Here is a 115,343-nt window from a genome sequence, read left to right as displayed (position 1 = left end):
TAATGGCGAGAACAGTAAAGCCTTACCGACTTTCATCACCTGTTCCATATCCACGCCGGATGCACCAGCGCCCGCATTGAGGATGTAGTTCATAATTCCCACACCCAGAATGGAACCAATTAAGGTATGCGAACTTGAAGCCGGAATACCGAGGAACCAGGTGCCTAAATTCCAGAGAATGGCCGCAATCAGCATGGCAAAAACCATGGCAAAACCTGCGCCTGAGCCAACATTCATGATCAGCTCGACCGGTAGCAAGGCAATAATACCGTAGGCCACGGCACCACTGGCGACCATCACCCCAAGGAAGTTACAGAAACCGGCCCACATTACCGCAACCGGTGCAGACAAGGCATTGGTATAAATGACCGTGGCCACCGCGTTGGCGGTGTCATGGAAACCGTTAACAAATTCAAAGCCTAGCGCAATAAATAAAGCGGTGGCCAGCAGAATCACCGAATACAAGCTAAGCGCCGGAACATGCGATAAATCTGCCGATAATTGAAAGCCAATATAAATAAGCGTTGAAATAATAAGCGTTAGAAACACCGGCATAAAGAATTTCGGTGTTGGCACATGAACATTGGTCGACTTTTTCGGAGCCGACTGGTGTGCTGAATCTACGGGAGTTTGATTAGAATTCATGCAAGCAGGAAAAGAGGATACAAAATCCCCTTATTGTTCAGTTAAATTGTGACAATTATATGACAAAAGCAGGTCAAATAAAGTAATTTTTCTACTTTATTTGCCACAATTTCCTGATAATTTTATAGACAAAAAATCAAACTATTCAAAATAAATCAAAAACTTATAAACCACCATCTCATCTTCATCCGGTTTTCTGTCATTGCTGTCATCTTTGATGACCTTGAAATATTACAAGCACAGCAAAACCCGGCCCATTTTTAGACCTTCTCATGCTGCCATAGCTATATGACAATTTTATGAATCCTTACAATGATTTATTTATAACGATGTGTATATTTTCAAAATAAGCCCATGAAAACGTATACTTTTTCAGCAAAGATGCCACAAAGTTCCGTTCCATCTCATCAATTGCGGAAAAAAGCAGTCGAACTCTGCTAAAATATTGCGCATTTCTGATTCATCAAAACAAGGGTTTTTTATGTCCACGCTTGCTACCCTGAAAGAACTTCTTGCCAAAAGAATTTTAATTATCGATGGTGCCATGGGTACCATGATCCAACGCCATAAATTGGAAGAAGCCGATTATCGTGGTGAGCGTTTTGCTGACTGGGCCTATGACCTGAAAGGCAACAATGACCTGCTGGTACTGACCCAGCCGCAGATTATTCAAGGTATTCATGAAGCCTACCTAGATGCCGGCGCTGACATTATTGAAACCAACAGCTTTAACGGCACGCGTGTTTCCATGGCGGATTACCACATGGAAACGCTGGTTCCGGAAATTAACCGTGAAGCTGCGCGTCTGGCCAAAGCTGCCTGTGAAAAATATTCAACACCGGAAAAACCACGTTTTGTGGCGGGTGTCTTGGGGCCAACGTCACGCACCTGTTCAATTTCACCAAACGTGAATGATCCGGCATTCCGTAATATCACTTTTGATGAACTCAAAGAAAACTATATTGAAGCCGCGCACGCCCTGATTGAAGGCGGTGCCGATATTCTGCTGATTGAAACCGTTTTCGATACCCTGAACTGTAAAGCGGCAATTTTTGCGGTAAAAGAAGTCTTTAAACAGCTGGGCCGCGAATTACCGTTGATGATTTCCGGTACCATCACCGATGCCTCAGGTCGTACCTTAACCGGCCAGACTGCTGAAGCGTTCTGGAACTCGGTGCGTCATGGTGATTTACTCTCTATTGGCTTTAACTGTGCCTTAGGTGCAGATGCCATGCGTCCACACGTAAAAACCGTGTCCGATGTGGCTGATGTCTTTGTTTCTGCACACCCGAATGCCGGCCTGCCAAATGCCTTTGGCGGTTATGATGAAACCCCGGAACAAACCGCTGCCTTCTTAAAAGAATTTGCCGAAAGCGGCTTAATTAATATTACCGGTGGTTGCTGTGGTACCACGCCGGATCATATCCGTGCCATTGCACAAGCCGTTGAAGGCATTGCACCGCGTCAACTGCCAGAAATTGAACCTGCCTGCCGTTTAAGTGGTTTAGAGCCATTTAACATCACCAAAGATTCCTTGTTCGTGAACGTCGGTGAACGGACCAACGTCACCGGTTCGAAAAAATTCCTGCGCCTGATTCGTGAAGAAAACTTTGCCGAAGCGCTGGATGTGGCCCGTCAACAGGTTGAAAGCGGTGCACAGGTCATCGACATCAACATGGATGAAGGCATGCTCGATTCACAGGGCGCGATGGTGCACTTCCTGAATCTGGTGGCCTCTGAGCCGGACATTTCCCGTGTGCCAATCATGATTGACTCATCTAAATGGGAAATTATTGAAGCCGGTCTGAAATGTGTACAAGGTAAAGCTGTCGTCAACTCGATTTCCCTGAAAGAAGGTTATGACGAGTTTGTCGAAAAAGCGCGTCTATGCCGTCAGTATGGTGCTGCCGTGATTGTGATGGCCTTTGATGAAAATGGTCAGGCCGATACTGCCGCACGTAAAAAAGAAATCTGTAAACGTTCTTATGATGTGCTGGTCAATGACGTGGGCTTCCCGGCTGAAGATATTATCTTTGACCCGAACGTGTTTGCGGTTGCAACCGGTATTGAAGAACACAACAACTATGCGGTGGATTTCATTGAAGCCACGGGCTGGATTAAACAGAATCTGCCACATGCCATGATTTCTGGCGGTATTTCTAACGTGTCGTTCTCTTTCCGTGGTAATGAGCCAGTGCGTGAAGCAATTCATGCCGTGTTCCTGTACTATGCGATTAAACAGGGCCTGACCATGGGTATTGTAAACGCTGGTCAGCTAGCCATTTATGATGATATTGACCCGGAACTGAAAGATGCGGTTGAGAACGTGATTCTGAACCAGAATCAGGGTACCAGCGGTCAGGATGCTACGGAAAAACTGCTGGAAGTCGCGGAAAAATATCGCGGTCAGTCGGGCGTTAAAAAAGAAGAAGAAAACCTGGAATGGCGTAACCAGCCGGTGGAAAAACGTCTGGAATATGCGCTGGTCAAAGGAATTACCACCTTTATTAATGAAGACACCGAAGAAGCCCGCTTAAAAGCCAAACGTCCGCTAGATGTGATTGAAGGTCCACTCATGGACGGTATGAACGTGGTCGGCGATCTGTTTGGTGCCGGTAAAATGTTCCTGCCGCAAGTGGTGAAATCGGCCCGTGTGATGAAACAGGCGGTGGCCTGGTTAAACCCGTACATCGAAGCAGAAAAAACTGTGGGCGAGTCCAAAGGTAAAGTGCTGATGGCCACGGTAAAAGGCGATGTCCACGATATTGGTAAAAATATTGTCGGTGTGGTCTTGGGCTGTAACGGCTATGACATTATTGACCTAGGCGTGATGGTACCGGCAGAGAAAATCCTGCAAACCGCGATTGATGAAAAAGTCGATATCATTGGCCTGTCGGGTCTGATCACTCCATCTTTGGATGAAATGGTCTTTGTGGCCAAAGAAATGCAGCGTAAAGGCTTCAATATTCCATTGATGATTGGCGGTGCGACCACCTCGAAAGCACATACGGCCGTGAAAATTGATCCACAATATTCCAATGATGCGGTGATTTATGTGGCTGATGCTTCACGTGCTGTTGGTGTGGCAACCACCCTGCTGTCACAAGACATGAAACCAGCCTTTGTAGCAGACACTCGTGCTGAATATGCCAAAGTACGTGAGCGGATTGCCAACAAGCAGCCTAAAGCGGCGAAACTGTCTTATGCAGAATCAATTGAAAACGGCCTGAAAATTGACTTTAAAGCCAATACACCGGTAAAACCAAACTTTATTGGTACCCAAACCCTGACCAACTATCCGCTGGAAACACTGGTTGAATATTTTGACTGGACGCCATTCTTTATTTCATGGAGTCTGGCCGGTAAATTCCCAGCCATCCTGACCGATGAAGTGGTGGGTGAAGCAGCGACCGATTTATACAATCAGGCGCAGGCGATGCTAAAAGATATTATCGACAATAAACGCTTTGATGCGCGCGCGGTATTTGGCCTGTATCCGGCCAACCGTTCCGGTGCAGATTCAGTCGAAGTGTATGATGCAACAGGTACGCATGTCACGCATACTTTCCAGCACGTTCGTCAGCAGTCAGACAAAGTCACTGGCAAACCGAACCTGTCACTGGCCGATTTTGTCGCGCCAAAAGGTGAAGCGGAAGACTATTTAGGTGGCTTTACCGTGTCGATCTTTGGTGCAGAAGAAATGGCCAATGAGTACAAAGCCAAAGGCGATGACTACAATGCCATTCTGGTACAGTCTTTAGGTGACCGTTTTGCCGAAGCCTTTGCCGAGCATTTGCATGAACGTATCCGTAAAGAGTTCTGGGGCTATCAGGCCAATGAACAACTGTCAAATGAAGAGCTGATTAAAGAGAAGTATGTCGGGATTCGTCCTGCACCGGGCTACCCTGCTTGCCCAGAGCACTCTGAAAAAGCGCCTTTATTTGACTGGTTAGGCTCAACTGACAAGATTGGTACGCAACTGACCAGCAGCTTTGCGATGTGGCCACCTTCATCAGTCAGTGGTTTCTACTATGCCAACCCTGAAAGCCAGTACTTTAACGTGGGTAAAATCGCAGGCGACCAGCTTGAAGATTATGCGCAGCGTAAAGGTTGGACACTGGATGAAGCGAAACGTTGGTTAGCGCCAAATTTGGATGATTCGATTTCTTAAGAATCTCTCTAGTCCTCTTTATTAAAGGGGGAACTAAAAATCCCCCTAAATCCCCCTTTTTCAAAGGGGGACTTTGTCATGTGATTAAATGAATTACGAATCCAAAACCACCATCAAATTCGCGTAAAGTTCCCCCTCTGCCTCTCAGGAGAGGGTCAGGGAGAGGTATTTAAAACAAAGCGCCAGAAAAGTTGAAGGAGAGGCCCTTTCCTCATTCATACTGTTGCAAATAACGCTCTAGCTCTTCCTGAACCAGCACCGCTGCATGCTTCTGAATTTGCGTTTGACTTAACAGTCCTTCCGAATCAACCACCACCACACGATGTCCATCTTGCTGCAAACGCTCTACTCCTTCAAACAGCATCCGTGCACCCACATCATGAATTAAGGTGAGGTTGGTCAGATCGAGTACAATCGTCGTATCACCCGGTGGCTCTTCCTGTAAATTGCGCAGCAACATTTCTGACTCGGTAAACTGCAACACTCCGCGCAGTTCATAGACGCGAACATCATCATTTTTTCCAGCCCAATAACAGCTCTGAATAATGGTTTGTGCGGAAGGCGTCCCTTCCATCAGATGCAGGCCCATATCGGCAGATAAACGCTCAAAAATATCAATCCCGCGGACACTGTTGCCATGTTCATCCACGCGCGGTGAAAATACTGCAATACCGACCTGCCCTGGCAGCACACCAATAATCCCACCTGAAACGCCGCTTTTGGCCGGAATCCCCACCGTGGTGAGCCAGTCTCCGGCAGCATCATACATACCACAGCTCAGCATCACGCTTAACACCTGCCGCACCACGGCCCGATCCAGTAAACATTCGCCCGTTTTCGGATGTAGGCCGCCATTGGCCAAGACACTGGCAATGTGTACCAAATCCTTAACCGTGACTTTAATTGCACACTGCTGGATATACCCATTCACAATCTCGACCGGGTCAGTGTCCAGTGCACCGACAGTACGCAACATATAGCCAATCGACAGGTTCCGGAATGCGGTCTTCATTTCGGAGGTATAGACCTGCTCATCAAAACTTAATTCCCGTCCGGCCAGTTCACTTAAAAAACGGCGCAGCTGCTCGGCCCGTGAAATGCCAGCCGTAGTTTGAATTAATGAATGGGTGGTAATCGCCCCCGAGTTGATCATCGGGTTTTTCGGAATATTCAGTTCTTTGTCTAAGGAAATCTGGTTAAAGGCCTCGCCAGAAGGCTCCACACCTACTTTTTGCAAAATTTCCTCAATCCCTAACTGCTCCAGCACCAGCGCATAAGCAAAAGGTTTGGACATGGACTGGATGGTAAATTCATGACCATCATCACCACTGGAATAGATCATGCCATCTGCGGTGGACAGGGCCAGCGCCAGCTTGTTAGGATCAGCCTGTGCCAGTTCCGGAATATAATCGGCCAGCTGCCCGCCCGCATTGCGCTGACATTGTGACAAAACATGCTTTAAATAATCTGGAACAGGCGTTTGCATAGGATGGGTCCTTTTTGGGCATTATCATTGTTGTAGATGGCAACTTTATTTTATACCGCAAGCCGGTGCATTTTGGCCCGGCAGTTACAGCATCGCTACACGCATCGCTTTTCTAAATCTTCTTGATTCAATTATGCGCTCAAGATTGTGCACTTTTTTAGATCACTGTCTGGGAGAAGCTGCTATGATGGCGCGATTTTTTGACTTACCTGCAATTTGTTCATGTTAGCCGAAAATTTCTCCCTCTACAGTGCGCTAATCCCGCTGTTTATGATGGCCTTTGGCAGCGTCATTCTGCTGCTGTGGCTGTTCCAGCCAATTCCCACCTATTTTCTGTGGTATGCCGCATCGACTCTGTGTACGGGTCTGGCCGTACTGATCATTACTGTGGTCTCCGCCCAAGTGTTGCCGACCTTTAGCTTTATTCCGTCCACGCTGCTGTTTATCAGCTGTGCGATGTTCACCCATGCCATTCATTTACGGCTGAATGTGACCACGCGCTGGGCGTTTCTATTGGTACTGATTACCATTGCCGAATCAATTTATGTGTATTTTTCGGTGTTTGATGAGCAATATGCACAGCGGATGCTGGTGCTGACCATCACCATTACCCTGATTTTTTCGCATAATTTAAAGGCTTTATATCAGGTCAAGCTCAAGCAGAAACTGGATCGCCTGTTACGCCTGTCACTGTTGCTGTTAAGTGCGGTGATTGCGCTGCGCACCCTGTATCTGTTTGTGGTATTACAGCCGACCAACCAGATTTTAAGTAACAACTTGGTCGCTGCCGGCACCCAGCTGATTATTCTCTGCCTGAGCCTGCTGATGGCCGGGCTGCTGTTTCATAGTGCCTATCAGGATATTTTCCAGCAGCTGCAAAAAGAACGGAATCTTGATCCATTAACCGGCTTGCTGAATCGCCGGGCGCTGGAGGAACGGCTGAAACGCTTAAAACAGCACAGCCGTTCCAGACAGAATGCGATTATTCTGTGTGATCTGGACTTTTTTAAGCAGATTAATGATCAATATGGCCATAAGGTTGGCGATGTCGCGCTACAGCATGTCACCGAAATTATCAGCAAAGCGGTACGCAAATACGATGAAATCTGCCGGATGGGCGGTGAAGAATTTCTGATTTTACTGCAAGATACCCCGCTGGATATCGCAATTCAGGTGGCAGAACGGATTCGCAGCGGCATCGAAACCACACCACTGATTCAGAGTGGTCAGGTCATTTCAATGACCGGCAGTTTCGGCATCAGCTTTTTCCAGCACTTTGATGAGTTTTCTCAGGCCGCGCAGCAGGCCGATTTATTGTTATATCAGGCCAAAAATCTGGGCCGCAACCAGCTGCACTGGCAACAATAACAATCATCCACACGTGCAGACTTTTATAACTATTAGTTTATTTTTCCCAAATAAAGTTTGATTATTCATAGCTATAGCTCTTCTTTAAAATTACGGTTCCTGTTTTTAATCCTGTCAGAAGATACGCATGGATGCTACTCCCCGTTTAAGCCGCGAAGACAAACGCACACTTGGCCTGTCCTCACTCGGTGGTGCACTCGAATTTTATGACTTTGTCATTTATGTCTTTTACGCCAAAATTATTTCCGATCTGTTTTTCCCAAGCACCCTCAGTCCATTTTGGGCCATGCTGAATACCTATGGGATTTTTGCAGCCGGTTATTTCTTCCGTCCGCTCGGCGGTGTGGTGATGGCGCATTTTGGCGATTTAATTGGCCGTAAACGCCTGTTTAGCCTGTCCATTTTATTAATGGCTCTACCCACGCTATTTATTGGCATCATGCCGACCTTTGAAAGCATTGGTTATGCCGCGCCATTATTGTTACTGCTGATGCGCGTGGTACAAGGTATTGCTATTGGCGGAGAAATTCCTGCGGCCTGGACCTTTGTTTCTGAGCATGTGCCAGAAAAAAGAATTGGTTTTGCCAATGGTCTGCTGACCGCCGGCCTGTCCTTGGGGATTTTACTCGGCGCGTTAATGTCGCTGTTTATTTCACTGCAATTTACTGCGGCCGAAATTCAGGACTGGGCATGGCGTATTCCGTTTATTGTTGGCGGGATTTTTGGTCTGGTGGCGCTGTATTTACGTAGTTATTTACATGAAACCCCGGTATTTAAAGCCATGCAGGCACGCAAGGAACTGGCCAAGGAATTACCAGTGAAACAGGTGCTGGCGCAGCATCGTAGCGGTGTGGTGATGGGCATGTTCTTTACCTGGTTCCTGACCGCCTGTGTGGTGGTGCTAATTTTGGCCATGCCAAATCTGCTGGTCGGTGCATTTGGTTTTGACCGCGCCGATGCCTTTAAAATGCAAAGTGCCGCCATTGTCATGCAGATGATTGGCTGTATTGTGGCCGGGCTGCTGGCCGACCGTTTTGGTGCTGGGAAAGTCATTTTATTCGGCTCCCTGCTGGTCGCTGCAATTGCCTCACTGTTCTATAACAGCCTGGGCCATGTTGAAGCATCAACAATCTTTATGCTGTATATGCTCTTGGGTCTGGCCTCTGGAACAGTCGGGATGGTGTCATATAGCATGGTAAAAATGTTCCCGGCACAAATCCGTTTTTCCGGTATTTCATTTTCTTATAACGTGGCTTATGCCATTGCCGGTGGCATCACCTTACCGCTGGTGCAGTGGCTAAGCCTGTATAGCAATATTGGCGCGCTATATTATATCTGGGTGGTGTGTCTGGTGGCGTTTATAACCGCCTGGTTTTATCAGCAGCGCTTTGAGCGTGCCCGATCTTCGGTTTAATCCACCTCAAAACAAAAGAGCCCGGATTCATCCGGGCTTTTTATACAAAGATGTGCAGATTTTAACTTTTTAAATTCTTCTTGAGTTCATCTTCAACAATATTAATTTCCACTTCGCTAAAGCGGCGAATTTCACCTTCTGCATGTTTTTCCAGCATCCCGCCAATTAACGGCACTTTCACTTTTACTGTCCAGTTCAGCTGGATCTGAATCTGCTGATCATTGCCCGTCACCGAACGTGCGCAGCGGGCCTCTAAGGGCAAGTTCGCACCTAAATCAATGGTCGAGGTCAATGCACTCAGATTGGTGACATCGGTGCGCTTTAAACGAAAAGCATCTTTTAGCAGTTTTTTGGCGATGTCTGGAATATTCACATCCAGGTTATAGGCACGGCGCAAGGTGTAAATATCACCATTGATCTGCGATTCCAGAATCTCCAGATTTTCCCCCGGAATGCGTTTGCACACATTTTCATGTAATGCAGTATTTGCAGCCAGCTGTTTGAATTCGCTCAATGAAACACCCTGAATGGTGGCATTGACAGTAAATTGATGCGCCATAGTTGATCCCTGATTTTATCTTTTTCTTCGGTCTTGTTCTTGGTGGGGAACCTGCTGTTGCAGCCGGTTCATCGCCTGTTTATTTAAAAGAATTCTGCACGCGCTGTCATTGGCTGAATGTGGTCGGATTGTTCTGGTGTCGGCCATATTCAATCCGCAGCATCTCACCGGCATCAATCCGGACAAAACAGTCCAGATAATCAATCCGGGCATAAAACTGTTCAGCACCATCATCCAGTCCGGTCACCGACCAGCGAATGCCGGCCGGAAACTGCTCAAGCCAGCCCGACTGATAAAAATCAGCAACTGAATCAAAATGCAGGCCCTCGGCAGCGGCCTGTTGCAGACGCTGTGCCACCTGTTCAAACCTGGCCTGTTGCTGCTGGCGAAAATCAATCAGCATGGCTTATCTCATCCTGCTTTTATTGCTGTTTATTTCTATCGCTGTTTATTTTAAACCTTCTGGCCGATGAACGCGCCAGTTTTGACACTGCCCCTCTGCAACATTCAAACTAGAGCCAGTCTAAAAATATACGAGTTCAGGATGAACACCACTGCTTCTGCAATTCACACATCGCCGCTTGAAATCAGCAGCGTTACTTTCCCGGCCAGCGATGGTTATCTGCTGACCGGCACCTGTTATACCCCGCCGCAGGTTAAGGCACAGCTGCTGGTGGCCTGTGCAACCGGCGTGCCGCAAGCCTTTTACCGCCGCTTTGCCGAGTACATGAGCCAATATCAGTATCAGGTGCTGTGTTTTGATTATCGCGGTGTGGCCAAATCGGCACCCAAACGGCTGAAAGGCTTTCAGATGTCTTATCTGGATTGGGGCAAACTGGATCTGGCCGGTGCGATTGCCTATTTTAAACGTGACCAGATGCCGCTATTTATGATCGGTCATTCCTATGGCGGACAAGCGCTGGGATTGGCACCGAATCATGCGCAGGTCACGGCACTGTACTGTTTTGGTACTGGCGCCGGCTGGCATGGCTATATGCCGCTGAAAGAAAAAATTAAAGTGCAGTTTGTCTGGAACCTGATTTTCCCGCCAATGGTGGCCCTGGCCGGTTATTTGCCATGGAGCAAGCTGAACATGGGCGCAGACCTGCCGCTGGGCGTGTATCAGGAATGGCGTAAATGGTGTAAAAATCCGACCTACTTTTTTGGTGACCCGGCACAACAGACGCTGTTTGAATGTTATGCACAGGTCAAAACCCCAATTTATGCCGCTTCTTCACTGGATGATGACTGGGCCTTACCCAATTCCCGGTATGCCTTTATGCAGCATTATTGCAATGCCTCAGTGAAAATGATCAACCTGAGTCCGCAGCAGTTTGGCTTAAGCCAGATTGGGCATATGGGCTATTTCCGCCAAGGTGCAGAAAAAATCTGGGATCAGGTGGCAGCCACGTTTGCCTCATATCTGCCATCCGATACAAACACCGGAGTGAGCATTTCACCGTAATCAGGACGATAAAGACAGGCGCTGCTGGGTTTCACGGCCCTCCCGATCCACATGGGTGATAAAAATACCGTACTGGCTGACGTAATATTCCAGCGACTGTTCATAGAAGGTCCAGTAAATGGTCCATTCGCCCAGATCGGTATCTGCAATCCGGGTCTGGGTTTTGGCCGGCATTTTACGCAACACCTGTTCCTGCAGCATCGGGCCATCCTCTTTATGCTGTACAACTAATGCGTCCTGCATAAAGATGTCCGCCACATCATCAAACAGCTGCTGTTCATAGGCAGCGACTTCTTCAATCACCTCTTCAACCGGTCGCGGGCATTTCTGGCTAATCGGGCCTTGTACCATATTGCAATAGGCAGCCTGATGTTTCTGAAAGGCACGGTTAATTCTGATTTTAATCATGACTTTCCACAGCGCATAAAAGGCCAGAAAAATCAGGAGGATTGCCAGTATTTTTGCCATAAGCCCGCTTACCTCAATGGTTCGGTTCTCATTTCCCAACGTTTGGTCTCGTGTCTCTTATCTCAGCGCTCTTGCAGATGGATCATGCATGAAAATAATGAGGATGATTCCATGCGCTCATGAAAATGATTCAATCGCATCTACGCTGCCAAACTGCTGTCTTTTTATTCATTTTGACACAAAACAGTATCAATCCCCCAATAAAAAATTCTCACAACGCCTAAAAAACTGCGCAAATCACAACAAGATTGTCATTTTGTTGAAGGTTTATTTACATTCAAATAGGTGCTTGTTTATGCCTTTACCAACACAATGATTAGATCCGCTCGAATTCAAGATGTCCCGAGCCTTATTCGCGTTTTGCACGACAGTATCCGATCCTGTAGCCTCGATCATCAACATCGTGAAATCAAGATTCAACGCCTGCTCGAAAATAAAAATCAGGAAAATCTGCTGTTACTGATGCACTATAACAACTGCTGGGTGTATGAGCTTCAGCATCAGGTGGTCGGTTTTATTCTGGCCAGCGATCAGGGTGAAGTATTAATGAATTATGTCGCACCCGATGTCCAGCAGCGCGGTATTGGCAAGCTGCTGCTCAATGAAGTGCTGCATTATTATCAGCAACGCCAGATGAAACGGATTGTGCTGGCCAGCACCCGCACGGCGCTGCCCTTTTATCAAAAATATGGCTTTCAGATTCAGCCGCAGGCAATTGAGCCTGTTTTACATATTCCTTTGGTCAAATATCTGGACTAAAGATTTTTCTCTGGCTTAATGTCCGGCAATCCTGCACTGATCCCGGCCGGCTTCTTTGGCCAGATACAGCTGCTGATCGGCTGCTTTCATAAATTCCAGTACACTGGCATAGGGCTGCTTGCCGGTCATCCAGGCCACGCCCATACTGACCGTAACATAGTCTTTCGTATCCTGACGGGCAATGTGCTGCATTTGCTCGGCACGAACCGCCTGTAATACCTGTGCCATCATCGGCTCTAATAAGGCAATTGGGACATTGTGCAGTATCAAGGCAAATTCTTCACCGCCATAACGTGCCACATAGGCATTTTCAGGCAAGGCACGATTTAAGATCAGCACCAGCTGCTGCAAAACCTGATCTCCTTTTAAGTGGCCATAATGGTCGTTATATTTTTTAAAATAATCGACATCCAGCATCACAAACGCCAGGGTATATTCAGGCTGCTGACAGGTCTGCTCAAAACGTAGCAGGATTTCATCATTCAAGGCACGGCGATTATAGGCACCGGTCAGCGCATCAATTTTTACCTGCAATTCCAGCTTGGCATTTAACTGACTTAACTGGGCGGTACGTTCCTTGACTTTAACATCCAGCGAATTATTCAGGCTCAGCAAACGGTTATTCAGTTTTTCAATATAGGCGGTATCACGCGCATAGTTACGTGCCTGCTGCAGCATAATCAGCAAGGCATACAGACTGGTAGAAATAAACGATAAAGCAATTGATTCAATCAGGTTTAAGGCCAGCAGCAGATCATGAATAAAGCTGCCAAACAGCAGCAACACTGCACATACGGTTAATTTGGAATAACTCAGTTTCTGCCGCAAAGTTTCGGCAAAACCGTAGATAAAATTGACTAGCACCAGCAGACTGAATAAAGAACTCCATAACGCCAGCTGTTCCAGCACCATCGGCGGTGCCCACAATGCAGCGACCAGATTAATGGCAATAAGCAGCAGCGCAGCACAATATACCCACCGATGCAAATAACGCTGGTTAAACAGGAACATATAGCTCAAGAAAAATAAAATGGCCAGAAAACTGAACAGATATTGCAGCCGCAATCCCCAAATCCAGTTAATGTCGGTAAAGGCGGTATAAGCATACGGGGCTGCAAACAGGTTATGCAGTGCCAGAAACACAATAAAAATGCCAAATACAAACATACTTTGTGCATTCGGCGACATCACCCCACGGAAAAAGGAAAAGACCAGGGTAAACAGTCCAATCCCGAGCACCCCACCGCTGATCATGGCCACGCTCATCATCAGGCGCTGGTATTGGTAGTTTATGGTACGGCTGAGTCCAATTTTTATTGAATGTTCCAGCCCGCCCCTGAAGTTCTGGAAACTGGAGGCCTGAATCGCCAGGGTAAAATATTCACTGTCGGCAATAAAATAGGCAAGCCGATGACTATTGCCGTTTTCATGGCGGGCAGCATCAGGACCGGCTTCCCCCACGCGTGCCAGCGGCTCACCATTTAAATACACCCGGTAGGCACCCTGCTGGCTAGGCATCCAGATCGCAATGCGGCGACCGACAAACTCTTTTGGCAACTGAAAATGCCCAATAAATGTGCCATAGCCTTCCATTTGGCCAGTCAGTTGCTGAAAAGAAGCCGGTAAATGCACCCGTTCTGCAGTCAGTACTGCACTGGGCTGTTGAATAAACTGCTGATTGTAAAACAGCCACGAGCCATCCAAATTGGTGCTGGAGCGTTCACTAAACTGCAGGGTCGTAATCAGCTGCTGCTGATAATAGGAGTCTGGTGGGGAATCATAATGTGCTCGCGCCGGAGCAAGGCTGAGTGCACACAGACACAGCCAGGCCATCAACAGGAGAGGAATCCGAAAGTACGCGCGCTGTTCCAATAAAATGATAATCCCTGCAGACATTGGAAAGGAATAATTTTAATGTACTGTGTATTGAAGGGTTTTCAAATTACTTTTTGCACTATTTTTGCACAAGCCGACCAGAGACATCCTGTTCTCCGGTCAGGGAATGTGGAAGGCTTATTCGTCGCGGGTTTTCACGTCAAATAATTCAATTTCAAAAATCAGGTTGGAATTGGCCGGAATAATATTGCCAATTTTACGTTCGCCATATGCCAGATGAGATGGCACGATCAGCTTGCGCTTACCGCCAACTTTCATCCCGAGAATGCCCTGATCCCAACCTTTAATCACACGGCCGGTACCAATCACGGTTTCAAAATAGTTACCGCGGTCAATGGAAGAGTCGAACTTGGTACCATCTTCCAGCCAGCCGGTATAGTGAGTGGTAATTAAAGCGCCTTTGACCGCTTCTTTGCCCTCACCCACTTTTAAATCAATAATTTCTAATTCTTTTGACATGCGCCTGCTCTCTTCAACCAAATCAATTGTGCATGAGTATAAAAGGAATTGATGACAGCTGCATAATTTAGGCCGCTAAATTGCAGCCGTTTATTGACCTGACACCACAGCAGCAACCGGATGGGTTACTGCAACTGTTCCCATTCAATCACAGCCTGGGCCTGATCGCCAATTAAGGTCCATTCGCCATCCATCACATTTAACTGTAGCTGCATGGTACGTTCACACAGTTGCTGAATTGCTTCGGTGGTGGCGGTAGACAGTTTCCAGACCTGAACATTTTTCAGGGTTTTCAGCTTGCTGGAGCGTTTATACCAGTCATCGACATTGCTGCCATAGGCCACCACCGCCACCTGTTGGCAACGGGCGCTGGCTTTTTTGACCTTGTCTTCATCCGGGCAGCCGACTTCAATCCAGTTTATTAGCTGACCTGTGAGATCTTTTTGCCACAGCGCCGGCTCATCGGTTTCAAACAGGTCTTTGGTGAATTCCAGTGCCTCATCGGCATAGCGGGCAAATGCCAGAATACGCACCATCAGGCGCTCGATGGTTTCAGACGGATGCAAGGCCATGGTGAGCTGATAGTCACCATATTGATGCACATCCATATTGGCAATATTTAAATCTGCTTTATAAATTGTTGCTTTAAGCGCCATACACGTGATCCTCAAATTTGGCGCCTAGCATATCGGATTTTGCTGCCCCGTGCTGAACAGATTCTAGGCAGTATTGTCAATACGACAGGCCAGCAGCTGTTCCTCAAACGCGCTCCAGTCCCGGGCGTTACGATAAATCAGCTCGATCCGGTTATCGGTATTTTCGGGCGATGACTGATAGTTAAATTGCTGCGGATTGAAATTAAAGGTTTTCCAGCCCTGATTGGTGTGAAAAATTGCTTTAATCCGCAACCAGTCCTGCTGCTCACAGAGCAGATCCAGCAATGCATAAAAGTCAAATTGCCAGCGCCGGGAAAATTTCCAGCCGGCCACCGAATACCCCTGCGCCGTTTCCACATAATGATAGGGCAACTGTTTAATTTCCGGCAGCTCTGCCTGTGCCGGCAGTGTGCGTTGCAGCTGCAATAAAGGCTGGATTTTACGCTGGATGCCGACATGGGCCAGATCAATTTCAGCCAATGGCAGCTGACCGTTTTCAGCAGCTAGCCAGCGCGGTGCATAGGCCTGATATTCCTGCTTTAATTTTTCCAGGCCCTGTTCATCTGCCGGCTGCATCTGATCCGGATGTGAAATCACAATAATCTGGGCGGCTTTTAACTGGTCGGTATACAGGTTTTGCTGGGTCCAGTCGGCATCGTGCAAACGTGAACCATCCACCACCGTGACCAAGGCGCGCATATCCAGATGGCTGTGCCAGTGCGGTTCGGTCAGCTGTTCCAGTAATTGCAGCGGATGGCCCAATCCGGTAGGTTCAATAAACAGCCGGTCGGGCTTGGCTTCATCTAGCAAGCGTGACAAGGCAATCTGCATTGGTAACTGGCTGCTGCAACATAAACAGCCACCGAGCAGTTCCTTAATTTCAAAACCTTCACTTTGCGGCAAAATCTGCTGGTCGATGCCGATCTGGCCAAATTCGTTCATCAACACCGCCCAGACTTCCTGCTCCGGTTTTTGACGCAGCAATTGCTGTAACAGCGTGGTTTTCCCGGCTCCCAGAAAACCGGAAATAATATGGGTTGGAACGGCGCATGTCGGTGCAATCAGTTTCACAGGTCTACTCTTTGGCTGGGCAACGTTTGCATGCTATGCAAGATTGCCATGTGGTTCAAGCCAGCACTGCGGCTTTCTGGCTGAGATTTTTTCAGCTTGAGCCAGAAAATGCGCCTACCTTTGCTATCTTTTAGAAAAATTTAATTACATTTATCTGCCCGCAGTTTTTTCCTGTAACGCTGCAATATCGGTAGCAATGTAATTTTATTTATCTCGGCATGGGGATAGTTCGAGCTATCTCCTCTGTAAGTTCGCCGATTTTAGATGCAAAAAACGGTAAATTCTTACCCAATTGCTACATTTTCTTCATTCATGTAGAGCCAATGTTAAGCAGATTTTTTGCTTTGTTGCTTCGATTGCTCAATCTCCTACTGCGGCATAGCATGAAGCCTGTCCTCGATGCAGGTGATGTGCATACGAGGTCAACTCTAAAATGAATATTAAAGGATGCCTAACATGAAATTAACTCAAATTTTACTTGCGACCACGTTTGCGGCTGCTACCGCAACCACTTTTGCTGCACCGGCAGCACCAGCCAATACCCAAACTGAAGACAAAGTGATTGTCAGCACCCAGGAGCAGCCAGCAGCAGCGGCCAATGCCGGGGCAGCAGATCAGCCTGCGTCTGAAGCCGTATCAAGCGATGACAAAGAAAAAACTGCACGTTAATAGTTACCATACTGTGCGTTGCTATTTTTGATGGCAGCACCGTATTAAATACCATTGTGTGAAGGTGAAACCGCTTTGATGCGGTTTCACTTTTTTATGGAAATGGTCTTTTTACTATAGAAATAAATGATCGTAACATCATCCTGAATGATTGTATTTTTATTATAAATATTCATCTAATCAACAAATTATAAAAATCATCTTATTTACTATCCTCTACAGTCGACCTCTGTTTCCACTATGGCATAACTTGTTGAATCCCAGCCTTTCACCGTTAATGGACGTTAATCTGACGTGATGGATGGACCTCGCGATGAACACAACAAACTATACAACTGAAGTGGCAATTCTGGGTGCCGGTCCGGTCGGCTTAACCATCGCCAACTATTTAAGCAAACAAGGTATTCAGGTGATGGTGGTGGAACAGCTGGATCGCCTGATTGATTACCCACGCGCCATCGGGATTGATGATGAATCGTTGCGGACTATTCAGTCTTTAGGTCTGGTCGATCAGGTCTTGCCACATACCACGCCCAATCATGCCATGCGCTTTCTTACCCCAAAAGGCCGCTGCTTCGCCGATATTCAACCGCTGACCCGCGAATTTGGTTTCTCGCGCCGTAATGCCTTTATCCAGCCGCAGGTTGATCAGGTGCTGTTAAACGGCTTGACCCAATATGAACAGACCCAAGTGCTTTTTTCCCGGGAACTGACCGAATTTATTCAGGATGCCAACGGCGTGACGCTCAAACTGCATACCCGTGAGGGTCAGCAGGAAGTGATTCAGGCACAATATCTGATTGCCTGCGATGGCGGCAATTCTCTGGTACGCCGTCGTCTGAATATTGCCTTTGATGGTAAAACAGCTCCGAACCAGTGGATTGTGATTGATATTGATAATGACCCACTGGCCACGCCGCATATTTATCTGTGCTGTGACCCGGTGCGTCCTTATGTGTCCGCCGCCCTGCCGCATGGCATCCGCCGTTTCGAATTTATGGTGATGCCGGGCGAAACCCAGGAAGAACTGAGCAAACCGGAAAATATCGCCAAGTTACTGTCTAAAGTCTTGCCAACCACCGATGGTATCGAGGTCATTCGCCAGCGTGTCTATACCCACAATGCGCGTATTGCCGAAAAATTCCGTGTCGGCCGGATTTTACTGGCCGGTGATGCAGCACATATTATGCCGGTGTGGCAGGGTCAGGGCTATAATAGCGGCATGCGTGATGCCTTTAACCTGGCCTGGAAAATGGCGCTGGTGATTCAGGGCAAAGCCGCTGCCGAGCTGCTCGATTCATACCAGATTGAACGTAAAGACCATGCCAAAGCCATGATTGATTTATCGGTGATGGCCGGGCATGTGCTGGCACCGCCAAAACAATGGCAAGGTATTATCCGTGATGGTATTTCCTATGTGCTGAATTACATCAAGCCCATTAAACAGTATTTGCTGGAAATGCGCTTTAAGCCGATGCCGAAATATCAGGATGGCGCCCTGTTGCCACAAACCGATAAACACTCGCCGGTCGGTAAAATGTTTATTCAGCCGCAGGTACAACTGGCCTCAGGTGAAACGGTGCTGCTGGATGACGTACTGGGCAATGACTTTGCGATTATCGCCTGGGGGGTTGATCCAAAATGGGGACTGTCTGACAGCAGCATGCAGCAATGGCAGAAACTGGGGGTGAAATTTATTCAGGTAATTCCTGCGGTGCAGCTCAAACATCCACAGCCGAAACACTCTGCAGATGTGATTACCATTGGTGATCTGGGCACAGAAATTCGCAGCTGGTTTGGCAAAACCACAGGCTCGGTGGTAATTTTACGCCCTGACCGTTTCGTTGCGGCGCTGGCAATTCCGCAAACCCTGGAAAGTACCAGTCAGCAACTGTTCCAGAAACTGCATGCCCAATAAGATGAACCCTTCAAAAAACCACGCTCAGGCGTGGTTTTTTGCTATTCGCGCTCATGTTCATGCCGCTGTTTCAATGCTGATCCAGCTGCTGAAACCAGATCACCTGACTTAAGGATGGCCGCTGCGCCATCCATTGCAGATACGGCCGGAATTCTTCCAGATAAGGAATGGCCTTCAGAGCAATGGCATAGGCCAGCCAGTACGCCAGATACAAATCTGCGGCACTCATACGCTCACCGAGCAAATAGGGGTTGGCCTGCTGCAGTCCCTGTTTTAAAAACGCCATCAGATCTTCCGGCAATCCCATCCCTAAACCGCGTTTATGCTGTTCGAGCTGGGCCTGACTGATCTGGAAATTGCTCAAGTCAATCCATTCGGTTAATGGGCCATGACAGAAAAATAGCCATTTGAAATAGGCGCCGCGCTGCGGATCATCCAGGGCCGGGGCCAAACCTTGTTCAAAGAAATGATCAGCCAGATAGGCAAAAATTGCCGGGGTTTCACTAATAAAAACCGGGCCATCGACCAGTAGCGGCACTTTGCCCAAAGGATTCATGGCCCGATACTCTGGCTGTTGCAGATCTTCCCAACTGACCTGAATAATCTCGATCTGATCCTGAATCTGCAACTCCTGTAATAGCGGCATCAGGGTCTGACCACGTGATTGAGGATGCGTATACAGTTGCATGTGGAGTTCCTCGACAGCATCAATGCTTATATTTTAAGCTTGCTGTCCGGCGAGAAACGCTGTTGATTTGTGTCCATCTTTAACGGCTTCACCAATTTTAAAAAACCGGCTGCGCCGATATGCAGTTAGGCGTAACACACACGCTTTAGCCAAAATCCATATAAAACTGCGCTTTTAACACTTTTAAAATCAGCTCAATCGCTTCGCTGCGATGTTGTTTGCGATAGCTGGCATAGAGGCCAATCATCGGCAGTGGCTCTAATGTATTTTTCACCACAATTTTATCGCCAAGTAGCGGAATCACATAAGCGGGCACCAGACTCCAGCCGACGCCCATCCCGACCAGATTAACGTTCATCAGGATATTGGTGGAATGCTGCACCACATGAATCTCCAGCCTGGACTGCTTTAAAAAGTCCTGAATAATTTTGTACAGCTGCGGTGAGGCGTGCTCATCACTAATCACAAAATCCTGCTGCTGAAAACTTTTGATGCTGATATGTTTTAAGCTGGCCGCCGGAGAATCTTTCGGCACAATCAGGGTCAGTGGTTCATCAAAAATCTGGATTGACTCAAACGCTCCAGATTCATCTGGATAGCGGGTAAAAGCAATATCAATTTCCGCCCGACTTAAGGCCTTAAACTGCTCGGCATCCGGCAGGCTATGAAAATGGATTTTTAAATCGGGAAACTGGGCGCGAATATTCGGCATGATATAAGGAAACACTTTCATTTCAGCCACCGGCACAAAGCCGATATTCAGCTGTGCTTTCTGTGCCTGTGCCACTTGCCGCGCTTCCTGAATGGCTTTGTCGGCATAGTCCAGACACAAACGCGCCTGCTTTAAAAAGGCCTCGCCTTCTGGAGTCAGTTCCACTTTACGGTTGGAACGCAGCAATAACTGTACCCCGACCTCCTGTTCCAGATCTTTAATTTGCTGGCTTAAAGATGGCTGCACGGTATACATTCTGGCTGCGGCCCGGGTAAAGTTCAGCTCTTCTGCCACCGCAACAAAATAACGTAAATGTCTTAATTCCATGTTGAAGCCTCTTAGGGAGCCTGACGCAAGGTTGGTGTGACCATGGCTTTGTAAAGCAGCAAGGTCAACAGCACCAGCACGGCGCAGAGTAAATAGGTCAGCTGGAAGCCCATCCAGGCAATCAGGATGCCCATCAGCACGGAACCGAGTGCCAGCCCCAGATCAAACAGGGTAAAGAACGTTGAAATCGCATGACCCATGCGCTGTTTATTGACCGTTTGAATGGCCACGGTTTGCAGACACGGAAACAAGGTGCCGTAGCCAATACCAATAAACACCGCCGACAGCCATAAAATCCACGGATTAGATAAAAAGCTGACAATCACCAGTCCCATGGCAAAACACACAAAGGACGGATACATCACCGCACTTGGACCTTTACGATCATAACGCTTGCCGACCCACGGCCGCACCACAATCATGGACACAGCAAAGACCACAAAGAACAGACTGGTATAGGCCAGTAACTGCTTGGCTTCACTATAGGCAGTAATAAAACTGATCACGCTGGAATAGGCCAAGGCAGTCAGCATGGCCACCAGCCCCACCGGAATGACCCGGGTTTCGACAATATCATGCAGGCTCAGCCGGGGTTTCGTGGCAGATGGATCAGACAGATTAGCTGGTTTGACCCGATCATCCTGCAGTTTCAGGCTAAGGCAGAACAGAAAACCCATCGCCATAATCACTGCCAGCACGGCAAACAACACCCGAAAACTGGTGAACTGGATGGTGGTTAAGGCAATTAAAGGCCCAAAAACCACGCCCAAATTGGTCGACATCACAAAATAACCAATGCCCTCGCCTTTACGCGCTTCTGGAATAAAGTCACTGGCCACCGGCACCGCCACCGTGGTTAAAATACTGAACCAGATGCCATGTAAAAAACGCACCAGCAGCAGGCTCCACATGCTGTCAATCCAGATATAGCAAAAGGCAAACAGCACAAAGCACAGCTCAGAACCACGAAAAGACAGTTTCTTGCCCAGCTTTTCCACGATTAAACCGGAAAACGGCCGGATGGCAATCGAGGACACCAGAAACAGGGTCAGAGCCAAACCGGCTTCTTTGACCGTGCCGCCCAGATCATTCATGATATAAATTGGTAATACGGCTAGCAGGGCAAAATAATAAACAAACAGAAACAGGTTATTGAAAAGACACAGAATAAATGCACGATTCCATAATGCAGCAGAACTTTGAGCAGACATAGGCTTAGCGCTCCTGCGCATCAATAAGCGGCTGAACCCGGACTGGTGCCAGCACCATCTCAATCAGCTGCTGAATATAGTCGGCATCGGGCATCCGGTTAAAGAAAATAATCTGGTAATGAATCGGTGCATATAGCGTGTCGAGCATCAGTTCAAACGGATACTGCGCCACAATTTCGCCACGCTGAATCGCCAGCTGAATCAGCTTGCGCATCTGTTCACGCCGTGGCAGCAAATATTCACGAAAAAATGCTGCGGCAGTTTCACGCTGCTCGGCCATCACCACCAGTACCGCCCGCCCAACCTGATGGTTCAGCGCCTGACTCAGCTTAAACAATTGCTGGGTCAGGTTAAACTGCAAAGACTGGCTAAAGTCGAGTTCAAAAATCGAGGCGGTTTGCAGCTTAAAGGCATCGAACACCAGTTCGGATTTATGTTTCCACCAGCGGTAGATGGTCGATTTCCCCACACCGGCCCGCGTGGCAATATCCTCAATGGTCAGATGGCTATAGTCATACTCTGCCAGTGCCTCGACCACAGCATTTAAAATACATTGCTGCCGCCGTGATGATTTTTCAGTTTCCATACCCAGCCCAAAACGAAACGATACGTATCGTTTTATAATAAGCCAGTTGGTGCCGGCTGGCGAGTGATTCTTTTGTCGTCTGGTATGAAAAAATTTGGCAATAAAAAAAGACCTGAAATTTCAGGTCTTTCTTCAACACAGTGAAAGTCAGACTTAAATCGACTTCTTGTAAATACTGCAAGATGGATGAGTACCTTCCTGTAAACGCGCCACTTTACGCTGTTCTGCCGCTTCAAAACGGCAGCGTTTCCAGTCATTGTCCAGATTTAAGGCCGGCACCTGTTTGGGTTTGCCCTGCTCATCAACTGCGACCATGGTGAAATAGCAGCTGTTGGTATGACGCACGGTGCGTTTTTGAATATTCTGCGCTTCGACGCGAATGCCAATTTCCATGGAAGTACGGCCTACATGGTTTACACTGGCCAGGAACGTCACCAACTCGCCGACATGAATTGGTTCCTTAAAGTTCACTTTATCTACCGAAAGTGTCACCACATAGCTGCCTGAATAACGGCTGGCACAGGCATAAGCCACCTGATCCAGTAATTTTAGAATTGTTCCCCCATGAACATTACCGGAAAAGTTTGCCATATCTGGCGTCATTAACACCGACATGGTTAATTCAGATTGATCTTCTAAGATGGGTTTAAGCTGATCTAATGGGGACATCTTGTTTTCGGCTCTTATAAAAGACAGGATATGTGAATATTATTATATCGTTTTTAACACAAATTAAATGTTCAATTCGGCAATAAAGTCATCATTATTATTTATGGTGATTGGGGTATTATTTAGAAAAATATATAGTGTTTTGCGCTATTACTTGAATTTTCAATTATTTATCCACATCCCGACACCACTTGAACAGGATTTCAGCAGGCGCGTCAGGAGGTGGATTTTTTCCATTCGGGCAGATGAGTTCAGCCCAAAATTGGACTTTTTACTGCCTGAGCTTTTAAGCCGGGTTGATATGACGCAACATTTCCGGCGACACGTGACCATAATTTAAAACATTTTGTACATCGAGCTGGGCTTCAATTTCATAGGAACCATCGGCATTAATTTTTTTAATGGTAAAAATAATTTGTTCCATGTTGGCCAGTTGTACAGATTGTCCAATGTGTAATTGCTTCATGCTCATGCCCTGCTCAGTTTTAGCTTCTAAGATAAATCGTTATATTCTGATGCGGCCAGTATAAGAGCTTTATTAACAACAGGTAAACTTAAATAGCTGAATTAAAATACACTTATATATAAACTTTAAATATTAATCACAACCTTTTGAGCATGAATCGAAATCCCTTTATTGAATAACATCAGGCAATTAACGCCAAAAGCAAATTGCGATATGAGCATTCTTGCCATTTTTATTCGACTTAAGTTATAGAAAAAACCGGCAGCATTCTAGCGCCCCGAATGTATCTCAACAGTATTTTGTTGCAGGTTATAGGTTTGAATCCGGTGACCATCGGCATAGCCTTTATGCTGATAGACCTGCGAAATCTGCCCCAGCTTGCCATAGGCGGCGACTACACCGGCCTGCATGGTGGCTTCGCGGCCCTGCACATCAAAAATATGTGCTTTTTCGCGTAAATCTGGCTGAATTACAATATCGGCATGTTTCAGCTCTTCCTGAGCCAGATGCTTCTGCATGATATTAATATTCTGGTTAAACAGCCCCCAGACATGGGTGGTTTCGGTATACATCGGCTGGGCCAGAATATCGACCGCAATCACAATGTCCGCACCCAGTTCGCGGGCGACATTTACCGGCACCGGACTGACCAGTCCACCATCGACATATTCGGCATCGGCAATTCGGGTCGGAATAAACATGCTTGGAATGGACACCGAAGCCCGTACTGCCTGTCCGGTATTGCCGGCATTAAATACCACTTTCTTGCCCTGTTTTAATTCAGTGGCCACCACATACATCGGAATTGGCAGCTGCTCTAACGGCAACTGGTTGACCTGCGTATTGACATAGTTCTCGACTTTTTTGCCATCGAAGAAGCCTTTCATATCCAGCTTGATGTCACGGACATCATTGGCCTTCATGTTCAGGGCAATCTGACGCAGCTCATGCGCGCTTTTGCCGCTGGCATAAATCGACCCGACAATACTGCCGGCACTGGTCCCGACGATAAAATCCGGACGGATGCCATTTTGTTCCAGCACTTCAATTACGCCAATATGGGCATAACCGCGCGCGCCGCCGCTGCCCAGCACCAAGGCAATGACCGGGTCCTGTCCGGTATATTGCGGCAACGTTTTAAAGTTCATGCGTGCGTTCTGCTGGCTGGCCTCTGCCATTGCCGGGGTTGCCATTAATTGGGAGGACACCCGCTGATGCTGTTCTGGCAGATGCTGACAGGCGCCTAAGGTCAGCATGACTGCCCCCATCACACTGATAAAGCCAAGATTTTTATTCAACATGGATTCCTCGATCTGAACTCGACAGGCCTGCTGTAGTCTAAGGAGATTTTCTGCAGTGCATTGTTTAAATTCGTTAAACTGTCATCTGCTCAGTTTAAACTTAAGTCGGGTTTTTTAAAATTCTAGCCAATGTCTTCTTTATCTTATTCACAGATTTTTCTGATTTTCTTTAAGCTGGGATGCTTATCTTTTGGGGGCCCAGCCGCGCATCTGGTGTTTTTTCACCAGACTTTTGTGCAGCGTTTGCACTGGCTCAAAGATGAAGACTATGCCCAGGTCGTCGCTTTAGCGCAACTGTTGCCCGGCCCGACCAGCAGTCAGGTTGGACTGGCCATTGGCTATTTAAAACGTGGCTATTTAGGCTCGGTGGTGGCCTGGCTGGGTTTTACCCTGCCCTCGGCCTTGCTGATGACCCTACTGGCCTTTATCGGTCAGCAGTTATTCCCGTGGATCAGTTCGGCTTATTTTCATGCCATTCAACTGATTGTACTGGCGGTAGTGTTCTGGGCCTTCTGGCAAATGCTGCAAAGCTTTTGCAAAAGCTGGTGGCAATACCTGCTGATGCTTGTGTCTGCGCTTATGATCTGGTTCCTGCCCTTGTCATATAACCAGATTTTGGTGATTGTGCTGGCTGGTCTGGCCGGCATGTGGATTGCCAAAGCACAACCTCAAAGCGGCAGTCATACCACGCCGAGTTTTCAGCTGGAACAGCGCAGTTTCGGCTCGACTACACTCTGGCTAATCTTATTTATCTGTCCATTTCTGCTGCTCGGTGCGCTGAACTGGATCAATCCGAATCTGCTGGCTGAAGGCTTTTTAGGCTTTTATCAGTCTGCTGCACTGGTCTTTGGTGGTGGGCATATTATTTTACCGCTGCTGCATCAGGACTTTGTCAGTACCGGCATGATCTCAGCCCAGCAGTTTGATTTAGGCTATGCCTTTGCCCAGCTCATGCCGGGTCCTTTATTCAGCTTTGCCAGCTATGTCGGCTATTTTCTGGATTTAACTGCCTATCCTGTGCTGAACGCGATCATTGCCACCATCGCCATTTTCCTGCCCTCGTTCTTTCTGATTTTTGCTACCCTGCCGCATTGGTCCTGGCTGATGCATCAGGACAAAATCAAACATGCGGTGATTGGTATTAATGCCGCGGTGGTGGGTTTATTGCTCGCGCTCATTGTTGATATGGGACAGGATTATTTAACATCAGTGCTGGATCTGGCGTTTGTGATGTTTGTGATTGTTTTACTGAAAAGCAAACTGCCGGTGTGGATCAGCCTGATCGGCAGCTTTGGCGTATATATGGGTTTGCTGTCTTTGCTAAGCTAAAGCATCTAAAAGATAACCTGCTATTAATAAAACAACAGCCTCATGATGAGGCTGTTATTGTTTGTATTACCAGATATCGGAATTAACCCGGTCTTTAAATTTAGGATGATTGTCCAGTTTAAATTCCGGCTCTTTCACGCCACGCTTCAGCTGTGCTTTGAAGTCTTTTAGCAACATCAGCACAAATGGCGTCAGCAGTAAAATGGCAAACAGGTTGATGGTGGCCATCACGCCCATAAACAGATCAGCCATCGACCAGATCAGTGGTACGGTAGCAATCGCGCCGAAATACACCATAAACAGCACCAGCAAACGGAAAATCAGCATGATCTTGCGGTTATTGTTAATAAACTGCACGTTACCTTCGGCATAGGCGTAGTTCCCAATAATCGACGAATAAGCAAACATAAACAGGATAATGGCCAGGAAGTCATCGCCCCAATGGCCAATCTGGCTTTCCAGCGCCATCTGGGTCAGGGTCACCCCTTCAAAACCGGCATTCTGATATAAACCGGAAGACAAAATGATGATTGCGGTACATGAACAGACAATAAAGGTGTCCACGAATACGCCCAGCATCTGTACCAGTCCCTGATTGACCGGATGTTTTACATCCGACACAGCAGCCGCGTTTGGTACAGAACCCATCCCCGCTTCATTGGAGAACAGACCACGCTTGATGCCCATCATCATCGCCATCGACACCATCGCCCCAAAGAAACCACCGGCAGCGGCATCAAACTCAAAGGCCTTGCTGAAAATCAGGCGGAAAATATCCGGAATAATCGGTATATTAATCACTGCGATATATAGCGCCACCACGAGATATAACAGCGCCATAATCGGGACAAACTTCTCTGCGACTTTGGCAATACGTTTAATCCCGCCAAAAATAATCATGGCGGTCATGACGACCAGAACCAGCCCCAACCAGGACAGTTCAAAACTGAATGCACCCATTGGCACAGTCAGATTGGCCTGATTCCAGCCCCAGGCATGTGATGTGGCACTGATAATCGAGTTGGCCTGCACCGCGTTAAACACGAAACCGTAAGTTAAAATCAGGGCAACCGCAAATACTACACCCAGCCATTTCTGTTTCAGGCCTTGGGTAATGTAATAGGCCGGACCACCACGGAACTGTTGGTTGCTGGTATCACGCACCTTAAATAGCTGCGCCAGTGAAGATTCGACAAAGGCCGAACTCATGCCTAAAAATGCGGTAAACCACATCCAGAACACCGCACCCGGACCACCAATCGCAATCGCAATCGCAACACCGGCAACGTTACCGACCCCGACCCGACTGGCCAAACCGGTCACAAGGGCCTGAAATGGGGTAATCCCATAACTGTCTTCGCCTTTTTTACGGCTCGACCTCATAGCTTTAATACTGTGCCAGAACAGGCGAATTTGTACAGCGCCGGTGATCAGGGTATAAAATATCCCGACACCGACCAGAAAGATCACCAGAAAATCCCACAGCGGGGTATTTAGAAGCGTCACCCAGGACATTAGGGTTTCATTTAATTGTTCATTCATTTTTTCGCACCCTTTGCTGATTGAGTCATCCTAAAAAGAAAAGCCTTTTAACAAGGCTTTTCCACTCAAATTACTTAAACAAAAAACTTAAGAATGACTTGAATGACAGTCGCATTAATCAAGTCGACAAAGAAAGCACCACACAGCGGTACAATCAGGAAGGCTTTATGAGAAGCACCGTACATATTGGTAATGGCCTGCATGTTGGCAACCGCAGTAGGTGTTGCACCCATACCAAAACCACAGTGACCCGCAGCCAGTACAGCAGCATCGTAGTTTTTACCCATAACACGGAAGGTAATGAAGGCCGCATACAAGGCCATGGTGATGGTTTGCGCGCCTAGAATGACCATTAGCGGGCCCGCCAGATCTGCCAGTTGCCATAATTTCAATGACAGCAATGCCATCGCCAAATATAAAGACAATGATGCATTACCAAATACGTCAATCGCACGGTCAAAAATAGTGACTTTGAAAATACCTTCTAATACGTTACGCAGAATTACCCCACCAGCCAAAGCCCAGACGAAAGTTGGCAACTCAAACAGCGTACCTTTGGCATAACCAGTCATAAAATCGGCAAAGGCCAGACAGGTTGCAAATAAACCTAAAGTGGTAATGGCATTGTCTGCGGTAATTAAACGCACCTGATGCGGATATTCAAATGGTACAAACTCACCCGGTACCGGTTCAACTGGCGTATTGTCACGCTGTTCAATTTGTGCATCGGTCCGTGGTGTAGCCAACTGATAACGGTTGATCAGCAGTTTGGCCAATGGCCCACCAATAATACCGCCAATAATCAGACCGAAGGTCGCACTGGCCATCCCCAGGGCCAAAGCACCCTGAATACCATGTTCAACCTCAAGGATTTCACCCCATGCACCCGCAGTCCCGTGACCACCGGTTAAGCTAATGGAACCGGCAATCATACCAATTAGCGGATCAATGCCCAATACTGTCGCCAGACTAATCCCGACAAAGTTTTGTACAATGATGAATAGTGAAATTGCGATCAGAAAGATCACCAGACCAATACCGCCTTCACGCAGTTTGGCAAAGTTGGCACTTAAACCGATGGAGGCAAAGAAAATCAGCATAAAACTGGTTTGTAGCGCACTACTGGTGGTAATGCTGTAGCCCCAGAAATTATGCACGATTAAAGACACTACCGCAGCGACCAAACCGCCCGCGACAGGTTCCGGGATGTTGTAACGTCTTAGAAAATCAATATTGTTAACTAAAAAACGTCCTAAAAGGAGAACGATTACAGCCGCAATTAAGGTGTAAAACGCATTAAAAGTAAATTCCATGGCAATATCCATTTAATATGGTCAATGCTTATTGTTTTCCGGTTCTGATTATTTAAACCTGATGATATAAGCACCTTTTATGATAAGGCTGCTCTGTTTAATTTAAATAAACGGGAAAACTCTGCAATATGAATAATGTAAATCAGAAAAAGTTCTGAGTTGGCGATGAAGCATCTGAGCTGGAGCGCAAGACTCAGCTTCGCTCCTCAAATTCATATCAACCGGCACTGCCTGAAAAAGAGGGAGTGAAAAATAAAATACAGACACTTCAGTGGCAGGGTAATGTCAGGCTGAAATCTCTGAATAGGCTTACTATAGAAAGATAATCTCATATAGGCTCCTAAACATAGAAAATGCATTGCTTCATGTAGCCAACAAATACATCTTAATTCATAGAAAAAGCTGAACAATACAGCTTAAAAAATCGCACATTATGCATCTTTTTCTCTAAAAATCTTTATTTTTTTAACGCTATTCGCTATTAGTCTAACTTATTGCTTTTAACTATAAATTTAAGCAACTGAATTTAAAATTGTTTTTTTTAAAATGGTAAATAAAAAAAAGAGGTGGCAAGCCACCTCTTTTTTGGTTCAGCACTTAGAAGTTATAACGTGCCATTAAACCAAAACGGTTGTCTTTAAACGTTTCACCTGCAAAGGTTTCACGCTCACCGTTGATATATTCAATACCCAAATCAACTGGTTTTACTGGCGAATAAATGAAGTTTAACCATGCTTGATACACTTCTTTATTTGCATCTTCATTTAAGGCTGCGTAGTCTGTGCCATCATCTGCAAAAATAGCACCATAACCGAGTGTTGAACGCAGGTTTGGCGCAAACTTATAGGTTGCACCGACCTGGAAAGCAGTAAATTCATTTTGTTCAATATCACCATTAGCACCTTCTACAAATGCAGTATTCGCACCGTATAGATAATTGCTGTTGCCTTGAACATAAGAAACATCAGCCGATACTTTTAGTGGTTCTGCAACCTGATAATATGCACCTGCAGCTACACCCCAACCTGTTTTGTCATCACCTGATTCAGCCTTATAGTGTTCAACCAATGCACGTGCTGATGCGGCACCTTTACCTTCAGCAAAGCCTTGAGTCAATTTAGCTGTTACCGTTGGTACACGATAAGTCACATCACTACCAGTAGCAGAGCTATTCCCTTCTTCAGCAGAAACCAACAATTGAGTCGCCGGTGCCAGTTTGTGGCTATAACGCACTTGTGGAATACGGGTAATACCGCCGCCGACGTTGGTACCAAAGTCAATCATTTCTGGTGCATGATTTGACAGGAAGTTAGAGGTGGTTTGACCCAATAACCAGTTGTCCAGCGTTAAGTATGCATGACGGATACGTAATGCATCGTTGGTTCCAGCAAAGTCAACTTCAATTTTACCGCCCACTTTACGGTCACCTACTGGTGAAGAGAAATCGAGACCTAAACGTGTAGTTTTTGGGGTTGCACGTAATTTGTCTTTAGCAGCACCTGTGCTGGTATGTACCGAGTTGAAGTCATTGTCTGCACCTTCAACAATATAGTTGGCATCACCACGCACAAAACCGTACAGATTGACTTCAGCACCGCCCTTCGACTTTAAGGAAAATGGTGAAGCCGATTTTGCTGCAGGTGCCGGTTGCGCCTGCACTTGCTGAATCTGGACTTGTTGCTGTTGCTGAACCTGTTGCTGCTGTTGAATTAAAGCTTTGAGTGCTTGTACTTCCTGGCGTAATTCTTGAATTTGTTGTTGTTCAGTGCTTGCCGCCTGTACCGTAGACGCCATTGCTGCTGTAATTGCGACCGCTAATGTTTTTGTGATAAGTGAAGTTTGGATTTTACGATCCATGGGTTTCTCCAGAGTAAAAAATAATGCGCATCCGTGCTCTTTTAAGACATTTTAAATACTGACTCAGATGGCAAGCATCCCTAATTTAAATGTCATTTAATCATCACACTTTTGCTATTTATCAACTAATTAAAAGTCTTATCGATAAAGAATTACACAAAACTGTAATCGTTTTATGCTTTCAATCTAACAATTAATTTATTTTATTAAAATCACTTCTAACGTATAAGGATAAAGGACTGATCAATTTTTCTAATTCTCGTTTGTAAAAATATCGAATTATCATAGTTTTATCGAAAAGCAAAAGTTACCCACCCGGTTAAATATTAGACTATTGTATATAGCAACAGTTGATTAGAACATAAACATTTTAAGGGATTTTTCATGGATAAAGGACAAGTACAACTGGTCGATCAGGCCATTAGCTCGCGTCATTCAGTGCGCGCCTTTTTAGATCGGCCGGTCGATCCGCAAATGATTAAAGATATTCTAAGCGTGGCCAGCCGCGCACCTTCTGGCACCAATATTCAGCCGTGGAAGGTGTATGTAGTGACCGGTCAAAAGCGTCAGGAACTCATTGATCGGGTCTGTCAGGCACAAACTGAACTGTATTTGCATCCTGAACGTGCGGCCGATTATCAGGCCACCTTTTCCTATTATCCGGAACAATGGTTCTCGCCTTTTATTGAGCGGCGCCGTGAAAATGGCTGGGGACTGTATGGCCTACTCAATATTGAAAAAGGTGAAAAGCAGAAGATGGCCGCGCAGCATCTGCGTAATTTTCAGCTGTTTGATGCACCGGTAGGCCTGTTTTTTACCCTACACCGTGACCTGGAAATTGGTTCAAAAATGGATCTTTCCATGATGATGCAAAACGTGATGATTGCCGCCAAGGCACGCGGGCTGGACACCTGTCCACAAGCAGCCTGGAATAGCTTTCATCGCATTGTACTGGAGGTCTTAAACGCCCCGGCCGATGAAGAACTGGTCTGTGGTATGGCCCTGGGTTATGCCGATCCAGAGCATATTGTAAATAGCTTTATTACCCCGCGCGTACCGGTCGAAGAATTTGCCGTGTTTGTAGAATAATTTTTTAGCTCTGGCCCTCACGCTGCAACAGCTTAAAGAGCGAAGAAGAAACCACCCGGGTTTCTTCTTTTTATTTGTAAAGATGAATCGGGTTTAGGCGGTTTTTAATTTCCGCTCCCGATGCATAATGTACATCGCAATCACCCCAATCAGAATAAACAGCAGCATCACACTGCCCATATTTAATAAAGCATCCCAGATCAGTACATTCAACATTAAGCCGCCAATTAAACCGCAGCTAAATTGCATACTGCCCATAATCGCGCTAGCTGTACCGGCACGGGCACCCTGCTCCGACATCGCCAACGCCATGGCATTGGGGCCAGTAAAACCAATTCCGGCCACAGCTAAAAACAGCCCGGCAAAAACCACAACAATCGGCGCATGGCTCATCAGCCCGGCGATGACCAGAATTAGCGCGCCAGTGCCCTGCACCGTACCGCCTATTTTTAAACGGGTCATTAAAGAGCTGCTGGTTGCCAAATGCTTGTTTAAGGTCGAGGCCAGCATAATACCGACCGCATTGGCACCAAAAGCAATCGAAAACTGCTGCTGGTTCAGGCCATAACCATCCATCAGAACAGCGGCAGAACTGCTGATATAACAGAACATCGCCCCGCCGGTAAAACAGCCGGCAATCATCGGTAAATAAAAACTGCGGTCCTTAAAAATCGCCAGATAGAGGGTCAGCACCTGATAGAAATTCAATTTCAGACGGCGCTCTGGCGGCAAGGTTTCCTGAAAGAAAAAATGAACACATAACCAGCAGACTAAACTCATGATGGCCAGACAGACAAAAATCGCCTGCCAGTCAAAAAAGCTCAGCACAATCGCCCCCAGACCCGGCGCAATAATGGGCGCAATTGCGGTCACAATCATCATGCTGGAAAAAGCCTGCGCGGAAGCCTGCATATCCAGCCGGTCACGAATTGCCGCACGGGCAATCACCACCCCGACACAGCCCCCTAAGGCCTGTAACACCCGCGCAGCAATCAGGCTCCATTCATCCTGGGCATAAACACAGAGCAGGCTGGCCAGAAAATACAGTCCCAAACCAAAATACAGTGGGGTTTTACGGCCAATCCGGTCACTTAAAGGGCCATAAATTAACTGTCCAATCGCCAGGCCCAGAAAATAAGCCGGTAGACTATTGGCCACCATTTGTGTGCTGACCCCAAAATCATCTGCCATTTGGGGCAAGGCCGGCAGATACATATCAATCGACAGCGGACCAAGCGAGGTCAGCAATGCCAGCAGTAAAATCCAGGAAGATGGATACTGCTGCTGCGGGCTTGCACTGGCATGGGAATCGGACATATTCATATTTCTTTTTTAAATGACTGATTTAAAGACAAGGTACACAGTCCATAGTATTATTTCAGGGTACTGAAAGTGAAGTTTCACATAATTGCTGCCCGCTGCATAGCATCTGGCTTCGTTTAAGGAACAGTCTTGAAATCCTGGCTCACACGTCTCAAACACATTGCCTACAACACGGCCTTTATCTATAACATCCGGATGATGATCGCCTTTGCCGGCACCGCCTTTGTTCCTTATCTGCTCGGCTATCAGCTGGCCACCATTCCGCTAACCTTGGGCGTGGTCGCAGCCGGTTTAAGCGATATTGATGACCGCTTCTCTTTAAGAATCCTGAACCAGACTTATACCTATATCGGCTTTTTTATTACCGCCGCCTCCATTCAGCTGCTGTTTCCACATCCGGTGCTGTTTGCCATTGGCCTGATTATCTCCTGTATTGGCCTGATTCTGCTCGGTTCTCTGGGCCGGCGTTATGCCACCATTGCCTATGGCTGTCTGGTGATTTCGGTTTATGCCATGCTCGGCGTGGACCTGTTTGAAGACTGGTACACCCAGCCAGCCTTGCTGGTGGCCGGTGCAGTCTGGTACGGCCTGATTTCCACCATCAGTTTTTTACTGTTTCCGGTACGGCAGCTACAAGACAAACTTTCGCAAAGCTATGCCTCGTTAGGCGATTTTCTGTTTGCCAAATCCAACCTGTTTGATGTCGATATGACACCCGGTAGTTATCAGCAAAGCCTGATTGACCTGTCAATGGAAAATGGCAAGCTGATTGGCCTGTTTAATGAACTGAAAACCGCGCTACTGACCCGCTTAAAAGGTGACCGCGGCCAGAAAGACACCCGCCGCAGCCTGCAGTATTATTTTATTGCCCAGGATATTCATGAACGTGCCGACTCCGCGCATATTGACTATCAGAAACTGGCCAAAATTTTTGAGCACAGCGACATCCTGTTCCGTTTCCAGCGTATTCTGGCGATTCAGGGCAAAGCCTGTAAAGATTTAAGCGAAAGTATCCTGAAGCGTGAACCTTATATTCACAGCAAACGCTTTAAACATGCCTTTGAAAACCTGAAACACTCGCTGCAAAAGCTACGTAGCGAACAGCAGTATGATCAGGTCTGGGTCAATGCCCTGTTTGCCCTGTATCAGAACCTTAAATCTATTGACGCGCAGTTACGCAACCTGGAAACCGAGCGTTATATCAAGCTGGATAAAACCAAACATATTGAAAACCAGCTTAAAGATGATGACCTGAAAGGCTGGGATGATATGGTCATCCGCATCAAGCAGCATTTAACTCCGGAATCGGTGCTGTTCCGGCATGCCATTCGATTATCGGCGGTGCTGCTGATTGGCTATATTTTTGTCCAGGTCACCAATATTGAATACGGCTACTGGATTTTACTGACCGCACTGTTTGTGACCCAACCCAACTTTAACGCCACCAAACGCCGCTTACGCCTGCGGATTGTCGGCACCCTGGTCGGGATTCTGGTCGGTTATAGCATCTTATATTTTATTCCGTCGGTCGAAGGTCAGCTGTTGCTGCTGGTAGTCAGCGGAATTCTGTTCTTTGAATTACGCAGTAAGCAGTATGCCCAAGCCACCGCCTTTATTACCATTCTGGCGCTGATTAACTTTAACCTCGATGGCATGGGCTTTGCCGCCGCCCTGCCGCGTATGATTGATACTTTAATTGGCTGCGCACTGGCCTGGTTTGGCGTCAGTTTTATTTTCCCGGACTGGAAATTCCGCCGTTTGCCGCGCACCATTCGCCGTGCCTTAAATGCGCAGTGTGATTATCTGACCGAAGTGGTCGAGCAATACAAAACCGGGCGCAATAACGGCCTGACCTATCGCGTGGTACGCCGTGCAGCGCATAATACCGATGCCGAACTGGCCTCGCTCATTTCTACCCTGGCCACTGAGCCGGATTTTGATGCCTCGCAAAAAGCCCAGGCTTTTAAATTGCTGTGCCTGAATCATACCTTTATCAGCTATATTGCCGCGCTGGGCGCACACCGGGAAAAAATTGAAGATCCGGAAATCTTAACCCTGCTGGACAAAGCGCTGGAAGATATTCGCGGTGCCTTGCTGAACGATGAAGTACCGGATCTGTCTTCGCAAAATATGCTGCATACCATCCGGCAGCGTTTAAGTCAAAATCATCAGGAAGATCAACAGGGACTGATTATTTTGCAGCAGTTATCACTGATGCTGACCATCCTGCATCAACTGAGTCAGCTGAAACAGAGTTTAAGCCATGACCGTGATCAGGATGCCACCGAACTGGCCTCGTTATAATTCGGATGATTTTGCAACAATAGACTCCTGAAATGCTGTAATTAATGCTAAACTTTTCTGAGTTTGAAATTTGTTAGTTCCACTATGACCGCGAAAAATTTATACGCTTATACTTTACAGCCTGTGAACTACGACATTAGCGAAGCCGAGCAGCGTCATGCCCAGCTTTTAATTTGGCGTAGCACCAACAAAATTGGCACCAAAGCCTGGGCGATCATGGGCATTATTACGGCCCTGTCTATTCTGGGGATTATCCTGATCAAGAACTATTCCACCATTTTCTGCTGGGTGGCTCTGGTCTGTGTGGTGCTGTACTTCCTGATCCGTAAATTCGGTCTGGAATGGTATGCCAAACGTAAAATGAACGAATTTCCGGTACAGGAAATTAAAGGCATCCGTCTAGGCGTGCAACCGCACGGCATCATCATGCGTCAGCAAATGGGTCTACAAGAAGGCATGGGCGCGATTAGCTGGAAAGACATTTATGAATGGTATTCTACCCCGGATTTCATTCTGGTGAACTTTACCGTCAAAGGTCAGCAAGGCGCTTATATCTTGCCGAAACGTCTGGATTCTAAAAACTTTTCCTTTAAAACCATTCGTAAGCACCTGCTTGAATCTGTAGGTGAGCCAAAACAGCTTTAAGCCTGTACGTTCAAAAAAACCTCCACCCTGCTGGAGGTTTTTTTATCCGGTTTGCACCAACCTAAATGATAATGATAATAAATATTATATTCAAACTCTATTCCATCTCGCTATTCTTCAGTTATAATTTCGCCCATTGTTCTCTTCACACTGCTGCTGTATTGCTATGCTTAAAAAAATATTTTTCCAGCTGCACTGGTTCCTTGGAATTAGTGCAGGCCTGATTCTCGCACTGATGGGTGTTACCGGTGCGATTTATTCCTATGAACAACAAATTCTAAAATGGATGAATCCGGACAGTTATACCGTGCAGGTCGAAAACCGGGCCAAGCTCACCCCGGCGGAAATCTATCAGCATTTTCAGCTGACTCAACCTGAAACCAAAATTAATAGCATTACTATCGCCTCCGATCCGGCAGCATCTTCGAGTGTCAATATTGCCAAAGAAGGCGCACGTCGCGGCCAGAATGTGCTGATTAACCCCTACAGCGCAGAAGTGTTACCCGAGATTAAAGGCCGTGAATTTTTCCAGTTTATCCAGCAGTTACACCGTAACCTGACCGTTGGCCCGGTCGGCAAGCAGATTACCGGCGCCTGTGCCTTGATGCTGATTTTCTTTGTCTTGAGTGGTCTGTATCTACGCTGGCCGAAAAAGCATTCGGTAAAACAGTGGTTCTTTGTGAAGCCGAAACTTAAAGGCCGTAACTTTATCTGGGATTTACACGCCGTTGTCGGCACCTGGGTGGTGATTTTCTACCTGATTCTAGCCTGTACCGGTCTGTACTGGTCCTATGACTGGTGGCGTAATGGCATGTTCAAGGTGCTGGGCGTAGAGCGTCCACAACCGCAAATGCAGGCCAATGCCGCGCCGCAAGGTCAGCGTGATGCGCCGCAAGGCCGTGAACGTGGCGAAGGTGCTGCGCGTGAAGGTCGTGGTGAGCGTGCGGAAGGACTGGATTCGCTGCAAATGCAGGATGTATTAAACCAGACCTGGACTGGCGTACAGGCACAACTGGGACGCGACTACTCAACCATGACCCTGAACCTGCCCAAACAGGCCAATGGTGAAGTCAGCCTGAACTTTGTCGATGCAGTACCGCAGCATGAACGTGCCCGCAATAGTGCAACCTATAACTATCAGACGGCCAGCCTCACCGACATCAGCCTGTATGAAGATAAAAAGCTCAATGAAAAAATCATGAGCAGCATGTTACCGGTTCACCGTGGCAGCTTCTTTGGTCCGGTGTACCAGTTCTTTGCCATGGTCGCTTCCCTGCTGATGCCGCTGTTCTTTGTCACCGGCTGGATGCTGTATCTGAAACGTCGCAAGCAGAAGAAACTGACCCAGGCAGCACGGAATAGCGCAAGCGCCGTCACGGTTGATCCAAATGCCAAACCGTGGCTGATTGCCTATGCCACCCAAACCGGCGTGGCGGAACAGCTGGCCTGGCGTACTGCGACCAGTTTGCAGGAAGCGCGTCAACCAGTGACCGTGAAACCGGTACAGCAATTGAGTCTGGAAGATCTGCAATCGGTAGAACAGGTGCTGTTTGTAGCCAGTACCTATGGTACCGGTGAAGCACCTGATTTAGCCTCCAGCTTTGACAAGAAAATCCTGAGCAGCTCGGCCAATTTACAGCATCTGCGTTATGCGGTACTGGCGCTGGGCTCCAAGGAATATCCGGACAGCTACTGCAGCTTTGGTCATAAAATTGATCAGTGGTTACAACGCAATCAGGCGCAGCCTCTGTTTGCCACCATTGAAGTGGACAATGCCAGCAATGAAGATATCCAACGCTGGAATACAGCACTAGCTCAAGCCACCCAGCTTGAATTGCAAGGCATGGACATTCACAAGACCTTTGACAGCTGGATTCTGAAACAGCGTGATCTGCTCAATCCGAACAGTCTGGGTGCACCAGCCTATAATATCGAGCTGGCGCCGCAACACGAAGCACACTGGGAAGCCGGTGATATTGCCGAAATCCAGCCAGGGAACAGTCCTGAGCGTCTGGCAGCCTTTATACAACAGCATCAGATTCAGCCGGGTACCCTGCTAGATTCGACCGGTGAACCGATTGAACAGGCGCTCTGGGACAAAGACCTGACCATTGAAGTCGAGCCGTTTGCCAATCTGGAACAGTTACTGGAACAGTTACCGACTCTGCCTGCACGTGAATACTCAATTGCCAGCATTCCATCGCAGCAGATTCTGCGTCTGGTGGTCCGTCAGCAATCCGATGCCCAAGGTCAACTGGGTCTTGGTTCGGGCTGGCTCACCCAACATGCGCCGCTACAGAGCAGTATTGCCCTGCGCATTCGCACCAATGAGTCGTTCCACCTGATTGATGACAACCGTCCAATCATCTGTATTGGTAACGGGACTGGTATTGCCGGACTGATGAGTCTGTTACAGGCGCGCATCCGTCATGACTATACCCAGAACTGGCTGATTTTCGGTGAACGTCAGCGCGCACATGACTTTTTCTATGAAAATATTGTGTCTGCATGGCAAAGCACCGGCATGTTGCAGCGTCTGGACGTGGCCTTCTCGCGTGATCAGGAACAGAAAGTTTATGTACACCATAAATTGCGTGAACAGGCCGAAGAACTGCAACGCTGGATTGAGCAAGGTGCCGTGATTTATGTCTGCGGCAGTATTGATGGCATGGCCAGCGATGTTGACCAGACCCTGATTGAACTGCTTGGTGAAGCTATGGTGGATCAGTTACGCAGTGAAGGCCGTTACCGCCGTGATGTCTACTAAGTTTTGCTAACTTGCTGAAAACTAAAATTGAAAAAACCGGACTTGATGTCCGGTTTTTTCATCTTGATCTTTTATAATCTGCAGATACATCACGCTATTTATGATTATTCCGCCATGCAGAGTCACAGCCACGCCCCACTGAAACGTCTTCTGAGCCTGATGGCTGCAGTTCTACTGCTGGCCAATGGTCTGTGGTTGCTCAGCCTGAACAGCTTTCACTTTGGTACCCTGCTGCCGATGCTGCTCGGTGCAGCACTGTTCATTTATGCCTTGTGTTATGTTCCGCTACAGCGCTGGATTCGACAGCGCCCGATCTATCAACAAGGCTGGCGTTTAGTATGGGGTACTTTCTGGGTCTGGCTACTCAGTGTGGTACTGTTCTTTGGCTACTTACACTGGCAAAGCCTGCATAGCCAGCCCAATCCGAATACGCAGGCGATTCTGATTTTAGGCGGGGGAATCCAGCACAACCAGCCAACGCCAACCTTGGCCAAACGCCTGGATGCCGGGGCAGTGTTGGCCAAGCAGCTGCCGCAGATTCCCATTATCGTCAGTGGTGGCGCCGCTTTTGGGAATCAGTGGACCGAAGCCGAAGTGATGGCGCACTATTTAACAGAGCAACATCATCTTCCGAAAACACGAATTCTGTTGGAAGCACGCAGCACCAGTACCGCTCTGAATTTCCACAATTCCAAGGCCTTGCTGGCACAGCACGACATTCAGCTCAGTGATCCGATTGCCGTGGTCACCAGTGATTTTCATTTACCGCGTGCGCTGGCCATTGCCCGCAAACAGGGCTATCAGCAGCCCTTATCCTATAGCGCACCCACGCCGCTCTATATTCGCTATAACTCCTGGTTACGCGAATATTTTGCTTATATAAGCGGCTGGCTGCTCAATGAATATTAATACCCAATAAAGATTAATTAAGGCGAATGGAACGTGGCGAAGGCAGTTGCAGGTTTTTATAGACTTCAGGTTTTTGCAGATAAATCTGGTAAAGATAGTTTTTAATATCCAGCAGCAGCTTTTCCGGTGCCACCAGTACATTCTGCCCTTCGGGACTAAGATTCATTGACACCAGTGTGCTTTCCTGTCTTAAAAATGGCAGGACTTTTTCAATAAAATCTTTAAAGCTGACTTCCTGAATATCGTAATTTTCCCAGTTGTCTTTGACCAGCAGTTTGGCCAGACTTTTATTTTGCCAGACCGCAAAAGCACGCTGTCCGGTGGGTGTGGCACATAAGGCCCAGCCATCATGATACAGCGCAAACACTTGTCCCTGGCTGACCATGATTTCAATAAACTGTTTGTAAATATCTTGAACGTTATAGCTTGAAGTTTGAGATTTAGACGCGGCCTTGCGTTGATATGGATTGCGCATAGATCATCCAGTCCATTTTATTGTTTTATAATGCTGGGATTCTATGGAATATTTAAGATTTAGGCAAGAAAGATATGGTGGGCGCTGACGGGATCGAACCGCCGACATTCTGCTTGTAAGGCAGACGCTCTACCAACTGAGCTAAGCGCCCTGAAGAGTAAAAAATAATATATTATTTTTTACGACGCAAGACCAACGAAGTGTGTAGTCTTGGTAATTGATCACATTTTTCACATCAGGGCATGAAAAATGGCGCAGCGGACGGGGCTCGAACCCGCGACCCCCGGCGTGACAGGCCGGTATTCTAACCAACTGAACTACCGCTGCAACGGTAATTGCGTAAGCAATTAAGGTCTTTTAAGCTTTACAGCTTGAATATGGTGGGCGCTGACGGGATCGAACCGCCGACATTCTGCTTGTAAGGCAGACGCTCTACCAACTGAGCTAAGCGCCCTGATTAAGATTGTCAATCTTGATTCCACTATAAGCTCAGGAAACTTATAGGGCTATTCTTTGAGATGGCGCAGCGGACGGGGCTCGAACCCGCGACCCCCGGCGTGACAGGCCGGTATTCTAACCAACTGAACTACCGCTGCATCGCAAAAGAATCATGGTGGGCGCTGACGGGATCGAACCGCCGACATTCTGCTTGTAAGGCAGACGCTCTACCAACTGAGCTAAGCGCCCTCAAAAGCGTTTTATGTAAATGGCGCAGCGGACGGGGCTCGAACCCGCGACCCCCGGCGTGACAGGCCGGTATTCTAACCAACTGAACTACCGCTGCACTTACACAAAGTCACTATTGTGGTTCAAACGAATATTAAAGAAGCTTAAGTGGCGCAGCGGACGGGGCTCGAACCCGCGACCCCCGGCGTGACAGGCCGGTATTCTAACCAACTGAACTACCGCTGCACGTAAGAATCTTTAACGTAAAGGCTTGGTGGGCGCTGACGGGATCGAACCGCCGACATTCTGCTTGTAAGGCAGACGCTCTACCAACTGAGCTAAGCGCCCTTAACGTCTTCATCGTTTGTGAGGTGCATTATAGAGAATCTTTACCGCCTGTCAAACGCTTTTCTGCCAGTTTTCACTTTTTTATGACTGAGTGATTAAAAAATAAGTGATTCGCTAGAAAAACAAACAAATTCTGTATGTTATTTGACTTTATTCAAAAAATTTTATTTTTAGCCCACTAGGGAATAGAAGAAATTTCTTGCAATTACCCCCCTGCTCGCCTGCACATTTTTATTTTTTCCCTGTGAAAAATGCCAGTAAAATTCAGGCTTAAGTCTTATGGCTGGGGTTCAATGGCCAAGGGACTAAAATCCAGCCGCTCTTCAGACAGATACACCAATGCCTGTTCTGGAATCAGCTCGAACAGCTCGATAATGTCGCGATTGCGCATCCGGATACAGCCATGTGATTTGGGAATACCCATCGGTTCAGTATCTGGCGTGCCATGCAAATAAATATAACGTTTAAAGGTGTCACAGCCAGCGCCCTGGTTAAAACCATCCTCCAGCCCTGATAGCCATAAAATACGGGACAAAATCCAGTCACGTTCAGGAAACTGTTCGGCCAGCTCATCATCATAAATTTCACCCGTTGGCTGACGGGCAATAAACACGGTATTTTCCGGCTCATCTGCACCAAACTTGAGGGCCACCTGATGCCAGCCACGTGGGGTTTTGCCACTATTTTCTGCTTCACCAATGCCCTTTTCACCGGTAGACACCACATACAGTTTATTGTGTTTTGGTAGATATAAGGTCTGCTCAGATAAATCAACCAGAATATCCGCAGCATGTAGAGGGTAGATCATTCTTGCTTTACCTTTGGTGGAGTGACAACAACAGGTTCAGGGCGTAGCCATAACCAGATTGCCACCACAAACATGGTCAGGTTGGTAAAAATTTTGACTGCCAGCGGAGCCGTGGTAAATAACATGATGCAGGCACTGATCAGCATCATGATGGTGGCAAACCATTTGGCTTTACGCGGTACGGTGCCATTGGCACGCCAGTCTCTTAAGGTCTGGCCATATTTGGGATGGTTCAACAACCAGGCATCCATTTGCGGCCAGCCTTTGGATGCAGCCCAGGCCGCTAAAATCAGAAAGACTGTTGTTGGCATACCGGGCAACACTGCACCAATGAAGCCGAGGATGACAAAAATCACCACCAAACTTCGCCAAAACAATACTCTCATACCGCAACCCTACCCGTCGAATTGCGCTAGTATAAAGCGTTTTTAAACTTTTCTTCGTTGTAATTCTGCTGTTTAACCATGAATTTACTGATGTCGCCTAACACCTTTACTGATATTTCTGCTGAACCCTGGTTAAATTTCCGCAATCCGCTGGTGCGGCAACTGGCCTTTAGCGTGGCCAGTCCCAACATTTTACAGCAGCTGCCACCAGCACTGGAGCAGCGTTATGGCTTTGATTTTCATCCTACAGATTGCTGGTTGCAGCACTTTGATCATTATCAAAGCCGGCTGAAGCATTTAGACCAGCATCCGGCTGCACTGGAAGATTTTTTAAGCCAGCTCAAAAGTACCCGGCTAGGGCTGCGGTTTGAAATGCTGCTCTGGTTCTGGCTGACCGAGCGTGACTATCATCCTTATGAATTGCTCGGGCATAGTATTCAGATAATTGATGGACCACGCACCACGGGCGAACTCGATTTTCTGCTGCTAAACCATAACCACCAGCAAGTTGAACATTGGGAAGTAGCACTCAAATATTATCTGGCCGAACGTGATTTGAGCCTACCCTACTGGTATGGGCTGAACCGCAGCGACACCTTATTGCGCAAGTTAACCCACTTTACCCAAAAGCAGTTTCAGTTTCAGCAGGCCCAAGGTCATACCATTCAGCAGCGCTTTGCCGTATTAAAAGGCCAGCTGTATCTGCCTGAACATGTTACTGCACAGGCTCTTCCCGACTGGGTCAATCCCGAGCGCAGAATTGGCACCTGGGGCCAGCATTTGCCACACAATCATCAGGATTTTTACCGGCTGCAACGGCACGAATGGATTTGCCCACATGCCTACCCAAGCAGTTCAGCCAACGCATTCTGGAGCAATGGCTTATATCTGAATCAGGACCAGTCTGCATTTTATATGTATCGCAACCCGGTGCTGATGGATGCGTGTTATCAGCACTATTGGACTAAAAGCCTATCTTTGAACAACATTTAATTACTCAACCACAATCAAAGCACTATATTTTTTTGGCTGTATATTTCTTACTCTAATTTTCACATCAGAATAATTTATGCTTAATGATACGGAGATGATGATGAAAAAAATTCTAGCGACTTCATTACTAATGATGTTTGTTCTGACTGGTTGTAATACAGTAAAAGGTCTAGGTGAAGATGTCTCGTCAGCAGGTAATGCGGTAAGTAATACGGCTGAAAAAACTCAGGACGAAATCCGTCAATAATCAAATTTCAATGCAAATTCCCGGCAAAAACCTTATCTCCTGATAAGGTTTTTTTATATTAAAAACTCCCCTTCTCGGCATGATTCCCCTATTATAGGGGCAAATTTTTTGCATGATTCCAAAGCCATGAACCACTCAGATACGCTCGAGCTCAGCTTACAGTTATTACGTCAACCTTCCGTAACACCTGTTGATCATAACTGCCAAGACATCATGGCGGAACGCTTAAAAAAGATTGGCTTTAATATTGAATCAATGCGTTTTGAAGATGTCGATAATCTTTGGGCGCGTAAAGGCACAGAAGGCCCGGTGTTCTGTTTTGCCGGTCATACCGATGTGGTCCCTACCGGTAGTTTAGATGCCTGGCATTCTGACCCGTTTGCTCCAGAAATTCGTGATGGCAAGCTCTATGGCCGCGGTAGTGCCGATATGAAAACGGCATTGGCAGCCATGGTGGTGGCTTCAGAACGCTTTGTGGCCAAACATCCAGATCATAAAGGCTCAATTGCGTTCTTAATTACCTCAGATGAAGAAGGCCCATCCATTAACGGTACCGTGAAAGTGGTTGAAACCTTAGAAGCACGCAATGAAAAAATGGACTGGTGTCTGGTCGGTGAACCATCAAGTACCCATCGTCTGGGTGATATTGTCAAAAATGGCCGTCGCGGTTCATTAAATGCGGTATTAACCGTGAAAGGCAAACAGGGCCATGTGGCTTATCCACATCTGGCAATTAACCCGATTCATACTGCCTCTAAAGCGCTGGCTGAACTGTGCGAAACTGTTTGGGACAATGGCAACGAATACTTCCCGGCCACCTCTTTCCAGGTGTCGAATATTCAGGCCGGTACCGGTGCAACCAACGTGGTACCGGGCACCATGACCGTGACCTTTAACTTCCGTTACTCGACTGAAGTGACTGCTGAGCAGCTCAAAGCCCGGGTACTGGAAATTCTGGACCGTCATCAACTGAACTATGACATTCAATGGACACTGTCCGGTTTACCATTCCTGACCCCAGTCGGTGAACTGGTCAATGCCGCCAAAAATGCGATTCGCAATGTGACTGGTGTTGAGACTGAACTGTCTACTTCGGGCGGAACATCAGATGGCCGCTTTATCGCGCCAACCGGTGCACAAGTGCTGGAACTCGGTGTGCTGAACGCGACCATTCACCAGATCAATGAACACGTGAATATTGATGATTTAGAACCACTGGCTGAAATTTATGAGCAGATTCTTGAAGGTTTACTGACTTAATTTCTTGCTGTTGTATAAAAAAGGAACTCCGCGGAGTTCCTTTTTTTTGTAGCTGTTGCTGACTGTTAAATTAGCTATTCAAACCCAGACTGGCCTGAATATACACCAGATTCGGGACATGGAATACCCGCTCACCCATACGCACATACTGGAATACCGCCGGATGCTGGCCTTCACGCTCATCATCAACCACTTCCGAAATACGCAGACGGATGGTTTTTGGCATGGCATTGCACATCAGGGCAAAACGCTGGTCAATTTCATCGCCTTCAATCACCAAGGCAACGCCCTGATTTTGCTCTGGATGGGTAACACGATATACCGGCAGTTTTAGATCATGCCACTCGACATGATCGACCGCGGTAGAACTGTCCAGCGCCGACAGGACAATATTCTGTGGAATCAGCATATCTTCCTGATCATGACATTCCACAATATAGGCATCAATAAAACCGGTCGAAACGGTAATCAGATGTTGCAGTTCCTGCTGGCTAATCTGGTCGATTTTGCTGGTGCTGTTGCTTTGACTCATGCTTTAGCCTCACTGCTATGCAAAATGTTTTCAATATTGGCAAGCAATTCTGCTTCCTGGAACGGTTTACCCATATAGTGCGTTACCCCCAAGCTAAAGGCACGTTCGCGGTGTTTTTCACCGGTACGCGAGGTAATCATGATAATTGGCAAGTCACGATGGATGTCATGGTGGCGTACCAGGTTGGTCACCTCAAAACCGTCCATACGCGGCATTTCAATATCCAGCAGCATCAGATCCGGTTTAACATTTTCCAGCTGCTCAATCGCATCGACACCGTCTTTGGCCGTGACCACATCAAAGCCCTGACGTTCGAGCAGACGTGACGTGACCTTACGTACGGTCACCGAGTCATCCACAATCATCACCAGACGACGGGTATCACGACGCTGTACTTCACGCGGCTCCATCACATGCTTGATGCGCTGGGTTGCCTGAATCTGACGGGCAATATTCTGACCATCCAGAATCAGACAGACCTGACCATCACCAAGAATGGTCGCGCCGGCAATCGAGCCCACGCTGGAGAACTGCTGCCCAATCGGTTTCATCACAATCTGGCCACGCGAACCAATCAGCTGATCGACCAGTAAGGCAATGGTCTGACCAGTATTGCCTTTAATCAGCAGCACCGGCAATGAATGTGCGATATTGCTTAAACGCGGCAATGGCTGATTGGCAACAAACTCGGACAGATAGCGCAACTTATAGTTTTGCTGATCAATCTTGAAGTAGTCATCTTTGCTGCTGAAGTAACTTTCCAGCGCAGAAGGTGAAATTCGTACAATACGGTCAATTTGCGCCAATGGAATTGCGAACTGCTGATCGCCAACTTTTACCATCAAGGCATCGGATACCGCCACTGTGGTCGGTACGCGAATACTGAAAGTAGTGCCTTTACCGAGTTCAGAATCGACCTCAACATGGCCGCCCAGCGCTTTAATTTCGCTTTGCACCACGTCCAGACCGACGCCACGACCCGAAATTTGGGTCACGGCTTGTGCGGTACTAAAGCCCGGATGGAAAATCAGCTGCAGGATTTCTTTCTTGTCCAGCTGCTGCTCTGGCTGAATCAGGCCAAGGCTCAGGGCTTTGGCGTGAATTTTGGTTTCATCAATCCCCTTACCATCATCGGTAAAGCTAATCAGTACATCAGTGCCCTGACGGCCAATGTTCAGCTCAATCTGGCCCACTTCCGGCTTCGCTGCCTGTTTACGTACAGCGGCATCTTCCAGGCCATGGTCCACCGCATTACGCAACATGTGTTCAAATGGTGAAATCAGGCGTTCCAGAATGGTCCGGTCCAGCTCGCCTTCGGTATTGTGTACCACCAGCTCGGCAGGACGGTTTAAGGTCGATGAAGTCTGACGCACAATCCGCTGTAAACGTGGCAACATGCGCGAGAACGGTACCAGACGGGTACGCATCAGGCTTTCCTGAATTTCTGCCTGAATCCGCGACTGTTGCAGTAACAGACCTTCGGCATCACGAATCTTGTCCGCCAGCGTGGTCTTAAAGTCCACCAAGTCCGACGCCGATTCCGCCAACGATTTTGACAGCTGGTTCAAGGAGGAGTACTGGTCCATCTCCAGCGGGTCGAAGTCGGTATAGCGTGAATGTTCATCACCATGTTTGGCAATAATCTGGCTTTCCAGCTCGCCTTCCATTCGGCGTAACTGATCGGCCAGACGTTTAATCGCCAGTTCCATTTCATTCAGGGTACCGCCCAGCTGACCCAGCTCCATCTCGATTCGCGAGCGGTTAATCGCGTTTTCACCCGACAGGTCAATCATCTTCTCAACCAGATCAGCCGAAATACGGATCATCTCATTGCTGTTATCCAGCTGTGCGGTTTCGCTCCATTCGCCCTGCATGGATGGCGGCTCGGCACCATCACCCTGCACAAATTCGAAGGTTTTGCTTGGCGCCAGCAGATCGGCGGTATTGAAGCGTTCTGGCAGCTGCGCCGTCGCATTGACGTATTCAATCGACTCCAGGCTGGCTTTCAGGCTATCAAAATTGCTGTAATCGCGCTGGAAGATGGCTTCTTTTAACCAGACCACAGTGGTGTTGAGCAAGGCATCATAGGCATTGGAATTAAACTGATGCACCGCAAACTGTTCAAAGGTATTTTCCAGCTGATAAGCAATCACGGCCACCGGCTCGATTTCGGCCATACGCGCGCCGCCTTTCAGGCTGTGCGCAGCACGTTGTAACTGCAGCAAAATACTTCGGTCACTACGATGGTCAAACCACTGCTTTAACAGGCTTTCTGTGGTGTCGAGCAGTTCCTCGGCTTCTTCCAGGAAGGTTTCTTCCACAATCGAATGCAGATTGTCTTCACCGTCATTTTCAGTAGTAGATACCGCGTCTGTAGGGATGCTCTGCTCAGCCAGGGTCGGCGCATCTTCCAGTACCGGTTCGCTGCTAATATCTGGCTGCTGCTCATCTTCAGGCGCAGCATAGGCTGTTTCTGCAGGTGTTGGCTGTTCCAGCTCAAACTCAAGTGCAGCTGCATCAGACTGTTGTACATCTGCGCTAGAGGTTGCTTCAGCTGCCACTGCCAGTGATTCAGCTTCAACCAGTTGACCTTGGGCCAGTTCGCTAATATTTTCCAGAATCGCCAGTGATTCCTGCGCCGGATAATCGACTTGCTGTTCACGGATGGTCTGGATACGGTCCGCAATATTGTCCTGAACCAAACGGATAATCTGAATCAATGCGGTCGATGCGCTCATCTGACGGTTAATGATGCGCTCATAAATAGTTTCTAAATGGTGCGCAATCAGACCGATATGGCTGGCTGCAATCATGTTGGCACCACCTTTTAAGGTGTGCAGATGGCGCATCAGATTGTTCAGTGCAGCAGTATTGCTCGAGTCTTGGCTCCAGCTGTTAACATCCTGGTCAATACCCGCGAGTAACTCTTCGGCTTCTTCCAGGAAAATGTCCAGCAGGTCTGGATCAAAGTCCTTGTTGGCTTCAGCGCTGTCCATGTATTGACGGTCAGCTTCCAGACGCTGTGACAATACGGCCAGATTCAGCCCTGCACCGGCTTCAGCCGTTTCGGTTACAGCTTCTGTGGTATCAGTTTCTGGGCTTAGCGCTTCAATATCCTGCTGTACAAAGGCACTCAGGTTATTGATGATCTGCTGAGCATCTTCGCTTAAGCTGACACGTTGCCCGGCAGCCAGGGTATCAAACAGATGGATAAATTCCTGATGCGCCTGTCCAAATAATTCAAAGGCATAATCGCTATGCAGCAAGCTTGGCTTATCCAGCAAGGCCGCATAGGCCAGTTGTAATTCCTGGGTAAAATCATGAATACCCTGAGAGGCGCGGTTATCGGTACGCTCTACCAGCAGCTTCGCCTGATGGCTCAGGGTCTGGATATATTCCGGATATTCAGCCTGCGCGCGCTGGTCAAATTCGAACTCAGCATCGAGCAACTGATCAATATTCAGTTCAATCAGCTTGGATACCAGACCTTGCGGATTCACTGATTCATCAACATCTTCCAGGCTAAAGCCATAGTTCTGCCATGCAGTATTGAAAGTCTGATAAATCCGGTCCATGCCGGCACTGTCATTCTGCGGCAACAGATGCAGATAATCCCGCACAAATTCAGCATATTGCAATAACAGTGCGGTTTCTTTGGAGGTCGATTCAATTTCATCCTGTAACAGGGTCTTGAACAGGTTTTCGACCTTGGAGCTGGCATCAAAAATCTGCTCGATGTGTGCCATGGATGAACTGCCGCGCAAGGTATGCAGGGCACGAATCAGGCCATTGTAATCTTGGGTTTTCAGCTCATCATGTGCCAGGAAGCGATCCACTGTTAACAGGTGTTCTTCTGCTTCTTCAATAAAGATGGCCAGTGTTTCAGCTGCTAGCGGATCTTCTTCAACACTATCAGCCACAGCCAGCTCGGCATCTACAGCAACCTGCTCATCAGTGCTTGCTGTATCAAACTCCAGACCAGTAATACTGTCGCTGGATGTTAAGCTGCTCGCCAGTTGTAGAAGTTCTTCTAAGGCCGGTTCAGGACTTAAATTTTGTTGTAATTGTTGTCCTAACAGCACCAATGGACGCAGATCCAGTGCCATCGGCTGGGCATGTTTAAAGCTTGGATAAAGTTTGTATTCAAAGACGTTCGCCACCGCGGTTGCAAACTGCTGCACCTGCGCTGACAGGGTCAAACTACCGGAAATGACCCGGTTTAAGGTATCTTCAACCGTCCAGGCCAGCTCCCCTGCCGACTTGGCCCCAACCATACGTCCCGAACCTTTTAAGGTATGAAAATGACGGCGAATGGTGGTTAGCGTTTCCTGATCGTTAGGCTGCGTGGCCCATTGAGCCAACAGGTCTTTTAGCTCAACGAAGATTTCTTCAATTTCTTCAACAAAAATTTCTAGAATTTCTGCATCTTGATCAAGATAACTATCTTCAGGAAGCGCAGTCGTTTCAACTAAATTTTTTAATATTTCTTTCATAGCTAAGGCTTCTTATGTTTTCAGCGCCCAGCGGCACTCAAACTTAATTGTAACCATCACGTATAACCTAACCCTGAAGTTAAGCTGATCTTATCGATGCTTGGCTTGATCTGTTTAAAACAGAGAGCTTCCCGAAAGAAGCTCTCTGTGGCTTCCTTAGTCCGGAAGTTTAAAGTCGGTTACAGATTCACGTAATGATTCTGCCATGCTGGCCAGTTCAGAAACCGAACGTGCCGTATCAAAGGTGGCCGTCGTGGTTTGCGACGTAATTTCCTGTACGACGTTCATCGTGGTCGCAATATGACCCGCCGAAGCCGACTGCAGCTTCGCAGCGTCAGAAATGTTGGCAATCAGTTTCGCCAGGTTATTCGATACCGTCTGAATTTCATCCAGTGCCACACCGGCATCCTTGGTCAAGTTCGCACCACGAACAACCTCAGAGGTGGTTTGTTCCATCGAAATTACCGCTTCGTTGGTATCGGTCTGAATGGTTTTAACCAGCGTTTCAATCTGCTTGGTTGCAGATGCTGAACGTTCCGCAAGACGCTGTACTTCGTCGGCTACGACTGCGAAACCACGACCTGCTTCACCGGCCATCGACGCCTGAATTGCTGCGTTTAAAGCCAGAATGTTAGTCTGGTCGGCAATATCGTTAATCAGGGCAACGATGTTACCAATTTCCTGCGAAGATTCACCCAGACGTTTAATACGTTTCGAGGTTTCCTGAATCTGCTCACGAATGATATCCATACCCTGAATTGAACGGTTTACGACTTCCGCACCATTCGATGCAATTTGTACTGAACGTTCCGCAACCGCTGCAGATTCTTCGGCGTTGGCAGATACCTGGTCAATCGACATCGCCATTTCGTTAATCGCAGCAGATGCACCGGCAATTTCCTGCGCTTGGTGTTCAGATGCTTCGGCCAACTGGTTGGTAATTTCCTGGGTATTGGCGGTATAACGCGCTACTTCGTGAGAAGTTTCATGAATACGCGATACCAGGTCACGTAACTGGTCAATTGCGAAGTTAATCGAGTCGGCAATCGCACCGGTAAAGTCTTCCGATACGGTCGCGTATGAACGTAAGTCACCATCTGCCAGGTCGGCAATTTCATCCAGTAAACGTAAAATCGCGTTCTGGTTACGGTCATATTCGTCTTGCAGACGGGTTACACGTTGTTTATCGGATTGACCACGTAACGCCAGTAATTTGAATACCAGTACCAGAAAGACCAATAAGCTGGCAATTAACAGTACGGCCGGAATAATGACTGCCGGGCCTGCACCGCTAGATAATTTGTTTAACTGGTTTAACAGCTCATCTGACTGACTGAAAATGTCCGATGCAGCCTGACGTACACGTACAATCTGCGCCGAGTTATTTAATACCGTTGCCGATGCAGATTTTAAAACGTCATCATATTCAAACTGGATGCCTTCTAAAGCTTCACGTAGGCCTGGGTCCGCAATACGCTGTACACCGAGCTCTGCACTACCGTTCAGCTGGGCATTTAAGTAAGCACCGAATGTTTCGGTATCGGCACTGAAGTCATCAGCAGATTCACGCGAGTTTTCTGAACCGGTTAATACCGAGCTGATTGAACGCAGGATACGTTCTGCAATGAACACCTGGTTCTTGGCAATAACCACCTGGCTACTTGGCATGTCCTGACGTGCCATCTGGTCAACCATCAGGTTATATTCAGCCTGAATCCCCGGAATGGTTTCACTGATCGCGATGTTGGTGTCATACAGTTTGCTAATAATGGCCTGTTGCGAGCTGATCGCATCAATATTCTGAGAAACTTTGGCCCAGTCGGCTTCGACTTTTTGCAGCTCGGCCGAGTTACTGCCAATATCTTTTACCGTTTCCAGGTTGTCTTTAAAGCTTTGTTGTGACTGGGTCAGCTTCTGGATCGATTCTTTGGTGCCTGAAGCAGTGGCTTCAGTGGCCTGACGTGAAATGGTCTGCGATAACAAACGCAATTCACCCAGACTCTGGGTTAACTGGTTGGTACGCGGTACGCTATAGAATAAAGACAAAAGACTGATAATCGAGACCAACAGCGCAACTGCGGCAATGAAAATAAGTGGCTTTGATTTATTGGTATCACCGAATACACGCGCAAACTGGTCAATTTGCGTCTGTAATTTTGCGACCGATGCCGAACCGCTTTTGCGGTTGGTTCCATCGCCTGAGTTTTTCTTTTTAAGTTTAAAGCCCATGCAGCTTCTCCCCGATTTTCGCCTTTATATATGCGTACGCGATAGTTAATTTATAAATTTTATAGATGCGTTCATAAATTTTGGGTTTTGCAATAAACGACTAAATAAGAAAATATGCCATTGCTGGTTATGCTGGTGGAAATACCCCTGACAATATTCTTGTAAATTACTATCTAAATCATTGTGTTTAGAAAAGAAACTTTTCTTATTAAAGTGTTGGATCCCCAAAACTTGATCTACAACCAAACCGACATAATGGTCTTGATGACTAATACACATTACTTTTTGAGTCGGTGAATAAGCACTGCTATGTCCAGAAACATAATGTGCCAAGTCTGAAACTGAGAGTAATCGGCCCCGGATATTGGCCAGTCCCATGACCCAGTTCTGGGTGTTAGGTACCGGCGTATATTTTGGCGGATAGATAACTTCAGTGACCTCCCCCAACGGGGCAACGAAATATTGCCCCATCATCTCAAACGCAATGCCAGACCATCGGTTTACTTCATTTTCAGTTGTAACGTAGTTTTTATTTCCCCGTTTAGACAACCGAAGTAATTCGATAAATCCATTTGCGGCCATAAGTTATCCTGCATTCAGGTGTTGATTAATAACGTCTATTAATTGTTGTTCATCTACAGGTTTGGTCAGATAATCGCTGGCACCCTGACGTTTCCCCCAAACGCGGTCAGTGGCTTGGTCTTTGGTACTCACGATCACAATTGGAATATGCTTGGTGGTATCCCCACGGGCAATTTGACGGGTCGCCTGGAAACCGTTTACACCCGGCATCACCACATCCATCAGCACCAAGTCAGGAAGCTCGGCCTGTGCCATGGTCACCCCGTCTGCACCATTGGCTGCTTCAAGCACTTCAAAACCATGCTTGGTCAGAATTTCTTTGAAGCGGAATGTTTCTGTTGGAGAATCATCTACAATTAAAATACGTGCCATCTTTATATTCCCCGAGTTATGCGCTTACGTGATTACGAATCGCGTTTAAAAGCTCATCTTTACTAAAAGGTTTGGTTAAATATTCATCTGAACCCACCACGCGGCCTTTGGCCTGATCGAACAGACCATCTTTACTGGACAGCATGATGACTGGAATATTCTGGTAGTTTTGCGAGTTTTTAATTAATGCGCAGGTTTGATAGCCATCTAGACGTGGCATCATGATGTCAACAAAAACGATATCCGGATTTGCATCGGCAATTTTAGACAATGCTTCAAAACCGTCGACGGCAGTGACCACTTCATAGCCTTCACGCTGTAATAAAGTTTCAGCTGTACGACGAATGGTTTTTGAATCATCAATCACCATGACTTTTAGATTTTGGAGTTTATCGTCCATTTAATGACCCTTCCCATTTTGTTTGTACAAGCAATTCGGTGTAGTAGAATTTTATTTACATAATTATGGTTATTTTTAACATATCTTTACTTTAGGTTTCAATGAACAGTTTTTGCCCAAACCTACACTTTATAGAAACTTTGTATAACTGCTTCACACTTTTCCATGACCATTGATTTTTTTTTGTCTATTGTATTTTTTAAATTTCTGATTCTGGTCTAATATAACAGTTTAAAGACTTAAAAATAAGTAAATTAGTCAACTTTATCTCGGGGAAGCTTGTGCGTACTTTTTTTCAAAAAGCTCTCACAAAAAGGGCGCATACATCATTGTTCAGTAAATCATTACTGGGCTTGCTGCTGGCTTTACAGATGGGACAGCTGTCTGCCAATACCGATAACAAGCCGGCCTGGTATCGCTACTACGATAAAAACGGCGTGGCCAATATCAGCAGTAACGTTACGCCAAACCATATCCGCTATGGCTATGAGGCGCTGGACCGCAATATGCAGGTGATTCAGCGCGCGCGTCCCTATAATAGCGAAACCGATGCCCGTCAGGCGCCACAACGTGCCGCGCAGGCCCGTCAGCGCGAGCAGGATTTAAAACTAAAACAAGCCTATACCAACAGTCATATTGCTACCCAGCAACGTGACAATGCGCTGGCACATATTAAAAAGCAGATTGCCTTTCAGCAGGAACAGTTAAAACAATTACAGAATGACCGGATTGTGTTTAAACGTCAGGAAATGGAATATCTGCGCAAAGTCAAACCGGTCCCGGAACAGCTGAAAAACAATTTAAACAACAACCTGACCAACTTAAATCAGAAAAGACAGCAGATTCAATCGTTACAAACGAGCTATCGAAAAACACAGGCAGAATACGACAGAATTATTACTCGCTTAAAAGCACTTGAATAAAGTGAAGTTTTTAATTGAATTGTCATGTGACAAGAAAAATAAGGATAAATATGCATGCGACCAGCACCGCGTATATCACATACTTCTACCCGTTTTCGCACGCCCCTGCTCGGCTTCAGTACACTTTGCCTGTGTCTACTACTGACCGCCTGCCAGAACTCAGAACCGGAACAGGCCCGTAGCGAACCAGAAACCATTGAACTGATTCAGGATGATGTGGTGGCCGTACAAACCGGTGACTCGGTGTCCAAAACTGCCTTTACCGGCACCATCCGTGCCGTACAACACAGCAGCATTCAGGCACAGGTCACTGCCACCGCCAGTACAGTCAATGCGCAAGTGGGCCAGCGGGTTAGCAAAGGTCAGGTGCTGGTCCGTTTAAACAATCAGGATAATGCCGCACGTCTGGCACAAGCACGCGCCAACCTTGCCTCCACGCAGGCACAAGCCAATCAGGCCCGGGTGATGATGGAGCGTAAACGTCGCCTGCTGAATCAGGGCTTTATTTCCAAAGTTGAATATGAACAAAGTCAGGTCGATTATCGTGCCCAGCTGGAAAATGTCCGTGCCCAGCAGGCCAACGTCGATATTGCCGAAAAAGCCGATCGCGATGGCACCATTCTCAGCCCGATTAGCGGGGTGATTACCCAGCGTCAGGTCGAACCTGGCCAGACGGTTTCTGCCGGCCAGACCCTGTTTGAAATTGTTAATCCGGACCGGCTGGAAATTCAGGCCAAACTGCCAAGTGACCAGCAGTCTGCACTCAAGGTCGGCCAAAAGATTGAATATAAAATTCAGGGCAATCCGGCCCAACTGACCGCCACCTTAAGCCGGGTATCTCCGATTGCCGATCTGGCCAGCCGTCAGATCGAGTTTTTTGCCACACCCAATGAATCCATCAACTCGCTCAGCATCGGCGCCTTTGTTGAAGGCAATATTATTTCATCCAACTCGATTTCCGGTCAGCTGATTCCTTTAGACACCATTCAGGATATACAAAACAAACCTTATGTCTGGGCCATTCGCCAGAACAAGATTGTCCGGGTTGATATTCACGTGCTCGAGCAGCGCTATAGTGACAATACCGCCATTGTAAGCGGATTGCAGGCCGGCGATTTAGTGAGTCGGGTCAAGTTTAGTCCGCAGAATGAACAGCAACCGGTCAGCATCAGCCAGACCGCCGAAAACGCCTCAGGATAGAAAACTATGTGGTTTACCCGAATTAGTGTCAAATATCCCGTTTTTACGGTCATGATGATGCTGTGTCTGATGGTGCTAGGTCTGGCTTCCTGGCAGCGTATGGGCGTTGAAGAATTTCCGGATGTCGATTTCCCGTTTGTGGTGGTCTATACCAACTATCCGGGCGCCTCGCCGGAAACGGTTGAATCTGAAATTACCAAGAAAATGGAAGATCAGATCAATACTATTTCCGGTCTCAAACAGGTAATTTCCCAGTCCAGTGAGGGCCTTTCCACCATTATTGCCGAGTTCAACTTGGATGTATCTTCTGCCGTAGCAGCGCAGGATGTACGCGATAAAATTGCCAGCGTCACCGCCGAATTCCGCGATGAAATCCAGGACCCGGTGGTTGAGCGTTACGATCCGACGGCTAACGCGATTATGTCGATTGTGTTTGAATCCGAGCAGATGTCACTGCGTGATTTAAGTGCTTATCTGGACCAGCGCATTGTGCCGCAACTGCGCACCGTACCGGGGGTGGGAACAGTCAACTTACTCGGTGATGCACAGCGCCAGATCCGGATTGAAGTACAGCCGGAAAAACTGCAAAGTTTCGGGATTGGTGTAGATCAGGTCATCAACACCCTAAAAGCAGAAAATGTTGAAGTGCCGGGCGGCACCCTGAAACAGGCCAACAGCGAACTGGTGGTTGAAATTAATTCCAAGGTCATCCATCCGCTGGCCTTTGGGGACCTGATTATTGCCAATAAAAATGGCGCACCGATTTATCTGAAACAGGTCGCTGACATTCAGGACAGCCAGGCCGAACTGGAGTCCAGCGCCTTTTTGGATGGCAAAACTGCGGTTGCGGTGGATATCCTGCGCAGTTCAGATTCTAATGTCATCGAGGTGGTCGATAATACCTATAAAGTGCTGGATGACCTTCAGCAGCAATTGCCTGAGGGCACCACAGCCAAAGTGGTGGTCGACAGTTCCAAAGGCATTCGCGGCAGTATCCGTGATGTGGCCCGCACCATTATTGAAGGTGCGGCACTGGCAGTACTGATCGTCCTGCTGTTTTTAGGCTCGTTCCGCTCCACCGCCATTACCGGCCTGACCCTGCCAATTGCCCTGCTCGGCACATTGACCTTTATCTGGGCCTTTGGTTTTACCATCAACATGATGACCTTGCTGGCCCTGTCCTTAAGTATTGGTCTGCTGATTGATGACGCGATTGTGGTGCGGGAAAATATTGTCCGTCATGCCGATATGGGCAAAGACCATGTTAGCGCAGCGCTGGATGGTACTAAAGAAATTGGTCTGGCGGTTCTGGCCACCACCCTGACCATTGTTGCGGTATTCCTGCCGGTGGCCTTTATGGGCGGGATTATTGGCCGTTTCTTCTATCAGTTTGGGGTCACGGTCAGTACCGCAGTTTTAATTTCCATGTTTGTTAGCTTTACCCTGGACCCAATGCTGTCGGCACACTGGGCCGAGCGTAAAAATCCCAACAAACAGCCAGGCCGGGTGAAACGTTTTCTGAACTGGATTTCCACCAAACTGGACAATCTTAGTCATGTCTATGAAAAGCTGCTGAAACTGGCTTTACGTTTCCGCCTGATTACCTTACTGATTGCGGTGGCCTCGTTATTTGGCGCACTCGGTTTATCCAAACTGATTGGTACCGAATTTGTACCGGTGCCGGACAAAGGTGAAATCCGGATTAAGTTTGAAACTCCGGTGGATGCCTCGCTGGAATATTCACAGGCCAAACTGAAACAGGTCGATCAGATTATTCGCCAGCATCCACAGGTTATTTCTACCTATGGTTCGGTTAACAGTCTGACTGACCGCGGTAAAAACCATGTCAATTTACGCGTGCGGGTTACGCCGCGCAATGAACGTGAACAAACCCTGACCGAGCTGAATAATGAATTCCGTGAACGCCTGCAAACCGTGGCTGGCATTCGTGTCACCTCGGTGGCCTCGGCAGATGAAACCGTATCGGGCGGGCAAAAACCGGTGATGATTTCGATTAAAGGGCCGGATTTAAACCAGCTACAACAGATTTCCGACCGCTTTATGCTGGAAATTGCCAAGGTAGATGGTATTGTCGACCTGGAAAGCTCCCTGAAAGAACCGAAACCAACACTGGAAGTGCAGATCAACCGGGTACTGGCCAGTGATTTAGGCCTGTCTGTGAACCAGATTGCCAACGTAATTCGTCCGCTAATTGCCGGCGATGACGTCACCACCTGGCAAGATGAAAACGGCGAAACCTATGATGTAAATGTCCGTCTGACTGAAGACCGCCGCAGCCTGCCGGGTGATGTCCAGCGAATGTCGCTGACCTCACAAAAAACCGATGCCAATGGTCAAGCCATTCTGGTGCCGTTGGCCAGTGTGGCCAGCTTTGAAGAAAATCTTGGTGCCTCACAAATTAACCGTCGTGATCTGGCTCGTGAGGTTCTGGTTGAAGCCAATACCGCAGGTCGCCCAGCTGGTGATATTGGCCGGGACATTGAAGCCATTCAAAATAACTTTGAATTACCGCCGGGTTACAGCTTCGATACCCAAGGTTCCAATGCCGATATGGCTGAATCTGCGGGTTATGCACTGACCGCCATCACCCTGTCGATTGTGTTTATTTACATTGTGCTGGGCTCGCAATTTAACAGCTTTATTCACCCAGCTGCGATTATGGCCTCGTTGCCACTGTCGCTGATTGGGGTGTTTTTGGCGCTGTTCCTGCTGAACTCCACCATGAACCTGTTCTCGATTATCGGGATTATCATGCTGATGGGACTGGTCACCAAGAACGCCATCCTGCTGATCGACTTTATTAAAAAGGCCATGGACAGAGGTGAGCCGCGATATGAGGCGATTATTCAGGCCGGTAAAACCCGTTTACGCCCGATTCTAATGACTACCTCTGCCATGGTAATGGGCATGGTCCCGCTGGCACTCGGTCTGGGTGAAGGCGGCGAACAGAGTGCGCCCATGGCCCATGCGGTAATTGGCGGGGTGATTACCTCGACCCTGCTCACGCTGGTGGTGGTGCCCGTCATCTTCACCTATCTGGATGATTTCAAGAATTTCATGCTGCGCCAAAGCCGCAAACTGATGTCTTGAGCCAGAAGAAAACACAATGAGGTGACATTCCGAATGTTCACCTCATTTTTTTATCGTATAATCTCTGCTTTCACGATTAATTATCAGGACAGTTTCCATGCGCGCGAGTCGCTTTTTGTTTGCTACGTTAAGAGAAACCCCAAATGATGCTGAAGTGATTTCACATCAGCTCATGTTACGTGCGGGGATGATCCGTAAATTGGCTTCAGGTCTGTATACCTGGTTGCCGATGGGGGTACGCGTATTAAATAAAGTCGAAGCGATTGTCCGTGAAGAAATGAACCGCGCCGGCGCTTTAGAAACCTTTATGCCAGTGACCCAGCCTGCATCGTTATGGGAAGAATCGGGCCGTTATGTGCAATATGGTCCGGAATTACTGCGTTTTACCGACCGTCACAACAACCCATTTGTGCTGGGCCCAACCCATGAAGAAGTGATTACCGATCTGGCACGCACTGAACTGAAAAGTTACAAACAGCTGCCAATGAACTTCTACCAGATTCAGACCAAATTCCGTGACGAAATCCGTCCACGTTTCGGGGTGATGCGTTCACGCGAATTCATCATGAAAGATGCCTATTCTTTCCACGTTGATCAGGCTTCTTTGCAAGAAACGTATGATGTCATGTATGACACTTACTGCCGTATCTTTAGCCGTCTTGGTCTGGATTTCCGTCCGGTACAGGCCGATACCGGCTCAATTGGTGGTTCAGGTTCCCATGAATTCCACGTTCTGGCAGACAGCGGTGAAGATGATATCGCCTTCTCGACTGAATCAGATTACGCAGCCAATATTGAAATGGCGGAAGCGATTCTGGTCGGTGAGCGCGCAGCGCCAAGCCAAGCCTTAACCGTTGTAGACACCCCAAATCAAAAGACCATCGCGGATGTATCAAGCTTCCTCGGTACTGATCCTGCGCATTCTGTTAAAGCTTTACTGGTACAAGGCATTGCCGATGAAAATGGCACTGTTCCGGTGATTGCCCTGTTCCTGCGCGGCGACCATGAACTGAATGAAATTAAAGCTGAAAAGCATCCTTTAATTGCAGCGCCATTAACCTTCGCCACTGAAGAGCAAATTGCTGCACTGGGTCTGACCGCTGGTTTTGTGGGTCCACAAGGTCTAGTTGAAAAAGGCATGACTGTGATTGTCGATCGTGCTGCTTCTGTCTTGTCTGACTTTGTTGCAGGTGCTAACGTCGCAGATCAACACGCTACGGGTGTGAACTGGGAGCGTGATGCACAGTTTACTGAAGTTTATGACCTGCGTAATGTGGTGGAAGGCGATCCATCTCCAGATGGTAAAGGTGTACTTCAAATTAAACGCGGAATTGAAGTGGGCCATATTTTCCAGCTGGGCCAAAAATATTCTGAAGCACTGAACTGTAAAGTGTTAGGCGAAGATGGCAAACCATTTGTAGTAACCATGGGCTGTTATGGTATTGGTGTGACCCGTGTCGTGGCTTCTGCAATTGAACAGAATTACGATGAGAAAGGGATTATCTGGCCAGCTGCCATTGCTCCATTTGAAGTCGCAATTGTACCAATGAATGCACACAAGTCACCGCGCACATTAGAAGCTGCAGAAGCCTTATATGCAGAATTAAGTGCTGCCGGTTATGATGTACTACTGGATGACCGTAATGAACGCCCAGGAGTGAAATTCTCTGATCTGGAGTTAACCGGTATTCCACACCGTATTGTGATTGGTGAAAAAGGCTTAGATGCGGGTACTTTTGAATACAAAGGTCGCCGTGATGCTGAATCAACCAACTTAAGCAAAGATGAGTTATTGGCGAAGCTCGTAAAATAATAAGTCTTGGCTTATAAAAAAATCCCGCTTCAGCGGGATTTTTTAGTTTTAAGGCTTAGCAGAATTTCATACTGCCATAGCAATTACGGTATGGTTGCTCAAGCATTGTAATATTCCCTTGAGTAGCCAAACCGGTTTGTACAATATTGGACATTAAGGTAGTTAAAGGCTGATTAATATTAATCGTAAAAGCATCTTCTAAATACATTGACCATCCCTTGGTTGCTTTTGCATCCTCAGCAAAACCAGGGAAACGAATACCATTCCCTAAAGAAGTTAAGGCAATACCAAACAAGTTAGAGTCAACATCAATTTGATGTACATTGCCTAAATTATAAGGCAAGACATAGGCATTTAATAAATTAGTGAGTTTAGTACTATAAGCACCATCCAGCTCCAAAGTACCTTGCTCAGGAACAGGAAGATTTAAACCTTTTAATGTTTCCTGTTTCATATAAATTTGAATTCCTGTACGTAATAAAGGCAATAACGTATTTCCAATCGTTTCTGTACCAATAGCACTACACTTGCCAGGATCATGACCGGTACACATTTGGTTAATTGTCAGATTTTGTACAACTTCATCGACCAAGCTTCCTAATTGCAAACCATGGATTTGTACTTGGGTCATACGATTTCCGTTTGCGACAATACCTAAGTTTTCCCGTTGAGCTGCTGCTGTATTAATCGTCTGGTCACGATATTCCACAGTTACAGCACCAAAAAAAAGATTAAGGATTTCAGCATTTTTAACCCCTAAATATGCACTTGCTTCATATTGTTGCTTTTCTCCACCAGCAAGAAGACCATAATCACCAACGAAATCTTGAGAATACTTTGAAGCATCTGCATCGGAACAGTTTGCTGTTCCCTGCTTACAGGTAACCGCCACATTGGTTTGTGCCTGAATATATAAATTATTGATTCCGGTTAAATAACCACTAAAATTATTCATAGCACCAATGCTCATCGGGCCTTGGGCTTTATCCGCACCCACTCTTACCCCGACCACTTCACGAGTTGCAGCTTGGTCGCCTCCTTTGATCGCAAATTGGAAAAAGGGATTCGTTAAGACAAAATCTCTTAACTCTTTTTGATTACTTAAACTGTTATCAAAATCTTGGCCTTTGGGCTGTCCTGCAATATTGGTAGGTAAGGTAATACAATTTCCACTCGCGCCCACCACACAGCCCAATGACAGTGCAGAGATATCAATATCACAAGCACCCGCACCATTTTCACCGCCACAGCCAAGTTGCAAGGATTTAATATTGGCATTTAGTGATAACTCAGCATCAATTCCCAGTTTAAAAAAATCTAAACCTTGACTAGCATCTGTTTCTTTCACGACAGAAAATAGAGCCTGTCCTGTCACATCCGATAATTCAGCATCTTCAAGCACAGATAAGGCATGACTTGTGTTCGTCATGGATAAAGCTGAACCTATAAGAGCCCACATTATTGTTTTTTTCATACTCAAATCCTTAAGCCAATTTCATCTACTTAGCGTGGTGTGATCCCTAAAGTGCTACGCATATTGCCACCAGGAATGGCAAAATCAGCAATTTTTTGCATCGTTCCAGATGGAGACATCGCCATTTCTGCTTTAAAAGCTTGTCCCAATCCAGACTGCATTGTCGCTTTATAATTAAAGTTCACCTGATTATCTAAGACCACCGTATCTTGTTTCACTAGAACACGGGCATCTAAACCAACATGACCTTGCATTTTGTTTAAATTTACACTGGAGGTTTTAGTCCCGACGCCATTCCGGTCTTCATTAATCAGGCTGATATAACTGCCCAAAACACTTGGATTATCTTTATCTGTCTCTGCAATCGGATTAAATTCAAAATTTGCTTTTAAAGATAAAAAATTAGTATCGGGTGTGGCATTTGTGGACTCAAGACCAGGAATAATCATAAGTTCACCTTTACCATCAAGCTTGAAGGCTAAAGAAGCCAAGATGTCATCTTTTCTGGCAAAGTTATCGATAGGAACTACCCGGTTCTGACACTCTACTTCAGCACAGTTATATAAAGAGCCTGGCAACTGACCAATTGCAATTTCAGCTTTTGCAGCCAGCAGCAAGTTATCTGCCTTGACATAAATGCCATCTTCTTCAAAACCAATCACCCCATCCGATTTCAAGTACGCATCTATATTTCTTAGGCCCGCATAATAGTTGACTTCTTCACCACTGTATTTACCGGTCGCACCATCAATAATCAGAATAGAGGTTGTACTTGGTGCACCTGTTTTCTGGTCAATACCATAGCCTTCCGTCGAAAGTGCCAGGTTATAGCCTAAACCAGAACGGTCAATGCCATTACGACTATAATTTTTTGCATACAAAGCCAGGTTGGTATTTAAGTTAAAGATTGGAATACCAATCCCCCACTCGCCAGAAGTCGCGGTAATGGCATCAATCGAGTTATCTGAAATGAATCTGGCCTTACGCGCGATGGCCTGAAAGTCCATGCCTCGCACCGCAATAAGCGCTAAATTCTGTGCATTCTGATCAGGGCTAATGTTATAAATCAATTCTAGAGTATTACTGCCCAGCACCTTTTGCATATTCTCATTGATAATAAAGTTTAAAGATTTGGCCTGAACGGTATTAATAAAAATATCACCAAAATCAATATAGGCGTTGCGTTTAGTCAAGTCATCAACATTATTACTATCACGTACTGCAAGTGGCGATAAGTTAGAAAATTCAATTGCATAGCTGCCTGTACCTGTATGCCCAATCTCGAGTGTAGTCGGAGCCCTACCATTGAGTAGCGGGTTGCCTTCTCGGGTAAATTCGGCAGACATACCCAGATGTAAACCACCCGGACCGGCTATATCATAACCACCGGCTTGCCGTGTTGTTTCAGTCAAATCGCCTGAATTACGACTAACCGTATTAAACTTCCCAATTCCAGCCTGGTTGGCATTAATAAAGAGCTTACCATTGGTCACTGCTCCAGAAGCTCCCATACGAATCAGGTTATTCTGGCTTCCCTCTGGACCATAACGTAAATCGATATTCACCCCTGGATTGGTTGCTCCTGACCGGTTATCGGATACATTGGTCAGATCTTCTACCCGTCCTAAATTTACAATATGGTCTTGGCCAGTAGGACTGTTTTTAGTTGCCAGCACAATCCCCTCATCCTGATCCAAATACATATACCCATCTGCAGACAGGTTAAAGTTAAAATCTTTTAAGGTCAGGTTCTGGCCATTTAGACCATAAGAAATACTGGCATTTTTAAGCTCAAAATCTAAATGAGCCAGATCATTTCGGTTAAATAATCCATTACTGGTAATTAGGTTAAAACGTAGCGGTGAAATAGTATGAAAGCTTAAAGACCCCAGGTTCTGATCTGTTTGGTTATCACCACAGTTCGGCTCACAAATGAGCATGATGTTCTGAACCGTAGATTTAAATGGCGAAATACTCGCCTGGATATGCATGCCGACACCATTTGCTGTGGTACCAACGTCAACATCAAGGGTACTTTTAATATTCTGCCCCCCCGAGCTGAGCACTTCAATATCATGCATCCCCAGTTTCATACTGCCGGTATTGTGATAGTCCACCCAGTTCAATTGATCAATTGTCACCTTCGAAACTTCATGGGTAATAGAAATACCATCCTGCCCTGTCACCTGACTGAGACTACGATCAGAAATAGGCTGTAGTGCGTATGCCTGCTGAGCTAAACAGATAGATAAGGCAAGTACATTTAATTTTATTGTTTTATTCATTTCAATGTCCTTTTGAAATCCCAACGCTTAACAGCGGCTGGTTGCAGCTCCTGAGCAGTTATAACTGAAAATTTTAATATCTCCTGACAGATGCAAGTTGCCATGAACATTCAGTCCCATGAATCCCTGTTCCTGTCCCTGATCAAATGAAGGAACCTGAGAACCATTGTTATAGGTGGTATAGCGGGTATTGTTTAAATAACCTTCATTACCTGACTCAACCGCCAGACTCGCAAAACCTAGATTCCTGATTTTCAGAGGATGCTGATCATAAAATTTAAGCAGCATCGCTGTTTGTGGATTTTTATCCTTATTAATAATGGTGGTGCCTTCCAAGGAGAATTTATCAATCTGAATCGTGCCCTGAATCTGTTTAAACACCAGCCACTTCTGACCATTTTCATCACGATGATTATTGGGAGAAAAAGCAAAACGGCATAACACATCATTGCTACATTCATACTGATAATTTGCCGTAGTGACCTCACCATTACTGAGTTCGGAAATATTCTTGAGACTCATGTCATTGGCATATTTATGGTTTAAAGAAAGCGTCCAGCTTAAATCGGCACCGCCCTGCCCGACCGTATTTAACAGTTCATCTTGATTTAAACTGACCAGTTGAGCAGAACTGAATGTACTGACACAAAGGGTCAGTGGAAAACAGATTTTTTTCAGCATCTCAAGTTCCCTCTTATAGTCCCGTGGTCTTAAACTTCAAGTGCTGGATCAGCACACCATCAATTGCCACCGAGCCCAAGTTTACAGGTGCTGTAGTTGCATGCGGACTTCTAAATACCACACCGGTAGAATTACTCGCAGTGTTGGCTTTTAACAGATTCGTGGTCGGATCACGTGTCACACTACCAATTGAAATACTGCTATGTGTTGCATTGGTTCCCTGATAGTTGGTGGTTCCTGCCCCTGAAAGTACTTGGGAAATATTAGAGCCACAATAAGCAACATTACAGGTTGAGCCTTTATAGTCAGCAGGGTTGATCTCGGTGTTATCGCCATCAATATCGGCATAATAGGTATAAATCTGTTTATAAATTTCAGGGACATTCGGTATACGGGTCACTTCTAAAATAATATTCTGGCCTTCCGAGCCCAAAATAAACGGTTGGTGCATATTGCCGAGCACTAAATTGATGTTGGGGCTATACAAATACAAACCTTCTTCAGCATGGAAAATTGGGGCTAAAGAACGGTCGAGTGCAGGCGTAACCGCGGTACCATCATTGAGGGTTGCTGTACTTATACGCAAGCCTCTGGCATTGAGCAGTTCTTTATTGGCCTGGGTATTTTCATAAATTAGAGCTTCAGGATTATCATTGGTATTCAGACGAATAAGACTGGCCATACCTAAAGTCTGACTTTCTACCGCATTGGTAGAAGGCATAGTTTGAAACAACCGAACCTGTGAACCACTTAGACTTAGACCATTGGCCACCAATTGCAAACGAATTCGCTGATTTTTTAATAAGTCAGGATCATTGGCCGCATTGGTCGTGACAGGTGCCCCCGTAATCGGGTCCACCTTGTTACTTGAGTTCCAGCTGCGTGAAAAAGCATCTAACCAAAGCCCAAGTTTAATATTATTGTCCTGATCATCAGCATCCACTTTGGCCAAAGGAGCTTCTAAAGAAATATAACTGATATCGGTCGCTGCATTCGTACTGTCAAATTGACGGATATTTTCGTCTGTACCAGCGCGAAATAACCAGGGATTCGCAGCACTGCCCCAATCAAACCCCTGATTACTATAGCGTTGGTTTATATTGTTATTGGTTTCAGAGAGCGCCAGACCATAAATAAAAATATCCGCTTTGGTTCTCTGATTGGCAGCATCAGTCTGACTGAGGGTTAAATTATCGTAATTTTCACCTACCGGAATGATGCGAATAAAACCGGTGTCATATTGTTCCGGATTATCGAGATTACGGGTATAACTTGATGCCGCAGACACATCATTCGGGCGCTGAAATACCATTTTGAAATTTTCAGGAAGCAAGGCAATCCCTTCACCTGTGGTATTTGCCAGATGTTCATCGGATAGATTCTGTAAAGCATATGCAGGAGAACTTAGCAACATCCCGACCAAGGCAGCTAAGCAACTTTTTCTAAAATTTAGGCCAATTCCATATTCAGTCATCTCGACCATCCTATTCCCAGATGCTCCGCATCATTCTTTTATTTATCCAGAACTTGGCTATTTATTTATGTGTTTTTATCCTTAAAAACATGCGATTACCAAGTCATAATTGTTGTTCATTATGCGTAATAATTTATCAATTGCAAAAAAATACGGGCCAAAAAGCCCGTTTTTCCGATGAATGAATTGGAGAAAAAACAAGCGAGCACAACGGCTCGCTTGTTTTTATTTTAAGTTTCCACTATCAGGCTTTCGGTAAGGTTACCCCGGTTTGGCCCTGATATTTACCACCACGATCTTTATAGGAGGTTTCACACACTTCATCTGATTCAAAGAACAGCATCTGTGCAACGCCTTCACCCGCGTAAATACGTGCAGGCAGGTTGGTGGTATTAGAGAATTCCAAGGTCACATGCCCTTCCCACTCTGGTTCGAGCGGCGTGACATTGACAATAATACCGCAGCGCGCATAGGTCGATTTGCCCAGACACACGGTTAAAACATTACGTGGAATACGGAAATATTCAACTGTACGCGCCAAGGCAAACGAGTTTGGTGGAATAATGCAGACATCCGATTCAATATCAATAAAGCTTTTTTCATCAAAGTTTTTTGGATCAACAATGGCAGAATGGACATTGGTGAATACTTTAAATTCACGCGCACAACGGACGTCATAACCATAACTTGAAACGCCATAGGAAATCAGTTTGTTGCCATTTTCATCAAATCGAACCTGATTATGTGCATACGGTTCAATCATGCCGTGTTTTTCGCTCATTTCGCGAATCCAACGATCAGACTTAATTGCCATTTATTTCTATCCAAAAGCGAATGTTTTACTGCGCTGTACTTTAACTGAAATCGGCACCAATGGAAATAAGCAGGCATGAAGTCGACTTTTCTGCCTGCTGTAGATGGGTCATTTAAAGCCTTAAAAGCGCCGAATAACTTAACGGAATTGAAAAGCTGAACAGCAGCAAGGATGCTGTTTTTTGCAGATTGGCCGGATTAAGCGGATTTTATTGCTGGCCAAAAAGGAACCAATCAGGGTCCAGAAAAATGCAATGGGAATAATCAGGATCAGAAACATCAGAATATGTGCCACATAATGTGCGGCGCTGGTCCAGGCGATGGCCGGAAAAATTGCAGAAGCAAACAGCAAGGCCTTCGGATTTAGTAAAGTGGCCACAAACAGTTCACGTGCACGAATGGTCGGCTGCTGAAACTGCTGTTCGACATTGGCAGTACGCCACAACTTGATGGCCAGATAAATGATATAAACCGCACTAAACAGTTTTAGTACAGTAGGCAATAACGGTAACTGGCTCGACACCTGCCCGATTAGTATGCCCCACAGGGTAATGGAAATCAGATAACCAAAGGCTTCAGCGGGAATTAAATGAAAAGATTTACGGATGCCAACCTGAATTCCGGAAGAGGCCAGCAAGGTGTTGGTTGGACCAGGTGTCAACAAGATGGTGATCACCAAACCAATAAAAAACCATGAAATCATAGCCAGCCTCATGCGCGAATGCTGCAAATGTAATGGAGTTGCAAGGCATAGGCAAAAAATAAATTGTAACTGGCCTCATTGTGCAGCAAAACAGAGGAATTCCTCAACTAAAAACACAGTCAATTACAATATATTTATTATTAATTATCATAAACTTAAAAACATATTAAAGAATATATAACAGTCATCAAAACTGGGCCGTTCATCTCCAATAAATCAAGAGTTTTTAGTCCATTTTTACCCACCTCTAATTGTATAAATGCGTAAAAAAACTGTTCAAGTTCAAATTATTCGGTTAATTTTTAACTCAACAAGCTGCCTTAATCAGAATAACCAGAACCAGCTTTAAGTTTGAAATCTTTCAATATTTCAACAATGGATGACGATAATAATCACAGGAGAAGTCAATGAAAAAATGGACGCAACTGACCTTACTGACGCTGGCCTTAGCTGGTGTAAGTGCTTGTTCCAATGATCCGGGCCAGAACAACACCCAGGCCGATCCACAAAGCAGTGCCGCTGCTGCCGACAAACTGCAAACCCGTTTTGTCAGTATTGCCACGGGTGGCGCCTCCGGTCCCTATAACGTGATCGGGACCAGTCTGGCCGAACTGTATAACAAAACCTACGGCGTTAACTCCAAAACCCAGACCACCGGCGCTTCGGTTGAAAACCTGAACCTGCTAAAACAGAATAAAGTCGAAATGGCTTTTGTGATGAGTGATAGTCTGACCGAAGCCATTCAGGGCACAGGCAGCTTTAAAGATAAAATTGGCAATGTGCAGCAAATTGCGGCTTTATATCCTAACTATGTGCAGATTGTGGCTTCAAAAAAATCCGGGATTCGCTCTATTGAAGATTTAAAAGGCAAACGTATTGCCGTGGGTGCACAAAACTCCGGGGTGGAAGTTAATGCGCGTACCCTGCTGAACGGTTTTGGGATTAGCTATGACGATGTCAAAGTCGATTACCTAGGTTATGCCGAAGCCGCCGATGCCTTAAAAGGTGGCAAACTGGATGCGGCCTTCCTGACCAGTGGTATTCCAAATTCATCATTGATGGAACTACAACAGAGTTTTGATCTGCAACTGGTGAGTATTAATGCAGATAAAGTCAAACATATTGCCCAGAACCAGTCGTACTTCCTGCCAATGGTGATTCCAAAAGGCACGTATGGCAATGCAGAAGATGTGCAGACCGCGGCTATTATGAATGCCTTGGTAGTACGTTCCGACCTGTCTGAAGATGATGTGTATAAACTGACCAAAACCTTTTTTGAAAATTTAGGCAATTTGGCCAATGCCCATCAGGCCGCTACCGATATTACTCTGGAAAAAGCCCAGCAAGGTCTGGTTGCACCGCTGCATCCGGGGGCGAAACGTTATTATGATGAGGTGGCAGCACCTTAATGTTCAGCTATAAAAGTGCAGTGTGGGCTGCACTTTTTCTGTTGGTGCTGGTCATCCTGCTCGGCCTGTGGTTTCCGCAAAGTTATACTCTGGTCAAGATTGAAGAGAGTCGCAAAGGCCATAACACCAGCTGTGTGATTCGCGCGCCACAGTTTCAGTTGCAGTGGCAACATTCGGTAGAAAAAACCCGCTGGCAGGAACATTATCAGCGTGAAGATCAGCATTTTATTTTAACGCATACCGACCTGGTGTCCTTTGGTGCCGGTACGCCGGATCATTATCCTGTGCTGCGCCAAGCCAATGGCCAGGTACGTATGCAGGTCAATCATCGTTTAAAAGAATTACATTGGACCATTTCACGCCGTATGCAAGGACAGCTCCAGATCAATCAGAAACGCTGGCCCATTGCCGAAGATTTTCCTGATTACACGGTGGTGCATTTTTCGGTACAGCAACGACCGTTCTGGAAATGGTGGGGTCAAGGAGACTGCGTATGACACAACAAGAAAAAGTAACCATTGAACAGCTGGATGAAAAAGAACAGCAGGCCCTGCTGGAAAAATTTGACCGGGAATCGGTCACGCGTCAGCCTCGCAGCAAATCGGTCAGCTGGTTTATTGCCGCGATTGCCATCAGCTATTCGCTGTTTCATCTGTTTATTACCTTTAACCCGCTTCCAGAACTGCTGCAACGCTCGGCGCACGTGGCCATTGGTCTGGTGCTGGTATTTTTACTTTATCCGGCACGACAGTCCAGTTCCCGCCAGCATGTGGCCTGGTTCGACTGGATTCTGGCCCTCGCCTCTCTCGCCTCATTTTTATATTTATGGAAAGAATATCAGGCCATTATGACCACCCGCGGCGGGATTCCCAATGTGCTGGATATTGTGTTTTCAATTATGACCGTGGTGCTGGTGGTCGAAGCAGCACGACGGGTCATGGGCTGGATGCTGCCGATTCTCGGACTGATTTTCCTGGCTTATCCTTTTATCAGTCATTTTAACTGGATGCCGGAACGGCTACTGACCCGACCTTATACCGTGAGTGATATTTTCGGGCAGATGTATCTGAAAACCGAAGGCCTGTATTCATCGGCGATTGGCGCATCGGTGACTTTCATTTTCCTGTTTATTTTATTTGGCGCTTTTCTGGCCAAATCGGGGATGGGCAAATTATTTAATGATCTGGCCATGGCACTGGCCGGACATAAACAGGGTGGCCCGGCCAAGGTGGCGGTTATTTCCAGTGGCTTTATGGGCAGTATTAATGGTACAGCAGTGGCGAATGTGGTCGGCACCGGTTCCTTTACCATCCCGCTGATGAAAAAGATTGGCTATCACAAAAATTTTGCCGGCGCCGTGGAAGCCAGTGCTTCGGTCGGTGGACAGATTTTACCGCCAGTGATGGGCGCCAGTGCCTTTATTATGGCGGAAACCACCGGCGTCAGTTATGGTACCATTGCCTTAGCCGCGACCCTGCCGGCGCTGTTGTATTATTTAGGCGTGATGGCCCAAGTCCATTTTCGTGCCGGGAAAGACAACCTAAAAGGGGTACCCAAAGCAGATTTACCTCGGGTTAAAGAAGTGCTAAAAGAGCGCGGACATTTGCTGATTCCGATTGTGGCGCTGGTGTTTTTCCTGTTCCAGTCAATTCCGGTCAGTTATGCCGCGGTGTATACCATTGTGCTTACGGTTATTGTGGCAGCCTTTAGAAAATCTACCCGCATGGGAATTCGGGAGATTCTGGATGCCCTGGCCGATGGTGCCCGGCAGTCCTTATCGGTGATGGCGGCCTGTGCGGTGGTCGGGATTATCATTGGGGTGGTCAGCCTGACCAGTTTCGGTACTGTCATGACTTCATCCATTATGAGTATTGGTGCGGGCAGCCTGTTCCTGACCCTGTTCTTTACCATGCTGGCTTCCATGATTCTGGGCATGGGCCTGCCTTCGATTCCGGCCTATATCATTACCGCGACCATGGCTGCACCAGCCTTGGCCCATTTTGATATTCCGACCTTGGTAGCGCACATGTTTGTGTTCTATTTTGGTCTGTTTGCCAATATCACCCCGCCAGTGGCGCTGGCCGCCTTTGCCGGTGCCGGGATTGCTGGCGGCGACCCGATGCGGACCGGTTTTCAGGCACTGAAACTGTCACTGGCCGGTTTTATTGTGCCGTTCCTGTTTGTATATAACCCGGCCATGCTGATGATTGATACCACCAATGTGGCCGTTAATGCGCGTGAATTTGCCTTCCCGGCCTGGACCACCATTGTCAGCATTACCGTGACTTCGGTTATTGGGATTCTAGCCTTGGGCGCGGCGGTCGAGGGCTATTTCAAAACCGGTTTAAACTGGTTCTGGCGAATTTTCATGGGGGTGGGTGCCTTAATGATGATTATTCCGGAAACCTATACCGATATTGCCGGTACCATCATGGTGGTGATTGCAGTGGCTGTTAATGTGCTGCAAGCCAGAAAGCAAAAATCGACGCCATCCGGTTTATCATCTGCCTAAAACAAAAGCCCAATCTGAAGATTGGGCTTTTTTCTATTCACTACATTACAGAATTAAAAAATCCGGTTCTGGTCTTTGTCTGCTTTTGGCAGTTTATCCATAATTTTCTGGGCAATTTCCCGATAGCTGTCGGCTGCATCATCTTCGGCAATCACAGACGGTTTACCGGCATCGGCATTTTCACGAATCTGTACATTCAGCGGCAAACGGCCCAGTAATGGAATATCGTATTGCTCGGCCAGTTGATCGCCACCACCGGTCCCAAAAATTTGCTCTTCAAAACCACAGTTAGAACAGATGTGCGTCGACATATTTTCAATCACACCTATCACCGGAATCTGTACACGGTTAAACAGCTCAATGCCTTTGGTCGCATCCATTAAGGCTACGTTTTGCGGTGTAGTGACAATTACGGCACCCGTGACCGGAATACGCTGCGCCAGGGTTAACTGGATATCACCGGTTCCCGGCGGCATATCAATCACCAGTACATCTAAATCTGGCCACAAGGTCTGATTGAATAACTGCATCAGGGCACCCGTAGCTTTTGGTCCACGCCAAGCCACCGGGGTATTATGATCACCAGTTAAATGACCAATCGACAGCACCGCCATCCCATAAGCATCTAAAGGCACAAAATGCTCGGCTTCAATCATCGGGGTTTGGCCGGCATTGCCGAGCATGGTTGGAATACTCGGGCCATAAATATCGGCATCCAATACACCCACTTTCAGACCCAGCTGTTGCATCGCCAAGGCCAGATTAACGGTAGTGGTTGATTTTCCAACCCCACCTTTACCGGATGACACCAGAATTACGTTTTGAATACGTGGATGTTTTGGCACATCACGCTGCTGCGGTGCAGCTTTTTGAATTGGCGCTTCTTCTTGCTGGGGTTGATAGTTGGCATTGGCTTGCTTGAGCGCATCTGAACTTGCCGAAGCATCGACCACAGGTGGCAGACTGGATTTTGCTGCAACTTGTGGCTTGCTGGAACAGCTTTCACCTTCGGCATGGTTATGACCACAGCCGCCCTCTTTTTTCGCCCCGGTTTTTTGCTGCACCACATGCAGATTCAGTTCCTTGATGCCGCATTGCTCGAGTACATCGGCCAGTTCATCATGAATCTGCTGCAAATACTGTTTTTCTTCCGGATAAGTATTGATAGTTAATTGCAGGATTTGTCCCTGTACATTGACCTGAGAAATACGCTCTTTGAGTGCGTTTTGGGAAGCAGGAAGTACATAGTTTTGCAGTACCTTCTGGATTTCTTCCTCTTTCACCTCCTGTGCAGGAGCAAAGACCGATTTTAGTGAAGAAAGCCACGACATAAAGTTACTCCAAATCTGGATATACAACCGAATGCCCTAGTTTAACGGGTATTTAAACGAAGGTTAAGCCAGTGCAGCCACAGGAATTATAAATCTTAGTCAAAGACTTGGTTTTTTCTGTTTTTTCGGCACAGAAATGCAGATTTTATCCGGTCCTGAAAAGAATTCACCGATTCCCTTGTGCAAGCCTGCATCATCTAAGGTAAAATCGCGGACATTGCATAATGAATACGAATGAGAGAGTTAATCCGTGCGTAAAATTTTAGTCACCAACGCCCTTCCATACGCCAATGGTCCAATCCATATGGGCCACTTACTCGGTTATATCCAGGCAGATATCTGGGTTCGTGCCATGCGTGCAATGGGCCATGAAGTGACTTATGTCTGTGCGGATGATGCTCACGGTACCGCCATCATGCTACGTGCTGAAGCCAACGGTATTTCACCAGAACAGCAGATTGCCAATGTTCAGGCCGAACATATGCGTGATTTTGCCGGCTTTAAGGTCGATTTTGATCATTATGATTCTACCCATAGCGACACCAACAAGGCGCGCGCGCAAGAAATTTATCTCAAGAACCGTGATGCCGGCAATATTGCCGTTCGTCCTGTGACACAACTGTTCGACCCGGAAAAAGGCATGTTCCTGTCGGACCGTTTCATTAAAGGCACCTGCCCGAAATGTAAAGCCGAAGATCAGTACGGCGACTCATGTGAAGTCTGCGGAACTACGTATAACGCCACTGAACTGTTAAATCCAAAATCGACGTTAAGCGGTGCAACACCTGTCGAGAAATCGTCAGATCATTACTTCTTTAAATTGCCAAACTTTGGTGAATACCTGCAAAAATGGACACGTGACGAAGGTCGTTTACCTGTTTCAATCGCCAACAAGTTAGATGAATGGTTTGAAGCAGGTTTATCGGATTGGGATATTTCTCGTGATGCACCTTACTTCGGCTTTGAAATTCCGGATGCGCCAAATAAATATTTCTACGTTTGGGTTGATGCACCTATTGGCTATATGTCGAGCTTTGAAAACTACGTCAAAACCAAACGTCCAGACCTGAATTTTGATGATTACTGGAAAAAAGATTCTGACAATGAGGTCTATCACTTCATTGGTAAAGATATTGTCTATTTCCACGCGCTGTTCTGGCCAGCAATGCTGGAAGGTGCCAACTACCGCACCCCAACCGGTTTATTTGTAAACGGTTTCTTGACTGTAAATGGTCAGAAGATGTCGAAATCTCGCGGCACCTTCATTAAAGCAGAAACCTATTTACAGCACTTGAATCCGGAATATCTGCGTTATTACTTCGCGTCTAAACTGTCTGATAAAGTTGAAGATTCTGACCTGAATCTGGATGATTTTGTGCAGAAAGTAAACTCTGACTTGGTGGGTAAAGTAGTGAATATTGCCAGCCGTTGTGCCAAATTCATCAACACCAAATTTGATAACAAGTTAAGTGCAACCTGTGCCGAGCCTGAACTGGTGCAAAGCTTTATTGACGCTGGTGATTCAATCGCGCAAGCATACGAAGCACGTGAATTCTCTACTGCGATTCGTGAAATTATGGCACTGGCGGATAAAGCCAACCAATACATCGACGAGAAAAAGCCTTGGGCGCTTGCGAAAATTGAAGGCGAAGAACAGCAAGTGCATGATGTGTGTTCTGTCGGGATTAACCTGTTCCGTCAATTGGCGGTTTACTTGGCGCCTGTATTGCCAACATTGGCTGAACAAGTTCAAGCCTTCTTACAACTCGACAGCTTTGACTTTGCATCACGTAAAACTGTATTAGTTGGTCATGAAATTGCATTGTTCCAACCGCTCATGCAACGTGTTGACCCGAAAGCGGTCGCAGCGATGGTCGATGCATCTAAAGATTCTTTAGCTGCGCCTGCGGAAGCACCAAAAGCGGAAAAGAAAAAAGAGAAGAAAGCTGAGAAAAAGCCAGAACCGAAAGTCGGTGAAGCTGAAATCATTAATATTGATGATTTTATGAAAGTTGACCTACGTGTGGCTGAAGTCTTAGAAGCAGCTCACGTTGAGGGTTCTGACAAGCTTCTTCAATTGACGTTAAATGTGGGTGAAGCTGAGCCACGTAACGTATTTAGCGGTATTCGTGAGTTCTATAAGCCTGAAGACTTAAAAGGCAAACTGGTGGTGATGGTGGCAAACCTTGCACCACGTAAGATGCGTTTTGGTATTTCAAACGGTATGGTACTCGCTGCGGGCAATGGCAACGGTGTTTGGGTGATTTCACCTGAATCTGGTGCTAAACCAGGTGATAAAGTGTCTTAATTGATATTTTTAAAATAAGGCTTCTTCGGAAGCCTTTTTCATATAAAAAGGTACAACCATGTTAAGAAAAATATCCATATTGATTATTAGTTTGTTCATCTCACTGATGGTACATTCCACTGAAAATGAAATAACATATAAATTTAGTCCGACTATTCAAATAGCGAAAGATAAATATCAAAAGCTTATAAATTCATTAATGTCTGATCCATCAGCACCGAACTCAATTTCATATTCACCTGAATTAGATCAATTATTAAAAGAAAATAATGAAGCAAAGATCAATCAGTATATTAATGTAGAAAAAAGAAAATACCTTGCGACCTTAAATAAATATATTTTACAGGGTGATCCATCTGCATCTATGGCTCTTCTTGAATTCGTATTATTCTTCAAAGAAACTGAACTAAAATCTGAAATTGATATAAGCCCTATTGAAAAATTATCAGATCAAAATAATGCTTATGCCTCGTATTTACTAGCTCAACACTTTGAATATGATCCCACCAAATATCTAAAATTCTTAGAAAAAGCAGGCGAACAAGGTTCACCTATCGCACAAAGAACACTTGTCGATGAGTATAATTTTCGATTACCTAAAAAGTTACAAAGTATAAAAAAAGCAGAGTATTGGAAGCAAAAAGCGATAGCTTCAATGGGTTCTGATGAGTATGAAGAAGAAGTTTGTAAGTTAGCAAATTGCGATACTGGAGAGTTCGAGCTTGTCGATTTCTCTAAGGACATTGAGAAAATATTAAATCAATCAAAATAATAGTCTTTCTTATATCCCATTCTATAAATAGCGATTACTCTCTGTGAATGCAAACCTTGCACCACGTAAGATGCGTTTTGGTATCTCGAACGGTATGGTACTCGCTGCGGGTAATGGCGAAGGTGTTTGGGTGATTTCACCTGAATCTGGTGCCAAACCGGGTGATAAAGTGTCTTAATATTTGAGATTAAGATGAGAAAAAGCCTCTACGTTGTAGGGGCTTTTTTATGCCTTTAAGTTCCCTCTCCGTTTTTAAAGGAGAGGGTTAGGGAGAGGATTATTGAATCACAGCCCCATTTTAATCTGCGTTATAAAATATATTTGCTTTGCATAGGCATTCCCTTACTTTTGAAAGATCAAAAGTAACAAAAATCTCTTGTTCACTTGATGATACGTCCCTGTACCACAAGTGAACGGCGACATCCATGTCGCCTCCAATAAAATAAATTACGACTGAGAATTCTGCTTTTTAATCACTTCTAACAGAACTGATGTTGATTTTAAAACTTCAGCATTCGCTTTTGCCTGTTCTTGAATAGAAGCTGAATCTTCTTTTATTGAATCAAATAAATTTTGTCCAAAATAACGCTTTGCTAGATCTGCTCGAATTTCATGTTGTTTTTCTTCAGGCAAGTGAGTAAGAAATTCAGGTAATGCTTCTAACTCCATGTACGTTTGATGTGCTTGCTCTGAAATTTTTCGATAAAAACCAATTTGCTTAAAACAATATGTGAACAAGGTCACAACTACCCCAATTATTGCCACCTTAACAGTAATAACATTTACTAAACTCAAGGTTTCAAAGAAATTTCTTGCATATAATTGTGCAAAAATCAAAGCTAGTGAAAGGACAATCAGTAAGATAATAAATGCTTCATAAAGGTGTACTGTATCTTTATAGCTTTTATATTTTCGTTTATAGATTTCTTTAGTCTTGCGAGCAGATGCTTCACCCTTATAAAGTTTCAAGTCATTTATTAGTTCATTGACCTGCTGTACTTTATTCTCAAACTTAGGATTTATTTCTTTGTTTATTTTTTCATCTAAACGATTAAAAATTGGTGTACAAGCAATAGCGAAACCATGAATAATTTTATAATTAGTAATTAAGACCTGAGAACCTTCAAGCAAAAAATACAATCCACCCTCACCAAAAGTTGGCAGATTGGTTTCTGGCAATACATGCGAAAATCCCCTAAATACAATTGTTAAATTATCCAATTCTGATTCAATTGAATTAGCAAAGAAAATCTGCTGTTCTTGTTGCCAACTATCAATCAATGTCAAAACTGTGCTGCTTATATTTTTACTTTGATAAATACTGCCACGCATTAATCTAATCGATTGATACAGATCTGATACTTTATTTTTCTCTTGTTCTTGTATGAACCTTTCAATGAAGACCTCATCTGAATATTTCTCTAACTCTGAAATAACCTGTTCTAAATATTGATGATAGTTTTTTAACAACTTAATTACATCTCGCATAGTTTTTTAATTGTCAATCAATTGATTAAATATAAGCATTAATATATTTATAAAAACGTGCTAAAACAATTTCTTCCTTAATAATTTATAAGAACCCATGAAAACTTTAAAACCAATCCTTCTCGCTCTAAGCCTAAGCACTACAACTTTCACCACAGTCCAAGCCGCTGAACCGACCATCCCCCAACAAAAACAGGTCGCGGGCTATTATCAGCATCAGTTTGGGCCTTATCAGATTACCGCCCTGCTCGATGGCACCAACTATCTCAACCGCTCACAATTTAAAGGTGCGGCAGATCAGGAAGTCAGCGAGATTCTGAAAAAATACTATGCCGATCAAGCCAAAGGCATCCAGACCTCCGTCAATGCCTTTCTGGTGAATACCGGCAGTCAGCTTTATCTGGTTGATAGCGGTGCAGCCAGCTGTTTTGGCGATCACTTAGGTTCAATCTATAACAATTTAAAAGCCTCAGGCCATCAGCCTGAACAAGTGAATGGTGTCTTTCTGACACATTTACACCCTGACCATGTCTGTGGGATTTCCAATAATGGTGTAGCCAATTATCCCAATGCAACCTTGCATATTGCCAAAACTGAATATGATTTCTGGCTCAATCCCAATACTGTAAAAAAACTGCCTAAAGATAAACAGGCTGGCTTTTTGGGTACGGTGGAAAAAATCAAAGCGGCTTTAGCACCTTATGAAAAAGCGAAAAATATTAAAGTCTTTTCAGACAAATCTTTAGCATTTGGTGATATTCAATTTAAGCCATCATTCGGGCATACACCGGGACATTACAGTTTTAAATTAAAGCATGAGCAGCAGGAACTGGTGTTTATTGGCGATATTGTGCATTCGCATACCATTCAGTTTGATAAACCTGAAACCGCCATTGAATTCGATATTGACCCGAAAGCAGCAGTCGAAACTCGCTTAAAGCATTTTGCTGAATATGCCAAAGACGGTCAGACTATTGCGGCCGCGCATTTACCGTTCCCGGGCATCGGCCATATTTATTCAAAAGATGGTAAAAGCTATCAATGGATTCCAGTACATTTTACTGATTAATTCAGTTCTCTTGAGCTAAGTCACTTTTATAAACAGAACCCCGCTAATGGGGTTCTTTTGTTTTACATCCAGTATTCCTTGCTATTTTTTCGCACTTTTTCTGTTCCTACACGCAACCACATTAGCCCTCGCAGCAATTTTCGCCTTAATTTTTAAAATTTTCTAAACAGTCCAGCCTGTTTCAAAATGCACCGTAAACATACAAACTGCTGCACATCTTTGTATCAATCAATTTAAATCCTTCAAAAATAGCCAATAATATTGAATTTTACAGCGTTCAAAAAAGACTTGATTTGGTGCAAAAAACCGCACTGTGCTTTATATCGAGTCTTATTCATTTCACGAAATTCTTCATCAAAATTTCCGCAGTCTGCCCCTCTTTTACAATCTATTCGCCTCGATATACTGAGTTTCTTTTCCTGATCCCGTGCACTCAATTGGAACGCACAATGCCAAATATCGACTTATTATTTCTCCTTCTTGGTGCAGTGCTGGTGCTGGCCATGCATGCCGGATTTGCATTTTTAGAGCTCGGCACCGTTCGGCATAAAAATCAGGTCAATGCCCTAAGCAAGATTCTCACAGACTTTGCTATTTCTGCAGTGGCCTATTTTCTGGTGGGCTATTACATTGCCTATGGCCAGCATTTTTTCCATAGCTCGACCACTCTGGCGGCCGATCATGGCTATAACCTGATGCGCTGTTTTTTCCTGCTGACCTTTGCAGCGGCGATTCCGGCCATTATTTCTGGTGGGATTGCCGAACGTGCCAAAATGCGTTCGCAGGCCTTGGCGACCTTATTTCTGGTGGCGCTGATTTATCCATTTTTTGAAGGGATGATCTGGAATGGCAACTTTGGTCTGCAACGCTGGCTGGCACACAGCTTTGGTGCCAGTTTCCATGATTTTGCCGGTTCGGTGGTGGTGCATGCCATGGGGGGCTGGATTGCACTGGCCGCGGTGATTCTGCTGGGCGCGCGTTATGGTCGCTATAAAAAAGATGGTCGTATCAGTGCGCATCCGCCTTCGTCGATTCCTTTTCTGGCTTTGGGTTCCTGGATTTTAATTGTCGGCTGGTTTGGCTTTAATGTGATGAGTGCCCAGCGTCTGGATGCCATTTCCGGACTGGTGGCGATCAATTCTTTAATGGCGATGGTCGGGGGCACAATAGCCGCTAAAATTGCAGGCAAAGATGACCCGGGCTTTTTACATAATGGTCCACTTGCCGGTCTGGTGGCCATCTGCGCCGGCTCCGATGTGGTACATCCACTCGGTGCCTTTGTGATTGGCGGCATCGCCGGGATTATGTTTGTCAAACTCTTCACCTATACCCAGAATAAACTCAAGATTGATGATGTGCTTGGTGTCTGGCCCTTGCATGGCGTATGTGGTGCTTTTGGTGGACTGGCAGTCGGTATCTTTGGGCAGCAATGGCTTGGTGGTATGGGGGGCGTATCCCTGATCTCCCAGCTGTTCGGCACAGCGCTGGCAATTCTGATTGCACTGGCCGGTGGTTTCCTGATTTATGGCATGCTTAAACTGCTGATGGGGATTCGTCTAAGTCAGGAAGAAGAATTTAATGGCGCAGATTTATCCATCCACCGGATTTCTGCCAATTCTGAAGAAAATATGTTCTAAGATAAAAAAGCCTCCGACAAAACGGAGGCTTTTTTGAGATATATTGATCAACGATCAATACAATTTAAACCATCTATTTCATACCAAAAATCAGTTTTAGCCCCAATAGCGTCATCACCACACCGGCCGCACGATCAAACACTTTTTTAAACTTTAAATAGACTGCGCGCGGTTTTTCCGCCGATAGTGCCACCGCCAGCAAGGAACACCAGCCGGCATCAATAAAGAAACACAGAATAGGCAGGACAAAATAAAAATACAGCGGAATCTCTTTGGGTAATAGCGCGGTAAAAATACTGGCCAGCACAATGGCAATTTTAGGATTCGACAATTGGGTAATCAGACCGGTCATAAAAGCACGGTGTAAGGACATTTGTGTGCCGGCAGCATGATCGGCCTGAATCGGGTCTTTGGCATGTTTAATAATTTTAAATGCCAGCCACAGCAGGTATAAACCGCCACAAATTTTTAAGGCCAGATAAGCCGATGGCACAGCCAGTAAAAAGGCCTGTAAGCCCAGCACCGCAAGCAAACCAAAGATGGCTGCGCCCAAACCGGTGCCCAGCGCGGTAAACAGACCATGCTGACGTGAAATCGCAATCGAGTTTTTCGCCACATAAATTGATGTTGGCCCCGGACTCATGGCCCCCAACATCAATGCCAGCGCAATTGATCCCAAAATAAAAACGGATTCCACAGTCCTATCCAATACAATGATCTGCCGGCATTTTACAAGCAAGTACTTTGAATATCTTCCTATTTTTTACCAGTTGTTTTGATTTTCACGATATTTTTCACTATAGATCTTTATACTGACCTTATAAAATTCACTCCGTATTTTAATCAATCTGCTGAAATTTGCTTGCCATAAAAAAGCGCCCAGATACCAGCATGGCCTGAGCGCTTTTCAAGATCATCAATTAAATACAATATTAATAAATCTGTGATGGATCGGTCTGCTCTGGCCTCACACTCGCTTCTTGCTTGGGCACCAGATAATCCTGATCATGCACCGGCACACCGCCAATAATCATGCTGCGTGTTTCTTCCGTTTTCGGCTGGTTTAAATCTCTGGTCGGGTCACAAGCTGCCAGTAAAGCGCCCTGGATTAAAATAAGCAGGAAGATGATTCTTTTCATCATTATTCTCCCTTTCTGCAAGGTCTATCTGTTTATTTTTTACACAGTTACTGTTTTTATGCAAGCCTGATCCAGCTTTTATCGTGAGAGATTATTTAAATGTCTTTACTGACCGCGCCCCGTTTTCAGTTAGAATTGTCAAAAACGTTCCGTTCTGTCTATGTTTGATTCTATTGCCCAGCAAGTGCCTTATCAGCACATTGAATATCGCCACCAGCGCATCAGCATCAAGCGGCTGGATCTGATTCATCCGCAGATTTCGGGCAACAAGTTTTTTAAACTGAAATACAACCTGCTGGCCGCCCGGCAACAGGGGTTTGAAAAAGTACTGACCTTTGGCGGAGCCTATTCCAATCATATTGCTGCAACCGCTTTTGCCGCACACCAGTTTGGTTTTCAGAGTCTAGGCATGATTCGCGGTGAAGAACTGGCGCAGCGTCCTCTAAACCCGACCTTGGCCACGGCACAGCAATTTGGCATGCAGCTGGAATTTATCTCCCGAAATGCCTATCGCCAGAAAGATCAGCCCGATTTTTTGCAGCGCCTGCAACAGCAATATCCCGATTTTTATCTGATTCCGGAAGGTGGCACCAATGCGCTGGCGGTTCAAGGCTGCCGGGAAATTCTGACAGCGGAAGATGCGCAATTCGATCTAATCTGCTGTGCTGTCGGTACGGGTGGTACGCTTGCCGGATTGATTGAGGCCAGCCAGCAACATCAGCAATTGTTGGGATTTTCGGCCTTAAAAGGTGATTTTTTAACTCAGGAGGTCGCGCAGCTCACGACCAAACGCAACTGGCGTATTCTGGATAATTATTGCTGTGGCGGTTATGCCAAAACCACACCCGAATTAATCCAGTTTATTCAGACGTTTGAGCAGCGTTATAACATTCCGCTGGAGCAGGCTTATACCGGCAAAATGCTGCGCGGCATCTTTGATCTGATTGATCAAGATAAAATTGGGCCAGACCAGAAAATTTTACTGATTCATACTGGCGGGCTACAGGGACGCGCGTTTTAAAGCATTAGCTTCAAGTGCAGTCTATTTATGATACCGGCTGGTTATTGTTTAGCGCCATCAGGCCTTTCACCAAACGGTAGATATGCCAGATAAAGGCCAGCAACAGCACAATAAAACCAATCAGAATGGTGGTCAGAACCGCACCGACCAGATAGGCAATCAGCGTCACCCAAAAGGTTTTGATTTGCCAGTTCACATGACTTTCCAGCCAGGTACCACGCATTTCCGCGCGTTTTAAATAATTCATGATAATGGCAATAATTGGCGTAACACCGACAAAAAAGCCGACGATATACAGAATATAGGTGATCAGGTTGTATTGTTTGAGCTGATCCAGCCCCGCGGTTTGATTCATTGATTTTTTCCTTTTTTATAAAGTCCGATACCAGATATAGATGTCTAGCCGACATTTCTGTTTATTGTTAAGCAAATCAAAGTGCAACTGCGTCAAGTTGAAGCTCGACATCTTCATATAAACAGATCATAAAAAAGTCTGATGAAAGTTTTGTTGATGATCTGTATGTGCTGTGAAATTCAAAGTTCGTCTGTTGTCACGTCCTCAATCGGGCTTCCATCCAGCGGATACAGTTTCAACTGGATGGAAGAAAAAATCAGAACTTAAGGCTGATTGGTCTCTGGCAATGGATTGGCGGCAAAATAGCGCTCCAGATGATTCACATGTGAATCCGGACGTGGTCGGCGCATATTTTCTGCGACCCCGTTATAGAGCTCAGCCCGTGGCGTTAAGTGGAATTTATTCAGCTCTGGGTCCATATACGGCAAGCGCTGTTTACGCTGTAAATATTGATGCAATTGCTGATTAATTTCCTGTAAACCATAGCCACCTTTGGCCCAGGCGCTGTCGTGGCTGCCCCAGTGATGGCCGAACTCATGGCCCACAATGCCAATACTGGTATTAAAATAATGCGCATAGAACAGCCAGGTATCGACTCCCAGCACATTTCGTCCACCTAAACCGCCGCCCACGGTGGTCACCCCGAGCATCACTTTGCCACGGTTCATAATCTCATCATAATATTTTTGATACTCCGCTGCGGTAAAGTAACCGCCATCTCCGACCACTTGGCCCTTGTTGCCAAAGAAGTCATGCCCCATGACCGCTTTATGGTTAAACCAGATGTGTTTAAACTCAGGGCTATTCACCAGATAGGCAAAATTGGTAATCATAATCACCCATTCACGCGCATAGGCCGGGGTAATTTTGCCCCAGATGCTGTAAATTTGCCGATAAAATATTATCCATATAAAAATGGCGCAGGTTTTCATTGGTCAGGGTTTCCCAACTTTCACCATCTTGCAGCACATAACTGCGGCTGGAAAAATATTCTGTAGATTTTGCGTATTTGGTAAAGCTGAACTGTCGATCCGGCCTGAAGTATGGGCTGCATAAAAACGCTGGTCATCCGCGGCATGAAATACCCGTGTTCCCACATTTTCCTGTCGCGTCGCCGCCACGTTGGTTGCGCCTTCTTCAAGATGAGTCAGGTCATATACATAGCTCATGCCATTATTAAAACTGGCATACAGCAAATTACCGACAGCTTCCAAACGCGCACTACAGTTATAACCACAGTTCGGCAAGGACAAACGTGCATATTTTTTGGCTTTTAAATGATTGGTGCTACTGATCTCACTTTGCTTCCAGACATTAATCCGGCTATGCGTATCTGTGGCAAATACATATTGATCATTCGCTGCCACCGACATGGGATGCACCACCACGGTATTGTGCTGATCACCCGACCAACTGCCGGTTCCCAACGACATCAGAAATTGTGGTTCGCCTGAGCCTAAATCAAAGACATCGACCCGGTTAGACGAATAAGAAGCCGCATATAAGCGGTCGTTATGTACACTTAAATCAAACAGCCGATTCCACGGCCGACCAATGCCGGAAATATTCTGGGCATGGATCGAACTCAAGACTCGCTTGGCTTTCAGGTCATAACGCAAAATGCTTGCCTCGGCGCTGTCATTGGCCACATACAAAATATCCTGATGCACCACCATCGCTTTCGGATTCCAGCTGTCCAGACCAAAAGTCTGGGCACTAAATTCGGTGGCCAGATCTGCAAAGCGAACGTCATTGATCAAGCTGGCAGTGACAGGCGTGGTATCAGGTGTTGAACCAGGTGAAGTTGGCGTCACAGGAGCCGGTGCAGATGGATTTGAAGATGCTGCCGTATTGCTGTCACTGCCACCGCAGCCAGTGAGAGCAATACTCAAAATTACCGCCAGGCTTAATAATGTTTTATTCATTGTGTTCCCCAAGAGACAAAGTCATGACATAAAAAATATGTCTAAAAATTGCTATTTATTCTGAACAACAATGCCCCTTTAATAAATACTAAACTATTGATTTAAAACAACTTAAAAATAAAACCAGATCGAATAAACACGACTTTGCCGCGTAAAAAATCACCTTGAAACAGTAAAATGTGGCCTTGCTAACGATGATTTGGTTTATTGATAGACCATTCCTGCTTTATAGGAAAAGTAAATATTCTGCGCACATTTCAATCTGGAAAATGCGGCATCATCAAACGATAAAGTCTATAATAGTCCGCTTTCATTTTCTCTCGGTGCAACATGGCAACAGCAAATCAATACGATGTTCTAGTTTTGGGTGCCGGTGCGTCTGGTTTAATGACCGCCTATATGGCTGCCCAGCGCGGACGCAAAGTATTGGTGCTGGAAAAAGCCAATAAAGTTGGCAAGAAAATCCTGATGTCGGGCGGTGGTAAATGCAATTTCACCAACCTCTATGTCGAGCCAAGCAACTATATTTCACATAATCCGCATTTTGTGATTTCCGCGCTCAGCCGCTATACCAATTGGGATTTTATCGGGCTGGTCTGCGAATATGGCATTGACTATGAAGAACGTAAACATGGGCAGCTGTTTACCTTAAATGGCGCCAAAGACATTCTGAATATGCTGCTGGCCGAGTGTGACAAAACCGGTCTGGTCGAGATTAAAACCAGCTGTGAAGTCAAAGCCATGACCGCCATAGATGATTTGGGTTTTCAGGTCGCAACCACTTTAGGTTATTTTCAGGCAGAATCTGTGGTGATCGCCAGTGGCGGCCTGTCCATTCCGACGTTGGGAGGGTCCGGAATCGGTTATGAAATTGCCAAGCAGTTTGGCCATCATGTCTATCCGACCCGTGCCGGCTTGGTGCCGTTTACCTTTTCCGACAGTTTTAAAGAAGTCACCACCCGCCTCAGTGGTAATGCTGTAGAGGCCACACTTTCCAATACGCTAAACAGCTTTACCGAAGCTTTGCTGTTTACTCACCGCGGTTTAAGCGGACCAAGTTCGCTGCAGCTGTCCAATTACTGGGATGTCGGCCAAAGTTTTCATATCGACTTCCTGCCGGCCGTGGATTTAGCCGAGTTTTTTAAAGCCAAAAAATCCAGCCAGCCGAAAGTGCTGTTACGTACCTTACTGGCCGAACATTTACCGAAAAGTGTGGTGGCAGAGCTGCAACAGCTGATCTGGCCGGAACAGGCGGAAAGCGCCATCGGGCAGCTGAGTGATGAAAAACTGGAGCAGATTGCAGCGCGCCTGCACAGCTTTGAAGTCAAACCGTCAGGTACCGAAGGCTACCGTACCGCAGAGGTGACTTTAGGTGGCGTCGATACCACTGAAGTTTCTTCCAAAACCATGGAAAGTAAAAAGCAGAAAGGCTTGTATTTTGTCGGTGAGGTGCTGGATGTGACGGGCCATTTAGGTGGTTATAATTTCCAGTGGGCCTGGGCGTCAGCGCATGCCGCCGCCCAATATGTCTGATGGTTTATAAAACTAGTAGATGAATTATTCCAGATAATCTGTGCGCAATAAGCACAGATGATTCTGGCGTTGTACACGTAAAATGGTCTGCTGCATTTTCATCACGGCGCACTGAATATGCTTTGGTAATACTGCCGGCTGTTCTGATTGTTTTAAGCTAATTTTTAACATAAGGTCTTCCCCAAATAGACTTTCGTCGATTTTATTCCCTGAATATTTCATACAGATTAAATCTAAGCATCTAAAATATATGAAATATTTATTCCTTTTTTATGAAGCTTCACTATAGCAAAAAATTGTTCATTTATACAACATCATCGACTTTGGTCGCAGCTTGCCCGGTATCGCCCGAATCATCAGCGCTCTGGCCGGGTTGGTTTTGATTTTGGTTTTGAGTTTTGGCAAAAATAAATTTATAGGCGCTGGCCAAAAAGCCAATGGTAATCCCTGCAATCACTACGGGTGCAAAAAGATTGGAAGGCGCTTTCTTTTTCATCATTCTGCTTCTCCAGTTTTCAACAAAAAACGAGGTCGATCAACACTCAGTTTGATCGACCTTGTAGATAGATGACAGGTTATTTCGGGTCATCTTTTTGTGGTTGATGTGCATCGACATCCGGTTCTTTTTCACCAGTTGAACCAAACGGATTATTGCTGGCCGGATGCGCCGGGTCTACCTTTAGCGTATCAGGCGTAACCTGATCTGCACCCGATGCTTCATCTTCCTGCGGTGCAGTGGTCAGTGTTGCCGGTGTGGTATTCGACAAATCCGTAGTCATGGGAGTATTTGTCTCTTGTGGCGAGTCCTTTTTGTTCATTGGATTTACTCCTGGGGTCGTAAAGCCACTATTGGCCGCACTATCCAGCTCCTGTTTCAACGGATTCGGCTGCTTGGCTTCGCGTTTGGCTTTATCAATCAGATCGGTTAAAACACGTTCTGCCGGTTGACGGCCACCCAGACCAAAGGCCAGAGCAAAGGCCACCGCAACTGCACCCAAGGTTAAACCGAAGGCCAGGTTCACAATAGAATCGGCAATGCCCATGGCACGTAAGCCCATTGCCACGACCAGACCCATAATCAGTACGCGTACCAGCGTCGCTAACCAGCGTGAACTGTTGTATTCACCACGCTCGACCACTTTGGCCACCGCATTCGCCAGCCAGAAACCGACCACCAGAATGACCGCGCCCAGCAGGATATTGGCACCGAAGTAAATGAACATGGAAATCAGACCACTTACCTGCTCGAAACCAAGACGGTTAGCCGCTTCAGACACAGCAAACAGCATGGTAAAGAACACGATCAGGCAGCCGACCATGGTCGATACTTTGGTGGTACCGAGGAAACGCTGTACGCCCAGTTTGGCCGGAATTTCATCAACACCCGTGCCTGAAATAATTTCAACCACCAGATTAGCCACGAAACGCGACACCACATAGGCGATGATCAGAATTAAACCAGCGGCAATAATATGCGGAATTGCATACATGATTTCATGCAGCATGGCGGTTGCCGGCTGAGAAATCGCCTCAATACCCAAGGCTTCAAATGCAATGATTAATGCAGTAATGATAATAATGGCGAAAACAAAAGAACCGACCAGCTTCGGCAAGTTAGAGTTCTTGAACAGACCAATTTTTTGCGCCTGCTGTTGCAGATTCAGACTGCCAATTAAACCTTCGACAATACCACGGACAATTTTGGCCAGAATATAACCGACAAAAATAATCACGCCGGCAATAAAGATATTCGGCAGATAAGAAATGGCTTCAGTGACCATGTTTTGTACTGGATATAACAGGCCGTTTAAACCCAGAATCGACAGCACAATTGGCAAGAACAGTAGCAGGATTAACCAGTACACAATATCACTGATATTGCGGCTAATCGGGCTAACCCCGACATCGGCACTGAGCTTTTCATCTAGCTGGGTACGGTTCAGTACGCGCTGCAGGCCCATTTTGACCAGCGTTGCGACAATCCAGGCAATAAAACCGACCGCAATGGCTGCCAGCAACTGGGGAATAAAGACCAGGAAGCTTTGAATCATATTGCTAAACGGCCCACTGACACTTGTCAGGTTCAGCACATTCAGCGCCGCGATAATCGCGATAATCATGATAATCCAGAAGGCAACTCTGGACAGGATACTTTCTACATTGGGACGGTGCCCGGTGGCATGCGACAGCTTCTGGTTGGTGCCCAGCTTTTCTAAGCCTTTTTTAATGGCTGCACCGACAATTAATGCAATAATCCAACCAATAATAAGTATGGCAATCGCCGATAAAATGGGATGAAACTGTTCCCAGTAGTACATGGCATCGAAGCCTGCACCTCTCGGGTTTCCATCAAAATAATCATTCATATGTCTTGCCCTCTTGTTATGACTTTCTACATTCGTTGTTCATGGCAAAAGATGCGCATCTTGATCATGGTAAAAATGAAAGGTTTAAGTACTTTGTATTTTTAAGTACCGTGTTTTTATGAAGTACCAAGCGTGTAAGAATGCACGGCTATCGCAAAAAACCCTGAACTGACGGTCAGGGTTTATGCAATCTTCAGACTTATTGAGCGGTGGCCGTAGCGGTATCGCCATCAGTGGCAGTGGCTGAATCACCATCTACAGCGGTGCCAATGTCGCCATCCACACCTGTGGTCGCCACACCTTCTTCAGCCATTGCAGGCGTACTGTTATTGGGTGTAGCCTGTTCTACATTGGCATTCGGATGCCCAGGTGGTGCCTCACTCGGTTTAGGATCACGATCCGCAAACATATACACCACCAGTGCCAGCAGAAAAACACCCACAGCAATCAAGATAAAAACTGGCATACGTTTTTTCTTTTGTACTTCTTCTGCGCTTGTGACATGAGGTGGCTTGTTAAAATCATGGCTCATGTTTCCCTCACTTCTTTTCTATTCGCTTGTCGAATTTTTATACTAACAAGAAGCATTGTTGTGTTGTGTGACAAAGCATTGTGAGATGGTGAAAAATGTAATTACAAAAAATGAAGTTTTTTACTGCTTTCATTTTATTCAAAATTTTGACGTAAACTGGATTTAGCAGCTGACAGGACTTGTATACTTTTTAGTCGCAATAAGCAGATGAATAACTGATGCAAAATTAGAAGAATAAGCACATGAAAAGGAATATAGAATCGCCTAGATGAGAGAAAAAATTCAGCAGCCTGAGCATTCTCCAGTGCTGATCAGCCCCTCATTGCTTGATACAGCAAAATGCCAGGTAACAATTTGCTTCAGCTCGCCCACCACAAGCGCTGCCTTAACGCATACAAATGCGCTATAATATGTCACTCTTTTTTTCATGCTCCAGAATTTTATGGCGTATCGTCAACAAAGTGTAACGCTTGATCTTGACACTGACGTCACACATCAATGTGCTTTGCACTACACGCGTGATCAGCATTTAATCGGGATTATTGAGTTCAGTAAACCGAGCTTTCTTCTAAAATGGGGCGATCTGGAATATTTCCGCCGTCGTACTGAAGAGTTTTCAGTGATGCCGTTTCCAGACTGCATTAATGCCATGGTGATTGATGTGCGTAATGTCGCGGCCTGGCTCGATAATGAAGTGCCGATTATTCCATGGCGCTTACTGGAAGAAGAATGTCCAGTGCGTCTGGTGGTCCCTGCAGACCGTGTCGAACACTATGCCGGCTTTTTTGAACCGACCTGGCTGACTACTGATACAGAAACAGCGATTCAGGAAATCCGTCATTTTATGGATATGTTTGTGCATTAAGCATATTCAAGTGGTGCTGACACTTCATCAAAAAACCTCATCTGAATCATACAGATGAGGTTTTTTAATAGAATATACGTTTCATTTAATCCGCTAGCGAATGGTAAAAATACACTGCTGCTTAAAACTGGATTTGGGTAGCCAGATCAGCTGTTTATAGCGCACCTGATCAATTCCCAAACTTTGCATTTTCTGGCGTGTATAGCGCCAGCCAATACAATCTTGATAGCGCGCATATTCAGGCGCTTGCCCTGCTGTAGTCGATGCCTGCTGGACCTGAATTTTCTGGAAAAACGCGGTTTCTCTGGCGCGCATCGGGCCAATATACTGCTGATAGGCCTGCTCCATGTCTGCATCATCAAACTGCATTGGTTGCATGGCGCCGCCATGCCAGCCCAGCTGACTGCGCCAGTTCAGATATTTGACCTTTCCGGCCGGAAACACATAATTGGCGCAAGAAGAAAAACAGTATTGCCCGACTTCTACATTCAGCTAATGCGCATAGACCAGATCACCCAAATCCATTCCCAGACCAATTTCACCACCTTGACTGGTGATTTTCAGGGTCTGTACTTGCGGGAACTGCTTCAACAAGGCAGCTGCACGGGTATTGGCATCTTGGCTGAGCGGGCCAGTATAGATCAGCACATCTTCTTGTACCGTCACTTCTGTTTCCGTGCCTGTGATATTTGCCTGTAGCGTAGTTGCCGCCACTAGCGCGACGCTGGCCATAAGCATGGATTGGAACACTTGCATCACATCCTCACAGAACTAGAGAAAATAAACCGGGCTGAAAATAGCAAATCATCAAAGTAAGCCTGTAGAATTCAAGCTTACCAGTAGTTTTCTACTGCAATATTGCCTTCTCCACGGCGATTCATGCTCAGGCCACGCGCTTTTAGGGCTTCTTTGGTATCTTCCACCATTTGTGGGTTACCACATAGCATCACATGACTGCTGTCCGGATTAAAAGACAGGCCCACGGCTTTTTCCAGCTCGCCATTGGCGATTAACACCGGCAGACGGTCATGCAAAGGTGCGTTCGGATCACGGGTAATAATCGGCACAAATTTAAAACCTGTATGCCCTTCGCCAAAAGTCGCTGCAATTTCTTCAATCCGCTCGACATAGGCCAGTTCAGCGGCAGTACGGACACTATAGACCAGATGGATATGCTGGTATTTATTCCAGGTGTCAAAATCTTGCAGCATCGACAGGAACGGCGCCAGTCCGGTGCCGGTACCCAAAAGCCATAAGTCTTGTGGCAAAGGCAACTGATAGCGCGCCAAGGTTAAAAAGCCATACGGTACTTTTTCCAGATACAGCTCATCGCCAACCTGCAGATGTTGCAGATTGGAAGTAAAGGCCCCATCAGGTACGACAATTGAAAAGAATTCCAGGGTTTCATCAAAAGGTGAGGACACCACTGAATAGGCCCGCACCACCAGTTCATCGCCGACTTTAAGGCCAATACGCGCAAATTGCCCGGCAGTAAATTTAAAGTGGGCTGGACGCGTCATGGTAAAGCTGAACAAGGTATCGGTCCAGCGATGTACAGATAACACCGTTTCTAGGCTAAATTTTTCAATTGACATAATTTGTACGTGGCATGAAAGACTGCGCTCATGGTAGCATGGCAGCATAATTTATTAATATTTTTTAAATGTTAAGGCTATATTCATGCGCATGACTTTACGCCAATTGGCTGTTTTTGTAGCAGTCGCTCAAGAAGGCACAGTAACCAAGGCCAGTGATGCCGTCAAACTGACGCAAAGTGCGGCGAGTATGGCTTTAGCAGATCTGGAAGATGGTTTAGGCGCACCATTGTTTGACCGTTTAGGTAAACGCCTGCAATTGAATGATCTGGGCCGTTTTTTACTCCCGCAGGCGCTTGAAATTCTGGGTCGCTGTGAGGCCTTTGAACAGGCCGCCAAAGGTGAGCTGCAAAGCATTGATTTGCGTCTGGGCGCGACCCTGACCATTTCCGATTATCTGATGCCAGATTTAATGGCCAACTTCCTACAAATTCAGCCACAGGCGCATTTACAGCTGCAAGTCGGTAATACTCGTCAAATGATTGAAGCAGTCAACCAGTTCCAGCTCGATTTAGCCCTGATTGAAGGTTCCTGTCATTTACCGCAGCTGCAATGTATCCACTGGCGTGATGATGAACTGGCGGTCTGCTGTTCACCGAATCATCCGCTGGCGCAGCTAGACCGTGCCTTAACCGCAGAAGACTTTAAACAGGTGGAATGGATTTTACGAGAAGAAGGTTCAGGCACGCGTGAAGTATTTGATAACGCCATTTTAAAAGATGTGCCAGATGCCAAAATCCGTTTAACCCTGGGTCATAATGAAGCCATTCTGAAAATTGTGGCCGGCGGCTTAGGCATGTCCTGTATTTCAAAACTGGCGATTGAGCCTTTACGTGAAAAAGGCCAGCTGGTGATTTTAGACACTCCATTCTGGCAACTGGCGCGGCCTTTATTTATGCTGGTGCATCGTCAGAAATACCAGGGTCCAGGTCTGAAAGCCTTTATGAAGTTCTGTGACAGCAAATAAGACTGTATTTAATCCATAAAAAAGCGCCTGCAGGCGCTTTTTTCATACCTTATCGAAATTGGCTTTCACATGGAATCCCGTCGCCATCACCATCCATTTTGGTATTTGGGCAATTACGAATAAAGAATAAAGCCTCCTCATAAGACTTCATCTGACTACAATGCTCGCGGCCATCACATTTAAATTGTTCAGATGAGCTGCTACTTACAGGCAGCGCTTGCTCTACATTCTCTTGGACATTTTCTAAATTCTTTTTCCCTTTTTCACTAAGTCCAAGTTCCGGTAATTCGCCATGTACCGCTCTTTGCTCAGCTACGATCTGTTGCTGAGCAATCATCAGTTCTTCAAGTTTTTGCTGTTTCTGAGCTTGATATTCTTGATATTTCTTATATACCAAAATACTTAATCCTAAAATAATGATTAAGCCTAATACAGTAATGATCTTTGAGTTAAGCCATGAAGACTTCTTTTTATCTCTTGACGAAACTTTACCCTCGATATTTCTGTATCGTAGATTGTTCTGTTCAGCAGGCTCTGATACTTTTAGGTCTAAGCGCACAATATTCGCGGCTTTAAATTTTCCTGCATCTTCAACAATTATAAATTTTAGATTTTCACCGATTTTAGGTGGAACATTCTTATTGGGAAAATCTTTGATGTGGAAAAATAAATCTTTTGACTCTTTCTCTATCTGAATAAAACCAAAACCACGATCTTCATGATAGCTTTTGATTTTCCCCTCTTGAAACATAATGCGCTCTTATCTTTGATATTTTTAATAATTGTAATAAAAAAGAAGCTAAAAAGCCTCTTTTCTATTCTTATACTCGACTTAAGCAGAATATATAAATTCTACCTCAGTACTAACGTCGGAAATTGGACAGCAGGGAAGAAGTAATCGACTGGTTATGGGCGGCCACTTTGGATTTTTTGGCTTTGGCCGACTGGTCTTCAACCCGCTCAATTTTCACTGCTTTAAACTTGTTGCCGTTTTTGACCACATTAAATTTCACCCGGTCATTTCGCTTCGGTTCTATCCCATCGGCCGGGAAATCGGAAATATGAAAAAACACTTCGCCTTCCGGACAGGCAATAAAGCCGTAACCCTTGTCTGCGTTGTATTGCTTAACTTTACCCTGATATTGTTCGTTGCTCATCGACCTGTCCCCCTTTTGCGCTTCAAGCTTAGTATATAAAAAAGAGGCTATAAAAGCCCCTTCTCTGTTCACTGGCAAAATCAGTCTTTTTGCACGGAACCGAAAATTTTGTCACCGGCATCACCCAGGCCCGGTACGATATAGCCATTTTCATTCAGGCCCTGATCCACAGAGGCAGTGAAAATTACCACATCCGGATGCGCTGCTTCTACACGATGAATGCCTTCTGGCGCAGCCACCAGCACCATCACGCGAATATCTTTACAGCCGCTGGCTTTTAACACATCAATCGCCGCCACTAAAGATGAACCGGTGGCCAACATTGGGTCAATGATCATGGCAATACGGTTTTGTACATCCGGTACCAGTTTTTTGTAGTAGGTACGTGCTTCCAGCGTTTCTTCATCACGCTCTAAGCCCAGTACAGACACTTTGGCGCTTGGAATCAGGTTCAGGAAACCATCCAGCATGCCAATACCGGCACGTAAAATTGGTACCACCGTAATTTTTTTACCGGCAATACGGTCTACCGTGACCGCACCATTCCAGCCGTCAATTTCATGCTCGACCATTGGCAAATCTTTGGTCGCCTCATAGGTCAACAGCATGGTCACTTCTTGCGCCAGCTCGCGGAAGTTTTTAGTGCTGATATCTGCACGACGCAGTAAACCGAGTTTATGACGAATGAGCGGATGACGAATTTCATGGATAGCCACGGGAGAACACCTAAAAGGTTAAGATAAAATTCCGTCTATTATAATCATTTTTTGACCCTGATAAAAACAAAAAAGCCCTCAAATATTGAGGGCTTTTTGCTAGACAATTCTCTTTTTCAAGATTATTGCTGAGACAGCATGAAGTGAATTGGAGATAAAATCTCGGCTTCAAGCGCCATCTGGATAATTGGATCCGGATAAACACCAATCACCAATACCGCCAGTGCAGCCAGCAGAACCATGATCCCGCCAACACGTTGACCCCAGTGATCGACTGCATCCATTTTTGGTGTTTCTGGCGGAGTCATATACATCACCACCATCACACGTAAATAGTAATACAGACCAATACCCGAACCGACAATAATCATCGCTGCCAGGAACCAGTGCTGGGTTGTTACCGCAGCCATGACAATCAGGAACTTACCAATAAAGCCTGCAGTCAGTGGAATACCGGCCAGAGACAGCATCATCACGGTTAATACAGCAGTCAGCACTGGACGACGCCAGAACAGACCACGGTATTCAGCCAGACTTTCTGCTTCTGAAGTGTTGTTATATGGACTCGACATTAACGCTACGGCACCGAAAGCACCAATCGTGGTTAATACATAGGTAATCACATAAACAGTCACATTACCCAAGCTGGCATAAGTCAGACTGATCAGACCAATCAGCAGATAACCGAAGTGTGCGATTGAAGAGTATGCCAGGACACGCTTCAAGTTCACTTGGCGTACCGCCAGGAAGTTACCGACCACAATCGACAGTACGGCAATAATGGTCAGCAGTGTAATAACTGATTCTTGCAGGATGGCACCTGAAGTCAGCAAGTAACGTACGAACAAACCAATGGTCGCCACTTTGGCAGCCGTTGCCAGGAAGGTCGCGATTGGTGCTGGAGCACCCGCATACACATCTGGTGTCCATTTGTGGAATGGTGCCAAAGACAGTTTGAATGCAACCGCAAAGATAATTAAGGCAATACCTAAAATGACCAGTGGCTGGTGCAGGTTCTGCATAAGCGCCTGTACAGAGTCATAGAATGACAGTGAACCAGTGTAGGCATAAATATACGCCATACCCATCAGCAACATCGCAGATGCGGTTGCTGAAAGTACCAGGTATTTCACCCCTGCTTCTAAAGACTTCGAACGCTGATGCGTATAGGCTAACAAGCCATACACCGGAATCGACATCAATTCCAGGCTGATGAAGAATGAAGCATAGTGCGAGCTTGCCACCATGAGCATTGCGCCTGCAACTGAGGACAACATCAGGATGTACAGCTCTTCACGATTGTCTTTATAGCTTTCAATATAAGCATGTGACAAGGTACAGCAAGCCAGTGCAGCAACCAGGATCAGTAACTGATAAACCAGTGTGAACTGATCAATCATAAACATGCCCATGACATTCGCTGGTGCAAAAGCACCACCGAATAATGAGAGCAGAATATACGCTGCAGCAAGGTTTAAGCCCACTACAGATGCTGTCGCAATCAGGTTATGGTTACGCTTGATTGCGGTGAGAATCATCACGACGATCGCAGTTAAAGCCACGATCATCACAGGAGCTAATGGCATAAGCTCGGAAAATGACATTGTGAAGTTCATGACTTATTGGATCTCCACATTTTCGAGTTGAGTGCTTACCTGTTCGGTCACTTCAACTAGCTCTTGAACTGGAATGTAGCTGTTTGCTAACCACGCCATGCTTGAATTGGAAATATCAAGGAAGCTTTGTGGATACAGACCAAGCCATAACAGACCAACGGCACAAATTAACAGAATCACAATTTCACGCGCATCCAGATCTTTTAACGGATTGCTGTAATGCTGTTTTTGCTCTTCGTTTGGTGTACCAAATAATGCTTTGTGAATCAGGATCAGACCATAAAGACCTGCAAACACCAGACTCACTGCAGCAATGATTGTAAATACAGGGAACTGGTTGAATGAACCCATCAGAATCAGGAATTCACCAATAAAGTTACCCAGACCCGGGATACCGACCAATGCTGCCACGAAGAACATCAGGAAGAAGGCCAGATACGGGAATTGACCACGAATACCACCCATCAGACGCATGTCACGGGTATGCACACGTTCATAAACCTGACCACACATAATGAACAATGCAGCAGATGACAAGCCATGTGCCAGCATCATGATCATTAAGCCTTGGTAAGTCAGGATATTACCTGCGTAAATCGCCAGTAACACAAAGCCCATGTGCGAAATAGAGGTATAAGCCAACAGGCGTTTCATATCGGTTTGCTGGAAGGCACACCAAGCGCCGTAGAAAATACCAATTAAACCGAAAATAATCGCGATGTCTGCAAACTGTGCAGAAGCCGCCGGGAAGAATGGAATCACAAAACGGAGTAAACCGTACGCTGCAGTCTTAATCAAGATACCTGCAAGGTCAACAGAACCTGCTGTTGGTGCCTGTGCGTGGGCATCTGGTAACCAGCCGTGTAACGGGAAAACTGGAAGTTTTACCGCAAAGCCGATGAACATACAGATCATGAAGGCATAAGCCACTGCTGGTAACTGTGCATCAAGTGTATTCGCCACCGCTAACAGATAGTGGTAGTTGAACGAGATGGTACCTGACAGCATGTAACCGTAAATCACCAGACCCAGGATGCCGATCAGCATGATCAGACCTGCAACCTGTGTATAGATGAAGAACTTGGTTGCTGCGTAAACACGCGATTTACCATCTGCCCCTTTATGCCCCCAAAGCGCAATCAGGAAGTAGATTGGAACCAGCATCATCTCCCAGAAGAAGAAGAACAGGAACAGGTCAATCGCCAGGAATACACCAATCACGCCACCTAAAGACCATAACAGGTTCAGGTGGAAGAAGCCTACGTTCTTCTGGATTTCACCCCAAGAACAGCCGACGGCCAAAATACCCAGCAGCGCCGTCAGGCCAACCATGAGTAATGATAAGCCATCTACCGCCAGGTGAATGTTAATGCCCAGGGTTTGAATCCAAGGCAACTGGAATTGGGCAGCCCAGCTTGGAACCTGTGCACCCAATTCATATTGATACGTACCTGATTGCCATAACGCCAGGGTCAGACCCAGCGTTACCAGCATACCCACCAGCGCAATATAGCGCGGCAGTTTGTCGTCGAGCTTGTCGACGATCCAACAAATAAAACCTGCAATGAACGGAACGAGGATCAGTGCGGGTAAAATGATATTGTTTGGAGCTTCCATCTTATTTCCCCACGACCTGAGTCACGACCACGACCAGCAGTAAAACAACAACACCCAGGGCCATACTAGAGGCGTATTCGCGCAATGAACCGGTTTGACGTGAACTGGTAAAGCTGTTGCCTGCTTTAACAATTGCAGGAAGCACCAGCCACAAGCCATCAATCGGATCGCGACCTAAAATTTTAGCGATAAGCAGGTAAGGCTTCACGAATACGATGTCATACAACGCATCGAAACCAAGTGCATTACGGCAGATATTGGCCAGACCTGAACCCAGAGAAGTCTGAGCAAAGCCTTTTACGGCATTGTAAGCAAACGCAAACAGCACCACGCCAACAGCAAGACCTGCCAAAGCAACCCCAATCGCGATGTATTCAGCACCATGTGCACCGGCTTCAAGCGCTTCAGGAATAATGAAGGCTGGAATTTGTGCAGCATCCAGAATGCTCATCACTGGTGCTTTCAGCACAATCGCCAGACCCGTTGAAAGCACTGCCAGAATTGCCAGTGGAGCCCAGTAAGTAATGCCTTTGATTTCATGATAAGGCGTGTTTTCTTTGCCGAAGAATACTACCCAGATTAAACGGAAAGTATAAATAGACGTTAAGAACGCACCTGCAACACCCACCCAATACAGTGTATTGAAGACTGGTACGCCAGCTAAATGGCTTTGTGTCCACACCGCGGCCAGAATCGCATCTTTAGAGAAGAAGCCGATGGTCAGGAATGGAATGGCTGCCAAGGCACCGCCACCAATCGCGAAACATGCAAACAGGAATTTGTTCTTGTAGAACAGACCGCCCATCTTGAAGATGTTTTGTTCGTGATGGTAAGCCAGAATCACTGCACCTGAAGACAAGAATAATAATGCCTTGAAGAATGCGTGAGTCAGCATGTGGAACAGACCTGCCTGGTACGCTTCAGCACCCACGGCCATAAACATATAACCGAGCTGACTCATGGTTGAGTAAGCCAGAATACGTTTGATATCGGTTTGAACCAGCGCTGCAAAACCAGCCACCAGCAAGGTTACCGCACCGGTAATAGAAATGAAGATCATCACTTCTGGTGCAAGTTCAAATACGCTGAACATACGGCAGCATAGATAAACACCCGCAGTCACCATGGTTGCCGCGTGGATTAACGCAGATACTGGCGTCGGACCTGCCATCGCATCTGCCAACCAGGTTTGTAACGGGATTTGCGCAGATTTACCAGCAGCACCCAAGAACAACATTAAGGCAGTCCAGATGGTAATTGATGAGCTTTGGGTCATAACCGCAGCAGCATTCTCAACGATATACTGTGTATTCAGGGTACCGAACTGTTGGTACAGCAAGAACAGTGCAATCAGCAGGAATACATCACCAACACGCGTTACGGTAAATGCTTTAATTGCAGCAAAACCGTTGGCCGGGTTCTGGTAGTAATAACCGATTAACAGGTAAGAACACAGACCTACACCTTCCCAACCCAGGAACAATAACGCCAGGTTATCGCCCAGTACCAGCAGTAACATGCTGGCTACGAACAGGTTGAAGTAAGAGAAGAAACGTGCAAAGTCTTCCTCACCACGCATATACCAAGATGCGAAGATGTGAATCAGGAAACCAACACCGGTAATCATGCCCATCATCAGCAACGATAAGCCGTCAAGCTGCAAGCTGATGCCTGGGGCAAAATCACCCACGCTAAACCACGTCCACAAATGCTGAACGTAAAGTTCTTTACCGTTATTGACAAAGTCAAGGCCGGCAATCAGGGCAAATAATGCCGATAGACCAACTGCCCCTACCCCGATAATCGCCGCAACTTTCTCAGGAAGATTGTGACGCCCTGCCGCTAATAAAATAAAACCGATTAGCGGGAACAAAATTGTTAAATATAAATAACTCATCCGCGCATCTCACTAGCAGCATCCACATCCAGGTGATGGAAGCGATGATAGAACTGAAGGACGATCGCAAGACCGATACACGCCTCTGCCGCAGCCAGCGTCAGAATCAAGATGAACATGATCTGGCCATCTGGTTGTACCCAGGCACTACCCGCCAGAACGAACGCAAGTGCTGCTGCGTTCATCATGATTTCAAGGCTCATTAAAATGAATAACAGGTTGCGTCGCACCATTACACCGTAAAAACCCAGTGCAAAAAGAATGGTTGCAACGATCAAACCATGTTCTAAAGGGATGTTGCCCATTATTGTTTTTCCTCTTCTGCACCTGGTTCACGTTTACCTAAGTGGAATGCTGCAACCAGGGCTGCTAGCAATAACATCGCGGCAACTTCAACCAATAATAAATAGTGAGTAAAGAGTGCTTGACCGACTTCTTTAGGACCAACAATTTCGGTTCCCATGACAGCTGGCGTGCTGGAGTAATCAGATGCAAGCATCCATACCAGAACCAGACCCATCAAGAAGCTCATTAATGCTGGATATGCCCATGCAGATGAGTTGAGCCATTTGCTCTCTTGTTCAACAGTTTGCTGACCCAAGTTCAACATCATCACCACGAACACGAATAACACCATGATCGCGCCGGCATACACAATAATTTCCAGGGCACCGGCAAACGGTGCACCCACAATCATGAACATCCCTGCAACTGCAAGTAATGACACGATCAAGCTCAGTAACGCATGTACTGGGTTCGTGTTGGTGACAACACGAACAGTAGAGATAATGGCCACGAGTGCCATCAAATAAAACGGCCACATCATGGTAATAGACTCCGTACATCAACAGGTGCACTTTCTTTTTGTGCTTGACCTTTGTCTTTACCTGTAACTGCCATACCGGTTACACGGTAGAAGTTATAGTCAGGATATTTACCCGGACCTGAAATCAGCAAATGTTCTTTTTCATAGACCAGGTCCTGACGAACATATTCACCCAATTCAAAGTCTGGTGTCAGCTGAATTGCAGTTGTCGGGCAGGCTTCTTCACACATACCGCAGAAGATACAGCGAGAGAAGTTGATACGGAAAAATTCCGGATACCAACGACCATCTTCCTGCTCTGCTTTTTGCAGTGAAATACAACCCACTGGACATGCAACGGCACACAGGTTACAGGCAACGCAGCGCTCTTCGCCATCTGGGTCACGTGTAAGCACGATACGACCACGGAAACGCGGTGGTACGATTTCTTCGGCTGGCACTTCCGGATATAAAATGGTGTCACGTTTGCGGGTTGCGTGGCTGAACACCATCCACAACGAGCGCACGATTGACCCAAATCCAGCTAGAAACTTATACATTTTGTTCTCCCTGCCCTTACCACAAGATAACCGCGCCAGTAACCAGCAGGTTCACCAACGCTAATGGCAAGCAAATTTTCCAGCCAAAGTTCATTACCTGGTCATAACGTGGACGCATCAAAGAACCACGTGCCAGAACGAACATCATTACAAAGAATGCTGTTTTGATAATGAACCAGAATGCTGGAGGTAAGAAATCAAGTCCGAATGGCGCTAACCAGCCACCGAAGAATAACGTCACGATCAGCGCAGAGATCAGCACCACGTTGACGTATTCCGCAACGAAGAACATCCCCCATTTCATACCGCCGTATTCAACGTGATAACCTTCTGCCAATTCCTGTTCTGCTTCTGGTTGGTCAAACGGGTGACGGTGCGTTACCGCAACACCTGCAACCACGAAAATCAAGAAGCCCAAGAACTGAGGAATTACAAACCAGACGTCTTGCTGTGCTTCTACAATTTCACGCATGTTGAATGAGCCGGCAATTGCCACCACACCCATCAGGGAAATACCCAGGAACACTTCATAAGAAATGGTTTGCGCTGCAGAACGTAGACCACCCAGCAATGCATATTTGTTATTTGATGACCAGCCACCAAACAGAACCGCATAGACTGCAATACCCGCCATTGCCATAAAGAACAGCAGGCCGATGCTCATGTCTGCCACACCTAAATACGGTGATACAGGAATAACCATGAACGACAGTACCGCAGTTGCCATTGCAACTGCAGGTGCCATACGGAAAGTCAGCTTGTCAGCGAATTTTGGTGTCCAGTCTTCTTTGAACATGATTTTCAGCATGTCGGCGACAATCTGGAACATACCGCCCGGACCTACACGGTTCGGACCGTAACGGTCTTGCCATAAACCGAGCAGACGACGCTCGATAAATGACATTAATGCTGCAACCAGTACCACAACCAGCAAGATCACAATCGCTTGAATGACTGAATAGGCAATTGGCCAGTTCTCAGCCCAAAGCGGTGTTTGACGCATTAATTCTTGTTCCATGAATTATACTCCTACCGCGACTGACACAGGCTCAGCAAGAGATACCGTCGGTGCTAGACCAATTGGGTAACCAATATAACCTGTAGGTAAATATTCAATCACTTGAACTGGAAGAACAATTGAAGTCTCACCTGCTTTCACAGTGATCTTCTGACCATCTTTCAGGTTCAAACGGCTTGCATCCTGTTCACCCACGGCAAACATGGCTTCAGGAATACGTGATTCCATCGCTGGTGTTTTAATGGTGAATTCACCTGACGCAAAAATATGATGCATTGGCACCAAACGGAAGCTGTCCGGATTGGCCAATACAGGGCTTGGTGCTACGAAGCTACGTGCTGGACGTTTTGGTAAACGGTCGAATAAACGTACGCCTGAATCACCACCTTTTAAGTGACCGCCCACGTTGTCCTGGAATTTGTTCCAGGCCTGTGGCGAGTTCCAGCCTGCAGACCACGCAAATGGCACCAGTGCAGATGGCGTCTGATTACCGACATAACCTTCCATCGAGAAAGTTAATGCAGAATCGACATCGGTCGGCTGTTTTGGTTCGTGAATCGAAAGCGGTGCACGAATGGCAGTACGGCCTGAGTAACGACGTGGTTCACGTGCCACTTTCAGACCATGGACACGGAAGCCCGCATCTGGTGCAACGTCTAAAATACCTTCTAATGCCGGTACGTTTTTCGCTACAGACTCGATCACATCATCCAGCAAGGTCCATGAAATCGCTTTACCTTTCATGCCAGTTTCAAGGGCATGTAACCAGCGCCAAGATTCTTTAATCGCCAGTTCCGGCTTGTAGTAGCTTGGGTCATACACTTGATAGAAACGCTGTGCACGGCCTTCTTGCGATACCACAGTACCATCACCTTCAGCGAAGCTTGCTGCTGAAAGTACGATGTCTGCTTTCGCCACAGTCGCAGTTTCAGAGTGGTCCAGCACAATAATGTCTTTACCTGCAAGTGCAGCATCGACCTGAGCCGCTGGTAAACGACGGTAAAGGTCATTTTCCACCACAATCACAGTGTCATAGTCTTGTGCAAAGGCTTGCTCCAAGCTCTGACCACCAAAGATCGCCAAGCCCATTGAGTTCACTTCAGGAACAGTCAATGTTAAGCCTGCATTACCAAGGTTTTGAGCCACTTGAGCCGCAGCTTCCATGATGGCAGCGTCTTGTAAGCTTGTACCAGAGATGATTAAAGGCTTCTTCGCCGCTTTTAAGGTATCTGCGATGGTTTGCGCAAATGCTTTGGCATCGTCATCTAAACCGGTAATCACTTCGCCTTTTACGCCAGCTGCAATAGCAAAGCCTAAACGCGCGATGTCATTTGGAGATGCAACCACTTCACCAGTTGCTACATCTGCTAGACGGGTTTGTGTTGCAGCCAGAATGTAAATCGGAGATTTCGCATCTTGCGCAATACGTTGTACTGGTTCAGCCAGCCATTCTTGAGTACGACGCTCTGCCGCCATTTCTTTGGCTTTGTTTTTCGCCGCTTGACGAACAGATAAAGCCATACGTGGTGCAGTTTGTGTCAGGTCTTCACCCAGAATTAACACGGCGTCATAGCTTTCAATTTCACGCATGCCCGGGTTGTAAACACCTTCGGTTTGCATGATTGATGCCGCCAGTTCCACCAGACTTTGCTCTTTTTGCGACATACCGGTTGAGTAGTTGTCCTGACCAACCAGTTCGCGCAGTGCAAAGTTCGATTCAAGCGAGGCACGTGGTGAGCCAATACCCAGCACTTTTTTGCCTTGAAGATTCTCAATCACGGTGTCTAATGCCTGATCGACAGACACAGTCGTGACATTTTGACCATCACGGAATTGTGGCTGACGCGGACGATCTTCACGGTTCACATAACCGGTACCGAAACGGCCTTTGTCACACAGGAAGTACTGGTTCACTTCACCATTGAAACGGTTTTCTACACGACGCAGTTCACCATAACGCTCACCTGGAGAAATGTTACAGCCTGAAGAACAGCCTTGGCATACGCTAGGCGCATACTGCATGTCCCACTTACGGTTGTAGCGCGCAGAGTGAGTTTTGTCGGTGAATACACCTGTTGGGCAGACTTCAGTCAGGTTACCCGAGAATTCAGATTCTAAAGTCCCTGATTCTGGACGACCGAAGTACACACGTGATGCGTTGGCATACACGCCAAAGTCGGTACCGCCAGCATAGTCTTTGTAGTAACGCACACAACGGTAACAGGCGATACAGCGGTTCATCTCGTGCGCAATAAACGAACCCAGTTCCTGGTTGTAATGCGTACGCTTGGTGAAACGGTAACGACGACGGTCGTGTTGCGTCATTACAGTCATATCCTGTAAATGACAGTGACCACCTTCTTCACAGACCGGACAGTCGTGCGGGTGGTTGGTCATCAAGAATTCAACAACAGAAGCTCGGAAATCTTTTGCTTCTTTGTCTTCAATCGAGATGTAGGTATTGTCAGCAGCAGGCGTCATACATGACATGACCAGACGACCACGCGTATCTTCAGGATTCGCGTATTGCGTCACAGCACATTGACGGCAAGAACCGACAGAACCTAAGGATGGATGCCAACAAAAATATGGGATGTCGATGCCAAGGCTTAAACAAGCTTGCAGCAAGTTTTCTGAGCCGTTGACTTCATACGATTTTCCATCGACATGAATTGTAGCCATAGTCGAATTCCTTAAGCTTGTTCTACGTTGCTGGTCTGAGCTGCGGCATTCACCACTTTCGCTTCAAACTCGCCACGGAAATATTTGAGTGCGCCCATTAACGGTTCCATCGCACCTGGTGCGTGTGCACAGAAAGTTTTACCAATCCAAAGCTTACGGGTCAGTTCCTGTAAGTGATCGATGTCTTCTTTCGTACCCGTACCATCTTCGAGTGCTTTCAGTGCTTTTACCGCCCACGGTAAACCATCACGGCAAGGTGTACACCAGCCACATGATTCACGCGCAAAGAATTCTTCTAAGTTACGGGTTGCTGAAACCATACATTGGGTTTCATCGACCACCATCAGCAGACAGGTACCTAAACGTGAACCCGCTTTCATGATGCTTTCTGCATCCATTGGCAGGTCAATGTGCTCAGCAGCCAGGAAGTCTGTTGATGCACCACCTGGTAACCATGCTTTCAGCTTCAGGCCGTCACGCATACCACCGGCATGTTCTTCAATCACTTCACGTGCAGTGGTACCAAAAGGCAGCTCCCAAAGACCTGGGAATTTCACCTTACCTGATGCACCGTAAATTTTCGTACCTGGATCTTTAGATTTACCCGCAGACAGGTTGATGTACCACTCAGGACCACGTAACAAAATGGCTGGCAAGTTGTTGTAGGTTTCTACGTTGTTGACAATCGTAGGACGACCCCACGCCCCTGCAACTTGCGGGAATGGCGGTTTGGTACGCGGATTGGCACGGCGACCTTCCAGCGAGTTAATCAGTGCGGTTTCTTCACCACAGATATAACGGCCCGCGCCGGTGTGTACATACAGCTCGAAGTTCCAGCCAGAACCCAGGATGTTGTCGCCCAGGTAACCTTTGGCACGAATCTGCTCAATTGCTTCATTTAAGTATTGTGCAGCTTCGATGTACTCACCACGGATAAAGATATAGCCGTGAGTCGCTTCCAGTGTATATGCCGCAATCAGCATACCTTCAATCAATTGATGTGGAAGTTTTTCCATCAACAAGCGGTCTTTGAAGGTACCCGGTTCCATTTCGTCGGCATTACAGATCAGGTAACGTGGACCTGAATTGTCATTTGGCGCCATCAGCGACCATTTGATGCCTGCCGGGAAGCCTGCACCACCACGACCTTTAACGGTTGCAGCTTTCACCACATCCAGCACTTCAGCCGGTGTCATGCTAATGGCTTTTTTGAAGCCGGCATAACCATCAAGCGCTTCGTAATCATCTGCATTACGAACATGCTCTTGTTTACTCAAACGCCAAGTTAATGGATGAGTTTCTGGGTTACCGTCGCCATAAATTGGTTTTGGTTCGGTATTCATACATACTTCTCCAATAACTGTTTAATTGATGTCACTTCAACCAGACCGTGAGTATCTTCATCAATCATTAACGTTGGACCTTTGTCACAGTTGCCCAGACAGCAGATTGGCAGCAAAGTGAAACGACCATCTGCAGTCGTTTGACCAAACTGAATACCAAGCTCGCGCTGGAACGCTTCTGCCAAAGTTTCCGCCCCCATCAAGAAGCACGCGATAGAGTCACACAAAAGAATAACGTGACGACCTACCGGTTGACGGTAAATACGGTTATAGAACGTTGCTACCCCTTCTAAATCAGCAACACTGATTGAAAGCAGTTGAGCAATCGCATTGAGCTGTGCGTCATCAATCCAGCCATTACGGCGTTGTACACACTTCAGCGCATCCAGAGATGCTGCACGTGGGTACGGATAGTGACCAATGTGATGTTCGATTTCGTGGATTTCATCCGCAGTTAAAATCCCTTCAACATTCACACGTGGCTTTTTATCAGTCAAAATCATCATAATGCGTTTACCCCTTAGCGATCCACGTCAGCCATTACGACATCAATTGTCGCTAAATAAATAATCAAGTCAGAGACCAGACTGCCGTTAATCACCGAAGGAATTTGCTGTAAGTGCGTGAAGGTTGGTGTACGGATACGGGTACGATAACTCATGGTTGACTTGTCTGAAGTCAAGTAGTAGTTCGACGCCCCTTTCACCACTTCTGCCATTACAGATGCTTCACCTGCCGGCATGACAGGCCCCCAAGACACGCTCAAGAAGTGCGTAATCAGGGTTTCAATATCTTGTAATGTCTTGTCTTTTGGTGGTGGAACAGCCAGAGGATGATCCGCTTTATATGGACCAGATGGCATGTTATCCAAGCACTGCTTGATGATTTTTAAAGACTGTTCGATTTCGCGGTAGTGAACGATGACACGCGCATAGGCATCACCTTCGTACTCCACCGGCACTTCGAAGTCATAGTTTTCATAGCCGCTGTATGGACGGTATTTACGTACGTCAAAGTCGATACCTGTTGCACGTAAACCGGTACCTGTCACACCCCAGGCCAATGCAGATTTTGCATCGTACTGCGCTACATTGCGGGTACGGCCTTCAAACACCGAGTTTTTCAGCGCTGCAGTATGGTATTCCTTCAGACGCTTTGGCATCCACTCCAGAATCTCGCGGATCAGGTGCTGCCAGTTGTTTGGAAGGTCATGCGCGGTACCGCCAATACGGAACCAGGCTGGGTGCATACGGTAACCGGTGATCGCTTCAATCGCGTCATAAATCTTCTGACGGTCGGCGAACATATAGAATACTGGGGTCATACCGCCGGCATCCTGAATTGCTGTACCGATATAAAGCAAGTGGTTATTGATACGGAACAGTTCCGACATCATCACACGGATACATTGTGCACGCTCTGGCACCTGAATACCGGCCAGCTGCTCCACACCCATCACATACGGCATGTTTTGCGCACAACCACCGAGGTAGTCGACACGGTCGGTATACGGAATGAATGAGTGCCAGGTTTGACGCTCAGCCATTTTCTCTACACCACGGTGGTGATAGCCGATGTCGGGTACACAGTCTTTTACTTCTTCACCATCCAGCTGCAAGATGACACGGAACGCACCGTGCGCAGATGGGTGGTTAGGACCCAAGTTCAGGAACATGAAGTCTTCGTCTTCGTTACCGCGGGTCAGCCCCCAGTCTTCCGGTACAAAACGTAAGTGTTCCTGTTCAAAATCCTGCTTGGCCTGGTTCTGCATATACGGGGTATATTCAGTGGCACGTGCAGAATATTCCTTGCGCAGCGGGTGACCTTCCCAATAGGTTGGCAGCAAGATACGACGGAGCATTGGATGCCCTTCGAAGTTAATGCCGAACATATCGTAAGCTTCACGCTCGTACCAGTTGGCATTTGGCCAGATATTGGTCGCAGTCGGAATATTCAGATCGTTCTCATTTAGCGCAACTTTGACACGGATATCGCTGTTACGTTCTAACGACAACAGGTGATAGAACACGGTAAAGTCAGATGCAGGCAATCCGTCGCGGTGCGTACGTAAACGCTCATCTACCGCAGACAGGTCAAACAGCATCACGTATGGACGTGACACTGTACGCAAGAACATCAAGACTTCTTGTACGCGTGCGCGCTCAACCCAGACCGTTGGAAAATCTTCAAAAGTCGTTTGCACATAGAAGTTCTCACCAAATTTGGTTTTGAGCTCTTCTACAATTGCAAATGCTGGGCGGGAATCAACTGCTGTTGATTCTGGCATAGCAATGTCAGTTTCAGCCATTGGCTTGGCTTCCTATTTAATACAAATTCAGTCAACCTAAACGACAACTACACCCATAACGGGTGCACCACGATTTTGTCGCTTAAATTATTTAATTTCATCCATAGAGCGCAGGTTTTTCACCGCAATACGCTGTGCTTGCTTACGGTCACGTTCTGGCATCATCTTTGGCTTATACACTGGCTTAAGATCATCACCAATCACCGCAGACAGCGGACGGCGCTCTAATTGAATTTGGTCTTGCAACAACATTAATGCCTGAATTAAGGCTTCAGGACGTGGTGGGCAACCTGGGATATACACATCGACAGGAATGATTTTATCCACACCTTGTACAACCGAATAAATATCGTACATACCGCCTGAGTTTGCACATGCACCCATTGAGATGACCCATTTTGGCTCAAGCATTTGCTCGTACAAACGCTGGATTACTGGGGCCATTTTCACGAAACAGGTACCGGCGACAATCATGAGGTCGGCCTGACGAGGTGAAGCACGAATAACCTCGGCACCAAAACGTGACAAGTCATGCACGCCGGTTAAAGTCGTTGCATACTCTACGTAGCAGCAAGATGTACCAAAGTTAAACGGCCAAACTGAGTTCTTACGCCCCCAGTTTACTGCTGTATGTGCCAAGTCTTCTAAACGAGTCATGAACACATTTTTATTCACTTCTTCTTCAAGCGGATCTGTAACGATCTGGCGCTCCTGAAGTGGATATTGATCAGCATCCGGATTCGCACGGGTTAAGGTATATTTCATCCCGAGTTACTCCTTATCAGATGATATAGCCTGTGATTTTTTCACATGACCAGCAGATTGAGCAGGAATTTGACCAGTAGGGTCGATTACCAGCTCTTCAATTGAGTTAAAGCGGGTAATTTCTGCAAGATCCATATTTGGTGAACCGATTTTAGGTTTAATCCCTGCAGCTTTACGTTTGTCAGATGGAGCCCAGTTCAGTGCACCGGTTGACAGTTCGTAAATCAAACCAACGAGTAAAACTAAAATAAATACAGCAGCCGTTGCAAAGCCCACCCAACCTACTTCACGAACAGAAGCTGCCCATGCGTATAGATAAAGTGCTTCTAAGTCGAACACAACGAAGAAAATCGCAACTAAATAGAACTTGGCAGACAAGCGAATGCGTGCACCACCTGCACTCACAACACCTGACTCAAACTGCTCCTGCTTGGCACGGCCCCATGATTTACCCCCTAGGAGTAACGGGACAGTGAGCATAAAGACGCATAAAAATGTAACGCCGATCACGAAGGCAATAATTGCCCATTCGTATGGAGTAATGGCACTCATGCGGGGATAACTCCTGGCAGGCCTATTTATTAACAAAGAATGTATGTATTGGCCTTCAAATACACCAAACACAAAATTAATCCCGCCAATTGTACCTGATTTATGATTTCACTTGCTAGCTTATAAGCCTTAGTCTTTCGGATGATTTTTCCGCGAAACAAATGCCAGAGCACCATTCTGTTGGCCCCTACAGGCCATAATCGCTTTACTAAATCAAGATGTGTTTATTTATTAATTTTTCCAAAATTTTGCATGAGTCGCTGCTATTGATCACTAAATTTGCAATGGCCAATCCTGCCAGCCGTATTCGGCTTCATTTACACCGAATTAAAATGATGATCTTATTCTGCGCCTGAATGCCGGCGTGATTTGTATATTTTTGCAATTTAAAGCGCTTAAGGCTTCATCAATCTGAAGGCTTATGGTATTCCTAAGAAGAACTATAAATTTCAATAATAAGGAGTACATACATGAGCTTAAAATTTACCCATCATCCTGAGTACTTTCTCTTTGCCCAGCTAATTATGCGTCATATTGAAAATTATATTGAGAAACATCCAGACGCGAACAATGCCATTTTCGATTTACGTGATATTTACGAGCTGTTCCGTCAGGACAAAGCCTCAGCCAGTATTAACCTCGATGGTATTTTAAATATTGCTGATGAGTACACGGTGGATACCCTGGACGGTGACCAGAAACTGATTAGCCGTTACAATATTGATGCCAAAGACAATAAGCTGCTGTTTGACTTTAATCAGGCTGCACTAGAAGGCCTTAAGAAAGGCAAAGCCCTGATTGCTCCGGATGCCAAAATCCAGGAATAAAACAAAAAAGCGTGTTTTGACAACACGCTTTTTTAATTAACTTTTACGTTGCCATAAAAATTGTGAAATGGCTCTTAATGCGGCGGCATCTTCAGCAAAGTAGTCTAGCGCCTGCAGGGCTTGATCATGCAAATCTGTGGCATAAGCCTGTGCCTGCTCCAGCCCCATCAATGCCGGATAGGTCGATTTCTCCACCTGTTCATCCTTCCCGGCAGTTTTGCCTAACACTTCAGTATCAGAAATAATATCCAGAATATCATCCTGGACCTGGAAGGCCAGACCAATCACCTGCCCATATTCGCGCAGTTGTGGAATCGCGCGATCGGTACCCTCAAAAATCGCTACTGCAGCCATCATAATCGCCGCAGAAATTAAAGCACCGGTTTTATTGCGATGAATCGTTTCTAACGCAGCCTGATCGACCTGCTTGCCTTCGGCCTGTAAATCCAGCACCTGTCCGCACACCATCTTGGAAGACGCGGTCGCCAGAATCTGCATCTGCTTTAGCACAATTGTCGCATCTACTGCCGCACCCTGATCAAACAAACGGCTGCCCAATACCTCAAAGGCCATTGACTGCAAAATATCACCGGCCAACAGTGCCGTATCTTCACCAAAAGCCGCATGACAGGTCGGCTGGCCACGGCGCAGCAAATCATTGTCCATACAAGGCAAATCATCATGCGCCAGCGAATAGCAGTGAATCAGCTCAATCGCCACCGCTGCACGGCGCACTGCCGCCATATTGGTATTCGGTTTTAAGGCTGCTGTGGCATAACACAAGGCCGGACGCACGCGTTTTCCACCCAGCATTACTGCATGATAGACCGCCCCTTTTAAAGGCTCAGGAATGGCAAAAGCGTCTAAGGCTGTCAATAAATCTTGTTGGATACGTTGTTGCGCTTCAGTCAACACAGTTACAGGGACGTCAGTGAGAGATGACACATTTGCCTCGAATTGGTTGTTCTATAAGATTGTTAGCCGTCACTGGCCAACCCCCTGTCCGCATTGTACCTCTAATTTAAGTTTTTTTAAGCCTTAACTACAGACAAGCGGATATTTCAGTTTTTTTCAGCTTTCGATCTCAATCCATAAAAAACGCCCCTATTGAACATAGAGGCGAATTCATTAATTCAGGCAAAATCAAGTCAGCGTTATTCCAGCACCTCGGCCGGTACACGTACCCAGCCTTCCATCAGCACCCGCGCACTACGGCTCATCACCGCTTTTTTCACCTGCCACTGACCGTTTTCCTGCACCGCTTGCGCGCCGACGCGTAAAGTCCCAGAAGGATGACCAAAACGCACCGCTTCACGCTCGCCACCACCAGCAGCCAGATTCACCAAGCTCCCCGGCACGGCAGCGGCTGTCCCAATGGCCACCGCAGCAGTGCCCATCATGGCATGGTGCAGTTTACCCATCGACAAGGCACGCACCAGCAAATCGACATCTTCAGCCTGAATATTTTTACCACTTGATGCGGTATAGCTCTGTGGACGCGCGACAAAAGCAATTTTCGGGGTATGCTGACGTTTTGCCGCTTCCGCCACATCATCAATCAAGCCCATCTGCTTAGCCCCATAGGCCCGGATTTTTTCAAAACGCGCCAGCGCCTCCGGATTACTATTAATGTCATCCTGCAATTCGGTACCGCTATAGCCAATTTCATCGGCATTTAAAAAGATGGTCGGAATACCGGCATTAATAAAAGTCGCCTGAAAAGTCCCGACATCTGGTACCACAAAGGTATCCACCACATTGCCAGTCGGAAACATGGCCCCGCCCTCTTCGCCATCATCGGCCGGATCTAAAAATTCAATTTGTACTTCTGCTGCCGGAAAAGTCACACCATCCAGCTCAAAATCACCGGTTTCCTGCACCTGGCCATCGGTGATTGGCACATGCGCGATAATGGTTTTCTGAATATTTTTCTGCCAGATACGCACAGTGCACAGACCGTTTTCTGGAATTTTATCGGCATCCACCAAGCCCTGACTGATGGCAAAGGCACCCACCGCAGCAGTCAGGTTGCCACAGTTACCGCTCCAGTCCACAAAAGGCTGATCAATTGCCACCTGACCAAATAGATAATCGACATCATGCTCCGGCTGGCTGCTTTTGGCCAGAATCACGGTTTTACTGGTACTGGAAGTGGCGCCGCCCATGCCATCAATCTGCTTGCCATAAGGGTCCGGGCTGCCAATGACCCGTAGCAGTAGCTGATCACGAATTTTTCCAGGCACTTGCGCTTCGACTGGTAAGTCATCCAATTTGAAAAAGACACCTTTACTGGTACCGCCACGCATATAGGTGGCTGCAATTTTAATTTGTGGAGCGCAGCGCATTCTTATCTAATCCTTTGATTTTTCGTTGTATTACATAATCCAAAGCAAGGTTTTTGCTTGCTTTAAATGATAACGTCTTTTGCTTAAAAAATCAGGTGAACTGGACTTAAGTATAAAATTTACCCAAATCTTTGGCTGCAGACTTGAAATTTTCAAGCCTAAAAAAATATAGCCAATAAAATTAATATCTTGATTCAATTATTGTTTCAACAAAATGACCATTTTTCGATTTTATGAGCTGTTCTGAAGCGACTGGTGATCTACTAGGCTAATTTGCAACTATCTATTACAATCGAGCCACTTATTATACATTGTCGGGCTGAACACTTTGAACAACGAGTCTTCTCAACTTCAGCGTGGCTTAAAGAACCGTCATATCCAACTCATCGCCATGGGCGGCGCGATTGGTACTGGCTTATTCTTAGGTTCCGCTCAAGTCATCCAATCCGCAGGTCCCTCTATTATTTTAGGCTATGCGATTGGGGGTTTGATTGCATTTTTAATTATGCGCCAACTGGGCGAAATGATTGTTCATGAACCAGTTGCAGGTTCTTTCAGCCATTTTGCTTATCGCTATTGGGGGAAATTCCCTGGCTTCCTGGCCGGCTGGAATTACTGGATTTTATATATTCTGGTCGCCATGACCGAACTCACCGCTGTCGCCAAATATATTAACTACTGGTGGCCGCATATTCCGGCCTGGTCCTCGGTCCTGTTTTTCTTTATTGTCATTACCCTGATCAACCTCGGCAATGTAAAATTTTATGGGGAATCAGAATTCTGGCTGGCAATTATTAAAGTGGCCGCAGTAGTATCGATGATCATTTTTGGTCTGTACCTCCTGTTGACCGCAGATGCCAACTCGACTGCTTCATTTAGCAACCTCTGGAGCCATGGCGGATTCTTCCCGCACGGCTTTGAAGGCTTATTCTTCATGCTGGCCTTCCTGATGTTTGCCTTTGGCGGGATCGAGCTAATTGGTATGGCAGCAGCAGAAGCGCAGGACCCGAAAAAGACTATTCCAAAAGCCATCAATCAGGTGGTGTTCCGTATCCTGATTTTCTATGTTGGTTCATTGACGATTTTACTGTCGTTAGTGCCATGGAATCAGCTGGAACTGGGCGGTCTGGATAAAAGCCCATTCGTGATGATCTTTAGCCAGTTAGGCATTGGCTGGGCGGCACATCTGCTGAACTTTATTATTTTAACGGCGGCGCTGTCGGTTTATAACAGTGGTATGTATGCCAATAGCCGGATGCTGTTCGGTCTGGCCCAACAAGGCAATGCGCCAAAAGTATTCCTGAAAGTGAACAAGCAAGGCGTGCCAATTCCTGCGGTGCTGTTCTCTGCCCTGCTGATTTTTGGCTGTGTATTGTTGAACTACTTTGTACCAGAAGACGCTTTAAGTCATCTGATTTATATTGTGGTCGGTGCCTTGGTACTGAACTGGGCCATGATTACCCTGACTCACCTGAAGTTTATTCAGGCCATGAAAAACTCAGGTCAAACCACCTCTTTCCCTGCACTGTGGTCACCTGTGGGTAACGTGATTGTGCTGCTGTTTATTGCCACCATCCTGTACATTATGTGGACCCAAGGCTTTAGCGAATCGGTGTATATGATTCCGGTCTGGATTGTGCTGATGTGGGGTCTGTTTAAATTGCTAAAACAAAAAAACAGCTAAGTTATTTTTACTGACAAAAGAAAAAGTTATTACTTCGGTAATAACTTTTTTTTCAGCTTTTTTTCAGCTAAATTAAGGGCGTTTTGTGCCCTTAGCTTAACTGGATAGAGCAGTTGCCTCCTAAGCGACCGGCGTGGGTTCGAGTCCCGCAGGGCACACCATCGTATCTATAAAAAAGGAAGGCGCATCTCCACTGCTGTCCCATAGTTTGCTTTAAATAAAAAAACCTGAGTCCTAACAGTTAAAATATGAGTGTAAACAAACACTTTAACGACCAGGATTCAGGTTTTGTCACATCAGAATACCGTATTTCATGA

At 46.4% G+C, this 115,343-nt stretch carries 99 protein-coding genes, 9 tRNA genes and 2 pseudogenes (1 of these 110 running past the window's edge); 35 read left to right on the top strand and 75 right to left on the bottom strand.

Features of this window, described 5'->3' with window-relative positions; genetic code table 11:
• Window positions 1-645: the 5' end (the start) of an inorganic phosphate transporter gene (locus FTU50_RS00545; RefSeq protein ID WP_005179429.1), read on the bottom strand. The gene continues 975 nt to the left of window position 1, outside the view; only the first 645 of its 1,620 coding nucleotides appear in the window; its start codon is at window positions 643-645; its stop codon lies beyond the left edge, outside the window.
• Between the two features lie 481 nt (window positions 646-1,126).
• On the opposite strand from FTU50_RS00545, the gene metH reads away from it, so the two are divergent.
• Complete coding sequence (gene metH / locus FTU50_RS00540; protein WP_104487315.1) at window positions 1,127-4,816, top strand: methionine synthase; 3,690 nt, start codon at window positions 1,127-1,129, stop codon at window positions 4,814-4,816.
• Window positions 4,817-5,027: 211 nt separating this feature from the next.
• Here metH and FTU50_RS00535 read toward each other — a convergent pair whose 3' ends face one another.
• Window positions 5,028-6,302, bottom strand: coding sequence for a glutaminase (locus tag FTU50_RS00535; RefSeq protein WP_180046760.1), 1,275 nt, complete (start codon window positions 6,300-6,302; stop codon window positions 5,028-5,030).
• A 222-nt stretch (window positions 6,303-6,524) separates the two neighbouring features.
• Here FTU50_RS00535 and FTU50_RS00530 point away from each other — a divergent pair, with 222 nt between their 5' ends.
• Together FTU50_RS00530 and FTU50_RS00525 are read left to right on the top strand one after the other, a co-directional pair.
• Window positions 6,525-7,670 carry a GGDEF domain-containing protein gene (locus tag FTU50_RS00530; protein ID WP_180046758.1) on the top strand — a complete coding sequence of 382 codons (1,146 nt, stop codon included), beginning with the start codon at window positions 6,525-6,527 and terminating at the stop codon, window positions 7,668-7,670.
• Between the two features lie 127 nt (window positions 7,671-7,797).
• Window positions 7,798-9,084, top strand: coding sequence for an MFS transporter (locus FTU50_RS00525; protein WP_152342471.1), 1,287 nt, complete (start codon window positions 7,798-7,800; stop codon window positions 9,082-9,084).
• Window positions 9,085-9,145: 61 nt separating this feature from the next.
• On the opposite strand, the gene FTU50_RS00520 is transcribed toward FTU50_RS00525, so the two are convergent.
• Window positions 9,146-9,643 (bottom strand): DUF2505 family protein, encoded by a 498-nt coding sequence (locus tag FTU50_RS00520; protein ID WP_005179441.1) that lies wholly within the window; start codon window positions 9,641-9,643, stop codon window positions 9,146-9,148.
• Window positions 9,644-9,749: 106 nt separating this feature from the next.
• The gene (locus FTU50_RS00515) at window positions 9,750-10,046 is read right to left on the bottom strand and encodes a hypothetical protein (RefSeq protein ID WP_152342472.1); all 297 of its coding nucleotides are present in this window, start codon (window positions 10,044-10,046) and stop codon (window positions 9,750-9,752) included.
• Window positions 10,047-10,187: 141 nt separating this feature from the next.
• On the opposite strand from FTU50_RS00515, the gene FTU50_RS00510 reads away from it, so the two are divergent.
• A complete protein-coding gene (locus FTU50_RS00510; RefSeq protein ID WP_180046756.1) occupies window positions 10,188-11,108 on the top strand; it encodes an alpha/beta fold hydrolase in 921 nt (306 codons plus the stop codon).
• On the opposite strand, the gene FTU50_RS00505 is transcribed toward FTU50_RS00510, so the two are convergent.
• Window positions 11,109-11,576, bottom strand: a complete 468-nt coding sequence (locus FTU50_RS00505; protein WP_075167098.1) for a hypothetical protein — start codon at window positions 11,574-11,576, stop codon at window positions 11,109-11,111.
• Between the two features lie 312 nt (window positions 11,577-11,888).
• Between FTU50_RS00505 and FTU50_RS00500 the strand changes: the two genes are divergently transcribed.
• A complete protein-coding gene (locus FTU50_RS00500) occupies window positions 11,889-12,335 on the top strand; it encodes a GNAT family N-acetyltransferase (protein WP_045796254.1) in 447 nt (148 codons plus the stop codon).
• Window positions 12,336-12,350: 15 nt separating this feature from the next.
• Here FTU50_RS00500 and FTU50_RS00495 read toward each other — a convergent pair whose 3' ends face one another.
• The 4 genes from FTU50_RS00495 to FTU50_RS00480 all read right to left on the bottom strand — a co-directional run bounded on the left by FTU50_RS00495 (window position 12,351) and on the right by FTU50_RS00480 (window position 16,417).
• Window positions 12,351-14,231 carry a diguanylate cyclase gene (locus FTU50_RS00495; protein ID WP_180046754.1) on the bottom strand — a complete coding sequence of 627 codons (1,881 nt, stop codon included), beginning with the start codon at window positions 14,229-14,231 and terminating at the stop codon, window positions 12,351-12,353.
• 117 nt (window positions 14,232-14,348) lie between these two features.
• Window positions 14,349-14,690 (bottom strand): FKBP-type peptidyl-prolyl cis-trans isomerase, encoded by a 342-nt coding sequence (locus FTU50_RS00490; protein ID WP_005179461.1) that lies wholly within the window; start codon window positions 14,688-14,690, stop codon window positions 14,349-14,351.
• 125 nt (window positions 14,691-14,815) lie between these two features.
• Window positions 14,816-15,346, bottom strand: a complete 531-nt coding sequence (locus FTU50_RS00485; protein WP_016659315.1) for a YaeQ family protein — start codon at window positions 15,344-15,346, stop codon at window positions 14,816-14,818.
• Window positions 15,347-15,409: 63 nt separating this feature from the next.
• On the bottom strand, window positions 15,410-16,417 hold the full coding sequence (locus FTU50_RS00480) for a GTP-binding protein (RefSeq protein WP_180046752.1): 1,008 nt from the start codon (window positions 16,415-16,417) through the stop codon (window positions 15,410-15,412).
• A gap of 456 nt (window positions 16,418-16,873) precedes the next feature.
• On the opposite strand from FTU50_RS00480, the gene FTU50_RS00475 reads away from it, so the two are divergent.
• Together FTU50_RS00475 and FTU50_RS00470 are read left to right on the top strand one after the other, a co-directional pair.
• Window positions 16,874-17,086 carry a hypothetical protein gene (locus FTU50_RS00475; RefSeq protein WP_104471182.1) on the top strand — a complete coding sequence of 71 codons (213 nt, stop codon included), beginning with the start codon at window positions 16,874-16,876 and terminating at the stop codon, window positions 17,084-17,086.
• A 313-nt stretch (window positions 17,087-17,399) separates the two neighbouring features.
• Window positions 17,400-19,004, top strand: coding sequence for a bifunctional 3-(3-hydroxy-phenyl)propionate/3-hydroxycinnamic acid hydroxylase (locus tag FTU50_RS00470; protein WP_180046750.1), 1,605 nt, complete (start codon window positions 17,400-17,402; stop codon window positions 19,002-19,004).
• A gap of 70 nt (window positions 19,005-19,074) precedes the next feature.
• Here FTU50_RS00470 and FTU50_RS00465 read toward each other — a convergent pair whose 3' ends face one another.
• From FTU50_RS00465 to FTU50_RS00435, 7 genes are all read right to left on the bottom strand, one after another.
• The gene (locus tag FTU50_RS00465; protein WP_005179481.1) at window positions 19,075-19,692 is read right to left on the bottom strand and encodes a glutathione S-transferase family protein; all 618 of its coding nucleotides are present in this window, start codon (window positions 19,690-19,692) and stop codon (window positions 19,075-19,077) included.
• 145 nt (window positions 19,693-19,837) lie between these two features.
• Window positions 19,838-20,731, bottom strand: coding sequence for a LysR substrate-binding domain-containing protein (locus tag FTU50_RS00460; RefSeq protein ID WP_005179483.1), 894 nt, complete (start codon window positions 20,729-20,731; stop codon window positions 19,838-19,840).
• An 11-nt stretch (window positions 20,732-20,742) separates the two neighbouring features.
• Window positions 20,743-21,942, bottom strand: coding sequence for an MFS transporter (locus FTU50_RS00455; protein WP_168370091.1), 1,200 nt, complete (start codon window positions 21,940-21,942; stop codon window positions 20,743-20,745).
• Window positions 21,943-21,946: 4 nt separating this feature from the next.
• On the bottom strand, window positions 21,947-22,528 hold the full coding sequence (locus FTU50_RS00450) for a TetR/AcrR family transcriptional regulator (protein WP_104488704.1): 582 nt from the start codon (window positions 22,526-22,528) through the stop codon (window positions 21,947-21,949).
• Between the two features lie 153 nt (window positions 22,529-22,681).
• Complete coding sequence (locus FTU50_RS00445) at window positions 22,682-23,197, bottom strand: acyl-CoA thioesterase (RefSeq protein ID WP_005179490.1); 516 nt, start codon at window positions 23,195-23,197, stop codon at window positions 22,682-22,684.
• Window positions 23,198-23,483: 286 nt separating this feature from the next.
• Window positions 23,484-23,663: a hypothetical protein gene (locus tag FTU50_RS00440; protein ID WP_225876368.1), complete on the bottom strand. Its 180-nt coding sequence runs from the start codon at window positions 23,661-23,663 to the stop codon at window positions 23,484-23,486.
• Window positions 23,664-23,932: 269 nt separating this feature from the next.
• A complete protein-coding gene (locus FTU50_RS00435) occupies window positions 23,933-24,964 on the bottom strand; it encodes a patatin-like phospholipase family protein (protein WP_180046748.1) in 1,032 nt (343 codons plus the stop codon).
• A 129-nt stretch (window positions 24,965-25,093) separates the two neighbouring features.
• Between FTU50_RS00435 and chrA the strand changes: the two genes are divergently transcribed.
• Complete coding sequence (gene chrA / locus FTU50_RS00430) at window positions 25,094-26,293, top strand: chromate efflux transporter (RefSeq protein WP_180046746.1); 1,200 nt, start codon at window positions 25,094-25,096, stop codon at window positions 26,291-26,293.
• Between the two features lie 66 nt (window positions 26,294-26,359).
• Here chrA and FTU50_RS00425 read toward each other — a convergent pair whose 3' ends face one another.
• From FTU50_RS00425 to FTU50_RS00415, 3 genes are all read right to left on the bottom strand, one after another.
• Entirely contained in the window at window positions 26,360-27,835 is a 1,476-nt protein-coding gene (locus tag FTU50_RS00425) for a sodium:alanine symporter family protein (protein ID WP_168408426.1), read from the bottom strand.
• A gap of 74 nt (window positions 27,836-27,909) precedes the next feature.
• Entirely contained in the window at window positions 27,910-29,148 is a 1,239-nt protein-coding gene (gene gltS, locus FTU50_RS00420) for a sodium/glutamate symporter (RefSeq protein ID WP_180046744.1), read from the bottom strand.
• Window positions 29,149-29,745: 597 nt separating this feature from the next.
• Window positions 29,746-31,005: a DcaP family trimeric outer membrane transporter gene (locus FTU50_RS00415; RefSeq protein WP_180046351.1), complete on the bottom strand. Its 1,260-nt coding sequence runs from the start codon at window positions 31,003-31,005 to the stop codon at window positions 29,746-29,748.
• 384 nt (window positions 31,006-31,389) lie between these two features.
• Between FTU50_RS00415 and FTU50_RS00410 the strand changes: the two genes are divergently transcribed.
• Window positions 31,390-32,094 carry a nitroreductase gene (locus tag FTU50_RS00410; protein WP_104471189.1) on the top strand — a complete coding sequence of 235 codons (705 nt, stop codon included), beginning with the start codon at window positions 31,390-31,392 and terminating at the stop codon, window positions 32,092-32,094.
• A gap of 93 nt (window positions 32,095-32,187) precedes the next feature.
• Here FTU50_RS00410 and FTU50_RS00405 read toward each other — a convergent pair whose 3' ends face one another.
• The gene (locus FTU50_RS00405; protein WP_180046353.1) at window positions 32,188-33,411 is read right to left on the bottom strand and encodes a multidrug effflux MFS transporter; all 1,224 of its coding nucleotides are present in this window, start codon (window positions 33,409-33,411) and stop codon (window positions 32,188-32,190) included.
• Window positions 33,412-33,546: 135 nt separating this feature from the next.
• On the opposite strand from FTU50_RS00405, the gene yccS reads away from it, so the two are divergent.
• The 4 genes from yccS (at window position 33,547) to FTU50_RS00385 (ending at window position 40,042) form a co-directional block, all read left to right on the top strand.
• The gene (gene yccS, locus FTU50_RS00400; protein WP_180046355.1) at window positions 33,547-35,721 is read left to right on the top strand and encodes a YccS family putative transporter; all 2,175 of its coding nucleotides are present in this window, start codon (window positions 33,547-33,549) and stop codon (window positions 35,719-35,721) included.
• A gap of 84 nt (window positions 35,722-35,805) precedes the next feature.
• Complete coding sequence (locus tag FTU50_RS00395; RefSeq protein WP_005179510.1) at window positions 35,806-36,366, top strand: YcxB family protein; 561 nt, start codon at window positions 35,806-35,808, stop codon at window positions 36,364-36,366.
• 166 nt (window positions 36,367-36,532) lie between these two features.
• Window positions 36,533-39,133, top strand: a complete 2,601-nt coding sequence (locus tag FTU50_RS00390; protein WP_180046357.1) for a sulfite reductase flavoprotein subunit alpha — start codon at window positions 36,533-36,535, stop codon at window positions 39,131-39,133.
• A gap of 114 nt (window positions 39,134-39,247) precedes the next feature.
• Window positions 39,248-40,042, top strand: a complete 795-nt coding sequence (locus FTU50_RS00385; protein ID WP_180046359.1) for a YdcF family protein — start codon at window positions 39,248-39,250, stop codon at window positions 40,040-40,042.
• 13 nt (window positions 40,043-40,055) lie between these two features.
• Here the strand turns inward: FTU50_RS00385 and FTU50_RS00380 are convergent, their stop codons facing one another.
• From FTU50_RS00380 to FTU50_RS00330, 11 genes are all read right to left on the bottom strand, one after another.
• Window positions 40,056-40,517 carry a DUF2750 domain-containing protein gene (locus FTU50_RS00380; protein WP_005179520.1) on the bottom strand — a complete coding sequence of 154 codons (462 nt, stop codon included), beginning with the start codon at window positions 40,515-40,517 and terminating at the stop codon, window positions 40,056-40,058.
• Between the two features lie 75 nt (window positions 40,518-40,592).
• Window positions 40,593-40,668: transfer RNA gene (locus FTU50_RS00375), tRNA-Val, on the bottom strand.
• Window positions 40,669-40,767: 99 nt separating this feature from the next.
• Window positions 40,768-40,844: transfer RNA gene (locus tag FTU50_RS00370), tRNA-Asp, on the bottom strand.
• Between the two features lie 51 nt (window positions 40,845-40,895).
• Window positions 40,896-40,971: transfer RNA gene (locus tag FTU50_RS00365), tRNA-Val, on the bottom strand.
• Between the two features lie 65 nt (window positions 40,972-41,036).
• Window positions 41,037-41,113, bottom strand: a tRNA-Asp gene (locus FTU50_RS00360).
• Window positions 41,114-41,128: 15 nt separating this feature from the next.
• Window positions 41,129-41,204, bottom strand: a tRNA-Val gene (locus tag FTU50_RS00355).
• 20 nt (window positions 41,205-41,224) lie between these two features.
• Window positions 41,225-41,301, bottom strand: a tRNA-Asp gene (locus FTU50_RS00350).
• A 51-nt stretch (window positions 41,302-41,352) separates the two neighbouring features.
• Window positions 41,353-41,429 (bottom strand) — tRNA-Asp (locus FTU50_RS00345).
• Between the two features lie 26 nt (window positions 41,430-41,455).
• A tRNA-Val gene (locus tag FTU50_RS00340) sits at window positions 41,456-41,531 on the bottom strand.
• 277 nt (window positions 41,532-41,808) lie between these two features.
• Entirely contained in the window at window positions 41,809-42,339 is a 531-nt protein-coding gene (gene elsL / locus FTU50_RS00335) for a cell wall-recycling L,D-carboxypeptidase ElsL (RefSeq protein ID WP_180062625.1), read from the bottom strand.
• Window positions 42,336-42,725, bottom strand: coding sequence for a YbaN family protein (locus tag FTU50_RS00330; protein ID WP_075167111.1), 390 nt, complete (start codon window positions 42,723-42,725; stop codon window positions 42,336-42,338). Before FTU50_RS00330 ends, elsL begins: the two co-directional genes overlap by 4 nt.
• Before the next feature lie 90 nt (window positions 42,726-42,815).
• Between FTU50_RS00330 and FTU50_RS00325 the strand changes: the two genes are divergently transcribed.
• The 3 genes from FTU50_RS00325 (at window position 42,816) to dapE (ending at window position 45,225) form a co-directional block, all read left to right on the top strand.
• On the top strand, window positions 42,816-43,718 hold the full coding sequence (locus FTU50_RS00325; protein ID WP_180046397.1) for a DUF1853 family protein: 903 nt from the start codon (window positions 42,816-42,818) through the stop codon (window positions 43,716-43,718).
• Between the two features lie 100 nt (window positions 43,719-43,818).
• Window positions 43,819-43,965: an entericidin A/B family lipoprotein gene (locus tag FTU50_RS00320; protein WP_005179532.1), complete on the top strand. Its 147-nt coding sequence runs from the start codon at window positions 43,819-43,821 to the stop codon at window positions 43,963-43,965.
• A 126-nt stretch (window positions 43,966-44,091) separates the two neighbouring features.
• Complete coding sequence (gene dapE / locus FTU50_RS00315; RefSeq protein ID WP_005179534.1) at window positions 44,092-45,225, top strand: succinyl-diaminopimelate desuccinylase; 1,134 nt, start codon at window positions 44,092-44,094, stop codon at window positions 45,223-45,225.
• Window positions 45,226-45,295: 70 nt separating this feature from the next.
• Here dapE and FTU50_RS00310 read toward each other — a convergent pair whose 3' ends face one another.
• The 6 genes from FTU50_RS00310 to pilG all read right to left on the bottom strand — a co-directional run bounded on the left by FTU50_RS00310 (window position 45,296) and on the right by pilG (window position 53,833).
• A complete protein-coding gene (locus FTU50_RS00310; RefSeq protein ID WP_180046361.1) occupies window positions 45,296-45,757 on the bottom strand; it encodes a hypothetical protein in 462 nt (153 codons plus the stop codon).
• The gene (locus tag FTU50_RS00305) at window positions 45,754-50,250 is read right to left on the bottom strand and encodes an Hpt domain-containing protein (RefSeq protein ID WP_180046363.1); all 4,497 of its coding nucleotides are present in this window, start codon (window positions 50,248-50,250) and stop codon (window positions 45,754-45,756) included. Before FTU50_RS00305 ends, FTU50_RS00310 begins: the two co-directional genes overlap by 4 nt.
• A gap of 156 nt (window positions 50,251-50,406) precedes the next feature.
• Entirely contained in the window at window positions 50,407-52,479 is a 2,073-nt protein-coding gene (locus tag FTU50_RS00300; protein WP_075167116.1) for a methyl-accepting chemotaxis protein, read from the bottom strand.
• A 45-nt stretch (window positions 52,480-52,524) separates the two neighbouring features.
• A complete protein-coding gene (locus FTU50_RS00295) occupies window positions 52,525-53,061 on the bottom strand; it encodes a chemotaxis protein CheW (protein WP_005179538.1) in 537 nt (178 codons plus the stop codon).
• Between the two features lie 3 nt (window positions 53,062-53,064).
• A complete protein-coding gene (locus FTU50_RS00290; protein ID WP_005179539.1) occupies window positions 53,065-53,433 on the bottom strand; it encodes a PleD family two-component system response regulator in 369 nt (122 codons plus the stop codon).
• Window positions 53,434-53,449: 16 nt separating this feature from the next.
• Window positions 53,450-53,833 (bottom strand): twitching motility response regulator PilG, encoded by a 384-nt coding sequence (gene pilG, locus FTU50_RS00285; protein WP_005179541.1) that lies wholly within the window; start codon window positions 53,831-53,833, stop codon window positions 53,450-53,452.
• Between the two features lie 371 nt (window positions 53,834-54,204).
• Between pilG and FTU50_RS00280 the strand changes: the two genes are divergently transcribed.
• The 4 genes from FTU50_RS00280 (at window position 54,205) to FTU50_RS00265 (ending at window position 60,880) form a co-directional block, all read left to right on the top strand.
• Window positions 54,205-54,756 carry a hypothetical protein gene (locus tag FTU50_RS00280; RefSeq protein ID WP_225876431.1) on the top strand — a complete coding sequence of 184 codons (552 nt, stop codon included), beginning with the start codon at window positions 54,205-54,207 and terminating at the stop codon, window positions 54,754-54,756.
• A 54-nt stretch (window positions 54,757-54,810) separates the two neighbouring features.
• Window positions 54,811-55,956: an efflux RND transporter periplasmic adaptor subunit gene (locus tag FTU50_RS00275; protein WP_180062624.1), complete on the top strand. Its 1,146-nt coding sequence runs from the start codon at window positions 54,811-54,813 to the stop codon at window positions 55,954-55,956.
• A 6-nt stretch (window positions 55,957-55,962) separates the two neighbouring features.
• Entirely contained in the window at window positions 55,963-59,067 is a 3,105-nt protein-coding gene (locus FTU50_RS00270; protein WP_180062623.1) for an efflux RND transporter permease subunit, read from the top strand.
• A 97-nt stretch (window positions 59,068-59,164) separates the two neighbouring features.
• The gene (locus tag FTU50_RS00265; RefSeq protein ID WP_180062622.1) at window positions 59,165-60,880 is read left to right on the top strand and encodes a proline--tRNA ligase; all 1,716 of its coding nucleotides are present in this window, start codon (window positions 59,165-59,167) and stop codon (window positions 60,878-60,880) included.
• A gap of 55 nt (window positions 60,881-60,935) precedes the next feature.
• On the opposite strand, the gene FTU50_RS00260 is transcribed toward FTU50_RS00265, so the two are convergent.
• The 6 genes and pseudogenes from FTU50_RS00260 to FTU50_RS00235 form a co-directional block, all read right to left on the bottom strand.
• A complete protein-coding gene (locus tag FTU50_RS00260) occupies window positions 60,936-62,354 on the bottom strand; it encodes a hypothetical protein (protein WP_180062621.1) in 1,419 nt (472 codons plus the stop codon).
• Between the two features lie 29 nt (window positions 62,355-62,383).
• The gene (locus FTU50_RS00255) at window positions 62,384-64,639 is read right to left on the bottom strand and encodes a DUF6160 family protein (RefSeq protein ID WP_104473078.1); all 2,256 of its coding nucleotides are present in this window, start codon (window positions 64,637-64,639) and stop codon (window positions 62,384-62,386) included.
• 27 nt (window positions 64,640-64,666) lie between these two features.
• The gene (locus FTU50_RS00250; protein WP_016659341.1) at window positions 64,667-65,320 is read right to left on the bottom strand and encodes a hypothetical protein; all 654 of its coding nucleotides are present in this window, start codon (window positions 65,318-65,320) and stop codon (window positions 64,667-64,669) included.
• Between the two features lie 13 nt (window positions 65,321-65,333).
• Window positions 65,334-66,794 (bottom strand): hypothetical protein, encoded by a 1,461-nt coding sequence (locus FTU50_RS00245; RefSeq protein ID WP_180046371.1) that lies wholly within the window; start codon window positions 66,792-66,794, stop codon window positions 65,334-65,336.
• Window positions 66,795-67,038: 244 nt separating this feature from the next.
• The gene (gene dcd, locus FTU50_RS00240; protein WP_005179553.1) at window positions 67,039-67,608 is read right to left on the bottom strand and encodes a dCTP deaminase; all 570 of its coding nucleotides are present in this window, start codon (window positions 67,606-67,608) and stop codon (window positions 67,039-67,041) included.
• Window positions 67,609-67,720: 112 nt separating this feature from the next.
• Window positions 67,721-68,310: pseudogene (locus tag FTU50_RS00235) on the bottom strand (LysE family translocator).
• A 407-nt stretch (window positions 68,311-68,717) separates the two neighbouring features.
• Between FTU50_RS00235 and FTU50_RS00230 the strand changes: the two are divergent.
• The 3 genes from FTU50_RS00230 to FTU50_RS00220 are packed head-to-tail and all read left to right on the top strand — an operon-like array spanning window position 68,718 to window position 72,231.
• Complete coding sequence (locus FTU50_RS00230) at window positions 68,718-69,719, top strand: TAXI family TRAP transporter solute-binding subunit (RefSeq protein ID WP_180046373.1); 1,002 nt, start codon at window positions 68,718-68,720, stop codon at window positions 69,717-69,719.
• Entirely contained in the window at window positions 69,719-70,216 is a 498-nt protein-coding gene (locus FTU50_RS00225; protein ID WP_180046375.1) for a DUF1850 domain-containing protein, read from the top strand. Before FTU50_RS00230 ends, FTU50_RS00225 begins: the two co-directional genes overlap by 1 nt.
• Window positions 70,213-72,231, top strand: coding sequence for a TRAP transporter permease (locus tag FTU50_RS00220; protein WP_104471208.1), 2,019 nt, complete (start codon window positions 70,213-70,215; stop codon window positions 72,229-72,231). Before FTU50_RS00225 ends, FTU50_RS00220 begins: the two co-directional genes overlap by 4 nt.
• Before the next feature lie 53 nt (window positions 72,232-72,284).
• Here the strand turns inward: FTU50_RS00220 and apbC are convergent, their stop codons facing one another.
• Complete coding sequence (gene apbC / locus FTU50_RS00215) at window positions 72,285-73,562, bottom strand: iron-sulfur cluster carrier protein ApbC (protein WP_180046377.1); 1,278 nt, start codon at window positions 73,560-73,562, stop codon at window positions 72,285-72,287.
• Window positions 73,563-73,812: 250 nt separating this feature from the next.
• Between apbC and metG the strand changes: the two genes are divergently transcribed.
• The 3 genes and pseudogenes from metG to FTU50_RS00200 form a co-directional block, all read left to right on the top strand.
• Window positions 73,813-75,870 carry a methionine--tRNA ligase gene (metG, locus tag FTU50_RS00210; RefSeq protein ID WP_180046379.1) on the top strand — a complete coding sequence of 686 codons (2,058 nt, stop codon included), beginning with the start codon at window positions 73,813-73,815 and terminating at the stop codon, window positions 75,868-75,870.
• Window positions 75,871-75,928: 58 nt separating this feature from the next.
• The gene (locus FTU50_RS00205) at window positions 75,929-76,642 is read left to right on the top strand and encodes a hypothetical protein (RefSeq protein WP_045796304.1); all 714 of its coding nucleotides are present in this window, start codon (window positions 75,929-75,931) and stop codon (window positions 76,640-76,642) included.
• A 43-nt stretch (window positions 76,643-76,685) separates the two neighbouring features.
• Window positions 76,686-76,820, top strand: a pseudogene (locus FTU50_RS00200) (hypothetical protein); the annotation flags it as partial.
• 269 nt (window positions 76,821-77,089) lie between these two features.
• Here FTU50_RS00200 and FTU50_RS00195 read toward each other — a convergent pair.
• Window positions 77,090-78,112, bottom strand: coding sequence for a hypothetical protein (locus tag FTU50_RS00195; RefSeq protein WP_180062620.1), 1,023 nt, complete (start codon window positions 78,110-78,112; stop codon window positions 77,090-77,092).
• Window positions 78,113-78,227: 115 nt separating this feature from the next.
• Between FTU50_RS00195 and FTU50_RS00190 the strand changes: the two genes are divergently transcribed.
• Window positions 78,228-79,199 carry an MBL fold metallo-hydrolase gene (locus FTU50_RS00190; RefSeq protein WP_180046383.1) on the top strand — a complete coding sequence of 324 codons (972 nt, stop codon included), beginning with the start codon at window positions 78,228-78,230 and terminating at the stop codon, window positions 79,197-79,199.
• Between the two features lie 449 nt (window positions 79,200-79,648).
• Window positions 79,649-80,836, top strand: coding sequence for an ammonium transporter (locus FTU50_RS00185; protein WP_104499094.1), 1,188 nt, complete (start codon window positions 79,649-79,651; stop codon window positions 80,834-80,836).
• Window positions 80,837-80,909: 73 nt separating this feature from the next.
• Here FTU50_RS00185 and FTU50_RS00180 read toward each other — a convergent pair whose 3' ends face one another.
• Window positions 80,910-81,533, bottom strand: coding sequence for a LysE family translocator (locus FTU50_RS00180; protein ID WP_104488681.1), 624 nt, complete (start codon window positions 81,531-81,533; stop codon window positions 80,910-80,912).
• 235 nt (window positions 81,534-81,768) lie between these two features.
• The gene (locus FTU50_RS00175; protein ID WP_180046387.1) at window positions 81,769-81,975 is read right to left on the bottom strand and encodes an NF038215 family lipoprotein; all 207 of its coding nucleotides are present in this window, start codon (window positions 81,973-81,975) and stop codon (window positions 81,769-81,771) included.
• A gap of 160 nt (window positions 81,976-82,135) precedes the next feature.
• Here FTU50_RS00175 and FTU50_RS00170 point away from each other — a divergent pair, with 160 nt between their 5' ends.
• Window positions 82,136-82,996 carry a 1-aminocyclopropane-1-carboxylate deaminase/D-cysteine desulfhydrase gene (locus FTU50_RS00170; protein WP_180046389.1) on the top strand — a complete coding sequence of 287 codons (861 nt, stop codon included), beginning with the start codon at window positions 82,136-82,138 and terminating at the stop codon, window positions 82,994-82,996.
• 25 nt (window positions 82,997-83,021) lie between these two features.
• Here FTU50_RS00170 and FTU50_RS00165 read toward each other — a convergent pair whose 3' ends face one another.
• From FTU50_RS00165 to FTU50_RS15450, 3 genes are all read right to left on the bottom strand, one after another.
• Complete coding sequence (locus FTU50_RS00165; protein WP_104499095.1) at window positions 83,022-83,351, bottom strand: hypothetical protein; 330 nt, start codon at window positions 83,349-83,351, stop codon at window positions 83,022-83,024.
• Window positions 83,352-83,614: 263 nt separating this feature from the next.
• Window positions 83,615-84,283: a hypothetical protein gene (locus tag FTU50_RS15455; protein ID WP_257222776.1), complete on the bottom strand. Its 669-nt coding sequence runs from the start codon at window positions 84,281-84,283 to the stop codon at window positions 83,615-83,617.
• A 3-nt stretch (window positions 84,284-84,286) separates the two neighbouring features.
• A complete protein-coding gene (locus FTU50_RS15450; protein ID WP_257222775.1) occupies window positions 84,287-85,276 on the bottom strand; it encodes a YncE family protein in 990 nt (329 codons plus the stop codon).
• A 330-nt stretch (window positions 85,277-85,606) separates the two neighbouring features.
• Between FTU50_RS15450 and FTU50_RS00155 the strand changes: the two genes are divergently transcribed.
• Entirely contained in the window at window positions 85,607-86,809 is a 1,203-nt protein-coding gene (locus FTU50_RS00155; RefSeq protein WP_168395417.1) for an NAD(P)/FAD-dependent oxidoreductase, read from the top strand.
• A 24-nt stretch (window positions 86,810-86,833) separates the two neighbouring features.
• Here FTU50_RS00155 and FTU50_RS00150 read toward each other — a convergent pair whose 3' ends face one another.
• The 4 genes from FTU50_RS00150 to FTU50_RS00135 all read right to left on the bottom strand — a co-directional run bounded on the left by FTU50_RS00150 (window position 86,834) and on the right by FTU50_RS00135 (window position 89,707).
• Window positions 86,834-86,980 carry a hypothetical protein gene (locus tag FTU50_RS00150; RefSeq protein WP_016659361.1) on the bottom strand — a complete coding sequence of 49 codons (147 nt, stop codon included), beginning with the start codon at window positions 86,978-86,980 and terminating at the stop codon, window positions 86,834-86,836.
• A 133-nt stretch (window positions 86,981-87,113) separates the two neighbouring features.
• The gene (locus FTU50_RS00145) at window positions 87,114-87,305 is read right to left on the bottom strand and encodes a hypothetical protein (RefSeq protein WP_075167146.1); all 192 of its coding nucleotides are present in this window, start codon (window positions 87,303-87,305) and stop codon (window positions 87,114-87,116) included.
• 79 nt (window positions 87,306-87,384) lie between these two features.
• A complete protein-coding gene (locus tag FTU50_RS00140) occupies window positions 87,385-89,175 on the bottom strand; it encodes a mechanosensitive ion channel (protein ID WP_168390793.1) in 1,791 nt (596 codons plus the stop codon).
• 199 nt (window positions 89,176-89,374) lie between these two features.
• Window positions 89,375-89,707, bottom strand: coding sequence for a hypothetical protein (locus tag FTU50_RS00135; protein ID WP_005179600.1), 333 nt, complete (start codon window positions 89,705-89,707; stop codon window positions 89,375-89,377).
• 442 nt (window positions 89,708-90,149) lie between these two features.
• On the opposite strand from FTU50_RS00135, the gene FTU50_RS00130 reads away from it, so the two are divergent.
• On the top strand, window positions 90,150-90,572 hold the full coding sequence (locus FTU50_RS00130) for a hypothetical protein (protein WP_034598216.1): 423 nt from the start codon (window positions 90,150-90,152) through the stop codon (window positions 90,570-90,572).
• Between the two features lie 93 nt (window positions 90,573-90,665).
• On the opposite strand, the gene FTU50_RS00125 is transcribed toward FTU50_RS00130, so the two are convergent.
• The 3 genes from FTU50_RS00125 to FTU50_RS00115 form a co-directional block, all read right to left on the bottom strand.
• Window positions 90,666-91,016 carry a hypothetical protein gene (locus FTU50_RS00125; protein ID WP_180046391.1) on the bottom strand — a complete coding sequence of 117 codons (351 nt, stop codon included), beginning with the start codon at window positions 91,014-91,016 and terminating at the stop codon, window positions 90,666-90,668.
• A gap of 48 nt (window positions 91,017-91,064) precedes the next feature.
• A complete protein-coding gene (locus FTU50_RS00120; RefSeq protein WP_180046393.1) occupies window positions 91,065-91,310 on the bottom strand; it encodes a hypothetical protein in 246 nt (81 codons plus the stop codon).
• Window positions 91,311-91,405: 95 nt separating this feature from the next.
• Window positions 91,406-92,167, bottom strand: a complete 762-nt coding sequence (locus FTU50_RS00115) for a ferredoxin--NADP reductase (RefSeq protein ID WP_034597870.1) — start codon at window positions 92,165-92,167, stop codon at window positions 91,406-91,408.
• A gap of 85 nt (window positions 92,168-92,252) precedes the next feature.
• Here FTU50_RS00115 and gigC point away from each other — a divergent pair, with 85 nt between their 5' ends.
• The gene (gene gigC / locus FTU50_RS00110; protein ID WP_005179612.1) at window positions 92,253-93,134 is read left to right on the top strand and encodes a LysR family transcriptional regulator GigC; all 882 of its coding nucleotides are present in this window, start codon (window positions 92,253-92,255) and stop codon (window positions 93,132-93,134) included.
• 49 nt (window positions 93,135-93,183) lie between these two features.
• Here the strand turns inward: gigC and FTU50_RS00105 are convergent, their stop codons facing one another.
• The 16 genes from FTU50_RS00105 to ndhC all read right to left on the bottom strand — a co-directional run bounded on the left by FTU50_RS00105 (window position 93,184) and on the right by ndhC (window position 110,170).
• Window positions 93,184-93,885, bottom strand: a complete 702-nt coding sequence (locus tag FTU50_RS00105) for a cold shock domain-containing protein (RefSeq protein WP_016659365.1) — start codon at window positions 93,883-93,885, stop codon at window positions 93,184-93,186.
• 112 nt (window positions 93,886-93,997) lie between these two features.
• Window positions 93,998-94,291 (bottom strand): cold-shock protein, encoded by a 294-nt coding sequence (locus tag FTU50_RS00100; RefSeq protein ID WP_005179613.1) that lies wholly within the window; start codon window positions 94,289-94,291, stop codon window positions 93,998-94,000.
• Between the two features lie 80 nt (window positions 94,292-94,371).
• Window positions 94,372-95,007, bottom strand: a complete 636-nt coding sequence (upp, locus tag FTU50_RS00095) for a uracil phosphoribosyltransferase (RefSeq protein WP_180046395.1) — start codon at window positions 95,005-95,007, stop codon at window positions 94,372-94,374.
• Between the two features lie 122 nt (window positions 95,008-95,129).
• Window positions 95,130-96,623, bottom strand: a complete 1,494-nt coding sequence (gene nuoN / locus FTU50_RS00090; protein WP_005179615.1) for an NADH-quinone oxidoreductase subunit NuoN — start codon at window positions 96,621-96,623, stop codon at window positions 95,130-95,132.
• A gap of 3 nt (window positions 96,624-96,626) precedes the next feature.
• Complete coding sequence (gene nuoM, locus FTU50_RS00085) at window positions 96,627-98,240, bottom strand: NADH-quinone oxidoreductase subunit M (RefSeq protein ID WP_104491474.1); 1,614 nt, start codon at window positions 98,238-98,240, stop codon at window positions 96,627-96,629.
• 1 nt (window position 98,241) lies between these two features.
• Entirely contained in the window at window positions 98,242-100,137 is a 1,896-nt protein-coding gene (nuoL, locus tag FTU50_RS00080) for an NADH-quinone oxidoreductase subunit L (RefSeq protein WP_005179621.1), read from the bottom strand.
• The gene (gene nuoK, locus FTU50_RS00075) at window positions 100,134-100,442 is read right to left on the bottom strand and encodes an NADH-quinone oxidoreductase subunit NuoK (RefSeq protein WP_005179622.1); all 309 of its coding nucleotides are present in this window, start codon (window positions 100,440-100,442) and stop codon (window positions 100,134-100,136) included. Before nuoK ends, nuoL begins: the two co-directional genes overlap by 4 nt.
• The gene (gene nuoJ / locus FTU50_RS00070) at window positions 100,442-100,960 is read right to left on the bottom strand and encodes an NADH-quinone oxidoreductase subunit J (protein ID WP_171065113.1); all 519 of its coding nucleotides are present in this window, start codon (window positions 100,958-100,960) and stop codon (window positions 100,442-100,444) included. Before nuoJ ends, nuoK begins: the two co-directional genes overlap by 1 nt.
• Entirely contained in the window at window positions 100,960-101,502 is a 543-nt protein-coding gene (nuoI, locus tag FTU50_RS00065) for an NADH-quinone oxidoreductase subunit NuoI (RefSeq protein WP_005179629.1), read from the bottom strand. The genes nuoJ and nuoI overlap by 1 nt, the downstream gene beginning before the upstream one ends.
• Before the next feature lie 16 nt (window positions 101,503-101,518).
• Window positions 101,519-102,520 carry an NADH-quinone oxidoreductase subunit NuoH gene (gene nuoH, locus FTU50_RS00060; RefSeq protein ID WP_005179637.1) on the bottom strand — a complete coding sequence of 334 codons (1,002 nt, stop codon included), beginning with the start codon at window positions 102,518-102,520 and terminating at the stop codon, window positions 101,519-101,521.
• Between the two features lie 3 nt (window positions 102,521-102,523).
• The gene (gene nuoG, locus FTU50_RS00055) at window positions 102,524-105,202 is read right to left on the bottom strand and encodes an NADH-quinone oxidoreductase subunit NuoG (protein ID WP_005179641.1); all 2,679 of its coding nucleotides are present in this window, start codon (window positions 105,200-105,202) and stop codon (window positions 102,524-102,526) included.
• A gap of 11 nt (window positions 105,203-105,213) precedes the next feature.
• Window positions 105,214-106,545 carry an NADH-quinone oxidoreductase subunit NuoF gene (gene nuoF / locus FTU50_RS00050; RefSeq protein WP_005179643.1) on the bottom strand — a complete coding sequence of 444 codons (1,332 nt, stop codon included), beginning with the start codon at window positions 106,543-106,545 and terminating at the stop codon, window positions 105,214-105,216.
• On the bottom strand, window positions 106,542-107,051 hold the full coding sequence (gene nuoE / locus FTU50_RS00045) for an NADH-quinone oxidoreductase subunit NuoE (protein ID WP_005179645.1): 510 nt from the start codon (window positions 107,049-107,051) through the stop codon (window positions 106,542-106,544). The genes nuoF and nuoE overlap by 4 nt, the downstream gene beginning before the upstream one ends.
• A gap of 14 nt (window positions 107,052-107,065) precedes the next feature.
• Window positions 107,066-108,853, bottom strand: coding sequence for an NADH-quinone oxidoreductase subunit C/D (gene nuoC, locus FTU50_RS00040; protein WP_005179647.1), 1,788 nt, complete (start codon window positions 108,851-108,853; stop codon window positions 107,066-107,068).
• Between the two features lie 87 nt (window positions 108,854-108,940).
• Window positions 108,941-109,618 carry an NADH-quinone oxidoreductase subunit B family protein gene (locus tag FTU50_RS00035; RefSeq protein ID WP_005179652.1) on the bottom strand — a complete coding sequence of 226 codons (678 nt, stop codon included), beginning with the start codon at window positions 109,616-109,618 and terminating at the stop codon, window positions 108,941-108,943.
• 6 nt (window positions 109,619-109,624) lie between these two features.
• Window positions 109,625-110,170: an NADH-quinone oxidoreductase subunit A gene (gene ndhC / locus FTU50_RS00030; RefSeq protein ID WP_005179655.1), complete on the bottom strand. Its 546-nt coding sequence runs from the start codon at window positions 110,168-110,170 to the stop codon at window positions 109,625-109,627.
• 470 nt (window positions 110,171-110,640) lie between these two features.
• On the opposite strand from ndhC, the gene FTU50_RS00025 reads away from it, so the two are divergent.
• Window positions 110,641-110,997 (top strand): hypothetical protein, encoded by a 357-nt coding sequence (locus tag FTU50_RS00025; RefSeq protein ID WP_104505625.1) that lies wholly within the window; start codon window positions 110,641-110,643, stop codon window positions 110,995-110,997.
• Window positions 110,998-111,033: 36 nt separating this feature from the next.
• Here the strand turns inward: FTU50_RS00025 and FTU50_RS00020 are convergent, their stop codons facing one another.
• Both FTU50_RS00020 and prpF read right to left on the bottom strand, forming a co-directional pair.
• Window positions 111,034-111,942, bottom strand: coding sequence for a farnesyl diphosphate synthase (locus tag FTU50_RS00020; protein WP_005179661.1), 909 nt, complete (start codon window positions 111,940-111,942; stop codon window positions 111,034-111,036).
• Between the two features lie 209 nt (window positions 111,943-112,151).
• Window positions 112,152-113,342: a 2-methylaconitate cis-trans isomerase PrpF gene (gene prpF / locus FTU50_RS00015; RefSeq protein WP_163145532.1), complete on the bottom strand. Its 1,191-nt coding sequence runs from the start codon at window positions 113,340-113,342 to the stop codon at window positions 112,152-112,154.
• 328 nt (window positions 113,343-113,670) lie between these two features.
• On the opposite strand from prpF, the gene FTU50_RS00010 reads away from it, so the two are divergent.
• Together FTU50_RS00010 and FTU50_RS00005 are read left to right on the top strand one after the other, a co-directional pair.
• Entirely contained in the window at window positions 113,671-115,026 is a 1,356-nt protein-coding gene (locus FTU50_RS00010) for an amino acid permease (protein ID WP_034597873.1), read from the top strand.
• A gap of 85 nt (window positions 115,027-115,111) precedes the next feature.
• Window positions 115,112-115,187 (top strand) — tRNA-Arg (locus FTU50_RS00005).
• Window positions 115,188-115,343: the final 156 nt, after the last annotated feature.

Origin of the sequence: Acinetobacter sp. YH12112 (assembly GCF_013418945.1) — a bacterium.
In the GTDB taxonomy this organism is placed as follows: Bacteria; Pseudomonadota; Gammaproteobacteria; order Pseudomonadales; family Moraxellaceae; genus Acinetobacter; species Acinetobacter indicus.
This window is presented reverse-complemented; position numbering and strand designations above follow the sequence as displayed.

Coding starts and splice junctions, on each gene's coding strand:
- nuoM (WP_104491474.1), bottom strand. CDS start 98,240: ATGGAAGCTCCAAACAATATCATTTTACCCGCACTGATCCTCGTTCCG.
- FTU50_RS00405 (WP_180046353.1), bottom strand. CDS start 33,411: ATGTCCGATTCCCATGCCAGTGCAAGCCCGCAGCAGCAGTATCCATCT.
- FTU50_RS00270 (WP_180062623.1), top strand. CDS start 55,963: ATGTGGTTTACCCGAATTAGTGTCAAATATCCCGTTTTTACGGTCATG.
- FTU50_RS00155 (WP_168395417.1), top strand. CDS start 85,607: ATGGCAACAGCAAATCAATACGATGTTCTAGTTTTGGGTGCCGGTGCG.
- FTU50_RS00415 (WP_180046351.1), bottom strand. CDS start 31,005: ATGGATCGTAAAATCCAAACTTCACTTATCACAAAAACATTAGCGGTC.
- FTU50_RS00440 (WP_225876368.1), bottom strand. CDS start 23,663: ATGAAGCAATTACACATTGGACAATCTGTACAACTGGCCAACATGGAA.
- FTU50_RS00130 (WP_034598216.1), top strand. CDS start 90,150: ATGGCGTATCGTCAACAAAGTGTAACGCTTGATCTTGACACTGACGTC.
- FTU50_RS00515 (WP_152342472.1), bottom strand. CDS start 10,046: ATGCTGATTGATTTTCGCCAGCAGCAACAGGCCAGGTTTGAACAGGTG.
- nuoJ (WP_171065113.1), bottom strand. CDS start 100,960: ATGTGGCCGTTTTATTTGATGGCACTCGTGGCCATTATCTCTACTGTT.
- ndhC (WP_005179655.1), bottom strand. CDS start 110,170: ATGAGTGCCATTACTCCATACGAATGGGCAATTATTGCCTTCGTGATC.
- FTU50_RS00230 (WP_180046373.1), top strand. CDS start 68,718: ATGAAAAAATGGACGCAACTGACCTTACTGACGCTGGCCTTAGCTGGT.
- FTU50_RS00150 (WP_016659361.1), bottom strand. CDS start 86,980: ATGTTAAAAATTAGCTTAAAACAATCAGAACAGCCGGCAGTATTACCA.
- FTU50_RS00320 (WP_005179532.1), top strand. CDS start 43,819: ATGAAAAAAATTCTAGCGACTTCATTACTAATGATGTTTGTTCTGACT.
- FTU50_RS00115 (WP_034597870.1), bottom strand. CDS start 92,167: ATGTCAATTGAAAAATTTAGCCTAGAAACGGTGTTATCTGTACATCGC.
- FTU50_RS00465 (WP_005179481.1), bottom strand. CDS start 19,692: ATGCAACTGTATACGCATCCTCAATCACGTGGTCAGACCCTGATGCCG.
- FTU50_RS00390 (WP_180046357.1), top strand. CDS start 36,533: ATGCTTAAAAAAATATTTTTCCAGCTGCACTGGTTCCTTGGAATTAGT.
- FTU50_RS00385 (WP_180046359.1), top strand. CDS start 39,248: ATGCAGAGTCACAGCCACGCCCCACTGAAACGTCTTCTGAGCCTGATG.
- nuoL (WP_005179621.1), bottom strand. CDS start 100,137: ATGAGTTATTTATATTTAACAATTTTGTTCCCGCTAATCGGTTTTATT.
- FTU50_RS00295 (WP_005179538.1), bottom strand. CDS start 53,061: ATGGCCGCAAATGGATTTATCGAATTACTTCGGTTGTCTAAACGGGGA.
- FTU50_RS00185 (WP_104499094.1), top strand. CDS start 79,649: ATGCCAAATATCGACTTATTATTTCTCCTTCTTGGTGCAGTGCTGGTG.
- metH (WP_104487315.1), top strand. CDS start 1,127: ATGTCCACGCTTGCTACCCTGAAAGAACTTCTTGCCAAAAGAATTTTA.
- FTU50_RS00425 (WP_168408426.1), bottom strand. CDS start 27,835: ATGAATGAACAATTAAATGAAACCCTAATGTCCTGGGTGACGCTTCTA.
- FTU50_RS00445 (WP_005179490.1), bottom strand. CDS start 23,197: ATGTCCCCATTAGATCAGCTTAAACCCATCTTAGAAGATCAATCTGAA.
- nuoN (WP_005179615.1), bottom strand. CDS start 96,623: ATGAACTTCACAATGTCATTTTCCGAGCTTATGCCATTAGCTCCTGTG.
- FTU50_RS00525 (WP_152342471.1), top strand. CDS start 7,798: ATGGATGCTACTCCCCGTTTAAGCCGCGAAGACAAACGCACACTTGGC.
- FTU50_RS00225 (WP_180046375.1), top strand. CDS start 69,719: ATGTTCAGCTATAAAAGTGCAGTGTGGGCTGCACTTTTTCTGTTGGTG.
- nuoK (WP_005179622.1), bottom strand. CDS start 100,442: ATGGGCAACATCCCTTTAGAACATGGTTTGATCGTTGCAACCATTCTT.
- FTU50_RS00265 (WP_180062622.1), top strand. CDS start 59,165: ATGCGCGCGAGTCGCTTTTTGTTTGCTACGTTAAGAGAAACCCCAAAT.
- nuoF (WP_005179643.1), bottom strand. CDS start 106,545: ATGAATACCGAACCAAAACCAATTTATGGCGACGGTAACCCAGAAACT.
- nuoG (WP_005179641.1), bottom strand. CDS start 105,202: ATGGCTACAATTCATGTCGATGGAAAATCGTATGAAGTCAACGGCTCA.
- FTU50_RS00175 (WP_180046387.1), bottom strand. CDS start 81,975: ATGAAAAGAATCATCTTCCTGCTTATTTTAATCCAGGGCGCTTTACTG.
- pilG (WP_005179541.1), bottom strand. CDS start 53,833: ATGGACGATAAACTCCAAAATCTAAAAGTCATGGTGATTGATGATTCA.
- FTU50_RS00135 (WP_005179600.1), bottom strand. CDS start 89,707: ATGAGCCATGATTTTAACAAGCCACCTCATGTCACAAGCGCAGAAGAA.
- FTU50_RS00520 (WP_005179441.1), bottom strand. CDS start 9,643: ATGGCGCATCAATTTACTGTCAATGCCACCATTCAGGGTGTTTCATTG.
- prpF (WP_163145532.1), bottom strand. CDS start 113,342: ATGCGCTGCGCTCCACAAATTAAAATTGCAGCCACCTATATGCGTGGC.
- gltS (WP_180046744.1), bottom strand. CDS start 29,148: ATGGAATTTACTTTTAATGCGTTTTACACCTTAATTGCGGCTGTAATC.
- FTU50_RS00255 (WP_104473078.1), bottom strand. CDS start 64,639: ATGAATAAAACAATAAAATTAAATGTACTTGCCTTATCTATCTGTTTA.
- FTU50_RS00025 (WP_104505625.1), top strand. CDS start 110,641: ATGAGCTTAAAATTTACCCATCATCCTGAGTACTTTCTCTTTGCCCAG.
- FTU50_RS00505 (WP_075167098.1), bottom strand. CDS start 11,576: ATGGCAAAAATACTGGCAATCCTCCTGATTTTTCTGGCCTTTTATGCG.
- FTU50_RS00460 (WP_005179483.1), bottom strand. CDS start 20,731: ATGGAATTAAGACATTTACGTTATTTTGTTGCGGTGGCAGAAGAGCTG.
- FTU50_RS00165 (WP_104499095.1), bottom strand. CDS start 83,351: ATGAATCAAACCGCGGGGCTGGATCAGCTCAAACAATACAACCTGATC.
- FTU50_RS00325 (WP_180046397.1), top strand. CDS start 42,816: ATGTCGCCTAACACCTTTACTGATATTTCTGCTGAACCCTGGTTAAAT.
- FTU50_RS00380 (WP_005179520.1), bottom strand. CDS start 40,517: ATGCGCAATCCATATCAACGCAAGGCCGCGTCTAAATCTCAAACTTCA.
- FTU50_RS00100 (WP_005179613.1), bottom strand. CDS start 94,291: ATGAGCAACGAACAATATCAGGGTAAAGTTAAGCAATACAACGCAGAC.
- FTU50_RS00190 (WP_180046383.1), top strand. CDS start 78,228: ATGAAAACTTTAAAACCAATCCTTCTCGCTCTAAGCCTAAGCACTACA.
- FTU50_RS00410 (WP_104471189.1), top strand. CDS start 31,390: ATGGATAAAGGACAAGTACAACTGGTCGATCAGGCCATTAGCTCGCGT.
- FTU50_RS00280 (WP_225876431.1), top strand. CDS start 54,205: ATGGGACAGCTGTCTGCCAATACCGATAACAAGCCGGCCTGGTATCGC.
- FTU50_RS00275 (WP_180062624.1), top strand. CDS start 54,811: ATGCGACCAGCACCGCGTATATCACATACTTCTACCCGTTTTCGCACG.
- FTU50_RS00535 (WP_180046760.1), bottom strand. CDS start 6,302: ATGCAAACGCCTGTTCCAGATTATTTAAAGCATGTTTTGTCACAATGT.
- FTU50_RS00105 (WP_016659365.1), bottom strand. CDS start 93,885: ATGTTTCAAGAGGGGAAAATCAAAAGCTATCATGAAGATCGTGGTTTT.
- FTU50_RS00510 (WP_180046756.1), top strand. CDS start 10,188: ATGAACACCACTGCTTCTGCAATTCACACATCGCCGCTTGAAATCAGC.
- FTU50_RS00170 (WP_180046389.1), top strand. CDS start 82,136: ATGTTTGATTCTATTGCCCAGCAAGTGCCTTATCAGCACATTGAATAT.
- FTU50_RS00305 (WP_180046363.1), bottom strand. CDS start 50,250: ATGAAAGAAATATTAAAAAATTTAGTTGAAACGACTGCGCTTCCTGAA.
- FTU50_RS00330 (WP_075167111.1), bottom strand. CDS start 42,725: ATGAGAGTATTGTTTTGGCGAAGTTTGGTGGTGATTTTTGTCATCCTC.
- FTU50_RS00145 (WP_075167146.1), bottom strand. CDS start 87,305: ATGAAAAAGAAAGCGCCTTCCAATCTTTTTGCACCCGTAGTGATTGCA.
- nuoH (WP_005179637.1), bottom strand. CDS start 102,520: ATGGAACAAGAATTAATGCGTCAAACACCGCTTTGGGCTGAGAACTGG.
- FTU50_RS00470 (WP_180046750.1), top strand. CDS start 17,400: ATGAACACAACAAACTATACAACTGAAGTGGCAATTCTGGGTGCCGGT.
- FTU50_RS00120 (WP_180046393.1), bottom strand. CDS start 91,310: ATGCTTATGGCCAGCGTCGCGCTAGTGGCGGCAACTACGCTACAGGCA.
- FTU50_RS00205 (WP_045796304.1), top strand. CDS start 75,929: ATGTTAAGAAAAATATCCATATTGATTATTAGTTTGTTCATCTCACTG.
- apbC (WP_180046377.1), bottom strand. CDS start 73,562: ATGTCGTGGCTTTCTTCACTAAAATCGGTCTTTGCTCCTGCACAGGAG.
- FTU50_RS00450 (WP_104488704.1), bottom strand. CDS start 22,528: ATGGAAACTGAAAAATCATCACGGCGGCAGCAATGTATTTTAAATGCT.
- FTU50_RS00035 (WP_005179652.1), bottom strand. CDS start 109,618: ATGAAATATACCTTAACCCGTGCGAATCCGGATGCTGATCAATATCCA.
- FTU50_RS00220 (WP_104471208.1), top strand. CDS start 70,213: ATGACACAACAAGAAAAAGTAACCATTGAACAGCTGGATGAAAAAGAA.
- dapE (WP_005179534.1), top strand. CDS start 44,092: ATGAACCACTCAGATACGCTCGAGCTCAGCTTACAGTTATTACGTCAA.
- elsL (WP_180062625.1), bottom strand. CDS start 42,339: ATGATCTACCCTCTACATGCTGCGGATATTCTGGTTGATTTATCTGAG.
- FTU50_RS00455 (WP_168370091.1), bottom strand. CDS start 21,942: ATGTCTGCTCAAAGTTCTGCTGCATTATGGAATCGTGCATTTATTCTG.
- FTU50_RS00300 (WP_075167116.1), bottom strand. CDS start 52,479: ATGGGCTTTAAACTTAAAAAGAAAAACTCAGGCGATGGAACCAACCGC.
- FTU50_RS00260 (WP_180062621.1), bottom strand. CDS start 62,354: ATGAAAAAAACAATAATGTGGGCTCTTATAGGTTCAGCTTTATCCATG.
- FTU50_RS00435 (WP_180046748.1), bottom strand. CDS start 24,964: ATGTTGAATAAAAATCTTGGCTTTATCAGTGTGATGGGGGCAGTCATG.
- FTU50_RS00290 (WP_005179539.1), bottom strand. CDS start 53,433: ATGGCACGTATTTTAATTGTAGATGATTCTCCAACAGAAACATTCCGC.
- gigC (WP_005179612.1), top strand. CDS start 92,253: ATGCGCATGACTTTACGCCAATTGGCTGTTTTTGTAGCAGTCGCTCAA.
- nuoE (WP_005179645.1), bottom strand. CDS start 107,051: ATGATGATTTTGACTGATAAAAAGCCACGTGTGAATGTTGAAGGGATT.
- FTU50_RS00395 (WP_005179510.1), top strand. CDS start 35,806: ATGACCGCGAAAAATTTATACGCTTATACTTTACAGCCTGTGAACTAC.
- FTU50_RS00475 (WP_104471182.1), top strand. CDS start 16,874: ATGAAATTAACTCAAATTTTACTTGCGACCACGTTTGCGGCTGCTACC.
- FTU50_RS15455 (WP_257222776.1), bottom strand. CDS start 84,283: ATGAAAACCTGCGCCATTTTTATATGGATAATATTTTATCGGCAAATT.
- FTU50_RS00530 (WP_180046758.1), top strand. CDS start 6,525: ATGTTAGCCGAAAATTTCTCCCTCTACAGTGCGCTAATCCCGCTGTTT.
- nuoI (WP_005179629.1), bottom strand. CDS start 101,502: ATGTATAAGTTTCTAGCTGGATTTGGGTCAATCGTGCGCTCGTTGTGG.
- FTU50_RS00245 (WP_180046371.1), bottom strand. CDS start 66,794: ATGACTGAATATGGAATTGGCCTAAATTTTAGAAAAAGTTGCTTAGCT.
- dcd (WP_005179553.1), bottom strand. CDS start 67,608: ATGGCAATTAAGTCTGATCGTTGGATTCGCGAAATGAGCGAAAAACAC.
- FTU50_RS00500 (WP_045796254.1), top strand. CDS start 11,889: ATGATTAGATCCGCTCGAATTCAAGATGTCCCGAGCCTTATTCGCGTT.
- nuoC (WP_005179647.1), bottom strand. CDS start 108,853: ATGGCTGAAACTGACATTGCTATGCCAGAATCAACAGCAGTTGATTCC.
- FTU50_RS00485 (WP_016659315.1), bottom strand. CDS start 15,346: ATGGCGCTTAAAGCAACAATTTATAAAGCAGATTTAAATATTGCCAAT.
- FTU50_RS00310 (WP_180046361.1), bottom strand. CDS start 45,757: ATGAGTCAAAGCAACAGCACCAGCAAAATCGACCAGATTAGCCAGCAG.
- FTU50_RS00495 (WP_180046754.1), bottom strand. CDS start 14,231: ATGTCTGCAGGGATTATCATTTTATTGGAACAGCGCGCGTACTTTCGG.
- FTU50_RS00490 (WP_005179461.1), bottom strand. CDS start 14,690: ATGTCAAAAGAATTAGAAATTATTGATTTAAAAGTGGGTGAGGGCAAA.
- chrA (WP_180046746.1), top strand. CDS start 25,094: ATGTCTTCTTTATCTTATTCACAGATTTTTCTGATTTTCTTTAAGCTG.
- FTU50_RS15450 (WP_257222775.1), bottom strand. CDS start 85,276: ATGAATAAAACATTATTAAGCCTGGCGGTAATTTTGAGTATTGCTCTC.
- FTU50_RS00140 (WP_168390793.1), bottom strand. CDS start 89,175: ATGAATGATTATTTTGATGGAAACCCGAGAGGTGCAGGCTTCGATGCC.
- FTU50_RS00250 (WP_016659341.1), bottom strand. CDS start 65,320: ATGCTGAAAAAAATCTGTTTTCCACTGACCCTTTGTGTCAGTACATTC.